The sequence below is a fragment of the Azospirillum sp. A23 genome, from assembly GCF_042938965.1.
Lineage (GTDB): Bacteria > Pseudomonadota > Alphaproteobacteria > Azospirillales > Azospirillaceae > Azospirillum > Azospirillum melinis.
Genome location: NZ_CP170667.1, coordinates 2,283,714 through 2,392,190, shown reverse-complemented (window position 1 = coordinate 2,392,190; position 108,477 = coordinate 2,283,714). Strand labels below are relative to the sequence as shown.

At 66.8% G+C, this 108,477-nt stretch carries 116 protein-coding genes, 3 tRNA genes and 1 pseudogene (1 of these 120 cut by a window edge); 80 read left to right on the top strand and 40 right to left on the bottom strand.

Features of this window, described 5'->3' with window-relative positions:
- Positions 1-241 carry the beginning of a hypothetical protein gene (locus ABNQ40_RS28785; protein ID WP_109049687.1) on the bottom strand. The gene continues 344 nt to the left of window position 1, outside the view, so only the first 241 of its 585 coding nucleotides appear in the window; the start codon lies at positions 239-241; its stop codon lies off the left edge, out of view.
- A gap of 160 nt (positions 242-401) precedes the next feature.
- Entirely contained in the window at positions 402-2,204 is a 1,803-nt protein-coding gene (gene lepA / locus ABNQ40_RS28780) for a translation elongation factor 4 (protein WP_109049688.1), read from the bottom strand.
- A 418-nt stretch (positions 2,205-2,622) separates the two neighbouring features.
- On the opposite strand from lepA, the gene ABNQ40_RS28775 reads away from it, so the two are divergent.
- The 3 genes from ABNQ40_RS28775 to ABNQ40_RS28765 all read left to right on the top strand — a co-directional run bounded on the left by ABNQ40_RS28775 (position 2,623) and on the right by ABNQ40_RS28765 (position 5,497).
- Positions 2,623-3,663: a helix-turn-helix domain-containing protein gene (locus ABNQ40_RS28775; RefSeq protein ID WP_109049689.1), complete on the top strand. Its 1,041-nt coding sequence runs from the start codon at positions 2,623-2,625 to the stop codon at positions 3,661-3,663.
- Positions 3,664-3,800: 137 nt separating this feature from the next.
- On the top strand, positions 3,801-4,460 hold the full coding sequence (locus ABNQ40_RS28770; protein WP_109049690.1) for a peroxiredoxin: 660 nt from the start codon (positions 3,801-3,803) through the stop codon (positions 4,458-4,460).
- A 2-nt stretch (positions 4,461-4,462) separates the two neighbouring features.
- Positions 4,463-5,497, top strand: coding sequence for an MBL fold metallo-hydrolase (locus ABNQ40_RS28765; RefSeq protein ID WP_109049691.1), 1,035 nt, complete (start codon positions 4,463-4,465; stop codon positions 5,495-5,497).
- A 101-nt stretch (positions 5,498-5,598) separates the two neighbouring features.
- Here ABNQ40_RS28765 and hrpB read toward each other — a convergent pair whose 3' ends face one another.
- Positions 5,599-8,178, bottom strand: coding sequence for an ATP-dependent helicase HrpB (gene hrpB, locus ABNQ40_RS28760; protein ID WP_109049692.1), 2,580 nt, complete (start codon positions 8,176-8,178; stop codon positions 5,599-5,601).
- A 193-nt stretch (positions 8,179-8,371) separates the two neighbouring features.
- On the opposite strand from hrpB, the gene ABNQ40_RS28755 reads away from it, so the two are divergent.
- Positions 8,372-8,845, top strand: a complete 474-nt coding sequence (locus tag ABNQ40_RS28755) for a ferritin family protein (protein WP_109049693.1) — start codon at positions 8,372-8,374, stop codon at positions 8,843-8,845.
- 44 nt (positions 8,846-8,889) lie between these two features.
- Here ABNQ40_RS28755 and ABNQ40_RS28750 read toward each other — a convergent pair whose 3' ends face one another.
- Both ABNQ40_RS28750 and ABNQ40_RS28745 read right to left on the bottom strand, forming a co-directional pair.
- Positions 8,890-9,102, bottom strand: coding sequence for a hypothetical protein (locus ABNQ40_RS28750; protein WP_109049694.1), 213 nt, complete (start codon positions 9,100-9,102; stop codon positions 8,890-8,892).
- Between the two features lie 113 nt (positions 9,103-9,215).
- Positions 9,216-10,256, bottom strand: coding sequence for a hypothetical protein (locus ABNQ40_RS28745; RefSeq protein WP_146255483.1), 1,041 nt, complete (start codon positions 10,254-10,256; stop codon positions 9,216-9,218).
- A gap of 201 nt (positions 10,257-10,457) precedes the next feature.
- Between ABNQ40_RS28745 and ABNQ40_RS28740 the strand changes: the two genes are divergently transcribed.
- Both ABNQ40_RS28740 and ABNQ40_RS28735 read left to right on the top strand, forming a co-directional pair.
- Positions 10,458-10,874, top strand: a complete 417-nt coding sequence (locus tag ABNQ40_RS28740; protein WP_109049696.1) for an HRDC domain-containing protein — start codon at positions 10,458-10,460, stop codon at positions 10,872-10,874.
- A gap of 215 nt (positions 10,875-11,089) precedes the next feature.
- On the top strand, positions 11,090-11,269 hold the full coding sequence (locus ABNQ40_RS28735; protein ID WP_247879762.1) for a hypothetical protein: 180 nt from the start codon (positions 11,090-11,092) through the stop codon (positions 11,267-11,269).
- A gap of 157 nt (positions 11,270-11,426) precedes the next feature.
- Here the strand turns inward: ABNQ40_RS28735 and frc are convergent, their stop codons facing one another.
- The 7 genes from frc to mdh all read right to left on the bottom strand — a co-directional run bounded on the left by frc (position 11,427) and on the right by mdh (position 21,306).
- The gene (gene frc, locus ABNQ40_RS28730) at positions 11,427-12,677 is read right to left on the bottom strand and encodes a formyl-CoA transferase (RefSeq protein ID WP_109049698.1); all 1,251 of its coding nucleotides are present in this window, start codon (positions 12,675-12,677) and stop codon (positions 11,427-11,429) included.
- 110 nt (positions 12,678-12,787) lie between these two features.
- The gene (locus ABNQ40_RS28725; protein WP_109049699.1) at positions 12,788-13,261 is read right to left on the bottom strand and encodes a PAS domain-containing protein; all 474 of its coding nucleotides are present in this window, start codon (positions 13,259-13,261) and stop codon (positions 12,788-12,790) included.
- Between the two features lie 299 nt (positions 13,262-13,560).
- Positions 13,561-14,829, bottom strand: a complete 1,269-nt coding sequence (odhB, locus tag ABNQ40_RS28720; RefSeq protein ID WP_109049700.1) for a 2-oxoglutarate dehydrogenase complex dihydrolipoyllysine-residue succinyltransferase — start codon at positions 14,827-14,829, stop codon at positions 13,561-13,563.
- 43 nt (positions 14,830-14,872) lie between these two features.
- Positions 14,873-17,827: a 2-oxoglutarate dehydrogenase E1 component gene (locus ABNQ40_RS28715; RefSeq protein WP_109049701.1), complete on the bottom strand. Its 2,955-nt coding sequence runs from the start codon at positions 17,825-17,827 to the stop codon at positions 14,873-14,875.
- Positions 17,828-18,133: 306 nt separating this feature from the next.
- Positions 18,134-19,009 (bottom strand): succinate--CoA ligase subunit alpha, encoded by an 876-nt coding sequence (gene sucD / locus ABNQ40_RS28710; RefSeq protein WP_391348112.1) that lies wholly within the window; start codon positions 19,007-19,009, stop codon positions 18,134-18,136.
- A 1-nt stretch (position 19,010) separates the two neighbouring features.
- Positions 19,011-20,207, bottom strand: a complete 1,197-nt coding sequence (gene sucC, locus ABNQ40_RS28705) for an ADP-forming succinate--CoA ligase subunit beta (RefSeq protein ID WP_174475077.1) — start codon at positions 20,205-20,207, stop codon at positions 19,011-19,013.
- A 130-nt stretch (positions 20,208-20,337) separates the two neighbouring features.
- Positions 20,338-21,306, bottom strand: a complete 969-nt coding sequence (mdh, locus tag ABNQ40_RS28700; RefSeq protein WP_109048471.1) for a malate dehydrogenase — start codon at positions 21,304-21,306, stop codon at positions 20,338-20,340.
- Between the two features lie 270 nt (positions 21,307-21,576).
- On the opposite strand from mdh, the gene ABNQ40_RS28695 reads away from it, so the two are divergent.
- Complete coding sequence (locus tag ABNQ40_RS28695; RefSeq protein ID WP_109048470.1) at positions 21,577-22,062, top strand: hypothetical protein; 486 nt, start codon at positions 21,577-21,579, stop codon at positions 22,060-22,062.
- Positions 22,063-22,084: 22 nt separating this feature from the next.
- Here the strand turns inward: ABNQ40_RS28695 and ABNQ40_RS28690 are convergent, their stop codons facing one another.
- The 3 genes from ABNQ40_RS28690 to ABNQ40_RS28680 all read right to left on the bottom strand — a co-directional run bounded on the left by ABNQ40_RS28690 (position 22,085) and on the right by ABNQ40_RS28680 (position 26,476).
- Positions 22,085-23,320: a DUF2336 domain-containing protein gene (locus ABNQ40_RS28690; protein ID WP_199235253.1), complete on the bottom strand. Its 1,236-nt coding sequence runs from the start codon at positions 23,318-23,320 to the stop codon at positions 22,085-22,087.
- 160 nt (positions 23,321-23,480) lie between these two features.
- Positions 23,481-24,389: a hypothetical protein gene (locus ABNQ40_RS28685; RefSeq protein ID WP_109048468.1), complete on the bottom strand. Its 909-nt coding sequence runs from the start codon at positions 24,387-24,389 to the stop codon at positions 23,481-23,483.
- Between the two features lie 518 nt (positions 24,390-24,907).
- Positions 24,908-26,476 (bottom strand): lysine--tRNA ligase, encoded by a 1,569-nt coding sequence (locus ABNQ40_RS28680; protein WP_109048467.1) that lies wholly within the window; start codon positions 26,474-26,476, stop codon positions 24,908-24,910.
- Positions 26,477-26,694: 218 nt separating this feature from the next.
- On the opposite strand from ABNQ40_RS28680, the gene ABNQ40_RS28675 reads away from it, so the two are divergent.
- The 3 genes from ABNQ40_RS28675 to ABNQ40_RS28665 are packed head-to-tail and all read left to right on the top strand — an operon-like array spanning position 26,695 to position 27,878.
- On the top strand, positions 26,695-27,018 hold the full coding sequence (locus tag ABNQ40_RS28675) for a multidrug efflux SMR transporter (RefSeq protein ID WP_109048466.1): 324 nt from the start codon (positions 26,695-26,697) through the stop codon (positions 27,016-27,018).
- 51 nt (positions 27,019-27,069) lie between these two features.
- Entirely contained in the window at positions 27,070-27,408 is a 339-nt protein-coding gene (locus ABNQ40_RS28670) for a helix-turn-helix transcriptional regulator (protein ID WP_109048465.1), read from the top strand.
- Positions 27,405-27,878 carry an SRPBCC family protein gene (locus ABNQ40_RS28665; protein ID WP_109048464.1) on the top strand — a complete coding sequence of 158 codons (474 nt, stop codon included), beginning with the start codon at positions 27,405-27,407 and terminating at the stop codon, positions 27,876-27,878. Before ABNQ40_RS28670 ends, ABNQ40_RS28665 begins: the two co-directional genes overlap by 4 nt.
- A 12-nt stretch (positions 27,879-27,890) precedes the next feature.
- On the opposite strand, the gene ABNQ40_RS28660 is transcribed toward ABNQ40_RS28665, so the two are convergent.
- The 3 genes from ABNQ40_RS28660 to secA form a co-directional block, all read right to left on the bottom strand.
- Positions 27,891-30,545: an EAL domain-containing protein gene (locus tag ABNQ40_RS28660; protein ID WP_247879623.1), complete on the bottom strand. Its 2,655-nt coding sequence runs from the start codon at positions 30,543-30,545 to the stop codon at positions 27,891-27,893.
- Positions 30,546-30,787: 242 nt separating this feature from the next.
- Complete coding sequence (gene mscL / locus ABNQ40_RS28655) at positions 30,788-31,261, bottom strand: large conductance mechanosensitive channel protein MscL (protein WP_247879622.1); 474 nt, start codon at positions 31,259-31,261, stop codon at positions 30,788-30,790.
- A gap of 98 nt (positions 31,262-31,359) precedes the next feature.
- Positions 31,360-34,107, bottom strand: a complete 2,748-nt coding sequence (secA, locus tag ABNQ40_RS28650) for a preprotein translocase subunit SecA (protein WP_109048463.1) — start codon at positions 34,105-34,107, stop codon at positions 31,360-31,362.
- 460 nt (positions 34,108-34,567) lie between these two features.
- On the opposite strand from secA, the gene ABNQ40_RS28645 reads away from it, so the two are divergent.
- The 7 genes from ABNQ40_RS28645 to ABNQ40_RS28615 all read left to right on the top strand — a co-directional run bounded on the left by ABNQ40_RS28645 (position 34,568) and on the right by ABNQ40_RS28615 (position 41,503).
- Positions 34,568-35,536 (top strand): peptidylprolyl isomerase, encoded by a 969-nt coding sequence (locus tag ABNQ40_RS28645; protein WP_109048462.1) that lies wholly within the window; start codon positions 34,568-34,570, stop codon positions 35,534-35,536.
- Between the two features lie 130 nt (positions 35,537-35,666).
- Positions 35,667-36,905: a bifunctional glutamate N-acetyltransferase/amino-acid acetyltransferase ArgJ gene (gene argJ / locus ABNQ40_RS28640; RefSeq protein ID WP_109048461.1), complete on the top strand. Its 1,239-nt coding sequence runs from the start codon at positions 35,667-35,669 to the stop codon at positions 36,903-36,905.
- Positions 36,906-36,926: 21 nt separating this feature from the next.
- Positions 36,927-37,529: a GNAT family N-acetyltransferase gene (locus ABNQ40_RS28635; RefSeq protein WP_146255413.1), complete on the top strand. Its 603-nt coding sequence runs from the start codon at positions 36,927-36,929 to the stop codon at positions 37,527-37,529.
- The gene (locus ABNQ40_RS28630; protein ID WP_199235252.1) at positions 37,526-37,969 is read left to right on the top strand and encodes a (deoxy)nucleoside triphosphate pyrophosphohydrolase; all 444 of its coding nucleotides are present in this window, start codon (positions 37,526-37,528) and stop codon (positions 37,967-37,969) included. Before ABNQ40_RS28635 ends, ABNQ40_RS28630 begins: the two co-directional genes overlap by 4 nt.
- A 422-nt stretch (positions 37,970-38,391) precedes the next feature.
- Positions 38,392-40,320 (top strand): DNA helicase RecQ, encoded by a 1,929-nt coding sequence (gene recQ / locus ABNQ40_RS28625; RefSeq protein ID WP_109048459.1) that lies wholly within the window; start codon positions 38,392-38,394, stop codon positions 40,318-40,320.
- Positions 40,321-40,423: 103 nt separating this feature from the next.
- Positions 40,424-40,498 (top strand) — tRNA-Thr (locus ABNQ40_RS28620).
- Positions 40,499-40,753: 255 nt separating this feature from the next.
- Positions 40,754-41,503, top strand: coding sequence for a hypothetical protein (locus ABNQ40_RS28615; protein ID WP_146255412.1), 750 nt, complete (start codon positions 40,754-40,756; stop codon positions 41,501-41,503).
- 12 nt (positions 41,504-41,515) lie between these two features.
- On the opposite strand, the gene ABNQ40_RS28610 is transcribed toward ABNQ40_RS28615, so the two are convergent.
- The 6 genes from ABNQ40_RS28610 to ABNQ40_RS28585 form a co-directional block, all read right to left on the bottom strand.
- A complete protein-coding gene (locus ABNQ40_RS28610; RefSeq protein WP_158285540.1) occupies positions 41,516-42,559 on the bottom strand; it encodes a tyrosine-type recombinase/integrase in 1,044 nt (347 codons plus the stop codon).
- Complete coding sequence (locus ABNQ40_RS28605; RefSeq protein ID WP_146255411.1) at positions 42,550-42,837, bottom strand: hypothetical protein; 288 nt, start codon at positions 42,835-42,837, stop codon at positions 42,550-42,552. The genes ABNQ40_RS28610 and ABNQ40_RS28605 overlap by 10 nt, the downstream gene beginning before the upstream one ends.
- 30 nt (positions 42,838-42,867) lie before the next feature.
- Positions 42,868-43,188 carry a hypothetical protein gene (locus ABNQ40_RS28600; protein ID WP_109048456.1) on the bottom strand — a complete coding sequence of 107 codons (321 nt, stop codon included), beginning with the start codon at positions 43,186-43,188 and terminating at the stop codon, positions 42,868-42,870.
- Entirely contained in the window at positions 43,185-43,361 is a 177-nt protein-coding gene (locus tag ABNQ40_RS28595; protein WP_158285539.1) for a hypothetical protein, read from the bottom strand. The genes ABNQ40_RS28600 and ABNQ40_RS28595 overlap by 4 nt, the downstream gene beginning before the upstream one ends.
- A gap of 2 nt (positions 43,362-43,363) precedes the next feature.
- Positions 43,364-43,750 (bottom strand): ribbon-helix-helix domain-containing protein, encoded by a 387-nt coding sequence (locus tag ABNQ40_RS28590; RefSeq protein WP_247879621.1) that lies wholly within the window; start codon positions 43,748-43,750, stop codon positions 43,364-43,366.
- 651 nt (positions 43,751-44,401) lie between these two features.
- Complete coding sequence (locus ABNQ40_RS28585) at positions 44,402-44,722, bottom strand: hypothetical protein (RefSeq protein ID WP_109048454.1); 321 nt, start codon at positions 44,720-44,722, stop codon at positions 44,402-44,404.
- Between the two features lie 129 nt (positions 44,723-44,851).
- Here ABNQ40_RS28585 and ABNQ40_RS28580 point away from each other — a divergent pair, with 129 nt between their 5' ends.
- From ABNQ40_RS28580 to ABNQ40_RS28560, 5 genes are all read left to right on the top strand, one after another.
- The gene (locus tag ABNQ40_RS28580) at positions 44,852-45,115 is read left to right on the top strand and encodes a hypothetical protein (RefSeq protein ID WP_109490770.1); all 264 of its coding nucleotides are present in this window, start codon (positions 44,852-44,854) and stop codon (positions 45,113-45,115) included.
- 279 nt (positions 45,116-45,394) lie between these two features.
- A complete protein-coding gene (locus ABNQ40_RS28575; protein ID WP_109048453.1) occupies positions 45,395-45,640 on the top strand; it encodes a hypothetical protein in 246 nt (81 codons plus the stop codon).
- 662 nt (positions 45,641-46,302) lie between these two features.
- A complete protein-coding gene (locus ABNQ40_RS28570) occupies positions 46,303-47,328 on the top strand; it encodes a hypothetical protein (protein WP_109048452.1) in 1,026 nt (341 codons plus the stop codon).
- Positions 47,329-47,331: 3 nt separating this feature from the next.
- Positions 47,332-47,610, top strand: a complete 279-nt coding sequence (locus tag ABNQ40_RS28565) for a hypothetical protein (RefSeq protein ID WP_109048451.1) — start codon at positions 47,332-47,334, stop codon at positions 47,608-47,610.
- Complete coding sequence (locus tag ABNQ40_RS28560) at positions 47,610-47,753, top strand: hypothetical protein (RefSeq protein WP_158285538.1); 144 nt, start codon at positions 47,610-47,612, stop codon at positions 47,751-47,753. Before ABNQ40_RS28565 ends, ABNQ40_RS28560 begins: the two co-directional genes overlap by 1 nt.
- Positions 47,754-47,791: 38 nt before the next feature.
- Here ABNQ40_RS28560 and ABNQ40_RS28555 read toward each other — a convergent pair whose 3' ends face one another.
- Together ABNQ40_RS28555 and ABNQ40_RS28550 are read right to left on the bottom strand one after the other, a co-directional pair.
- Positions 47,792-48,079, bottom strand: coding sequence for a HigA family addiction module antitoxin (locus ABNQ40_RS28555; RefSeq protein WP_109048450.1), 288 nt, complete (start codon positions 48,077-48,079; stop codon positions 47,792-47,794).
- Between the two features lie 24 nt (positions 48,080-48,103).
- A pseudogene (locus tag ABNQ40_RS28550) lies at positions 48,104-48,280 on the bottom strand (type II toxin-antitoxin system RelE/ParE family toxin); the annotation flags it as partial.
- Positions 48,281-48,621: 341 nt separating this feature from the next.
- On the opposite strand from ABNQ40_RS28550, the gene ABNQ40_RS28545 reads away from it, so the two are divergent.
- The 42 genes from ABNQ40_RS28545 to ABNQ40_RS28340 all read left to right on the top strand — a co-directional run bounded on the left by ABNQ40_RS28545 (position 48,622) and on the right by ABNQ40_RS28340 (position 86,328).
- Positions 48,622-49,155: an MT-A70 family methyltransferase gene (locus ABNQ40_RS28545; protein ID WP_109048448.1), complete on the top strand. Its 534-nt coding sequence runs from the start codon at positions 48,622-48,624 to the stop codon at positions 49,153-49,155.
- Between the two features lie 64 nt (positions 49,156-49,219).
- Positions 49,220-50,311 carry a hypothetical protein gene (locus tag ABNQ40_RS28540; protein WP_146255410.1) on the top strand — a complete coding sequence of 364 codons (1,092 nt, stop codon included), beginning with the start codon at positions 49,220-49,222 and terminating at the stop codon, positions 50,309-50,311.
- On the top strand, positions 50,308-50,757 hold the full coding sequence (locus tag ABNQ40_RS28535) for a type II toxin-antitoxin system VapC family toxin (RefSeq protein WP_109048447.1): 450 nt from the start codon (positions 50,308-50,310) through the stop codon (positions 50,755-50,757). The genes ABNQ40_RS28540 and ABNQ40_RS28535 overlap by 4 nt, the downstream gene beginning before the upstream one ends.
- Positions 50,758-51,113: 356 nt before the next feature.
- Positions 51,114-51,935: a hypothetical protein gene (locus tag ABNQ40_RS28530; protein WP_109048446.1), complete on the top strand. Its 822-nt coding sequence runs from the start codon at positions 51,114-51,116 to the stop codon at positions 51,933-51,935.
- The gene (locus tag ABNQ40_RS28525; protein ID WP_109048445.1) at positions 51,932-52,552 is read left to right on the top strand and encodes an AAA family ATPase; all 621 of its coding nucleotides are present in this window, start codon (positions 51,932-51,934) and stop codon (positions 52,550-52,552) included. Before ABNQ40_RS28530 ends, ABNQ40_RS28525 begins: the two co-directional genes overlap by 4 nt.
- A gap of 4 nt (positions 52,553-52,556) precedes the next feature.
- A complete protein-coding gene (locus ABNQ40_RS28520) occupies positions 52,557-53,267 on the top strand; it encodes a DUF3102 domain-containing protein (RefSeq protein ID WP_109048444.1) in 711 nt (236 codons plus the stop codon).
- Between the two features lie 380 nt (positions 53,268-53,647).
- A complete protein-coding gene (locus tag ABNQ40_RS28515; RefSeq protein ID WP_109048443.1) occupies positions 53,648-54,454 on the top strand; it encodes a hypothetical protein in 807 nt (268 codons plus the stop codon).
- Positions 54,455-55,002: 548 nt separating this feature from the next.
- Positions 55,003-55,446 (top strand): very short patch repair endonuclease, encoded by a 444-nt coding sequence (locus tag ABNQ40_RS28510; RefSeq protein WP_109490769.1) that lies wholly within the window; start codon positions 55,003-55,005, stop codon positions 55,444-55,446.
- Positions 55,447-55,483: 37 nt separating this feature from the next.
- Positions 55,484-56,815 (top strand): DNA cytosine methyltransferase, encoded by a 1,332-nt coding sequence (locus ABNQ40_RS28505; RefSeq protein ID WP_109048442.1) that lies wholly within the window; start codon positions 55,484-55,486, stop codon positions 56,813-56,815.
- The gene (locus ABNQ40_RS28500; protein WP_109048441.1) at positions 56,808-57,602 is read left to right on the top strand and encodes an endonuclease; all 795 of its coding nucleotides are present in this window, start codon (positions 56,808-56,810) and stop codon (positions 57,600-57,602) included. The genes ABNQ40_RS28505 and ABNQ40_RS28500 overlap by 8 nt, the downstream gene beginning before the upstream one ends.
- A gap of 157 nt (positions 57,603-57,759) precedes the next feature.
- Positions 57,760-58,035: a hypothetical protein gene (locus ABNQ40_RS28495; RefSeq protein WP_109048440.1), complete on the top strand. Its 276-nt coding sequence runs from the start codon at positions 57,760-57,762 to the stop codon at positions 58,033-58,035.
- A 10-nt stretch (positions 58,036-58,045) separates the two neighbouring features.
- Positions 58,046-58,813, top strand: a complete 768-nt coding sequence (locus tag ABNQ40_RS28490; RefSeq protein WP_109048439.1) for a hypothetical protein — start codon at positions 58,046-58,048, stop codon at positions 58,811-58,813.
- A gap of 103 nt (positions 58,814-58,916) precedes the next feature.
- The gene (locus tag ABNQ40_RS28485) at positions 58,917-59,171 is read left to right on the top strand and encodes a hypothetical protein (RefSeq protein WP_109490768.1); all 255 of its coding nucleotides are present in this window, start codon (positions 58,917-58,919) and stop codon (positions 59,169-59,171) included.
- A gap of 12 nt (positions 59,172-59,183) precedes the next feature.
- Positions 59,184-59,366, top strand: coding sequence for a hypothetical protein (locus tag ABNQ40_RS28480; protein ID WP_109048438.1), 183 nt, complete (start codon positions 59,184-59,186; stop codon positions 59,364-59,366).
- The gene (locus ABNQ40_RS28475; RefSeq protein WP_109048437.1) at positions 59,363-60,370 is read left to right on the top strand and encodes a tyrosine-type recombinase/integrase; all 1,008 of its coding nucleotides are present in this window, start codon (positions 59,363-59,365) and stop codon (positions 60,368-60,370) included. Before ABNQ40_RS28480 ends, ABNQ40_RS28475 begins: the two co-directional genes overlap by 4 nt.
- Before the next feature lies 1 nt (position 60,371).
- Positions 60,372-60,878 carry a host-nuclease inhibitor Gam family protein gene (locus ABNQ40_RS28470; RefSeq protein ID WP_109048436.1) on the top strand — a complete coding sequence of 169 codons (507 nt, stop codon included), beginning with the start codon at positions 60,372-60,374 and terminating at the stop codon, positions 60,876-60,878.
- A 434-nt stretch (positions 60,879-61,312) separates the two neighbouring features.
- On the top strand, positions 61,313-62,104 hold the full coding sequence (locus ABNQ40_RS28465; RefSeq protein WP_109048435.1) for a DNA methyltransferase: 792 nt from the start codon (positions 61,313-61,315) through the stop codon (positions 62,102-62,104).
- A complete protein-coding gene (locus ABNQ40_RS28460) occupies positions 62,101-62,358 on the top strand; it encodes a hypothetical protein (protein ID WP_109048434.1) in 258 nt (85 codons plus the stop codon). The genes ABNQ40_RS28465 and ABNQ40_RS28460 overlap by 4 nt, the downstream gene beginning before the upstream one ends.
- Positions 62,359-62,725: 367 nt before the next feature.
- A complete protein-coding gene (locus ABNQ40_RS28455; protein WP_109048433.1) occupies positions 62,726-63,472 on the top strand; it encodes a hypothetical protein in 747 nt (248 codons plus the stop codon).
- 121 nt (positions 63,473-63,593) lie between these two features.
- On the top strand, positions 63,594-64,136 hold the full coding sequence (locus ABNQ40_RS28450; RefSeq protein ID WP_109048432.1) for a terminase small subunit: 543 nt from the start codon (positions 63,594-63,596) through the stop codon (positions 64,134-64,136).
- Positions 64,120-66,213, top strand: coding sequence for a terminase gpA endonuclease subunit (locus ABNQ40_RS28445; RefSeq protein WP_109048431.1), 2,094 nt, complete (start codon positions 64,120-64,122; stop codon positions 66,211-66,213). Before ABNQ40_RS28450 ends, ABNQ40_RS28445 begins: the two co-directional genes overlap by 17 nt.
- The gene (locus ABNQ40_RS28440; RefSeq protein WP_109048430.1) at positions 66,210-66,443 is read left to right on the top strand and encodes a phage head-tail joining protein; all 234 of its coding nucleotides are present in this window, start codon (positions 66,210-66,212) and stop codon (positions 66,441-66,443) included. Before ABNQ40_RS28445 ends, ABNQ40_RS28440 begins: the two co-directional genes overlap by 4 nt.
- Positions 66,443-68,035 carry a phage portal protein gene (locus ABNQ40_RS28435; protein WP_247879619.1) on the top strand — a complete coding sequence of 531 codons (1,593 nt, stop codon included), beginning with the start codon at positions 66,443-66,445 and terminating at the stop codon, positions 68,033-68,035. The genes ABNQ40_RS28440 and ABNQ40_RS28435 overlap by 1 nt, the downstream gene beginning before the upstream one ends.
- A 14-nt stretch (positions 68,036-68,049) precedes the next feature.
- Positions 68,050-68,898 carry a S49 family peptidase gene (locus tag ABNQ40_RS28430; protein WP_109048428.1) on the top strand — a complete coding sequence of 283 codons (849 nt, stop codon included), beginning with the start codon at positions 68,050-68,052 and terminating at the stop codon, positions 68,896-68,898.
- Complete coding sequence (locus ABNQ40_RS28425; RefSeq protein ID WP_109048427.1) at positions 68,895-69,467, top strand: hypothetical protein; 573 nt, start codon at positions 68,895-68,897, stop codon at positions 69,465-69,467. The genes ABNQ40_RS28430 and ABNQ40_RS28425 overlap by 4 nt, the downstream gene beginning before the upstream one ends.
- A complete protein-coding gene (locus ABNQ40_RS28420; RefSeq protein WP_109048426.1) occupies positions 69,464-69,823 on the top strand; it encodes a head decoration protein in 360 nt (119 codons plus the stop codon). Before ABNQ40_RS28425 ends, ABNQ40_RS28420 begins: the two co-directional genes overlap by 4 nt.
- Positions 69,824-69,834: 11 nt before the next feature.
- Positions 69,835-70,860 (top strand): major capsid protein, encoded by a 1,026-nt coding sequence (locus ABNQ40_RS28415; protein ID WP_109048425.1) that lies wholly within the window; start codon positions 69,835-69,837, stop codon positions 70,858-70,860.
- A gap of 3 nt (positions 70,861-70,863) precedes the next feature.
- Entirely contained in the window at positions 70,864-71,193 is a 330-nt protein-coding gene (locus tag ABNQ40_RS28410; protein WP_109048424.1) for a hypothetical protein, read from the top strand.
- Positions 71,194-71,199: 6 nt separating this feature from the next.
- A complete protein-coding gene (locus tag ABNQ40_RS28405; protein ID WP_109048423.1) occupies positions 71,200-71,502 on the top strand; it encodes a hypothetical protein in 303 nt (100 codons plus the stop codon).
- Positions 71,502-71,921 (top strand): hypothetical protein, encoded by a 420-nt coding sequence (locus tag ABNQ40_RS28400; RefSeq protein WP_109048422.1) that lies wholly within the window; start codon positions 71,502-71,504, stop codon positions 71,919-71,921. Before ABNQ40_RS28405 ends, ABNQ40_RS28400 begins: the two co-directional genes overlap by 1 nt.
- Positions 71,922-72,012: 91 nt before the next feature.
- The gene (locus tag ABNQ40_RS28395) at positions 72,013-72,489 is read left to right on the top strand and encodes a hypothetical protein (protein ID WP_109048421.1); all 477 of its coding nucleotides are present in this window, start codon (positions 72,013-72,015) and stop codon (positions 72,487-72,489) included.
- Between the two features lie 72 nt (positions 72,490-72,561).
- Positions 72,562-72,951: a hypothetical protein gene (locus ABNQ40_RS28390; RefSeq protein ID WP_109048420.1), complete on the top strand. Its 390-nt coding sequence runs from the start codon at positions 72,562-72,564 to the stop codon at positions 72,949-72,951.
- A 23-nt stretch (positions 72,952-72,974) separates the two neighbouring features.
- On the top strand, positions 72,975-73,220 hold the full coding sequence (locus tag ABNQ40_RS28385; protein WP_109048419.1) for a hypothetical protein: 246 nt from the start codon (positions 72,975-72,977) through the stop codon (positions 73,218-73,220).
- A gap of 30 nt (positions 73,221-73,250) precedes the next feature.
- Complete coding sequence (locus ABNQ40_RS28380; protein WP_109048418.1) at positions 73,251-80,051, top strand: tape measure protein; 6,801 nt, start codon at positions 73,251-73,253, stop codon at positions 80,049-80,051.
- Positions 80,051-81,625, top strand: a complete 1,575-nt coding sequence (locus ABNQ40_RS28375; RefSeq protein WP_109048417.1) for a hypothetical protein — start codon at positions 80,051-80,053, stop codon at positions 81,623-81,625. Before ABNQ40_RS28380 ends, ABNQ40_RS28375 begins: the two co-directional genes overlap by 1 nt.
- Before the next feature lie 3 nt (positions 81,626-81,628).
- Entirely contained in the window at positions 81,629-82,540 is a 912-nt protein-coding gene (locus ABNQ40_RS28370; RefSeq protein WP_109048416.1) for a hypothetical protein, read from the top strand.
- Positions 82,537-83,685, top strand: a complete 1,149-nt coding sequence (locus ABNQ40_RS28365; protein WP_109048415.1) for a hypothetical protein — start codon at positions 82,537-82,539, stop codon at positions 83,683-83,685. Before ABNQ40_RS28370 ends, ABNQ40_RS28365 begins: the two co-directional genes overlap by 4 nt.
- Before the next feature lie 2 nt (positions 83,686-83,687).
- Positions 83,688-84,401 carry a hypothetical protein gene (locus tag ABNQ40_RS28360; protein WP_158285537.1) on the top strand — a complete coding sequence of 238 codons (714 nt, stop codon included), beginning with the start codon at positions 83,688-83,690 and terminating at the stop codon, positions 84,399-84,401.
- Between the two features lie 25 nt (positions 84,402-84,426).
- A complete protein-coding gene (locus tag ABNQ40_RS28355) occupies positions 84,427-84,978 on the top strand; it encodes a hypothetical protein (RefSeq protein WP_146255409.1) in 552 nt (183 codons plus the stop codon).
- Positions 84,979-84,980: 2 nt separating this feature from the next.
- Complete coding sequence (locus tag ABNQ40_RS28350; RefSeq protein WP_109048413.1) at positions 84,981-85,247, top strand: hypothetical protein; 267 nt, start codon at positions 84,981-84,983, stop codon at positions 85,245-85,247.
- A gap of 74 nt (positions 85,248-85,321) precedes the next feature.
- Positions 85,322-86,083 carry a lysozyme gene (locus tag ABNQ40_RS28345; protein WP_391348073.1) on the top strand — a complete coding sequence of 254 codons (762 nt, stop codon included), beginning with the start codon at positions 85,322-85,324 and terminating at the stop codon, positions 86,081-86,083.
- Positions 86,083-86,328, top strand: a complete 246-nt coding sequence (locus ABNQ40_RS28340) for a hypothetical protein (protein ID WP_109048411.1) — start codon at positions 86,083-86,085, stop codon at positions 86,326-86,328. The genes ABNQ40_RS28345 and ABNQ40_RS28340 overlap by 1 nt, the downstream gene beginning before the upstream one ends.
- Before the next feature lie 278 nt (positions 86,329-86,606).
- Here the strand turns inward: ABNQ40_RS28340 and ABNQ40_RS28335 are convergent, their stop codons facing one another.
- The 3 genes from ABNQ40_RS28335 to sfsA all read right to left on the bottom strand — a co-directional run bounded on the left by ABNQ40_RS28335 (position 86,607) and on the right by sfsA (position 89,555).
- Positions 86,607-87,395: a hypothetical protein gene (locus tag ABNQ40_RS28335; protein ID WP_146255408.1), complete on the bottom strand. Its 789-nt coding sequence runs from the start codon at positions 87,393-87,395 to the stop codon at positions 86,607-86,609.
- Between the two features lie 537 nt (positions 87,396-87,932).
- Complete coding sequence (gene map / locus ABNQ40_RS28330; RefSeq protein ID WP_109048409.1) at positions 87,933-88,742, bottom strand: type I methionyl aminopeptidase; 810 nt, start codon at positions 88,740-88,742, stop codon at positions 87,933-87,935.
- Between the two features lie 60 nt (positions 88,743-88,802).
- Positions 88,803-89,555 carry a DNA/RNA nuclease SfsA gene (gene sfsA, locus ABNQ40_RS28325; RefSeq protein ID WP_109048408.1) on the bottom strand — a complete coding sequence of 251 codons (753 nt, stop codon included), beginning with the start codon at positions 89,553-89,555 and terminating at the stop codon, positions 88,803-88,805.
- 66 nt (positions 89,556-89,621) lie between these two features.
- On the opposite strand from sfsA, the gene ABNQ40_RS28320 reads away from it, so the two are divergent.
- Positions 89,622-90,407 carry a molybdopterin-binding protein gene (locus ABNQ40_RS28320; RefSeq protein WP_109048407.1) on the top strand — a complete coding sequence of 262 codons (786 nt, stop codon included), beginning with the start codon at positions 89,622-89,624 and terminating at the stop codon, positions 90,405-90,407.
- Positions 90,408-90,525: 118 nt separating this feature from the next.
- Positions 90,526-90,771, top strand: a complete 246-nt coding sequence (locus tag ABNQ40_RS28315) for a hypothetical protein (RefSeq protein WP_109048406.1) — start codon at positions 90,526-90,528, stop codon at positions 90,769-90,771.
- Positions 90,772-90,803: 32 nt separating this feature from the next.
- Here ABNQ40_RS28315 and ABNQ40_RS28310 read toward each other — a convergent pair whose 3' ends face one another.
- Positions 90,804-90,977, bottom strand: a complete 174-nt coding sequence (locus tag ABNQ40_RS28310; RefSeq protein ID WP_199235251.1) for a hypothetical protein — start codon at positions 90,975-90,977, stop codon at positions 90,804-90,806.
- Positions 90,978-91,231: 254 nt separating this feature from the next.
- On the opposite strand from ABNQ40_RS28310, the gene ABNQ40_RS28305 reads away from it, so the two are divergent.
- A tRNA-Leu gene (locus ABNQ40_RS28305) sits at positions 91,232-91,316 on the top strand.
- A gap of 81 nt (positions 91,317-91,397) precedes the next feature.
- On the opposite strand, the gene ABNQ40_RS28300 is transcribed toward ABNQ40_RS28305, so the two are convergent.
- The 3 genes from ABNQ40_RS28300 to ABNQ40_RS28290 form a co-directional block, all read right to left on the bottom strand.
- Complete coding sequence (locus ABNQ40_RS28300; protein ID WP_158285536.1) at positions 91,398-91,571, bottom strand: hypothetical protein; 174 nt, start codon at positions 91,569-91,571, stop codon at positions 91,398-91,400.
- 8 nt (positions 91,572-91,579) lie between these two features.
- Complete coding sequence (locus ABNQ40_RS28295) at positions 91,580-91,801, bottom strand: hypothetical protein (protein WP_109048405.1); 222 nt, start codon at positions 91,799-91,801, stop codon at positions 91,580-91,582.
- An 85-nt stretch (positions 91,802-91,886) separates the two neighbouring features.
- A complete protein-coding gene (locus ABNQ40_RS28290; protein ID WP_109048404.1) occupies positions 91,887-92,270 on the bottom strand; it encodes a rhodanese-like domain-containing protein in 384 nt (127 codons plus the stop codon).
- A gap of 217 nt (positions 92,271-92,487) precedes the next feature.
- On the opposite strand from ABNQ40_RS28290, the gene ABNQ40_RS28285 reads away from it, so the two are divergent.
- Entirely contained in the window at positions 92,488-92,841 is a 354-nt protein-coding gene (locus ABNQ40_RS28285; RefSeq protein WP_109048403.1) for a carboxymuconolactone decarboxylase family protein, read from the top strand.
- Positions 92,842-92,873: 32 nt separating this feature from the next.
- Here ABNQ40_RS28285 and ABNQ40_RS28280 read toward each other — a convergent pair.
- A tRNA-Leu gene (locus tag ABNQ40_RS28280) sits at positions 92,874-92,958 on the bottom strand.
- Between the two features lie 246 nt (positions 92,959-93,204).
- Between ABNQ40_RS28280 and ABNQ40_RS28275 the strand changes: the two genes are divergently transcribed.
- Positions 93,205-93,741 (top strand): disulfide bond formation protein B, encoded by a 537-nt coding sequence (locus ABNQ40_RS28275; RefSeq protein WP_247879580.1) that lies wholly within the window; start codon positions 93,205-93,207, stop codon positions 93,739-93,741.
- On the top strand, positions 93,738-94,325 hold the full coding sequence (locus ABNQ40_RS28270; RefSeq protein ID WP_109048089.1) for a demethoxyubiquinone hydroxylase family protein: 588 nt from the start codon (positions 93,738-93,740) through the stop codon (positions 94,323-94,325). The genes ABNQ40_RS28275 and ABNQ40_RS28270 overlap by 4 nt, the downstream gene beginning before the upstream one ends.
- Before the next feature lie 58 nt (positions 94,326-94,383).
- Here the strand turns inward: ABNQ40_RS28270 and ABNQ40_RS28265 are convergent, their stop codons facing one another.
- Positions 94,384-94,947, bottom strand: coding sequence for an HNH endonuclease (locus tag ABNQ40_RS28265; RefSeq protein WP_109048088.1), 564 nt, complete (start codon positions 94,945-94,947; stop codon positions 94,384-94,386).
- Between the two features lie 398 nt (positions 94,948-95,345).
- Here ABNQ40_RS28265 and ABNQ40_RS28260 point away from each other — a divergent pair, with 398 nt between their 5' ends.
- Both ABNQ40_RS28260 and gluQRS read left to right on the top strand, forming a co-directional pair.
- Positions 95,346-95,513 carry a hypothetical protein gene (locus tag ABNQ40_RS28260; RefSeq protein ID WP_014248815.1) on the top strand — a complete coding sequence of 56 codons (168 nt, stop codon included), beginning with the start codon at positions 95,346-95,348 and terminating at the stop codon, positions 95,511-95,513.
- A 77-nt stretch (positions 95,514-95,590) separates the two neighbouring features.
- Positions 95,591-96,481: a tRNA glutamyl-Q(34) synthetase GluQRS gene (gene gluQRS, locus ABNQ40_RS28255; protein ID WP_109048087.1), complete on the top strand. Its 891-nt coding sequence runs from the start codon at positions 95,591-95,593 to the stop codon at positions 96,479-96,481.
- 60 nt (positions 96,482-96,541) lie between these two features.
- Here the strand turns inward: gluQRS and ABNQ40_RS28250 are convergent, their stop codons facing one another.
- From ABNQ40_RS28250 to ABNQ40_RS28240, 3 genes are all read right to left on the bottom strand, one after another.
- Positions 96,542-97,753, bottom strand: a complete 1,212-nt coding sequence (locus tag ABNQ40_RS28250; RefSeq protein ID WP_109048086.1) for a class I SAM-dependent rRNA methyltransferase — start codon at positions 97,751-97,753, stop codon at positions 96,542-96,544.
- 107 nt (positions 97,754-97,860) lie between these two features.
- Complete coding sequence (locus ABNQ40_RS28245; protein ID WP_109048085.1) at positions 97,861-98,211, bottom strand: cupin domain-containing protein; 351 nt, start codon at positions 98,209-98,211, stop codon at positions 97,861-97,863.
- A 51-nt stretch (positions 98,212-98,262) separates the two neighbouring features.
- Positions 98,263-98,820: a hypothetical protein gene (locus ABNQ40_RS28240; protein WP_109048084.1), complete on the bottom strand. Its 558-nt coding sequence runs from the start codon at positions 98,818-98,820 to the stop codon at positions 98,263-98,265.
- Positions 98,821-99,066: 246 nt separating this feature from the next.
- Between ABNQ40_RS28240 and ccoN the strand changes: the two genes are divergently transcribed.
- The 8 genes from ccoN to ABNQ40_RS28200 all read left to right on the top strand — a co-directional run bounded on the left by ccoN (position 99,067) and on the right by ABNQ40_RS28200 (position 106,673).
- Positions 99,067-100,563, top strand: coding sequence for a cytochrome-c oxidase, cbb3-type subunit I (gene ccoN / locus ABNQ40_RS28235; RefSeq protein ID WP_098740635.1), 1,497 nt, complete (start codon positions 99,067-99,069; stop codon positions 100,561-100,563).
- Positions 100,564-100,584: 21 nt separating this feature from the next.
- Positions 100,585-101,322 carry a cytochrome-c oxidase, cbb3-type subunit II gene (gene ccoO / locus ABNQ40_RS28230; protein ID WP_109048083.1) on the top strand — a complete coding sequence of 246 codons (738 nt, stop codon included), beginning with the start codon at positions 100,585-100,587 and terminating at the stop codon, positions 101,320-101,322.
- A gap of 15 nt (positions 101,323-101,337) precedes the next feature.
- On the top strand, positions 101,338-101,499 hold the full coding sequence (locus ABNQ40_RS28225) for a cbb3-type cytochrome c oxidase subunit 3 (RefSeq protein ID WP_012972963.1): 162 nt from the start codon (positions 101,338-101,340) through the stop codon (positions 101,497-101,499).
- A gap of 3 nt (positions 101,500-101,502) precedes the next feature.
- Positions 101,503-102,393 carry a cytochrome-c oxidase, cbb3-type subunit III gene (ccoP, locus tag ABNQ40_RS28220; RefSeq protein ID WP_109048082.1) on the top strand — a complete coding sequence of 297 codons (891 nt, stop codon included), beginning with the start codon at positions 101,503-101,505 and terminating at the stop codon, positions 102,391-102,393.
- Positions 102,394-102,615: 222 nt separating this feature from the next.
- Positions 102,616-103,146, top strand: a complete 531-nt coding sequence (locus tag ABNQ40_RS28215; protein ID WP_098740632.1) for a FixH family protein — start codon at positions 102,616-102,618, stop codon at positions 103,144-103,146.
- Between the two features lie 38 nt (positions 103,147-103,184).
- Positions 103,185-105,719 (top strand): heavy metal translocating P-type ATPase metal-binding domain-containing protein, encoded by a 2,535-nt coding sequence (locus ABNQ40_RS28210; protein WP_109490731.1) that lies wholly within the window; start codon positions 103,185-103,187, stop codon positions 105,717-105,719.
- On the top strand, positions 105,625-105,828 hold the full coding sequence (ccoS, locus tag ABNQ40_RS28205) for a cbb3-type cytochrome oxidase assembly protein CcoS (protein ID WP_109048081.1): 204 nt from the start codon (positions 105,625-105,627) through the stop codon (positions 105,826-105,828). The genes ABNQ40_RS28210 and ccoS overlap by 95 nt, the downstream gene beginning before the upstream one ends.
- 182 nt (positions 105,829-106,010) lie before the next feature.
- Positions 106,011-106,673 carry a Crp/Fnr family transcriptional regulator gene (locus tag ABNQ40_RS28200; protein ID WP_244592885.1) on the top strand — a complete coding sequence of 221 codons (663 nt, stop codon included), beginning with the start codon at positions 106,011-106,013 and terminating at the stop codon, positions 106,671-106,673.
- Between the two features lie 62 nt (positions 106,674-106,735).
- Here ABNQ40_RS28200 and ABNQ40_RS28195 read toward each other — a convergent pair whose 3' ends face one another.
- Positions 106,736-107,809 carry a COX15/CtaA family protein gene (locus ABNQ40_RS28195; RefSeq protein ID WP_109048080.1) on the bottom strand — a complete coding sequence of 358 codons (1,074 nt, stop codon included), beginning with the start codon at positions 107,807-107,809 and terminating at the stop codon, positions 106,736-106,738.
- Between the two features lie 149 nt (positions 107,810-107,958).
- The gene (locus tag ABNQ40_RS28190; protein ID WP_109048079.1) at positions 107,959-108,453 is read right to left on the bottom strand and encodes a lysozyme; all 495 of its coding nucleotides are present in this window, start codon (positions 108,451-108,453) and stop codon (positions 107,959-107,961) included.
- Positions 108,454-108,477: the final 24 nt, after the last annotated feature.

Here is a 108,477-nt window from a genome sequence, read left to right as displayed (position 1 = left end):
CGCCGGTGGTGACGTTCTGGATGGTGCCGGCGACGGGGCCGCCATGGCGGTGGACCACCCGCTTGCCGATCATGTCCCGGCTGGCCTGGACGTCGCGGGCGCCGGTGTCCATCGTGCCGTTGGCGGCGGCGTTGGACCTGGCCGACCCGCCGGTCTGGGTCTGACCCATCTGGGCGTGGCTTGGCGCGGCGGCGGCCATCAGCATCAGGGCCGGAACCGCGGCGGCGAGAAACTTGCGCATGTCATCCTCCCGGATTGAACCACAACAGGGGAGGCGCCGCGCAGGAGCGGCACCGTCCTGGGTGTGATGACACCCGAGCGGCCGTTTTGTTGCGCAAGGTTGTACGGAATTGCCGCGTTGTACAAAAAAGGCGGGCCGAAGCCCGCCTTGTCCGTATGCCTCACTCGTCGCCCATCTTGAGCGCCGCGATGAAGGCGCTCTGCGGGATTTCGACCTGCCCGAACTGGCGCATGCGCTTCTTGCCTTCCTTCTGCTTGTCCAGCAGCTTGCGCTTGCGGCTGATGTCGCCGCCATAGCACTTGGCGGTCACGTCCTTGCGCATGGCGCTGATGCTCTCGCGGGCGATGATCTTGCCGCCGATGGCGGCCTGCACCGCGATCTTGAACAGCTGGCGCGGGATCAGCTCCTTCAGCCGTTCGCAGAGCTGGCGGCCGCGGCGTTCGGACTGGCTGCGGTGGACGATCATCGACAGGGCGTCCACCGGCTCGGCATTCACCAGGATCGACAGCTTCACGAGGTCGCCTTCCTCGTAGCTGTCCATCTGGTAGTCGAAGCTGGCATAGCCGCGGCTGATCGACTTCAGCCGGTCGTAGAAGTCGAACACCACCTCGTTCAGCGGCAGGCGGTAGACCAGCATGGCGCGGGCGCCGGCATAGGTCAGCTCGATCTGCTGGCCGCGCCGCTCGGTGCACAGCTGAAGGACGCCGCCGAGATACTCGTCGGGCAGCATGATGGTGGCCTTGATCCACGGCTCGTCGATGTGGTCGATCCGCATCACGTCGGGCATGTCGGCCGGGTTGTGCAGGTCCCGCACCGTCCCGTCGGTCATCGTCAGCTTGTAGACCACCGAGGGGGCGGTGGTGATCAGGTCGAGGTTGAACTCGCGCTCCAGCCGCTCCTGGATGATCTCCAGATGCAGCAGGCCGAGGAAGCCGCAGCGGAAGCCGAAGCCCAGTGCCGCCGACGTCTCCGCCTCGTAATGGAAGCTGGCGTCGTTCAGCTTCAGCTTGCCCAGGCTGTCGCGCAGCCGCTCGAAATCGGCGGCGTCGACCGGGAACAGGCCGCACCACACCACGGGGATGGACGGCTTGAAGCCGGCCAGGGCCTCGGAGGCCGGCTTGCGCTCGTCGGTGATGGTGTCGCCGACCTTGGTCTGGGTGATGTCCTTGATCGCGGCGGTGATGAAGCCCATCTCGCCCGGCCGCAGCTCTCCGGTCAGCAGCGCCTTCGGCGTGAAGACGCCGACGCGGTCGACGTCATGGGCCGAGCCGGCGGCCATGAAGCGCACCTTCTGGTTCACCTTCAGCACGCCGTCGACCACGCGCACCAGGATGACGACGCCGAGATAGGGGTCGTACCAGGAATCGACCAGCAGCGCCTTCAGCGGCGCGTCGGCATCGCCCTTGGGCGGCGGCAGCCGCTTGACCACCGCCTCCAGCACCGCGCCGATGTTGAGGCCGGACTTGGCCGAGATCTCCACCGCGTCCGATGCGTCGAGCCCGATCACGTCCTCGATCTGCTGCTTGATCCGCTCCGGCTCGGCGGCGGGCAGGTCGATCTTGTTGAGGACCGGGATGATCTCGTGGTTGTTGTCGATCGCCTGATAGACGTTGGCGAGCGTCTGCGCCTCAACCCCCTGGGAGGCGTCGACCACCAGGATCGAGCCCTCGCAGGCGGCCAGGCTGCGGCTGACCTCATAGGCGAAGTCGACGTGGCCGGGGGTGTCCATCAGGTTCAGCGTGTACTGCTTGCCGTCCTCCGCCTTGTAGAGCAGGCGAACGGTCTGGGCCTTGATGGTGATGCCGCGCTCGCGCTCGATGTCCATGCTGTCGAGCACCTGTTCGCGCATCTCGCGCGCATCGAGGCCGCCGCACTGCTGGATCAACCGGTCGGCAAGGGTCGACTTGCCATGGTCGATGTGGGCGATGATCGAGAAATTGCGGATGTGCGAGAGGTCAGTCATCGGGGCCCAAACAAGCGAGAGTTTGCCGGGAACATAGGGCGGACGGGGGATGGGCGCAATGATGGTGTGTCGGCGGGCGGCACGCAGCGCGTACGGGCGGTTGCGGAGGGGCGAGGGCGTGGGGCGGATGGAACGGGATGGAACGTTTTTCGGCGGGGTGTTCACTGTTCCATCGCTGGCGGTCGGGGAGGGGGCAGACTCCTTCCTGGCGCATTCGTGCCCGCTTCCCGCCGGAGTGGTACTTCCGCGCGATGGCTAGGCAGATGTGGCCGATCGCCGTACGCTCCGCGCAAAACTACTGGCCAAAGCTGAAGGTTCCGTCGGGTGCCCCTCCTCTCGCGCTCTGGCGGTGCGTATTGCCAAGCGTTCAGGATCGCCGTCGGTGACGTGGGAAGGGCCTTGCGATGCCAGTGCCGTCATGAAGCCGGACCCGGACCCCAATTCCGCGCCTCCCCAAAGCTATTTCGGCACTTTCTCCGACCCGGCCGCAATGGCGCGGGCCGTGGGTGCCATCGACCCCGGCACTGTCGGTCCCTATCCCGTCGGAACGGTCCGCAAAGCCTTCCATGGCACGTTCGCGCGCGCAACGCTCGATGGCATCAGTATCGGCAACGGTCGTTTCGCCCAGGGGATTCCGCAGACCGCCGGGATCGCGGACGTTCACACCTTCATGTTTGCCACCGAGCCCGCCATCGTCCGCCGCGTCTCGGGCTGGACGCTCGGTTGGCAGCAGATCTTCCATTTCCGTCCCAACGAGCAGACCGCCACTTCCTCCCCACCGGGAATGCCCTGGGCGTTCGGGATCATCGCGGCCCCCTTCGACGTGCTCGCCACGCAGAGCCGGCAGGTAACCGGAGTCGACTCCACCGTGCCGTTGAATGACGACCGGATGTTCCAGGTGCCCGAGATGGCGATGGCCCGGCTCATCGCCTTGATGAACGACACGGCACGCCTGGCGAGGGACACCCCCTGGATTCTCGAAGCGCCGAAGCCGGCCACCGCATTGGCCGGAACCATCATGGAGACCCTGCTGACCTGCCTGACCCAGGGCAAGCTCAAGCAGGATAGGGGCGCTCTCGGGCGTCACCGCCAGATCGTTGCGCGCTTCGAGCGGGCCTTGCGGGAATGTCCCGAGGAGATGCTGTCGCTGTCGGCCATCTGCGCCGCGACCGGCGTGGCTCAGAGAACGCTGAACCTTGCCTGCCAGGAGTTTCTCGGACAGAGCGCCATGCACTATGCGCGCGGGCGCCGCCTCGATCTTGTCCGTCAGACGCTGCTGAGGTCCGACCCAGCGGCAACGAACGTCACCAGTGTCGCCATGCATTACGGCTTCTGGGAACTCGGCCGCTTTGCCCAGGCCTATCGGATCCGTTTTGGGGAACGCCCGTCCGAAACTCTGCGGCGCAGTGATGGGCAGACAGGCAGGAGGGTTCGCTCAATTCATGCCGGAATCGCATAGTCAGTCACCAGAACGGTTCTTAGGATGCCGACACGCGCCTAGCCGCCCGCCATCGTGGCGCGCCGGCGCGATCCGGTCGGGGGGATGTCCATAGAAGACACCCGGTCCGGCTCAAGCACGATGAAAGGAACCGGGGAATGACACTGCGCATCAACGCCGAGGCGCCGGACTTCACGGCCGAGACCACCGAGGGAACGATCAACTTCCACGACTGGATCGGCAATGGCTGGGCGATCCTGTTTTCCCATCCCAAGGACTTCACGCCGGTCTGCACCACGGAACTCGGCTACATGGCCAAGCTGAAGCCTGAGTTCGACAAGCGCAACACCAAGATCATCGGCCTCAGCGTCGACCCGGTCGCCAACCATGCCAAATGGGCGCAGGACATCGCCGAGACGCAAGGGACCGCTCCCAATTATCCGATGATCGGCGACACCGGCCTCGCCGTGGCCAAGCTCTACAACATGCTTCCGGCCGAGATCGAAGGCGGGTCCGACGGTCGTACAGCGGCAGACAACGCGACAGTCCGCACGGTCTTCATCATCGGGCCTGACAAGCGGATCAAGCTGATGATCAGCTATCCGATGACAACGGGCCGCAATTTCGACGAGATCCTGCGAGTGTTGGATTCGCTGCAACTGACCGCGAAGCACCGTGTGGCGACCCCTGTGAACTGGCAGCGAGGGGACAAGGTGATCATTGCCGGCTCCGTCTCGGACGACGAGGCCAGGACCATCTATCCGGACGGCTGGGAAGCGCCGCGCCCCTACCTGCGGCTCGTGCCGCAGCCGCAATAGCCATGTTGTTCGAGACCTTTGCGGCGGGCGGATGCCGCTCCTACCTCATCGGCTGCGAAACCTCCTGCGCCGCTGTGCTGATCGACCCGGAACTCAGCCTCGCCCACCACTATCGCGGATATCTGTCGAAGCATGGGCTGACGCTTCGCTATCTGGTCGACACGCACACGCACGCGGACCATTTCTCGGCCACCCGTCAACTCGGCAAGGCGCTCGACGTGCCGGTGGTGATGCACCGGCTGAGCCCTGCGCCTCATGCAGGACTGCGGCTTGACGATGGCGACATGCTGATCGCCGGCCGCCTCAAGATCAAGGCGATGCACACGCCGGGGCATACGCGCGACTCCATTTGTCTTGTCATGGAGGACCGGATCTTCACCGGCGATACGCTGTTGATCGGCGGGACGGGGCGGACGGATCTGCCGACGGGCGATCCGCACGACCTCCATGAAAGTCTGTTCGGCAAGGTGCTCAAACTGCCGGGCGAGACTCTGGTTTACCCGGGCCATGACTACAAGGGCCGTGATCATTCGACCATCGCCGACGAGATCGCATCGAATCCCCGCCTTCAGAAGACCGAGCGGACAGCCTTTGTTGCGATGATGCGCTCTCTCGATATGGCGGCGCCCACCCATCTGACCGAAGCGCTGCGCACCAACATGAGCGGCGGCAAGACCGTGGCGCAGCTCCTGTCCGAGGCGGCGTCCGGCGTGCCCTTCATGTCGATGGATGAGCTGGAAAGCCGTCTCGGCGACAACAGCCGCGACTTCGTGGTGATCGACCTTCGCGAGAAGGATGCCTTCGATGCGGGGCACATCGGCAGCGCGAAGCACCTGCCCCGCGGACAGCTGGAGCTTCGCGTGAATACCGAGCTGCCCGACCCGACGCTACGGATCATCACCTGCTGCGAATTCGGCAAGATATCGATCCTCGCCGCCGCCACCCTGCGCGAACTCGGCTATATGCGGGCAACGGCACTCGACGGCGGCATCGCAGCGTGGCGGGAGGCCGGGCGCGCCCTGGAGGCAAGTGGCTGACCCAGTGCAGGCATTCCGACCGATGCAGCCGACCGATGCCATCTGGTTCGGTAGTCTTGTGGGGATGCTCACCTTTCCCATGCCTTCGGTGCAGGAATGGGTTACCGCCCCCTTGGCTTCGCCCTTGCGGTCGGTTCGGCCTCCAGCGGGTTGTCGGGCCAGTAATGTTTCGGGTACTGGCCCTTCAAATCCGCCTTCACTGCCTTGTAAGCGTTGGCCCAGAAGCTCGCGAGGTCGCGGGTGACCTGCACCGGGCGGCGGGCGGGGGACAGCAGGTGCAACAGCAAGGGCACCCGGCCGCCGGCGATGCGCGGGGTCTCGGCAAGGCCGAACATCTCCTGCAACCGCACCGCCAGCACCGGCTCCTCGCCGTCATAGTCGATGGGGATGCGGGAGCCGCTCGGCACCTCGACGTGGGTCGGGGCCTCGGCGTCCAGGCGGGTCTTCAACTCCCAGGGCAGCAGGGCGCGCAAGGCGCTCGACAGGTCGATGCGCTCCAGATGGGTGCGGCGCGACACGCCGTCGAGGAAGGGGGCCAGCCACTCCTCCAGCCCGTCCATCAGGGCGTCGTCGGACAGGTCGGGCCAGTTGAAATTTCCGGGGCCGTGGGCGTCGCCCTCGCGGGCGCGCAGGAACATCACGCGGGTGCGCCATTTGCGCAGCTCGTCGGTCCAGGGCAGGCAGGCGGGGCCCAGCGCGCGGATGCCCTCGATCATCGCGGCAACCATCGCGTCGGCCGGCGGCTTGGCCAGCTTCTCGTCCTTCAGGATCAGGGCGAACAGCATGCGCCGCCGCCGCGCCAGCACCGTCTGCTCGCGCGCGTCCCAGGCGACGATGGTCTCCGTGCGGATGTCGTCGGCGAAGCTCTCCTCCAGATCGGCCAGCGTCACCGGGGCGGCCAGGAAGATGCGCGATTCGCGGGCGGCGCCGTCGAGGTCGGCGATGGCGAGCCACTCCTCGGCCGACAGCGGCTCGGCCTGCTGGAAATAGGCGCCGCGCCCGCCCGACAGGCGATACTGCGCCGCCACGCCGCCGGGCTGGCCTCCGGGGCGGCGCTGGCCGATGCGGTCGGGATAGGCCAGCGCCACCAGAAGGCCGACGGCGTTCGAGTCCATCGCGTCGTCGTCGCGCACGCCGAGCTGGCGGCGCCACTGCCGGGCCTGCTTCACCGCCTGCTGCGCCCCGCCGCGGTCGACGCTGAGGCCGCGCGCCGCGCCATGGCCGCCGCGCTCCTCGCCGCGCAGAAGATCGACGCGCAGGCGCAGGTCGGCATCGCGGAAACCGGGCTGGCTGCGGACGATGTCGCGCTCGCCCAGCAGTGCCGCGACCAGACAGGCGAGCGCGCCCTGGCCCATCGCCTTGCCGGCCAGCATCATGTGGGCCAGACGCGGATGCACGCCGAAGCCGGCCATGCGGCGGCCGTGCGGGGTGATGGCGCCTGACCGGTCGAGCGCGCCGAGGCCGGTCAGCAGCTCGCGCGCCTGGGCCATCGCCGCGGCCGGCGGCTGGTCGAGCCAGGACAGGCTGGCGGGGTCGGAGACTCCCCACACCGCAAGCTCCAGCGCCAGCGGGGCGAGGTCGGCGTCGGCGATCTCCGGCGTGGTGAAGGGGGCCAGCGCCTTGTGCGTCGCCTCCGGCCACAGGCGGTAGCAGACGCCGGGCTCCAGACGGCCGGCACGGCCGCGGCGCTGCTCGGCCGAAGCCTGGCTGACCTTCACCGTCGCCAGACGGGTCATGCCGCCGCGCGGGTCGAAGCGCGGAACCCGCATCAGCCCGCTGTCGACCACGATGCGGATGCCCTCGATGGTCAGGCTGGTCTCGGCGATGGAGGTCGCCAGCACGATCTTGCGCTGGCCGGGCGGGGTGGGGCCGATGGCGCGGTCCTGCGCCTCGGCCGACAGGTCGCCATAGAGCGGGGCGATAACGGTGTCCGGGCCGAGGTCCGACTGGTCGAGCAGCGACTGGACGCGGCGGATCTCGCCGACGCCGGGCAGGAAGACCAGGGCGTTGCCGGGCTCCTCGCGGAGCGCGCGGCGGACGGCGGCGGCAACGGCGTCCTCGATGCGGGTTCCTTGAGTGGGAGCGTCGAGGTGGCGGGTCTCGACCGGGTAGGCGCGGCCCTCGCTGGTCACCATCGGGGCAGGGCCTTGGGAGTCCGCGAGAAGGGTGGCGACCGGGGCGGCGTCCAGCGTTGCCGACATCACGACGAGGCGCAGGTCGTCGCGCAGCGCGCCGCGCGCCTCCTGCACCAGGGCCAGGGCGAGGTCGCTGTCGATGCCGCGCTCGTGGAACTCGTCGAACAGGACGGCGCCGACGGCGGGAAGCTCCGGGTCCTCCTGAAGCTGTCGCAGGAACAGGCCGTCGGTCACCACCTCGATCCGCGTCTTCGGGCCGATCTTGGTGTCGAGGCGGACGCGGTAGCCGACGGTCTCGCCCACCGCCTCCCCCAGCATCGACGCCATCCGGCGGGCGGCGGCGCGGGCGGCGAGGCGCCGCGGCTCCAGCACCAGGATCTTGCGGCCCTTTGCCCAAGCGGCCTCCAGCAGGGCCAGCGGCACGCGCGTCGTCTTGCCGGCACCGGGCGGGGCCTGGAGCACGGCGGTGCCGCGGCTGTCCAGCGCCTCCAGCAGGGCGGGCAGGACGGGATCGATTGGCAGGGCGGGGAAGGCGGGCTTGCTCATGGGGGGAGTCTGCTGCCGCGAACCGGAGCGAAAGGCAATGCTTTTCAGACAGCGGGGGTTTTCGGGCGCCGGCAGGCGAGGCGCGCGCCAAAAGGTCGCAGGGGCGGAGCGAAGAGCGGCGGGTCGCGACCTATGGCCTTAAAAAATGTATGGTTTTGCCGTCGTCGGGCTTTTTCGTACCTCAAAGGGACCCATGACCGATATCCACGACGCCGCCCTGTTCCTCGCCCACGCCTGCGCGCTGGAGGAGGACGCCGCCAACCGCTTCTCCGACCTGTCGGAGGCGATGAAGACCTATGGCAACCAGGAGGTCGCGGCCTTCTTCGGCCAGATGGCGAAATTCTCGCGCCTGCATCTGGCCGAGGCGCGGGAACGGTCGGGCTTCCGCAAGATCCCCGATCTGGCGCCGGAAGACTTCCAGTGGCCCGACGGCGACAGCCCGGAAGCGGCCTCGATGGAAGGCTCGCACTATCTGATGACGGTGGAATACGCGCTGGAGCTGGCGCTCGACAGCGAACGGCGCGGGCAGGCCTTCTACGCCGAGGTGGCGAAGACCACCACCGACGCCGAGGTCCGCATGATGGCCGAGGAGTTCGCCGCCGAAGAGGCCGAGCATGTCGCCCAGCTGGAGGTGTGGGCCAAGCGCTATCCGGCCTTGCAGGGGTAAGCTTTGGGAGTGAGGAAGGGGGCGCTGGCTGCCCCCTCCCCTGGTTACTTTGACAAAGCGGACCAGTCGATCTCGTACACCTTGTCGGCCGGCTGGTAGGTCTTGAAGGCGGCGATCACGTCGTCGACGCTGACGCCGCCCGGCACGTTCTGGATTTCGTAAACGACCGAGCTGCCGCTGGTCGGGCCGACTTCGGCGCTGCGGTGGGCCTGCGAGACCAGCCCTTCGCCGGCCTTCTTGATAATGATGGAAGCCATGCATCCGTCTCCTGTTGCGACTCGCCCGACGGCAAAACCATAAACAAAAAGTGGTTTAACCGGAAGGCTGAAAGAACGGCGACGTTCGCACGGCGTTATTTTGGGGGCGGCGCTCAGGGCAGGGAGGCGGCCTCCGTCACCGGGGCGCGGCCGGGCATGCGGTCGGGCTGGGCTCCGCGCAGCGCCCCGGCGATGCCGCCGGTCAGCCAGACCGAGAAGGCGTTGCGGCCGGTGTCGCTGGCCTGATCGCAGGCGGCTGTGGGGGCAGCGTCCTCGTAGTCCTCAGGCTCCACGGCGGCACCGCCGCCGTAGTTCCACAAGGGCAGCGAGGCGGCGGAGGGCTGGGCGGCCGGCTGGGCTGACGGTTCGGCGGCCGAGGCGCTGGAGATCAGGCTGGGCGCCTGCCGGGCCGGGCGGCTGTGCACCTCGATCAGGGCGACGCGGATGCCGGCGGCCCAGGCGCGGTCGATGAAGGCGCGGACCCGCCGTTCGGTGGCGGTGGAGCCGGCGACGGCCCCGGGCGCCCCGCCGGTCAGCCAGGCCGACGGCGTCGGGCCGCAGCCGCGCCGGTATTGCAGGGCCACCTGATCCTGCACATAAGTCTGGCCGCGATAGAGGCGCATCAGGCCGTTGCCGTAGCGCTGGAGTTCGTCCACCGGGCCGCGGCTGGCGGTCAGCAGGTTGCGGTCGATCAGGATCAGGGTCGGCTTGACGGCGATCAGCCGGTCGAGCAGCGGTTCGAAATCGGCGAACTGGGCCTGCCGGTGGACGATGCGCAGGAATTCCAGATTGGGCACGCCACGCTCGGCGGCGACCTTCGCCATGCTGCGCTCGTCCAGCGTGGCGTCGCGCAGCGCGGTGTCGCCCAGCGCCACCACCATCACCGAATCGGGGACGCGCGCCGCCCGCTCGGCCACCGTGTTGATGCGGTTCAGATTGTACCAGGCGAAGGGCTGATCGTAGAGCATGGACCCGGTCCACAGCACCCCCAGCGCCGCCAGCGCGGCCAGCACCAGCGGTGCAATCAGTACCGTCCCCAGCAATCCCCAGCGCCGCCGGCCGCGCCGCGGCGTCTCCGCGGCATTGGTTTCCCCGGCATGGGGTGGAACTGGTTGCTGTTCCGGTTGGGGCTCCTGCGGGTCGAGATGGGACATCGGGCGTCTCCGGGCGTGCTGCGGCTACTCCCACAACGCGCGGGGGAGGTGAATCGACACGCGGTAATTGGGGGTATCCCCAAGGTCCCGGAACACCTCCGCCGCAGGGTCCCGGTTTGCCGAACGCGCCGTTTGTGTGTAGGCTCCGACCATGGAGGACGGCCTTGCCGCAGGGTTGGCCCCTTACAACAGGGTTGGGCGATGAGCACCGAGATCCGCACCTTCAGCATTCCCGACGCCGCCGCCGAAGAGGCGCAGGCGCAGCTGTCCAGCTTCCTGCGGACGGTTGAGGTCCAGCGCATCGAAACCGCCTATGCCGACGGGGCGTGGCGCGTGCTGGTGCTGTTCACCGACCTCCGCCGCAAGGAGGAATCGCAGCAGATCGAGGCCGCCATCGCCGCGGCGCTGAACGGCTGGCGCGACAAGGCCGCCGCCCAGGCCGGGGTGACGCGCGACGCCATTCTGGCCGACGATCTGGTGCAGGAGATTGCCCGATTCGCCCCGACGACGGAGCATGAGCTGTCGATCATCGTGAATGCCCGCGGGCAGGTCATCTCGCCCCAGGGCGGGGAGATCGTGCAGGTGGTGCGTTCGACGCTGGACCTGCTGATCGACTGACCGGCTCCGGAAGGACAGCCGGCGGAGTCCTATCCGATTCGGCAAGGCGATGCACAGCCAAAAGCTGTGGCGGACCTGCCGTAAGCGTCAGTTGGTTGGGGCGGTCCGGTATGCCAGGATTGCACCCTTCACTGGCACCGGTGGATGGGATGGCTGTGGCTTCGAAGGATCATCCGAAACGTCGTGGCGCGGCACCGCACGTGGCTTCGGCGGACATGGCGTGGACCACGATTCCGGACTATCGGAAGATGGCGCAGGAGCTGGCCCAGCTGGGGGCGGAAGCCGCCCGGCGCGCCCGCATGACCGGCAACGGGCATTACGACCGGCTCGCCCACACCCTGACCAGCCGGGCGGACGAGATCCTGGACGATCTGGAACGCGGCCGGAAGATTTGACCGGATTGGACGGTTGGGAAAAAGGAAACGGCGCCCGGATGGGGCGCCGTTTCTGTTTTCGCAAGTCTGCCGCAAAAATCAGCCGCAAGGCTGCCGGGTGCCCCCTCGCCCCAGCCCTCTCCCCGGAGGGAGAGGGGAGTGCCGGGGGCAATCGGCCTCAGACCACCTTGGCGCCGTGCATGGCGGCGATCTGGTCCTTGTTGTAGCCGAGCTGGGCCAGGACCTCGTCGGTGTGCTCGCCGAGCAGCGGCGAACCGGTGACCTCGACCGTCATGTCCGAGAACTTGATCGGGCTGCCGACGGTCAGGTACTTGCCGCGCTGCTTGTGGTCGACCTCGACGACGGTGCCGCTGGCGCGCAGCGACGGGTCCTCGGCGATCTCCTTCATCGACAGCACCGGCGCGCACGGGATGTCGTACTTGCGCAGGATGTCGACGGCCTCGAACTTGGTCTTGTCCTTCAGCCAATCCTCGATGATCGCGAAGATGTCGAAGATCTTGTCCTGACGGGCGAGAGCCGTGTTGTAGGCCGGATCGTCGATCCACTCCTCGCGGCCCAGAGCCTTGCAGATCGGCGCCCAGGCATGGCCCTGGATGGTGAAGTAGATGTAGGCGTTGGGATCGGTCTCCCAGCCCTTGCACTTCAGCACCCAGCCCGGCTGGCCGCCGCCGCCGGCATTGCCGCCGCGCGGAACCACGTCGGTGAACTTGCCGTGCGGGTACTGCGGGTATTCCTCCAGATAGCCGACGCGGTCCAGGCGCTGCTGGTCGCGCAGCTTGACGCGGCAGAGGTTCAGCACGCTGTCCTGCATCGAGACGGCGACCTTCTGGCCCTTGCCGGTCTTGGTGCGGGCCATCAGGGCGGTCAGGATGCCGATGGCGAGGTGCATGCCGGTGTTGCTGTCGCCGAGAGCGGCGGCGGACACGGTCGGCGGGCCATCCCAGAAACCGGTGGTCGACGCGGCGCCGCCGGCGCACTGGGCGACGTTCTCATAGACCTTCAGGTCCTGATAATGGTGGCCGTCGCTGAAGCCCTTGACCGAGGCGACGATCATGCCGGGGTTCAGTTCCTTGATCTTGTCCCAGCTGAAGCCCATGCGGTCCAGCGCGCCGGGGCCGAAATTCTCGACCAGCACGTCGGATTCCTTGATCAGACGGGTCAGGACTTCCTTGCCCTCGGCGGTCTTGGTGTCCAGCGTCAGGGAGCGCTTGTTGCTGTTGAGCATGGTGAAGTACAGCGCGTCGGCATCCGGGATGTCGCGCAGCTGGCTGCGGGTGACGTCGCCGGCGCCCGGACGTTCGACCTTGATGACGTCCGCACCGTACCAAGCCAGAAGCTGGGTGCAGGCGGGGCCGGCCTGCACGTGGGTGAAGTCGATGATCTTAATGCCTTCGAGCGGCTTGGTCATGACTGCAACACTCCCTTATTTCGCGTTGTTTCAGTTTGTCTGTTGGATTCGATCTTCGGAGATCGGCCCTGATTCGATCTTCAGAGCCTGCTCCCGGGGTCCGCTCGCACTCAGCCGGCCGCAGCGACGCTGGCTTGGGCGGCGGCTTCGAGGTCGGTGAGGCGGCGGCGCAATGTCCGCTCTTCGGTCCAGCGGGCGGTTTCGTCCCGCACCACGGCGACGATCCCGGTCACCGCACCGTCGGTCCCGCGCAAAAGCGCGACGGTGAAGGCGATCGACAGGCTGTGCCCGTCCTTGTGGACCGCCGGAACCCGAAGCAGGTCATGGCCGTAGCGGGTCTCGCCGGTGGCCATGGTGTTTTCGTACCCATCCCAATGACGCTGGCGCTGGCGTTCCGGAATGATGATGTCGAGCGACTTGCCCATCGCCTCGTCGGCGGTGAAGCCGAACATCCGCTCCGCCGCCGCATTCCACAGGGCGATGGCGCCGGCCGGATCGGACACGATGACGGCATCGCCGATCACCGCCACCAGCTGTTCGCAATCCACAACCGCGGGCGAACCCGCTGCTGTCCTCTCGTCCATGTCGATCTCCTTGGTGCCCGCCCCCTCTTGGATTGGGCACCGGGGGAGCCGGTGCGGCGATGGCCCGTAAACCGCCGTCGCACTGACATTATCGATACGGTATACCAGATACCATATCTCTGGCAAGAGGATTTGAGCGCTTTGCGAACTGTTGTTTGCGCGAACCTTTTGGGGGAGGCGGCAAAAAGAAAAAGGGCGCCTTGCGGCGCCCCTTCAGGGTTCCGAGGGCACTGCCCCCGGCGGGTGGGTCAAGGGAGGGGCGGAGCCCTCCCTTGCCTCGTCAAGCCCGTTATGTCCGATCAGACGTCCAGCAGCAGGCGGCGCGGATCCTCGATCAGCTCCTTGATGCGCACGAGGAAGGTGACCGCTTCCTTGCCGTCGATGATGCGGTGATCGTAGGACAGCGCCAGATACATCATCGGGCGGACCTCGATCTTGCCGCCGACGACGACGGCGCGGTCCATCGTCTTGTGCATGCCGAGGATGGCCGACTGCGGCGGGTTGATGATCGGGGTCGACATCAGCGAGCCGTAGACACCACCGTTGGAGATGGTGAAGGTGCCCCCCGTCAGCTCGTCCATCGACAGCTTGCCGTCGCGGCCTTTCTTGCCGAGCGCGGCGATGGTGCCCTCGACGCCGGCGAAGTCCAGCTGGTCGGCGTTGCGCACCACCGGAACCACCAGACCCTGCGGCGTGCCGACGGCGACGCCGATGTCATAGTAGTTCTTGTAGACGATGTCGGTGCCGTCGATCTCGGCGTTGACGGCCGGGATTTCCTTCAGGGCCTGGACGGCGGCCTTGACGAAGAAGGACATGAAGCCGAGCCGCACCTTGTGGCGCTTTTCGAAATAGTCCTTGTACTCGGCGCGCAGAGCCATCGCCGCCGACATGTCCACCTCGTTGAAGGTGGTCAGCATGGCGGCGGAGTTCTGGGCCTCCTTCAGACGCTCGGCGATGCGCTGGCGCAGGCGGGTCATGCGGACGCGCTCTTCCTGAGCGGCGCGGGGACGGTCGCCCGGGGTGCCGGCGGCCCACTGGACCTTCGGGGCCGGGGCCGGAGCGGCCGGCTTGGCGGCGGGAGCCGCCGGGGCAGCCAGCACGTCGCCCTTGGTCACGCGGCCGTCCTTGCCCGAACCGGCGATGGAAGAGCCGTCGATGCCCTTCTCGTCGGCCAGCTTGCGGGCGGCCGGGCCGGAAGCGGCCAGGTTGCCCGGAGCGGCGGCGGCGGCGGCGGCGGGGGCGGCAGCCGGGGTAGCAGCCGGGGCCGGGGCGGCGGCGGGAGCCGGAGCAGCGGCCGGAGCGGCGGCGGCCGGGGCGGGGGCAGCACCGGCGCCTTCGGTGAGGACGCCCAGCAGGGCGCCGACCTCGACGTTCGCACCTTCCGCGGCGACGATCTCAGCCAGCACGCCGGCGGCCGGGGCGTTCACCTCGAGCGTGACCTTGTCGGTCTCCAGCTCGACCAGCGCCTCGTCCATGGCGACGGCCTCGCCGGCCTTCTTCAGCCAGCGGGCGACCGTCGCCTCGGAGACGGACTCACCCAGCGTGGGGACCTTGATTTCGGTAGCCATTTCTTATTCCTCGTTCGTCTTCTTGTTCGCTTGGGCGAGAGGGTCAGCGGACCGTCAGGGCTTCATCCAGGAGCTTGGCCTGCTCCTTGTTGTGGCGCTTCAGCAGGCCGGTCGCCGGCGAGGCGGTGGCCGGGCGGCCGACATAGGACGGGCGGCCGGCCTTGTGGCCGACGTCCTTCAGCACGGCTTCCAGGCGGCGGTCGGCGAAGAACCAGGCGCCCTGGTTTTCCGGCTCTTCCTGGCACCAGACCAGCTCGGCGTTCGGATATTTGGCGAACTCGGCCGCCAGCGCATCCTTCGGGAACGGGTAGAGCTGTTCCAGGCGCAGGATGACGACGTCCTTGATGCCGCGGCTCATGCGCTCCTGCAACAGGTCGTAATAGACCTTGCCGGAGCAGACGACGATGCGACGGATCTTGTCGTTGGCGGCCAGATCGTTGGCGGTCTCGCCCAGAACGCGGTGGAAGCTGCTGCCCGGACCCATCTCCGACAGGTCGGAGATGCACAGCTTGTGGCGCAGCAGCGACTTCGGCGTGAACAGGACCAGCGGCTTGCGGAAGCTGCGGCGGATCTGGCGGCGGAAGACGTGGAACAGGTTGGCCGGCGTCGTCACGTTGCAGATCTGCCAGTTGTCCTCGGCGCACATCTGCAGGAAGCGTTCCGGACGGGCGGACGAGTGTTCCGGACCCTGGCCCTCGTAGCCGTGCGGCAGCAGCAGCACCAGGCCGGACATGCGCAGCCACTTGGACTCGCCCGACGAGATGAACTGGTCGATGATGGTCTGCGCGGTATTGGCGAAATCGCCGAACTGCGCTTCCCACAGGACCAGATTGTGCGGCTCGGCCAGCGAATAGCCGTACTCGTAGCCGACGACGGCGGCTTCCGACAGCGGGCTGTCATGGACCTCGAAGGTCGCCTGGTCCGGGCTGACGTGGCAGAGCGGGACGTACTTCTCTTCGGTGTTCTGGTCGTACATCACCGCATGGCGGTGCGAGAAGGTGCCGCGGCCGGAATCCTGGCCCGACAGGCGGACGCCGGTGCCCTCGGCGACCAGCGTGGCGTAGGCCAGTGCCTCGGCGGTCGCCCAGTCGATGCCTTCGCCGGTCTCCAGCGTCTTCTTCTTGGCTTCCAGCTGGCGCGCGATCTTGGAGTTGATCGCGAAGTCCTTCGGGTACTCGCAGAGCTTGAAGCCGATCTGCTTCAGCCTGTCGAGCTCCACGCCGGTCTCGCCGCGGTGGGCGGTGTTGGCGCCCTGCGCCTCCAGCCCGGCCCACTTGCCTTCCAGCCAGTCGGCCTTGTTCGGCCTGTAGGTGCTGGACGCCTCGAACTCGGCCTCCAGCTTCTTCATGAAGTCCTGGGTGATCTGGTCGCCCTCGGACTGGGTGATGACGTTCTCCGCCACCAGCTGCTTGGCATACAGCTCGCGCGTGGTCGCGTGGGAACGGATGTTCTTGTACATGATCGGCTGGGTGAAGCCCGGCTCGTCGCCCTCGTTGTGGCCGTGGCGGCGGTAGCAGACCATGTCGATCACGACATCCCGCTTGAACTTCTGGCGGAACTCGATGGCGATGCGGCTGACATGGACGACGGCTTCGGGATCGTCGCCGTTCACGTGGAAGATCGGCGCCTGCACCATCTTGGCCATATCGGAGCAGTACACGCCCGACCGCGAATAGGTCGGGTTGGTGGTGAAGCCGATCTGGTTGTTGATGATGAAGTGCATGGTGCCGCCGGTGCGGTAGCCGCGCAGCTCCGACAGGCCCAGCGTTTCGGCCACGATGCCCTGGCCGGCGAAGGCGGCATCGCCGTGGATCAGCACGCCCATCACCTGCTCGCGCTCGAGGTCGCGGCGCTGCTGCTGCTTGGCGCGCACCTTGCCCAGCACGACCGGGTTGACCCATTCCAGGTGGGACGGGTTGGCGGTCAGCGACAGGTGGACGATGTTGCCGTTGAAGTCGCGGTCCGACGAGGTGCCGAGATGGTACTTCACGTCGCCCGAGCCCTGGACGTCCTCGGGGCTCGACGGGTTGCCCTGGAACTCCGAGAAGACGGCGGAGAAGGGCTTGCCCATGAAGTTGGTCAGCATGTTCAGACGGCCGCGGTGGGCCATGCCGACGACGGCTTCCTTGAGGCCGAGCTGGCCGCCGCGCTTCAGGATCTGCTCCAGCGCGGGGATCATCGACTCGCCGCCCTCAAGGCCGAAGCGCTTGGTGCCGGTGTATTTCAGCTGCAGGAACTTCTCGAAGCCCTCGGCCGCGGTCAGGCGCTCCAGGATGGCGCGCTTGCCGTTCACCGTGAAGTCGGTGTGGTTGCGGCCGCCCTCGATGCGCTCCTGGATCCAGGCCTTCTCTTCCGGGTCCTGGATGTGCATGAACTCGACGCCGATCGTCCCGCAATAGGTCTTGTGCAGGATGTCGAGGATCTGGCGCAGCGTCGCCGTTTCCAGCCCGAGCGAGTAGTTCAGGAAGATCGGACGGTCGAGGTCGTCCGGGCCGAAGCCGTAGGTCGCCGGATCCAGTTCCGGGTGCGGCTCGCGCTTCTCCAGACCCAGCGGGTCGAAATGCGCGTTCATGTGGCCGCGGACGCGGAAGACGCGGATCAGCATCAGGGCGCGGATGCTGTCCAGCGTGGCGGCGCGCAGCTGCTGCGGGCTGATGCCGCCATAGACCTGCTGGGTGTGGGACAGCATGGCGCCGTTGCCGGGGCCGTTCATCGCCGCGGCGGCGCCGTTCGTAGCAGCGCCGTTGGGGGTGGCGACGATGAAGCTCTCGGCGACCGGGTCGCGCTTGGCCTTGGGGTCTTCCAGATCGGACACGGTCCAGGACGCGCCGCGCAGCTCGTCCAGGACGGCGCGCGAATCCTCGTCCAGATCCTGGAAGAAGCTGTTCCAGCTGGGATCGACGGCGGCCGGGTTGGACAGGTAGCTGGCGTAGAGCTCGGCGACGTAACCGGCGTTCGAGCCGAAGAGGAACGAGGTCTGTTCCAGATTTGCCGACATGGTTTCACCTCGGGCCGTGAGCCCGATTCCCTGTGGGAGATGATCGCGAGTGATGAAGGGGGCGGGAGATCGATGGATACCCATGTGCAAGAACCGGCGAGGGGAGCCGGTGGGATGCGAGGTGGGATGCCGTACGCACCGCCGACGCTTGCATATGGGTTCCCAGGACCAACCGTCCAAGAGGATAGGCCGAAGGGGCGGCGGGCGGGGCACCGCAGCGTCCCGCCCGTCAACCTCTTCGAAAGGCGTCCTCTTTTCAAAGGCCTGAAGCCGCGGGCGTCACGTCGCCGTGACGCCCGCAGGGGATCAGCCCTTGAACACCTTCAGCATGGTGGAGCCCAGGCTGGCGGGGCTGTCGGCGACGGCGATGCCGACCGACTTCATGAAGTCGATCTTGAAGTCGGCGGTGTCGTTGCCGCCGGAGATCACCGCGCCGGCATGGCCCATGCGGCGTCCCGGAGGAGCCGTGCGGCCGGCGATGAAGCCGACGACCGGCTTCTTGGTGCCCGAGGCCTTGATGAACTCGGCGCCGCGGACTTCGGCGTCGCCGCCGATCTCGCCGATCATGATGATGCCCTCGGTCTCCGGGTCCTTCACGAACAGCTCCAGGCTGTCGACGAAGTTGGTGCCGTTGACCGGGTCGCCGCCGATGCCGATGCAGGTGGTCTGGCCGAGGCCGGCCGCCGTGGTCTGCGCCACCGCTTCATAGGTCAGCGTGCCGGAGCGCGAGACGATGCCGATCTTGCCGCGCTTGTGGATGTGGCCCGGCATGATACCGATCTTGCACTCGTCCGGCGTGATGATGCCGGGGCAGTTCGGGCCGATCAGGCGGGTCGCCGAACCGTTGAGCGCGCGCTTGACGCGGACCATGTCCAGCACCGGGATGCCTTCGGTGATGCAGACCACCAGCGGGATCTCGGCGTCGATGGCTTCCAGGATCGCGTCGGCCGCAAACGGCGGCGGCACGTAGATCACGGAGGCGTTGGCGCCGGTCTTCCCGACCGCCTCGGCGACGGTGTCGAAGATCGGCAGGTCGAGGTGCTTGGCCCCGCCCTTACCCGGCGTGACGCCGCCGACCATCTTGGTGCCGTAGGCGATGGCCTGTTCGGAGTGGAAGGTGCCCTGGGCTCCGGTGAAGCCCTGGCAGATCACCTTCGTGTTCTTGTCGACGAGAACAGCCATGTTACGCGGCCTCCTTCACGGCCTTGACCACCTTTTCGGCGGCATCGGCGAGGTTGTCGGCCGAGAGGATCGGCAGGCCGGATTCGGCCAGGATCTTCTTGCCCAGATCGACGTTGGTGCCTTCCAGGCGCACAACCAGCGGAACGTGCAGGTGCACTTCGCGCGCCGCGGCGACCACGCCCTCGGCGATCACGTCGCAGCGCATGATGCCGCCGAAGATGTTGACCAGGATGCCTTCGACGTTGCTGTCGGACAGGATCAGCTTGAAGGCCGCGGTGACGCGCTCCTTCGTGGCGCCGCCGCCGACGTCGAGGAAGTTGGCCGGCTCGCCGCCATACAGCTTGATGATGTCCATGGTGGCCATCGCCAGGCCGGCGCCGTTGACCATGCAGCCGATGTTGCCGTCGAGCTTGACGTAGTTGAGGCTGTGCTTGGCCGCCTCGATCTCCGACGGATCCTCTTCGGCCTCGTCGCGCAGCTCTTCCACGTCCTTGTGGCGGAACAGGGCGTTGTCGTCGAAGTTCATCTTGGCGTCGAGCGCCAGGATGTCGCCCGAGCCGGTGACGATCAGCGGGTTGATCTCGACGATGGCGCAGTCCAGGTCCACGAAGGCCTTGTAGGCGGCCTGGATGAACTTGGCGGCGGCGCCGACCTGCTTGCCTTCCAGGCCCAGCGCGAAGGCGACCTTGCGGGTGTGGTAGCCCTGGATGCCGGTGGCCGGGTCGACCGCGACCTTGATGATCTTCTCGGGCGTGTTATGGGCGACCTCTTCGATCTCCATACCGCCTTCGGTCGAGGCCATGATCGTCACGCGGCCGGTGGCGCGGTCGATCAGCATGCCGAGGTACAGCTCGCGCTTGATGTCGGCGCCTTCCTCGATGTAGAGGCGCTTCACCTCGCGGCCTTCCGCGCCGGTCTGCTTCGTCACCAGGACGCTGTTCAGCATTTCGGCGGCGTTCTTGCCGACTTCCTCGATCGACTTGACGACGCGGACGCCGCCCTTGCCCTCGGGGTTGTTCTTGAAGCGGCCGGCGCCGCGGCCACCGGCGTGGATCTGGGACTTCACGACCCAGACCGGACCGCCCAGCTCGCGGGCGACCGTCTCGGCCTCCTGCGGGGTGTAGGCAACGCCGCCGCGGGGAACCGCGACGCCGTACTTCTTCAGCAGGCTTTTCGCCTGGTACTCATGGATGTTCATCGGGCGTCCATCTGTTTTTTGTTTCGGCTGACGAGAACGGGTCGACTGAAGGACAAGACGGGCGCACCACCGGCGTCTGCCCGGCCCGGATATGGGCCGGGCAGACGCCGGAGACCGCGCGATCCGTTCTTTAGGAAGCGGCCTTCTCGGCGTCCAGCTTCTTGACGACGTCGACCAGCGTCTTCACCGCGTCGACGGAGTTCTGGAACATCGCCTTCTCTTCGTCGTTCAGCTCGATCTCGATGATCTTCTCGACGCCGCCGGCGCCGATGATCGTCGGGACGCCGACGTAGAGGTCGTCCTGGCCGTACTGGCCGCTCAGGTGGGCGGCGACCGGCAGAACGCGCTTCTGGTCCTTGAGGTAGGACTCGGCCATCTGGATGGCGGAGGCGGCCGGGGCGTAGAAGGCCGAGCCGTTGCCCAGCAGCTTGACGATCTCGGCACCGCCGTCACGGGTGCGCTGAACGATGGCGTCCAGCTTCTCCTGCGTGGTCCAGCCCATCTTGACCAGATCGGGCAGCGGGATGCCGGCGACGGTGGAGTAGCGCACCAGCGGGACCATGGTGTCGCCGTGGCCGCCCAGCACGAAGGCGGTGACGTCCTCGACCGAGACCTTGAACTCTTCGGCCAGGAAGTAGCGGAAGCGGGCCGAGTCGAGCACGCCGGCCATGCCGACCACGCGCTCCGGCGGCAGGCCGGACGCCTGCTGCAGCACCCACACCATCACGTCGAGCGGGTTGGTGATGACGATGACGAAGGCGTTCGGGGCGTGCTTGCCGATGGCCTCGCCGACGGTCTTGCAGACGCCGCTGTTGATGCCGATCAGGTCGTCGCGGCTCATGCCCGGCTTGCGCGGGATGCCGGCGGTGACGATGACGACGTCGGCGCCCTCGATGGCCGAGTAGTCGTTGCCGCCGGTCAGGCTGACGTTGTAGCCCTCGACCGGGGCGGCCTCGGCGAGATCCAGCGCCTTGCCAGCCGGGGTGCCTTGGACGATATCGAACAGGACGACGTCGCCCAGTTCCTTCTGAGCGGCGAGCAGAGCCAGCGTGCCGCCAATCTGGCCGGCACCGACGAGCGCAATCTTCTTGCGAGCCATGGAGCGTTCCCTAAAACGTTTGAGCGTCCCCCATTCAGCGGGAGACTAGAACCGTTGGTCATTCTAACGTCTTAGGGATCCAGCGCCCCGAGATTTCGGAAGCGTAGGTAGCGCGTTTTGTCGCGGAGGGCAAGCATGACCGCAAGCGGGGCATTGCAGCGTTGCGTCGCACCCCCGATGATCCTTTCCAAACGCCGGAGCGTTCGGCTTTATACGTATGGTTCGCGTCCGGTCCCTACCTTGTTCGAAGATGGTCGAAGGAGAGCGCAGATGGCCAAGCTCGTGGCCCGTTTCATTCCCGGTCTGACCATGTCGCTGGCGCTTGCCGCCGGTGTCCTGGGGGCCGGTGCCGCCCAGGCCCAGACGGTCGGCGACTACACCGCCGCCATGGCCGCCGCCCCGATCACCGATCCGGCTGCGGAGGCCAGCGCCGCCTATTGCCGGCCGCTGACCAACTATGTCTACACCTCGATCCCCGACAACCAGCGCTCCAGCTGGGTGCTGCCGCTGGTGACGCTGGACGGCACGCAGTCGGCGGAGACCTCCGCCAAGCGCGACGCCTGTCTGAAGGTGCGCCAGCAGGCGCTGATCGCCTTCGACGCCGGCACCGGCGAGCAGATCGTCACCCCGGCCGAGGCGATGGAAGGCCCGACCGACCGCGGCCCCTATTACAAGGAGCCGTCGCCCGACGCCCCGATCCCGCACACCGGCCGCGTCACGCCGCGCCAGCCGATGCAGCGCGGCGGCGTGCAGTAAGCTGAACGGCAAGGCTGAGCAGTCAGGGCCCGACGCCGTAGCGTTCCAGGTGGCGGGCCATCTCGGCGGGGGACAGCGGGAAGCCGCTGCCCTGCCGGGCGTTCAGCATGGCGCGCGGGTGGATGCCGGCGGCCCGCGCCTGGATCTGCATGGCGCAGCGCATCGACAGGCCGGCCCGCCAGACCAGGGCGGTGACCGCCTGCGGATCGTGGGCGTCGAGGATCAGATCCACCACCTCCGGTGCGACGCGGGCGCGCAAGGTCAGTGCCGCCCGCACGAAGCCGGTCTCGTTCCACGACATCGCGTCGCTGAGCGCGGTTTCGTCCAGCTTCCCCTGCCGGTGCAGGCGGACGGCGCGGCGTTCCGGCGGTTCGGCCGAGTCGGGCGCCTCGGCCCAGTCGATGCGGCGGCGGGTGGTCGCGGCGATCTCCGCCACCGTGGCGTCGTCGAGATCGCCACGGCGTCGCAACGCCTCGACCACCGCCAGATCGACGAAATCGGCCAGCCGCAGCGCCAGCCGGCGGGGCAGGGCCGGGCGGCGTGCCAGCTTCTCCCGCCAGTCGGGATGGTGGGCCGACTGCTCCACCAGCGCTTCCAGAGTGGGTTCGGCGATCACGGCACCGCTGTTGTCGAGCAGGATGCCGGTCGCCTCGGCATGGCCGCTGCCGGCGATGGCGTCGGACAGGGCGGCGCCGATGCTGTGGCGCCGGGCGATGGCCGACAGGGCCCAGCCGACGGGGGCGGCGGCGACGATGTCCAGCAGATCCTCGTCGCCCAGCGCCGCACAGCAGCGCAGCACCGGCTCCGCCACCGTCCGTTCGACATCGCGCGCCAGCGTCGCCACCACCGAGGGCGGGGCGCAGGCGATGTCCTTGATCGCCGTCGCCAGCGCCTCGCGCACCCGGACGATGTGGTCGCGGGCCAGCTGCTCCAGCGCGCGGGTCGCGACGGTGCTGACGGTGTCGGCGCCGCCCGGCGGCAGATCGGGCAGCAGCCGGCACAGCTTGCGGGCGAGGGTGGAGCGCACGTCGGCATCGCCCATGCCGGCCAGCCGCGATTCGACCAGAACGTCGCCGACCTGACGGGCGACGCTGCGTCCGGGCTGGGGGGCGGCAGCGGGCGACGGTTCCGGCACCGGGGTCGGCGCCGGTTCCGGCGATTCGGCGAACAGATAGTCCATCAGCTCGGGCGCGACGCCGCACTCCGTCTCCGGCGGAAGACGGGGGGAGGGGCGGGAGGGGGAGCGCCGGGCTGTCACCGGACCTGAAGCCTTGTGGTTGGGCCGCGGCCGGAGCGGAGCGGCAACGGTGGGATCATGCGGACCATCGAAACGCCCCCCTGGTTAACGGCCTCCTAATTGGGCGGCGGTGCGCCCTGTGACATCCCGCAGGTTCGGCCGATAAGATCGGTGGCAAGCCTCAGCGCCGCTTGGCCGCCGGGGTGCTACCCAGCATGCTGCGCTGCGCAAGCATCGGGCGCGGCATCTGCCGGCCGCCCAGCACGCGGACCGGCACGGACTGTTCCAGCCGGTGCTTGTCGAACTGGTCGAAGATGCGCAGCAGCGCCTCCGCCGTGCCCTCGCCATACTGGATGTCGGTGCGGGCGCGGCCCAGCTCCGTGCGCAGCCCGTCGCGCAGCCGGCCGAACAGCGCGTCGAACAGTGTCTGGAAATGCTCCTCGGCGAAGACGAAATGGCGCTCGCGCAGCTGGTCGGTCATCCGCCGCATGAAGGTCTGGCGCTGCTGGTGGAACTGGCGGAAGCGCAGCATCACCCGGATGAAGGGCGTGTCGGCCAGCACCGCCAGCGTCTCCTCATGCGCCAGCCGCTGCCAGACCTCGGCATCGCGATCGGTCCCCAGCCGGTTGAACAGGGCGATGACGCTGGCATTCATCGCTTCCCATTCCTTTTCGTAGAACAGGGCGGTCAGGGTCGATTGCAGGCCGGGAAGGATGACCTGGGGAAAGCTGGCGCCGGTGATCGGGTCCATGCTGTCGGGCAGGCGGGTGCGCAGGGCCGAAACCATCAGGCGGGTGACGAAGTCGCGGCGGCGCCCGCCGGCCCCGATCTGCGGCGGCTCCTCCCCCATGGTTCCGGAACCGTCCCCGCAGCCGCCGCAGCTCGACGCCGTGCAAGATTGGCAGATCGAGGCGAACAGCGGCAGCACCGACGGCCAATGCGCCATCATCAACCCCATGGCGCGGGTGAACTCCTCGCGCGACAGGACGCCCTTGGCGGTGAATTGCGGCTCCAGCGCCTCCTGAAAGGTGCTGACCAGAGCCTGTGCCGTGCGGTGGTGGCGTTCGAACGGCGGCTGATCGGCGGTCATCCCACGCCCTCCCTCCCGGTGCATCCCAGCCGGCCGGCGGCTGGGCCGGACGCGGTTACCGGAACAATTTATCCGGTATTTTATCGATCCTGGCTGTGACGGCCGTCACAGGGCAGGGGCGGGAGAGGGGTGCAAGGGGGCGCGGCAGGGGACGGGGGTGGGGTACTGCGGGTAAAAAAAGGGCCGCGTCCCAAATGGGCGCGGCCTTTAGTCTAGGGAGGAAACGCACTGCAAAATGCAGTAACGAGGCGGAGTTTAAGCCCACAGCCGTGTTAGCGGTACCACGGTTTTCGTATTGGTGCGGTGCGACATCCGCATAGCGCGGTATGGAATAGAGTTTGGTTTGCCCAGCCTCTATGCGAGGAGGCAGCTTTCTGCCCGTTTCATGGGCAAGTGGCCGCTTGCGGGTTGGGCGAACGATCAAATTCGAAAATCATCGCGCTTTTGAATGTTCGCAAATGAAAAAGGGGAGCGTCTCGCGACACCCCCCTTTTCCCCATCCGATGCGGACCGCAGAGTCAGGCCGCCAGCTTCTCGCGGATCAGCGCCTTGGTCTCCTCGATGCCGTAAAGCTGGATGAAGGAGCCCATGCGCGGGCCGGTGGTCTGGCCCAGCAGCACCTCGTAGAGCGCCTGGAACCAGGCGCGCAGTTCGGTGAAGCCGTGGGCCTTGCCGACCTCGAACACCTCGTTCTGGATGACGTCGGCGCGGGCGTCGGCCGGCACGCTGTCGAGCTTGACCAGCAGATCCTGCAAGGCGGCACGCTCGGCGTCAGTCGGCGCGCGGAACTGCTTGGTCGGCTTCACCTGATCCTGATAGTAGCGCACGGCATAGCCGACCATGCTGTCGAGGAACGGGCTGTTCTCCGGCGTAGCGTCGGGCGCATAGCGGCGGATGAAGCCCCACATGGCGTCCTTGGTCTCGGCATTCGCCGCACCGGCCAGATTGAGCAGCAGGTTGAACGATACGTCGGAGCGCACCGCCGGCGGCTTGCCATTGTGGATGTGCCAGGCCGGGTTCTCCAGCTTCTTCGCCGGCTCCTCGCCATGGACCCTGTCGACGAAGGTCAGATACTCGTCGACGGCGCGCGGGATGACGTCGAAATAGAGGCGCTTGGCCGACTTCGGCTTCTGGAACATGTAGAGGGCGAGGCTTTCCTGCGGCGCGTAGGCCAGCCATTCCTCCATCGTCAGGCCGTTGCCCTTCGACTTGGAAATCTTCTGGCCCTTGTCGTCGAGGAAGAGTTCATAGTTGAAGCCTTCCGGCGGGGTGCCGCCGAGGATTTTGCAGATCTTGCCGGCGAGATCGGCCGACGGGATCAGATCCTTGCCGTACATCTCGTAATCGACGCCCAGGCCGAACCAGCGCATGCCCCAGTCGGGCTTCCATTGCAGCTTCACATGGCCGCCGGTGACCGGCAGCTCGACACGTCTGCCGTCCTCGTCCTCGAAGACGATGGTGCCGGCATCGACGTTGCGCTCCAGCATAGGCACCTGAAGCACCCGGCCGGTCGAGGGGGAGACCGGCAGGAAGGGGCTGTAGGTCGCCTGACGCTCGGCGCCGAGGGTGGGCAGCATCACCGCCATCACCTCGTCGTAATGGCGCAGGATGCCCAGCAGCGCCTCGTCGAAGCGGCCCGACTTGTACCAGTCGGTGGAGGACTGGAACTCGTACTCGAAGCCGAAGCTGTCGAGGAAGGCGCGCAGCCGGGCGTTGTTGTGGGCGCCGAAGCTGTCATGGGTGCCAAAAGGATCGGGCACCTGGGTCAGCGGCTTGCCGATATTGGCTGCCACCATCTCCTTGTTGGGGATGTTGTCGGGAACCTTGCGCAGCCCGTCCATGTCGTCCGAGAAGCAGAACAGCTTCGTCGGAATGTCGCTCATGGTCTGGAAGGCGTGGCGCACCATGCTGGTGCGCGCCACCTCGCCGAAGGTGCCGAGATGCGGCAGGCCCGACGGACCGTAACCGGTCTCGAACAGGACATAGCCTTTGGCGGGCGGAGCTTTCGCGAAGCGCGCGACAAGTTTGCGCGCCTCCTCGAACGGCCATGCCTTCGCCTGCAACGCCAGATCCCGTTCGCCGGTCATCGTCGGACCCTTTCGAAACCACAAAGATAAAGTTGGGAATGAGGGCAAAGACCCTAGGGCCGGGCGGGCGTGGCGTCAACCTTGGGCGTCTGGCGCGAGAGTCCGGCGGGGTAGATGTTCCGGGCCACTTGCGGCACCCGGTCGGCCGGTCCATCCTGCGCGGCCCGCGGGATCGTCCCGCGGGATCGTCCTTATGGGCGTCGGTGGGGTTCGGGGTGATGAGCTGGCTCTATCTGGTGGTGGCGATCCTGTTCGAGGTCGTCGGCACGTCGGCGATGAAGATGTCGGAGGGGATGACGCGGCTCGGCCCGGCGGCGGTCGTGGTGGTGTGCTACGGCATTGCCTTCCTGCTGCTGGCCAAGGCGCTGCGCAGCATGGAGGTCGGCATCGCCTATGCGATCTGGTCGGCGACGGGTACCGCCGCCATCGCCGCCATCGGCGTCTTCGTCTTCGGCGAATCGCTGACGGTGATGAAGGTGGTCGGCATCCTGCTGATCGTCGCCGGGGTGATCAGCCTGCACATGGCGAGCGGGCCGGCGTGACCGCGATAGTTAGGCATTGACCTAAGTATTCTTCACAGGTAGGGTGCCGTCATGGATGCGGCACTCGACCTGACATTCCGTGCGCTGGCGGATCCCACGCGCCGGGCGGTCGTCCAGGCGCTCGGGCGTGGTCCGGCGACGGTGGGCGACCTCGCGAAACCCTTCGACATGGCTCTGCCGAGCTTTCTCCAGCACCTGAAGATGCTGGAGGAGAGCGGACTCGTCGAAACGCGGAAGGTCGGCCGGGTCCGCACCTGCACGCTGAAGCCGGAGGCGCTGGCGGCTGCGGAACGCTGGCTGGACGCCCAGCGGAGCCTCTGGACCAAACGGCTCGACCAACTGGACAGCCTCGTGCTGGACCTGAACGAACGGGAGGAAGGGACACCATGACCGTTATGGATTTCAATCCGCAGCTCGACCTTGAACTGAAGCGTGAAGTCGCGGTTCCGCCGCGTCTGGTCTGGCGGGCCTGGACCGAGCCGGAGCTGCTGATGAAGTGGTTCACGCCGGCGCCCTGGCGCACCACCGCCTGCGAGATCGACCTGCGGCCCGGCGGCAAGTTCCGTACGGTGATGGAAGGGCCGAACGGCGAGAGGAACGACAGCACCGGCTGCTTCCTGGCCGTGGAGCGCGAGCGGCGGCTGGTCTTCACCGATGCGCTGGGGCCGGGCTTCCGTCCGACCGGCGGCGGTTTCATGACCGCGTCCGTCACCATCGAGCCTGCGGCCGGCGGCACGCTCTACACCGCCGTCGCCTTCCACAAGGACGAGGCGGCGAAGACGCAGCATGAGGAGATGGGCTTCCACCACGGCTGGGGCGCGGCACTCGACCAACTCGTCGCCCTGGTGAAGGGCCTATAGGGAAGGGGCTGCCTACACCCCGACCTTGAACGGGTTCACCTGCCGGGAGGCGCGCTCCACCGCCTCGGCGGGGCCGGGGCGACCGAGGAAATAGCCCTGGGCGAAGTCGCAGTTCAGACCGCGCAGGACCTCCAGCGTCTCGGCATCCTCCACGCCTTCCGCCACGGCGGTCAGGTTCAGGCTGTGGGCCATCTGGATGACGGCAGCGGTGATCTTCGCGCTGTCGTGGTTGCTGGTCAGGTCGGCGACGAAGCTGCGGTCGATCTTCAGCTTGTCCACCGCCAGACGGCCGATGTAGGACAGGTTGGAATAGCCGGTGCCGAAATCGTCGATCGACACCTGCACCCCCATCGCCTTGATCCGGCGCAGATTGTCCATCACCAAGTCGGTGTTCTGGATCAGCATCGATTCGGTCAGCTCCAGCTCCAGCAGCAGCGGGTCGAGCCCGCTGTCGGTCAGCGCCCGCGTCACCGTGCGGACGAGGTCGCTGCGCTGAAGCTGCAAGGCCGACAGGTTGACCGCCACCGACAGCGGCAGACCCTGGGCGTGCCATTGTGCCGCCTGCCGGCAGGCCTCGGTCAGGACCCAGGCGCCGATCGGCACGATCAGGCCGCTGTCCTCGGCGATCGGGATGAAATCGCCGGGCGGGACCATGCCCTTCTCCGGGTGGTTCCAGCGCAGCAGCGCCTCGGCACCGGTCACGGCCCCGGTCTCCAGGCTGACCTGCGGCTGGTAATGGATCAGGAACTCCCCTCGCTCCAGCGCGCGGCGCAGGCCGCTGCGGGTGGACAGGTGGGCCACCGCCTCGGCGTTCATCGCCTCGGCATAGAAGCGGTGGGTGTCGCGGCCGGCCGCCTTGGCGTGGTGGAGCGCGGTGTCGGCGTTCTTCAGCAGGGTGGCGAAATCCCTCCCGTCGGCCGGGGCCATGGCCACGCCCGACGACAGGGTGAGGGTCAGTTCCTGCCCGCCGACCTGGAAGGGCTCTGCCATCGCCTCATGCAGGGAGGCGACGGTTTCCACCACCGTGTCGATGTCGGGCTTGCCGGACAGCAGCAGGATGAACTCGTCCCCGCCGCCGCGGCTGACCGTGTCGGTCTCGCGCACCGCCGCCTTCAGCCGGTCCGCAACAGCGCGCAGCAGCGCATCGCCGACGGCGTGGCCCAGGCTGTCGTTCACGGTCTTGAAGCGGTCCAGCCCGCAGGCGACCAGCGCCACCAGCCGGCCGTTGCGCTCCGACCGCGCCAGGGCCTGCTCGGTGCGGTCCTGCACCAGAATGCGGTTGGGCAGCAGGGTCAGCGCGTCGTGCCGCGCCAGATACTCCATCCGCTCCTGCGCCGCCTTGCGTTCGGTGATGTCGCGGATGAGAACCAGAACCCGGCGGTCGTTGCCGTCGATCACGGCGCGCCGCATGCTGACCTCCACCCAGAACAGCGATCCGTCCAGCCGGCGGGCATGCCATTCGAACAGCTGCGGTTCGCCGTCGGCCGCCTTGCGAATCCACGCCGCCGCCTCGTTGCGCGTGTAGGGCGGCGTGCCGGAGCTGAGCATCCCGGCGGTGATGTCCGAAAGCGGCAGGCCTTCCACCCGGTACATCTCCATCATCCTGCGGTTGGCTTCCAGGATGGAGCCACTGTCCAGGTCGTGGATGAAGATGGCGTCGGTGACGCTGTCGAAAATGGTGCGGACGCGCTCCTCGCTGGCGGTCAGGGCGGCGACCGCGGTGCGCAGGCTCTCGGTCTTGCTTTCGACCTGCCGGCGTAGCAGCAGGACCCAGACCAGCGCGCCGGCGCCCAGGACGGCCAGCCCGGCCAGCAACTTGACCAGCAAATCCATCGTCTGCGGGCTGACCAGGCCAGTGAGCGGGCGGCCGAGCCAGCGCTCCTCCACCGCCTTGTGCTCGTCCGCAGTGATGCGGGCGAAGCCGTCAGCGATCAGGCGGAACAGGGCGGGGTTGCCCTTGCGCACCGCCCAGTGCAGTTCGCCGGTGTAGAGCGGCTCGGTGTAGCGGAAGCGCCCCTGCACCCCGCGCTTGGTCATGTAATAGCGGGCCGACGGGTCGTCCATGCAGAAAACCCGGGTTTCCTGGCGCGAGGCGGCCTCGACCATCGCCTCGAAACCGGGATAGCGCTGGAAGGCGGTGATGCCCTGGTCGGTCAGCCATTCGATGCAGAAATCGCTGTCCTTCACCCCGACCGTGAAGGCGCGCAGCGAATCCACCCCGGTGATGCCGCTGAGGTCGGCGCTGAACCAGATTGGCACGTCGACGCGGGCGTAGGGCTTGGAGAAGTCGTAGATCGCCTCGCGGGCGCTGTTGCGGAAGATGGTCTCGATGACGTCGGCGTCGCCCTTGTCCATCGCCTGCCGGGCGAGCCCCCAGTCGAGCGGCATCATCCGCACCGGGATGCCGGTCTTCTGCGACCACAGCATCCACATGTCCTTCACGATGCCGACATGGGTGCCGTCCGGCGTGTGGAAGCTGTAGGGCGGGTAATTGCTGTCCAGCGTCACCCGGATCTCCGCCGGGCGGGGGCCGGTCTCCGGAAGCTGGGCCGGCACCGGCGTGTTGATCGCCGCCGCCGGGTCGCCGGCCAGAAGCGACAGCAGCAGGATCGCCAGCAGCCGCGAGACCGTGGTCCGCGCGCTGCGGATCGCCACGGGAAGTGCCATGGGCCTCGCCTTGCGCCTCATGGAGGCGCCTCGGGCGGAACAGTCGATGGGCAGCGCGTGGCGGACATGGACATGGCCCTTGCCGAGGTCATGGACAGCGCAGGCGTGTGAGGCCATCTCCTCGCCGCCATCGCCAGCTTATCCAAGAGGGTAACCCGTTCGACAAGCTGCGGCAACGAAGGGTTCTCGCGCGCTTGTGACAAGCTCCCGCGCCGATGGCAGCCGGTGCGCCCGGCAGGGGATCAGGGAGAGCGGTCGGTGGGCGGGGCGGCGGGCCGGGGGGTGGACTGATTGCCGCCCCGGTCGTTCACCTGGGCGCGCAGGGCGTCGCGGATTTCCTCCAGCAGCTGTTCCTGCCGCGGCGGCGTCTTCAGCGTTTCCTTGTGCAGGATGTGCAGCCGGTTGACCTGTCGGACGATCAGGAACAGGGCGCCCGACACGATCAGGAAATTGATGCAGGCATTGATGAAGCGGCCATAGTTGACGGTGGCCGCACCCGCCTGTTCGGCGGCCTGGAGCGAATCGAACCGGCCGCCGGACAGGCTGAAGAAATAGTTGGAGAAGTCGATGCCGCCCATGACCCAGCCGATGGGCGGCATCAGGATGTCCTTGACCAGGGAATTGACGATTCCCGTAAAGGCGGCACCGATGATGATGCCGACCGCCAGCTCCACGACATTGCCGCGGCTGATGAATTTTTTGAATTCTTCGAACATGGCGTCCCGTTTTTCCGTGGTCACGAAAGGGAAACGGGGCGGCGTGGAGATGGTTTCATGGACGGTGGGGCGCCGGCAGGCCCCCCACCGAACAGCCCTTACGCCATGCGGCCGTGGCAGTGCTTGAACTTCTTGCCCGACCCGCAGGGGCAGGCGGCGTTGCGCGGGGTGTTTTCCATCACCTCGGCCGGCAGCGGCTGGTCTTCCGGCGTGCCCACAAGCGAGGAGGCGAGCGAGGAGGCGCGGACCATGCCGTCCGGCAGGGCTTCGCCGTCACCGGCACCCATGGCCGCCATCGCCAGCGCCGGGTCCATGCGGCCCTCGTGCATCTCCTGCATCTGGCGGGCGAACAGTTCCTCCTGCGACGGCGCCATGCGGATTTCGACATGCATCAGGATGGTGGTGACCTGCTCGCGCAGCGCCATCAGCATGCTGTCGAACAGCTCGAAGGCCTCGCGCTTGTACTCGTTCAGCGGGTCCTTCTGGGCATAGGCGCGCAGGTTGATGCCCTGGCGCAGATGGTCGAGCTGGAGCAGGTGGTCCTTCCATTCCTGGTCCAGGATCTGGAGCAGGATGCTCTTCTCGACATGCCGCATCGTCTCGGCGCCGTAGGCCTCCTCCTTGTCCGCATATTTGCGGTCGGCGGCCTCGCGCACGCGCTCCTCGATCTCCGGCTCGGCGATGCCCTCTTCCTTGGCCCACTCCTGGACCGGCAGGTCCATGCCCAGCACGCGGTTGACCGCCTCGTGCAGACCGTCGATGTCCCACTGCTCGGAGTAGCTGTTCGCCGGGATCGCCGTCGACACCATGTTGGCGATGATCTGGTGGCGCATCTCGCGGATTTCCTCCGCGATGTCCTCGCTCTCCATCACCTCGTGGCGCTGCTCGTAGACGACCTTGCGCTGGTCGTTCATGACGTTGTCGAACTTCAGCAGGTTCTTGCGGACCTCGAAGTGATGCGCCTCGACCTTCTGCTGCGCCTTTTCCAGAGCCTTGTTGATCCAGGGATGGATGATCGCCTCGCCTTCCTTCAGGCCGAGACGCTGGAGCATGCTGTCCATCCGCTCCGACCCGAAGATGCGCATCAGGTCGTCTTCCAGCGACAGGAAGAACTTGGAGGTGCCGGGGTCGCCCTGACGGCCGGAACGGCCGCGCAGCTGGTTGTCGATGCGGCGGCTCTCGTGCCGCTCGGTGCCGATGACATAGAGCCCGCCGGCCTGCTTGACCTTCTCGCGCGCTTCGGCGATCTCGGCCTCGATCTGGGCAATGCGGGCGTCGCGCTCCGGGCCTTCCGGAATGTCGGCCAGCTCGACCTCGATCCGCATCTGGAGATTGCCGCCGAGCTGGATGTCGGTGCCGCGGCCGGCCATGTTGGTGGCGACCGTCACGGCGCCGGCGCGGCCGGCCTGGGCCACGATGTAGGCTTCCTGCTCGTGGTGGCGGGCGTTCAGCACGTTGTGCGGGATGCCGCGCTTGGTCAGCAGCTCCGACAGCAGTTCCGACTTCTCGATCGAGGTGGTGCCGACCAGGACCGGCTGGCCGCGCTTGCGCGCGTCCTCGATCAGGTCGGTCATCGCGTGGTATTTTTCGGTCGCGGTGCGGTAGACCTCGTCGTCATGGTCGATGCGCTTGACCGGGACGTTGGTCGGCATGTCGACCACTTCCAGCCCGTAGATCTCGCCGAACTCCGCCGCCTCGGTCAGCGCGGTACCGGTCATGCCGGCCAGCTTCGGGTAGATGCGGAAATAGTTCTGGAAGGTGATGGAGGCCAGCGTCTGGTTCTCGCGCTGGATCGTCACCTTCTCCTTGGCTTCCAGCGCCTGGTGCAGACCTTCGGAGAAGCGGCGGCCGTCCATCATGCGGCCGGTGAACTCGTCGATGATGACGACCTTGTCGTCCTTGACGATGTAATCCTTGTCGCGCTGGAACAGCATGTGGGCGCGCAGCGCCTGCTGCGAATGGTGGACCAGCGCCACGTTCTGGATGTCGTAGAGCCCGCCCGACTTCAGCAGACCGGCCTCGGCCAGCAGCTGCTCCATATGCTCCTGGCCGGCTTCGGTGAAGCTGACGGTGCGGTGCTTCTCGTCCTTCTCGTAGTCCTCGGCCACCAGCATCGGGATCAGCCGGTCGACCTGGACATACATCTCCGACGAATCGGTCGAGGGACCGGAGATGATCAGCGGCGTGCGCGCCTCGTCGATCAGGATCGAGTCGACCTCGTCGACGATGGCGAAGTTGAAGGGCCGCTGGACCAGTTCCTCCAGCCGGAACTTCATGTTGTCGCGCAGATAGTCGAAGCCGAACTCGTTGTTCGTGCCGTAGGTGATGTCGGCGGCGTAGGCGGCGCGGCGCTCGTCGTCGTCCAGCCCATGGACGATGCAGCCGGTGGTCAGGCCGAGGAAGCCGTAGACCCGCGCCATCCAGCCGCTGTCGCGCGAGGCGAGGTAGTCGTTCACGGTGACGACGTGGACGCCCTTGCCTTCCAGCGCGTTCAGGTAGACGGCCAGCGTGGCGACCAGCGTCTTGCCTTCGCCGGTGCGCATCTCGGCGATCTTGCCGCTGTGCAGCACCATGCCGCCCATCAGCTGCACGTCGAAGTGACGCTGGCCCAGCACGCGCTTGGCCGCCTCGCGCACGGTGGCGAAGGCGTCGGGCAGGATGTCGTCCAGCGTCTCGCCCTTGGCCAGCCGTTCGCGCAGCCAGTCGGTGCGACCCTTCAGCTGGTCGTCCGACAGCGCGGCGACCGACGGCTCCAGCGCGTTGATCTGAGCCACGGTCTTGTGCAGCGCCTTGACCGCGCGCGTGTTGGCGGTGCCGAAAATCTTGCGGGCGAGAGCGCCGAACATGAAAACCTCGGGAGTAAAGCGGAATGTGGGCCAGCCTATCGACGGGTCTCACATAGGACTATGGCAAGGCGCTGTCAACGAGACCGGGCCGGCGGGGGCGCCGTTGCGGCATTTGCGCAGAGGGCGGGGCGGGAGTGCAGAGCGGGATGCGGGGCGGCGGCTGACCGGCGGCAGGGCGCTTGGGGCATGACCGTTTGATGAATTCGCGTCCAGAAAGCGCCGCGGCGGTTGGCTGGCGCCGGTGGGGGCTGGTATCCCCTGCGGCGGAACACAGCTAATGGGCGGTGGCCGCGCGCGGGACAATGGGGACCCTTGCCCCGCGCGGCTTAGCCATGCTTAATCCCCTGCGGAATCGGGCGCGGAGCGGCGGATGGCTCCGATGCCGCAGACCATGCGAAACGGGCGCCGGCCCATCGGCCGCCCATTTGTGAAGCATCCGCCGGAAGGAAACAGACACGCCATGGTTCAACGAGTGTTCCGCACCGCGCTCCTGTCGGTTGCCGCCTGTGGCATCGCGCTGGCCGCCCACGCCCAGACGCCGGCTCCCGCCACCCCGGCGCCGGCCGCTCCGGCCCCGGCTGCCGCCGCCGCTCCGGCTGCCCCGGCCGATCCGGTGGTCGCCCGCGTCAACGGCGAGGAGCTGCACAAGTCGGACGTCACCCGCATGGTCTCGCAGCTGCCGCCGCAGGTGCAGCAGATGCCGATCGAGATGATCTATCCGGCGGTGATCGACCAGCTGGTCAGCGGCAAGCTGGTCTCCTCGGCCGGCTACAAGGCGGGTCTGGCCGATTCGGCCGAGGTCAAGGACGAGATCAAGCGTGCCGAGGAGCGTGCGGTGCAGCGCGCCTACATCCAGAAGGAAATCAAGGCCCGCGTGACGCCGGAGGCGCTGAACAAGGCCTATCAGGACTACCTGAAGGAGAACCCGGCGCAGGAGGAGGTCAAGGCCGCCCACATCCTGGTCGAGAAGGAAGACGAGGCCAAGGCCATCATCGCCCAGCTGAAGAAGGGCGGCGATTTCGCCAAGCTGGCCAAGGAGAAGTCCAAGGACGCCGCCGCGGCGGCCCAGGGCGGCGACCTCGGCTACTTCACCAAGGACGCGATGGTCGAGCCCTTCGCCAATGCCGCCTTCGCCATGAAGCCGGGCGAGATCAGCAAGGAGCCGGTCAAGACCCAGTTCGGCTATCACATCATCAAGGTCGAGGACAAGCGGACCCAGCCGCAGCCGACGCTCGACGAAGTGAAGCCGCAGCTGGAGCAGACCCTGTCGAAGGACATGGTCACCGCCCTGGTCGAGGAACTGCGCGGCAAGGCGAAGATCGAGACCTTCCAGCTCGACGGTTCGCCGATGCCGAAGGAAGAGCCGGCGGCCGCTCCGGCCACCCCGGCCCCGGCGCCTGCCGCTCCGGCGGAACCGGCGAAGAAGTAAGCTCCGGCGCTCAGGCCCCCGTCGCCCCTTTCCCCGCACCTGCGGAGAAGAGGGCGATGGGGGCCTGAGGCTCCGACAGTTTCATCGCTCCACCACGCCACCACCACTCCCCACCACGGGAATCTCCTTCATGGCCACGACCCTCTCCCCCTTGGCTCCCGCAAGCTTCCCGACGCTGCCGCCCATCGCGGGCGTGCGCATCGCCACGGCGAACAGCGGCATCCGATACAAGGGCCGCGACGATCTGCTGCTGGCCGTGCTGGATCCCGGCACCAGCGTGGCGGGTGTGCTGACCCGGTCTCTGACCTGCTCGGCCCCGGTGATCTGGTGCCGCGACAGCCTGCCCAAGGGCTCGGCCCGTGCCGTGGTGGTGAATGCCGGCAACGCCAACGCCTTCACCGGCAAGGCGGGTGACGCCACCGTGCAGGCGACCGTCACCGCCGCCGCCGAGCTGGCGGGCTGCGCCCCGGACGAGGTCTATATCGCGTCGACCGGCGTGATCGGCATTCCGCTGGCCGCCGACGCCATCGGCAAGTGCCTGGCGCCGATGGCCCCGAGCCTTGCAGCCGATTCGGCCACTTGGGAGAAGGCCGCCCGCGCCATCATGACCACCGACACCTTCCCGAAGGGCTCGGTGCGCACCGCCAAGATCGGCGGGACGACGGTGACCATCGCCGGCTTCGCCAAGGGCTCGGGCATGATCGCGCCGGACATGGCGACGATGCTGGGCTTCGTCTTCACCGACGCCGCCATCGCCGCCACCGCGTTGCAGGACATGCTGTCGGAGTTCACCGAGCGCACCTTCAACGCCGTGACCGTCGATGGCGACACCTCGACCAGCGACACGCTGCTGCTGTTCGCGACGGGCAAGGCGGGCAACGCCCCGGTGTCGAGCGCCGATGCCGCCGAACTGGCGGAATTCCGCGCAGCGCTGGAGGATCTCCTGCTCGATCTGGCCTTGCAGGTGGTGCGTGACGGCGAGGGGGCGACCAAGTTCATCGCCATCACCGTGCGTGGCGCCGACAGCGACGCCGCCGCCAAGCGGATCGGCATGACGGTGGCGAACTCGCCGCTGGTCAAGACCGCCATCGCCGGCGAGGACGCCAACTGGGGCCGTATCGTCGCCGCCATCGGCCGCGCCGGCGAGCGCGCCGACCGCGACCTGATCAAGATCACCGTCGGCGGCACCCTGATCTGCGCCGAGGGGATGGAAGTCCCGGGTTACGACGAGACGCCGGTCACCGCCCACATGAAGGGCAAGGAGGTCGACATCGACATCGATCTCGGGCTGGGCAAGGGGACGGCGAAGGTGTGGACCTGCGACCTGACCCACGGCTACATCGACATCAACGGCAGCTATCGGAGCTGACGGCTTGGCGGAGCTGACGGCTTGACAGGCGGCGGAGCGGAGCCCTGGCCCGGCAGCGTTGCGATGCCGCGGCTGCTGCTCCGCACCTTCCGGCATGAGGACGTGCCGGATTTCGTCCCGCTGATCGGCGACTGGGAGGTTGCGCGCTGGCTCGCCCGGGTCCCGCATCCCTACACGGTTGCCGATGGTCATGACTGGGTGGAACTGGCGGCGCGGAACCATGCCGATCGCGCCGCTCTCGCCTTTCTGGCGGTGCGGACAGCCGACGGCGTCCCTGTCGGCAGCGTCGGGTTGCAGCCGGACCGATTGCAGCCGGACCTTGACCGGCCCGACAGCGCCGAGATCGGCTATTGGGTGGGCAGGCCGTACCATCGCGCCGGCTATGGGCTGGAGATGGTGACCGCGATGCTGGGTGTCGGTTTCGGTCCTCCGCTCGGCCTGTCGCGGATCTGGGCCGCCACCGATCCCGACAACCTGCCGTCCCAGGCCTTGCTCCGCAAAGCCGGTTTGCGGCAGCGGGGCGAACGCCGGCAAGACTTTCCCGCCCGCGGGCGAAGCATGTCGGCGCCCTGTTTCGAAATCACCGCCGCCGAGTGGCCGGCCCGCCGAGAGGGTTCCACATGACCGCCTGTTTCGATCCCAGCTCCACCCCCGCACCCGGCTCGCTGCCGGTGCTGCTGGTCGTCGCGGTGGCGCTCGTCGATGCCGACGGGCGCGTGTTGCTGGCACAGCGCCCGCCCGGCAAGTCGCTGGCCGGCCTGTGGGAATTCCCCGGCGGCAAGGTCGATGCCGGGGAGACGCCGGAAGCAGCCCTGGTGCGCGAGCTGAAGGAGGAGCTGGGCATCGACACGGCGGCCAGCTGCCTCGCCCCCTTCACCTTCGCGTCGCACAGCTACGAGCGGTTCCACCTGCTGATGCCGCTCTATGTCTGCCGGGTGTGGGAGGGCGACGTGATGCCGCGGGAAGGGCAGAAGCTGGCCTGGGTCTATCCGAACCGGATGGGCGATTATCCGATGCCGCCGGCCGACGTGCCGCTGGTGGCGATGCTGCGGGATCTGCTGTAAGGCGCGATACCATGCGTTGAAAATCGGGCTGCGCAGCTGTATATTTTTCGGAGGTGGCCGGCGGGTGTTCCTGCACCCGCCGGCACGCTTCCAGTGCTTAGCGCCGGATGAGGCGGATTTCGATCCGCCATTTCCGCCACTGGAGCACCAGGAAGAACGGCATCTTCCTCATGCCACCTTCCTCCTTCTGAAACGGCGGATGGACAACCCATCCGCCGTTTTCAGTTTACACGCGGGCGATGAACAGGCGCTACCTTTTCACACCAATGTGTGGTGTCGGTGACTGTGTGCCGGTGAAGGTCCGACCTTTGTTCCCGGCCGCGTCCCTTTGCGGCTTTGCCCTGGGGGCGATCTGTGCGACATGATGGGGCGTTGAGACGACAAGCCGGATCTCCGGCACCACTTTCCTGAACCGCATCGGCGTGGATTCGTTGTTTTCCTACGGCAATCTGGGTGCGTCGGACGATGCGCCCGGTCAACCGCCGACCACAGCGCTCGAAGCGCTGCGGACGGTGTTCGGTTACGACTCCTTCCGCGGCCAGCAGGCCGACATCATCGACCATGTGGTGCGTGGCGGCGACGCGCTGGTGCTGATGCCGACCGGCGGCGGCAAGTCGCTGTGCTATCAGATCCCGGCGCTGGTGCGCGACGGGGTGACGGTGGTGGTGTCGCCGCTGATCGCCCTGATGCGGGATCAGGTGACGGCGCTGCGGGAACTGGGCGTGCGCGCCGCTTTCCTCAACTCCTCCCTCGGCCCGGCCGAGGCGCGGGAGGTGGAGCGGGCGATGGTGCAGGGCGAGATCGACCTCGTCTATGTTGCCCCGGAACGGCTGGTGACGCCGCGCTTCCTCGACCTGCTCGACCGCACCCGATTGGCGCTGTTCGCGCTGGACGAGGCGCATTGCGTGTCGCAGTGGGGGCACGATTTCCGGCCCGAATATCTGCAACTGTCGATCCTGCACGAACGCCACCCGATGGTGCCGCGCATCGCGCTGACCGCTACCGCCGACGTGCAGACCCGCGCCGAGATCAAGGACAAGCTGGGGCTGACCGACGCCCGCGTCTTCCTGTCCAGCTTCGACCGGCCCAACATCACCTACCGCGTGGTGCCGAAGAAGAGCGAGCGCCAGCAGATGCTGGCCTTCCTGCGCGACAACCATCCGGAAGACGCCGGCATCGTCTATTGCATGTCGCGCAACAAGGTGGAGGACGTCGCGGCCTGGCTGAATCAACAGGGCCGTGAGGCGCTGCCCTACCATGCCGGGCTGCCCGCCGAGACGCGTGAGGCCAACCAGGACCGCTTCATCAAGAGCGAAGGTCTGGTGATGGTGGCCACCGTCGCCTTCGGCATGGGCATCGACAAGCCGAACGTCCGTTTCGTCTGCCACCTCGACCCGCCCAAGAGCCTGGAAGCCTATTATCAGGAGACCGGCCGTGCCGGCCGCGACGGTCTGCCCGCCAACGCCTGGATGGCCTACGGCATGGCCGACGTGGTGATGCTGCGCCAGATGCTGGAGCAGTCGGAGGCGGGCGACAGCCACCGCCGGGTGGAGCGCGGCAAGCTGGAGGCCCTGCTGGGCTTCTGCGAGACGTCGGACTGCCGCCGTCAGGTGCTGCTGAACTATTTCAACGAGACGCTGCCGGAGCCCTGCGGCAACTGCGACACCTGCCTGGACCCAGTCGAGACCTGGGACGGCACCATCGCCGCGCAGAAGGCGCTGTCGGCGGTTTACCGCACCGGGCAGCGCTATGGCGCCGGCCATCTGATCGACGTGCTGGTCGGCAACGCCACCGAGAAGGTGGTGCAGCAGAACCATGACCAACTGAAGACCTTCGCCGTCGGCAAGGATCTGACCAAGGTCGAATGGCAGTCGGTCTACCGCCAGCTTGTCGCGACCGGGCTGCTGACCGTCGATCTGGAGGGCTATGGCGGTTTCCGCCTGACCGATGCCGGCGTTGCCGTCATCAAGGGGCAGCGGGTGGTGAAGCTGCGCAAGGACCCGGTGCTGGAACGCCGGCGCGGCGTCCACGACGCGCTGCGCCGCCACACCGCGCGGGGCGGATCGGTCGGCGGCGGCTTGAGCGGGGAGGGGGTGTCGCGCTCCGGTGCCCGCGGAGCGCTGTCGGCGGCCGACGACGCGCTGTGGCATGCGCTGAAGGACTGCCGCACCACGCTGGCGAAGGCCCAGGGCGTGCCGCCCTATGTGATCTTCCACGACAGCACGCTGTTGGAGATGGTGGCCCAGCGCCCCCGCGACCACGCCACCTTCGCCCATCTGCCGGGGGTCGGCGGGCGCAAGCTGGAGCGCTACGCCGACGCCTTTCTGGAGGTGATCCGGCAGCACAGGTGAGGCTTTCGGGTGCATGGCAGGTTTGAGGACGGCCGGCCGATTTTTCCGAAATTCACCGCTTGCATCCCGCGAAGCACCTCGCTATGTTCCGCGCCACAACGACGCCGCAGTAGCTCAGGGGTAGAGCAACTGATTCGTAATCAGTAGGTCCGGGGTTCAAATCCCTGTTGCGGCACCAGTTTCTAAGGCCCTGAAAGCAAATAGCTTTCGGGGCCTTTCCACGTCTGGCATCTGCCTCTTTTCCCACCTGCCAAAATCGCAATTTCCCACATGCTCAGTTTAGGGACCCTGTGTTTCCTCGGTGGGTTGGCAATGGGTGGTTCTGCGGCGGTTGTGCTGTTTTAGAGTATATCTTGAGAGTTGTCCTGATTTTTTGGCTTTTATTCAGATTGTAGCTTGTTTCATTCGTTCGCAGATAGAGGAGCGTGCTGTCGTGCTGTCGATAATGAAAAAAATATCTGCTTTCTTATTTGCATTCATTGTCTTGTACGTGATTGAGGTTACAGTAATTTTCATGTTCTCTGTTTGGACGACGGTAGAGAAAAAAGCGGAGTTTGTATATTATTATGGGAGCGGAATTGGGGCTATGTTGGTGGGCATTTCCGCGGTGTTCGCAATAGCTAGAGGAATGTCTCAATTTGAGCGTGCATCAATCTATATAGAGGAGAGAAAATTTAAGCTGTCAGAAGATAAAGAAAATCTTCGACGTGAAGCGGTTGCATTCGATCTGGCTATGGAAGTTCTCGAGAATTTTGATACTGTACTTAGGATGATAAAAAGCACGGTCTGCCATGATATTAGCGAGAAAGAGCAGGGCGAGATATCTATTATTTATAATAAAGGAGTGAAAATATCGATTACGGATATATTGGGATTCGCGGTTCTTTACCGCATTGGGCGCGTGAGAGATGTGCTTGATGATCTGTGGAAAGCTCAGCCAAAATTCAAAATACTTTTTGGAAGCGATGAACCTTTTATCCGGATATCTCGTCTTATCACGAAAATACAGGGTTCTGCGGAGGCAATCGCAGGATCTCTTAGTGATGAGCAGTGGGCTTTCCAAGTGCCTATCATTAGCGACAAAGATGAGTCGACGGCCAATGAGTGCGATAGCATAAGAGAGCAGCTCCACGACTTGATTTATGCAAGAATTTCTCCTGAAAAGATGGGAAATGCAGGGTAGAAAATCGATAAATCACAGTTTCCGCTGCCAACGCTTTTCTTGAGCCGCGCTGGCCATGCGTTCATCGGGTCGAACATAGACGGCGACCACACCGCGGGACCGGTGGCCAGTGACGGCCCGGATCTCGTCATCGGTCGCGCCGGCCGCGCCCAACTCGGTGGCTGCGGTGCGGCGCAGGTCGCGGAACTGAAGCTCCGCCGGCAGCTGGGCGAGCGCACGGATCCGGGCGAACTCATGGCCGAAGTGGAATTTCTGGTATGGCCGGCCGGTCGCCTCGCTGACGATCACCTGCACGGCGTCGCGCTTCACCTTCCCCAGCAGCGCCTGCATGCCCGGCGTCACCGGTACCCGCAGGGCGTGCTTGGTCTTCCCCTGCACCAAGCTGAAGGCCGTGCCGTCATAGTCCGACCATTTCAGCGCCAGGATGTCCCCCTGTCGCTGGCCGATGTCCAGCGCCAGCCGAACCGCGAGCGCCAGCGACTCCCGGCCGGCCTCGATGGCAGCGGTGCAGAAGGTCTCGACCTGATCCGGAGTCCACAGCTGCGTCCGGGCCTCCGTGCCGATCAGCCGCATTCCATCCGCCGGCGACACGTCGATCATGCCGCGGTCGCAGGCATGGCCCAGCACGATGCGCCAGACCCGCATCACCGCGTTGGCGGTGGCGAGGCCCGATTTCTTCTGCACCGCCTCATAGCCCGTCACCAGCCACGCCCTGGTGATGCTGGCCACCAGCTTGTTGCCGGCCACCTTTTCGATCCGGTTTAGCAGAAGCCGGTATTCGTGCTTGGTCTTCGGCGCGAGCTTGGCGTACTGGGGGGAGGCCTGATACTTCGCGATGAGGTCGGCCACGCTGTTCGGCAGGATCGCGGGCTGGAGACCGGTGCGGCGGACCCGCTCGGCCTCGACCTCCGCGTTCAGCTCGCGGGCGCGGGCGATTGCCTTGTCCGTGTCATCGCCCAGCGCTTCGTCGCTGAAGCCCAGCGCCTTGACGGCCGGGGTGGTGCGCCAATACCAGCGCCCAGCCACCCGCTTCATGCGCAGGACAGTCAACTCCACCTTGCCCATTCGTCAGCGCCCGCCATGCCCGTCGTGGATGAGTGTTGCACAAGCCCGCTGCGTTCGTCCTGCCGCCTGTCCAGCAGCAGCCGGTCCCACAGCAGACGGGCGGTGCGCCGGCCTGCGCCGCCGCGGCGTTCAGGCTCCGGCCAGCGGCCTTCCTCGACTTCCTTGGCGAACTGACCGGGCGACACGCCGACATAGCGCGCCGCTTGGTCGCGGCTGAGCATGCGCGGCCAATACGGCAAGCCTTCGAGGTCAGAGACTCGGGCGGCCAAGGCTCACCTCCATCCGGCGAAGAGCGACGATCACGTTGGGCCTCCCGTGTGCGGGTCGGCCAACGGGACGGCAGGCAGCACCCGCGTCGGTCCGCCATGCGCCAGCAGGTAGGCGATGGGGGAGGGCACGGCGATCACCAGCACGGGGAAGACGGCGCGCGGGTAGTGGGCGGGGATATCCACGCTGTAGACGCCGGGGGTGAGGATGTCGCAGACGACCGGCACCTCGCCCACGGCGAGGATGACCAGCCGCTCGCCCTGCCGGAACTGGATCCGGCGGACGTCGGCCGGGGTGTCGAACCGCGCCGCGTGGCACACCTGCCAGTCGGTTGCTTCAAGAGTGGGGATCACGGCAGTTCCTCCCGTGCCAGTTCGGCGCAGTCGCGGTGATAGCGCGCGGCGGACAGCAGGCGAAGGCGGCGGAGGGGGAGGCGGGTGTCCTCCGCCTCCAGCTCGGCCTGTCCGGCTTCCTCCAGGTGCCACTGGACGAGGCGGGGGGCTGTCTCTTGCCCTACGCCGGTCATGTTCAGTTCTTCAGCGGGCTGGCGACGAAGCCGCGCCCGTATGGCCGCCGCGCCTCCCCCAGGAACTCCAGAACCGCCTCCGGCGCCGTGTAGGTTTGCAGGAACAGCCGCACCATCGCCGTCAGCGGCAGATCGGTGGCGTGGAACCGCTCATGCACCGCGCTGACCAGCACGTCGCGGTTGGCATAGCCCTCCAACTCCGCGATGTGGTCGAGCAGCAGCCAGGACGTCACGTCCAGCCGCATCGAGGTCCGGTGCGAGATCCGGCGGTTGGCGATCACCACGTTGTAGGTGACCAGCGGCGTCGCCCCGTCCTTCGGCAGCGCCGGCGCCATGTGGCGCAGCGTGCGCTCCATCTTTCCGGACAGATTCCCGAAGCTTCGTTCCATCGCAACGTTCTGCGGTCCGTCCCTGCGTTGCAACGGGACCTTGATCGCTCCCTTCATCGGTCGCACTCCAACAGCGCCTGCATCCAAGGGTGCTGGCGTTCACGCCATACCCTGTATTAGGATGGGCGGTATACCGTGATTTCGTCAATGGTAAAAATCACGGTAAAGCGATCATTCTGAACCCCCGCCGGGCGCCACCCGGCGGGACCGCCCTCGCCGTCGCCCGCCATCTCGCAACTTGTGGAAACCGGTCGAGAAACGATGCAACTTTTTCTTTTGCCCAGGCGGGGCGGTGCCATAGGATGCCGCGGCCTTGCGCCTTCCCATCCAGGAAGGCGGAGGCAGGGAGACGCCATCTCCCCACCCACGCGGCTGCCAACCGCATCGATGAGCCGTGCTGAGCCGGGGCGCGCACCCGTGCCCAGCCGCACACCTGTCCGCCTACCGGGGCCGGCCCCGGTAGAGTGTTGATTTATGGGGGGTTGGCGGTGCCGAACACACCGAAGAACGAAAAGACCGAAGACTTATCGCATCGCAAGGCGCGAGAGGACCGCGCGGTCGAGCTGGTGACGCAGCTGTGCCGTCGCGACGGCGCGGACAAGATCCTGCCGCTGATCGACCGCTGGATGAGGATGCGCCGGAGCCGGGCGGCTAGGTGCGCCGCTCAAGAACCCGGATCAGGGCATCGAAATCCTCGGTAGACCATGAGCGGAAGGTCCGGCGGGTCTTCACCTGCATTTCCCAGTCGGGATCGCCATAGGCCAGCAGCTCGGCCAGCGACAGGCCAGCGCCTTCCGCAAGCTTGGTCAGGGTGTCGATGGTGCTGTTGGCGCCATTGAATGCGTCCAGAACCGTTGTGGCTGGCAGCTTCGACAGGCCAGCCCAATGGTTCTTGGACCGCAGACGCTCCTTGTGCGTCTGAAGAACACGATTGAGTGCTGCGGCGATGTCGGTCTTGGGCGGCGTATCCATGCCGGCATTATGCGGACCCCGTGCAAAAGCGCGAGAACGCTGTGCCGATGAATCTATCTCGTGCAGCACCGATGAGCCCCCTTGACATTCACGGTATAGCGTTGAATCCTGATGGGCATGAAGCACGTCATGCACATCGATGCCTCGATTCATCGGATCTGCGCCTTCGCCCGGCATCAGGGCTGGAGTGCGGAGTCATTCGGCCGAGCCGCCGCCGTGCCGCCCAGCACCGTGCGTGACGTGCTCCGCCAGGAAGGCAACCCCACCGCCATGACCCTGCGGGCCATGGAGGCAGTGATTCCCCACGATTTCATGACCGATCCCGTCGCGCTGGCCAGCAGCGGCCTTTGCGCGCCGATCCTGGGAAAGCCGCGCAAAAAGAGGCGGACATGAACAGGGAGATCCGGCAAGGCCCCACACCCTCGGTTGTTTCAGCGGGAAGCATCGCTCGCACTGAGCGACTGCGCAACCCCGAAGCTCCGGCTTGGGCGCGACAGTGTCCCATCGCCGAATCAGGCGCCGGCCGCCCGGCCCGGTCAATCGGGAGCGCCCCGAGTCCGGCCAGCCGCCGCCATAGCCACCGATCCGCCGGGTTCCTTGTCCGTACCGGCGGAGCGGACGCGGCCGGAGTCGCCATCCGACTCCGGCCGCTTTCCCTGCCTGGGGCCAGTCATGCCCCCCGCTGATCCGGCCCTCACCGACGCACAGCGCGCCGTCCTGGCCGCTTGGCCGGCCTTCGAGGCCGCCGCCGCGGTGACATGGTGCAGTGTCGACCGCCTGGTGCGGACGCTCTGCCACCGCGACTCCCTCGCCGATCTGCCCGACGACGACGCGGCCGAGCTACTGGCTCTGATGCAGCGCGCCACCGACCGCCTGCATGCCTTGCGGCCGGCATCCCCGCAGCGGGGATCCGCATGATCGGGCGCCGCCCGACAGCCAGCCCCCCTTCGGATCCCAGATCTATCCTGAAAATCAGTCGCTTGCGCCGACTGCCCCGCCATCGCGCCGGCTGCGCCATGGCGCGCGGCCCGCCGTGCGGCCGCTCGACGGTCGCCAGTCAGCCGCCCCCATCGACTTTGAAGACCGCGCCGCTTTCGGCCGCCAGACGGCCGGAAGCGATGCGCGTCTTCACCCCCTGACGCCGCGCGCCCTCGCGCGGGTGAACCCTGGAGCTTTGCCCGATGGCATCGCCACGCGCGCCACCCTGACCGGCGCCGGCTTCTCCCCGTAAGCCCCCGTCATCCGGTGCCCAGCGTCCGCCCTTGCCGGTGGCCGCGCCGCACCCGTCTTGTCCCCACCGTTGCGCGCCCGCGCGGCGGTGAACGCCGGAGCCTTGCCGTGTATCCGCGCGCCCCGCCCTGAGACGGGACGGCCCCGCCGAGGCCGCCCCGCTAGGACCACAATCATCGCCAATGCCCCATGCCCCTGCCGTGCCCACGGCGGGAACGCGGCGATCTGCGTCCAGAGGGTATCAGAAATCAGGATTAAAATCCGCTGTTCCTTGCAGCCACGAACCCGTGCGCCCGCAGGGAGCCGCATTGCCGCCGGCCGGCCACCGCGCCGCCGGGGGAGGGTCCGCCATGAAATGGGTTCGCCTGTACAACGAGACCGCCATGGATCCGAAATGGCGGCTGGTCGCGGCCGACAGCGGCCAGCCGGTGCATGCCGTGCTGGCGGTGTGGGCGGCCATGCTGTGCCACGCCTCCGGAATCGTGCCGCGCGGCACTCTGGCCGGCTGGAGCGACCGCCTGATCGGCGCGGCGCTGGACCTGTCCGCCGCCGCCGTCGCCTCGATTCGCGCCGCGATGCAGGGCGTGACGCTGGACGGCGACCGTCTCAGCGCCTGGGACAAGCGCCAGTTCAAGAGCGACCACAACGGCGCGGAGCGGATGCGCGACCACCGGGCCCGCCGATCCGCCGTCGAGGAACCGGCCGGCGAGCCGCCGGCTGTGACGTCACCGCCTCTGCGCGCGGCAGACTCCAGAGTTCAGATTACAGAAAGAAAAAACACCCCCCAAAGCCCCCCGCCGACAGCCGATCCACCAGCCGAACCGCTGGCGCATCCGTCGCCCGCCCGGTCCTCGCTGGCGGTGGACTTCGCCGACTGGTACGGGCGCTATCCGCACCGGGTCGGCCGGGCTGCTGCCGAACGCGCCTACCTCGCCGCCCGGAAACGGGGAGCGGCGCGGGAGGATTTGCTATCCGGTGTGGACCGCTACCGCGAGCGGCTTGCGCAACCCGACGCGCCACGGCCCTGCAATCCGGCCACATGGCTGGCCCAAGAGCGTTGGACCGACGATCCGATGCCGCCGGCCCCCGATTCGCGGATCAGGGCCTGCGGACGGTCGCCGGCGCCGGAACCGCTGGACACGCACCGCCCGTCGCGGACGGCCATCGAGGCCATCCTGGCCGAGCGCTGCCCCCAGCTGCACCCGATGCGCGTCCGTGACTTTGCCCAGCAGCTCGACCGCTGGTTCAACTGCGGCCGGCCGGGCTGGAACAGCTTCTGGGGCGATCCGCCCGACAGCCCGGAGTGCGAGATCCCGGCCACCGCCATCGCCGCCGTCCGCGCCCATCTCGCCGCCGGCATCGAGGGGAGGGCCTGAGCCATGCCCGCCCAGCCCGGCACCCTGTCCCGCCGCCGGCCCGACCGGCAGTTCCGCCTGGATCTGGGCGATCCGCCCCGCACCGCGCGCCACCGGCCGGTGCAGCCCCAGCGCGAGGCCGACGCCCTCTATCGCGCCGTCCAGGCCCTGCGCGCCGCCGGCCATCGGGTCTATCGCTGCGGCGCGCTGCATCGGGTGGACGAGCGCCTGTTGACCACGGCGGACCTGATCCGGCTGCGCCACGCCGATCCGCGTTGCCGACAGCCCGAGGGGGAGCGGTGATGGGCGCGCTGGGGCTGGTCTTCGCCTTGCTCGGCACCGCCATGTTGGGCGGCTTCGGGTGGGAGCTGGGGCGCTGCGCCGCCCGCTGGCTGCTGGGGCGGCGGGCGGACGTGACGATCCTGCTGCCGGGCCTGCGCCGGTAGCGGCAGCGATCCGATGCGGAGTGACGCCGCCGGCCCGGTCAGGCGGCGCGGGGGGCGATGCTGCGCTGGATTTCCTCGCCATGGTCGGCGGCGGTGACGGACAGGTCATGCGCCATCTGAAGGTTCAGCCAGAATTCCGGCGTGGTGCCGAAATAGCGCGCCAGCCGCAAGGCGGTGTCGGCAGTGATGCCGCGCCGTTCGTTGACGATTTCCCCGATGCGGGTCGCCGGCACGCGCAGAGCCAGGGCCAGAGCATGGGCCGAGAGATCGAGCGGGACGAGGAACTCTTCGCGCAGAACCTCGCCGGGGTGGGTCTTGATCCGCATGGCGCCCTCCTTGGCGTCGGCCGGTCAGTGGTAATCGACGATTTCGACCTCGTGCGCGCCGCCATCGCGCCAGACGAAGACGATGCGCCATTGGTCGTTGATCCGAATGCTGTGCTGTCTGATGCGGTCGCCCTTCAGCGCCTCCAGCCGGTTCCCCGGCGGTGAGCGCAGATCGTCCAGGGCGGTCGCGGCGTCGATCATGTCGAGTGAATGTAAAGTCATATATTGAAATACAAAGTATTATCGTCTGCGGATACCTCGCTCCTTTCGCCGAAACTTACGCATTTTTTCAGGTAGACTCCCTTATGTATAGATAGCAGTATAGAGCGGTAGGGGCGAATACCCCTGTATTCTGCATTTTCTCTTGGAGAGTCTGCTGAATGATTTCTTGATAATTCTAAGTGCTGAGTAATATTCCCGCGAAAGGTATATATTAAGTTTGGTGTTTGTATGTGCGTAGGAGAGGGTTGATGAGGGGGGGCTAAGAGATTATGATCGGGAAAATGAGATTTACTCTCAGAAGCCTTTAGGAAGTTAGTGTTATGAGTTATTTGCGAAAAACCGACTTGGCAATAGGCGATTTCGGAACTTGTTTGGCAAGGCCGCCCTGGAAGCGAATGCTGGCTGAAGCTGAGACAAAATCCAAGAAAATCAATTCGTTAGTGTGTGTAGAGGAGGAGATAATCAATATTCCTTTGTCATCTAAGATGAAAAAAACGTCTCATCTATATTTGTTTATCCCAAATTCCATTGTTCCGAGCGGTATAAGAGTAATGAAATCTTGGGGTTTTGAATATAAAAGCAATATAATCATGCCGATGCATACTGCTTCGTACAAAGATTTTAAGCCGAAAAGTGAAAATTTCTTTAAGGACTTTACTGTAATGGTTTTATTCGGCATTCGAGGGAAAAACGCTAGAACCTTTGACCCTGGAAGAAAGCAGGTAAATTATGTTGAGGCCGCTGACGAAATATATAGCGTCATAGAAGCCTGTAGCCCTGGGCCCTATTTGGAGATTTTTGGAGAAAATTCACGTAAAAACTGGTCTATTTGGAATGGTTCTGCGACAGCCTAAATGTCTGTATGGCTGCCTACAAAAACGCAGGCAGCTTATTAATTCCTCTGGCTGTGGATGAGAAATGGCAGAGAACGAAACCTGGAAGCCCGGCAGCTTCACAAAAAACTTCAGTTGGGGAAGTAAAGACAATGGACTTTCTGCGCTTTATAATTGCATAAGGGTTGGATTTGACCAAAGGTTAGATGATGTTCACCGGGATTTGTTCCGGGAACGTATATCGCGTCTTGGTCGGCCAGACTTTATCCCTATCAATTTCTTTCTTTTCAATCGGACAGACAAGAAATCGGATGATATTATTGTCGATGAGTTAGTATTCCAAGCAATTATGTGTGAGCATTCGAATAATTTCGATAAGCTCGCCCTTTTTGCTTTCAACTTCAGCTACGTTGGAAAATGGACAGGCGCAAGCCCAGACCAAAGGCGTCCTGCGCTTTGGGCTTTCCACTATATTAAAGACCGTATTGCAAAGGATAACCTGTGGAATACGGCTGTTGTCAGCGCTAGCGATATTCAAAACTTTGTATCGAGTGACAAGAGGTATGCTGCGAAGACGGCCGGAAAGCTGGCTACCAATTTGAACTACCTTTATATGATTGGAAAGCTGCCCCAATTTTCGGAAAAGAGAGTCGAAAGATGGTGGGCAGATGCAGTCTTCTTGGCCCTAGATAGAATTACAGAGGACAGAAAACTTGATGGGGAAGTAACGCAACCGAAAGAATATGTAAAAGTTCTGAGTCTTTCTGGATTTCAGGAGATTAGTGGTAAATCTAGTTTGGACAAAAACCTTGCGCTTAAGCATCTTATTAACCTTTACACTATATGCGGAGGACGGGACAGATTTTATCGTGATAAAGTTGTAAAGAAGATTGAAGAAATAGTGCAGGGAGATGACAAAGAAATACCTAACAGCGATGCGCCTGTTGGGGCGGTTCATCCAACAAATCCACACATTTTGAAGAGCATACCTTCCATGTGTATGCCTTTAGCGAAAGCTGCGGGATTTGATATTGTTAGGTCATCCAACCTTGATGAGTTCAATAACGAAGAGTACGCACATTATTTGACCCAAAGTGGGAGGGAGATGGTCTCAGAAAAAGGTATAGCTCCGATTATGTCTGCCGAAGAATTAATGAAGCTGACGAGGGGAAGATGAGCACTTTTTTTGATACTAATGCATTGATCTATCTCTTAGATACCAAAAGTGAATATCATCAGTCTTCCATGGAGGCGCTGAAAAAGTGCAAATCTTTAGGACCTGTCATCGTCTGCGACATGGTTTACTGTGAGTTTTCAATTGGCATGAAGAACAAAAGCGAAGTTGATGCTGCGATCTCTTCGTTTGCGTTTGAGAGGTATAATGGAGATGATGAAGCGTTGGTAAAGGCAGGGATTGCATTTAAGAAATATAAGGAATTTTTGAGAGAACTGAAGGAAAAAGAGGGTGCCGTAATTGAGGAAGAGGATCGAAATAGACTTCTTCCGGATTTCATAATTGGTGCGATTGCTGATAATGAAGGTTCGCCGCTCGTCACAAAGGATACAAAGTACTTCAAGAAATGGTTCGCAAGTCTTCCTCTTATTGTTTTGAGCAAGTGTTGACTTCCAGTTTTTTTGCGAGGTGATGTCATATTCATCATTGGAATTTCGGACTGAAGTGCGTGAGCGCAGACTGTCTTCCCCCATGACGTCTTGACACCTCGCCCCAACGGAGCGACCCTTCCCCCCGGAGCCTCAGAACCTCCCCATAGGCGGCAAGCCACCCGCGCGTTTTCGCGAAGTGGCTCTTTTCATGCCCGGACTCTGTCCGTAGCATGCCCCTTTGCCGGGGGTCGGATAATACAACACCCGCAAGGGGAATAGTCCGGCCTGACCTATGCAGGTTCTGAACCCCCGGCGCCAGGGTGGTCCTCAGAAGCCTTCCTGTTGCCGGCAACGCCGCATAGGAGGGCATCGCCATGGACACCATGGGCGACAACGGGCAAGTCATGCCCGCGTTATCTTTGTCTGACATCGACATCGCCATCAGTGGCGAGCCGCGCATCCTCGACCTACGCTTGGCTGACGCCCTGGGCTTCAAACGCCCCGCCGATATCCGCCCTCTGATTGAGCGGCACCGTGAAGCGCTGGAACGGCTTGGGGAGGTTTTCCGTACCGTGCGGAAAACTTCGCCCAAGGGCGGACGCCCCGCTACCGAGTTCTGGCTGACGAAGAAGCAGGCCGTCTATCTCTGCACCAAGGCCGAGACCGAACGCGCCATCACCGTCACCATCCAGATCGTCGAGCTGTTCGAGGCCGTGACCGGCGGGGCCGCGCATCCCGCCCTGGCACCGGTCCTCACCCGCGCCGACCTCGACGCCATCGACCGCCGCGCCCGCCGGATCGGGCAGGAGGAGGAGCAACGGGCGCGCTCCGCCCTGACCGACCGGGCGCTCGACCGTCTGCGCCGGGGCGAGCGGATCGACATCGCCTCGCTGTCCGCCGCCCGGCCGGAGGAGCCCGCCGCTCTGCCCCCGCCGCCCGCCCGGACGCGCGAGGAGAGCATGGACCTCGCGCTTGCCCATCTGCGCGCCCTGCCGCCCGAGCTGCGGCAGGAGGGCTTCCGCCTGATGCACGCCATCAAGGCCCACAGCGACGCCCTGAAGGCGCTGAAGGCCGCGACCGAGGCGATCAACTCCCCGCTCGACACCATCGCCGAAATCCTGGAACGCGAGGCGACCCTCATCCGCCAGACCATCGCCGCCCAGGCGGGCCGGGCCGGGCAGGGGGACCGGGCATGAGGACGATCCTGGTGGTCCAGGGGAAGGGCGGCGGTCCGAAGACCGCCACCGTCCGCAATCTGGCCGTCGCGGCCGCCGTCGCCGGCCGGCGGGTGGGCACGCTCGACACCGACCCGCAAGGCTCGCTGACCCACTGGCACGGCCTGCGCCCGGCCGACGCCGCTCCGATCCTCCACGAACAGCGCCCGCTGGGCGCGGTGACGGAGCGGCCGACTCCGCCCGGCCTCGACCTGCTGGTGATCGACACCCCGACCGCGGTGGAGAACTTCCCCCAGGCGACCGCCCTGCTGTTCGACTGCGCCGATCTGGTGCTGGTGCCCGTCCGCCCCGGCCCGGAGGATCTGGTCAGCATGCAGGCCATGCTGCCCTACCTGCGCGCCCGGCGCCGGCCGCTGCGTCTGCTGCTGAGCCAGGTCGTGCCGCGCCTGCGCGAGACCGCCGACGCCCGCGCCATCGTCTCCGCCATGGGGGCGGTGGCGCCGGTGGAGATCCCGCAGCTTCAGGAGGTGCCGCGCAGCTTCATCGCCGGGCTGGGCACGGCGGAGATCCCCGGCACCCGCACCGGCCCGCTGTTCCGCGACCTCTGGCTCCACCTGTCCGCCGCGATGGAGGGCTGACCCCATGTCCCGATCCGGTTCCGGGCCGAAGCACAATCCCAGCCCGCCCGCCCGCCGCAGCCTGGGCGACGCCCGCCTGTCGATGCTGGCCACCCCGCGCCCGCTGACCACGCGGGCCGAGTTCGCCGCCGACATCCGCCGCGAATGGTCGAACGCTCTGGAGGCGACCATCGCCGTCGGCCGCCGCCTGAACGAGGCCAAGGCGGCTCTGCCCCATGGCGAGTACGAGGCGATGGTGGCGACCGACCTTCCGTTCAGCACCTCCACCGCCCGCAAGCTGCGCGAGATCGCCGCCTTCGTCGACGAGGGGCAGGTGCCGCTGGACCGTCTGCCGGAAGCGATGAGCACGCTCTACGCCATCGCCACCCTGCCGGACGACACCCGCCAGCAGGCCCTGGACGCCGGCACGATCCACCCGGCGGTGACACGGGGAGAGGTGGAGGCGCTGAAGGTGCCGGCGGTGACGCCGGCGCCGGCGCGGCCGGTGGAGAAGGGGGCAGCTCCGCCCCCGGCGCCGCCACGCGAGTCACGCTTCGCGGCGGCGCTGTCTCTGCCGTGGAGCACGGACCCGGCCGACCCTGGCGCCATCACCGTCGAGCTGGACGGCGTGCGCCGCTACCTGCTGGTGATGGTGGCGCCCGATCCGGCGGCGGCGGACGTGGTGCGGCATGTGGTGGAGTTGCATAACGCGGAATTGGAACGCCTGACAAAATAGGGCTCGGGGTGCCAGGAGGGGCATGGCTGTACCCCTGGTATCCTGGCGGCCCGCTCACACCCTGCTCTATGACTTAACGCTGGCAGCGGCGCAGCATAGGCAACGCCGAGACCGACCTCCTGAGCAATGGAGCTGCACGCGTGCGTCAACGCATTGCGAGGCGCTGCGGATGCGCAAGTGCGCTTTCTAGTTACGTTTTGGCATGTGGAAACGCTTTGTCCATAGGGCGAGCTCGATGGTCGTTTCCATCCAGCCTTGGGCAGCAGCACGAGAAATGGCCCGAGCCTTCCGCGGCATCTCTATTCGTGTCGTGGTTCTGATCGTGTGTTGACTCGTGAGTTGGATCGTGAAATACTCCTTTCAAGCAGAAAGGAGACGCTATGCTTGCTTACACCGATCAGACGAAACTTTCTGACCTCTCCAAGTACGATCGGATCATGATCTATCTCTTCCGGTACCTCACCCGCGGATTCACCGTGGCTTCGCTCCCGAAAGAGTTGTGTTTTGATCAGAGCGACGTACGTGCTGCCATGAAGCAGGCGGTAGCAGATGGCCTCATCGACAAGGAGGTCGCTAACGTTCCGGACATCAAGTACACCTATGATGCTCGCCGAGAACTTCCGCCCGAGGTTGAGCAGGCGGGGCCCATGACGTGGCTGCAAACCCGCAAGGGGAACTACAAGCTTCGGCGGACGCGGCGTCCGAACATCATCTCTTTGCCTGAGTGTCTGGATGTCGAACCGAAGCTGGAGACGATAATCGACCAGACGCCGCCGTTCATTTCGGCGCTGCTGGGGAAGGATGAGCAGGCTGTGTTTACGCGCGTCCGGAACGCAGGCCTGATTTCAGGATACCTTGGCTTCCAGGCATGGCCGATTCAGGGACATCACCGCACGACGGTGAGCTATGGGCAAATCGAAATCGACGAGGTGCAGGCTGGGCTGGACGGTGAACAAGGCACCCTCGTGCCGATTTCTGGCAAGGGTGGACAGGATAAGCTTTCTTGGTCGCAGGCCCTCAATCTGAACACCTACGGTGTGGAGAAGGCCCCGATGCCCGGGCTGGCGGTGAGAAGCCTCGGACTGTGGCGCGATCACCTGAATACGGTGTGGATCGTTGAATTCACGCCTCACAGCGATATCGACGAGATCGAAATCGCCAGAGTCAGGCGGTTCAGGTTCCGGTAAGTCGCTCGGCTTCGATCTTGTGCTGCTTCCGTGTCTTGGCTCCGTATTTCTTATCGCGGCGCCCAATGGGATCCGGCGCGCCCCAATAGGCTGCCGCTTCCTGCTATCCATGCGGAGCAGCGCGGGATCGCCGAGCTTCAACGCCGTTACAGGGCGCGCTGGATCAACTTCCAGCGCTTTAATAATCTCACCTACTATAGCTCGCGTAAGGGGAGGTGACGCTGCATTGCCAATTTGTTGAGCGCCATGCCATTTGGCTGGCCCGCACCGGGGCGCCCTAGCGCGACCTGCCGGAGGAAGCCTCATAACCGCTCACGTAACTGCCTGATGAATATAGCGGTAGAGCGATTTAACCCTATGGGTGTGGCGTTCGATATAAAATCGCCTTAAGCGGGCATTTGCCGCCGGCACGATCCATGCGGCATTGACCCAAATGGAGAGGCGGTGGAGGCAGTCCAGTAACCACGCTTCGCCATGACGGATACGCTTCAATTCGATGGCAAAGTGCGCCCATGCTTTGCGGGTTCGTCGACCCTATATCGTTGCGGATGACGGACACCCGCACGCCCGAACAGCGCCGACGCATCATGCAGGCGGTGAAGACCAAGGACACCGGACCCGAATGGGCGGTTCGGCGGTGGTTGCACGCGCGTGGATACCGGTACCGCCTGCATCGCAAGGATTTGCCGGGGCGGCCGGACATCGTGCTTCCGGGGCGCCGCCTTGCCATCTTCGTTCACGGGTGTTTCTGGCACAATCACGGTTGCGAGAAGGGACGCGCGCCGAAGTCTCGGCTGGAGTATTGGGGGCCGAAGCTCGAAGCCAATCGCCGGCGGGACGCCTCGAAGGCGGCCGAACTGGAGGCGCAGGGCTGGCGGGTTCTGACGATATGGCAGTGCGAAATCTCGGATGAGGCGACGCTGTCGGAAGTCCTGCTACCCGTTCTGGAGAGTGGCAAAATCTCGATCGACAGCGCCCCCGAAACCGGCTAACGTGCTGGACGATTAACCGGTTCAGAGAGCTTCACGCGTGAGACCCATCGCTATCGACTTGTTCGCAGGGGCCGGCGGATTGTCGCTCGGGTTCGAGCAGGCAGGTTTCGATGTCGTGGCAGCGGTCGAGATCGATCCGATCCACTGCGCCGTCCATAAGTTCAATTTCCCCGAGACTGCGGTCATTCCGCGGTCCGTCGTCGGTCTGACGGCTGCTGAAATCCGGGTCGCCGCGGGCATCGGCAATCGGCCGGTCGATTGTGTGTTCGGCGGTCCGCCCTGTCAGGGTTTTTCACTGATCGGACAACGGGCGTTGGAGGATCCGCGAAACGGCCTGGTGCTGGAGTTCGTGCGGATCGTCGCCGAATTGGATGCCAAGACGTTCGTGTTCGAGAACGTCAAGGGTCTGACGGTCGGCAAGCACAAGGCCTTTCTTCAGGAGCTGGTCGAGGCGTTCGACGCTGCGGGGTATGCAGTCCGGCTTCCCTGGAAGGTGCTCGACGCGGCCGATTACGGAACGCCGCAGCATCGGCAACGTCTGATTCTTCTGGGGGCGAAGAAGGGGTTGGCGCTCCCGGACTATCCAATGCCGACCGTAAACGCCGCCGATGCCCGCAAGCCGGAGAAGGGCTTGCCGACGGGCCCGACCTGCGCGGATGCGATCGGCGATCTTCCCGATGCGGACGGGTTCTTCGGCTTGGTCGATAGCGACAGCGTACGCACGACCGGCTTCGGGAAACCGTCGGCCTATGCCTCCGAACTGCGGTGCCTGAGCAACGGGGCTTGGCATTACGGTTACACCAGGGAGTGGGAGCCGGGCCTTTTGACGTCGAGCGCCCGGACCGACCATACGGCCATTTCGCGCCGCCGGTTCGGAGCGACCGAACCCGGCTCCGTCGAGCCGATCAGCCGCTTCTTCAAGCTGGCGCCGCAAGGGCTTTGCAACACCCTGCGCGCCGGCACCGACGGAGCGCGCGGGGCGTTCACCAGTCCACGACCCATCCATTACAAGCTGGATCGCTGCATCACGGTTCGCGAGATGGCGCGTCTGCACGGCTTCCCTGACTGGTTCAGGCTTCACGCCACGAAATGGCATGGCGCCCGACAGGTTGGAAATGCGGTTCCGGCGCAGTTGGCGCGGGCGATCGGGGAATGCGCGATCAAGGCTTTGGGGATCGAGCCGGTGCGGCCGGAGAAGACGATCCGGTTGGGGGATGTCGGCCTTCTCTATATGGACCTGTCGGAGGCTTCCGAACATTTCTCCGTTGCGCGACCGAGCAGCAAACGGGATCGGAAGAGCGGAGCTAAAAAGCGAAAGCAAGAAGAAATTGAAGCGGAACATAAAAGGGTAAAAATCGTAAATGGCTAAAATTGAGCGTCCTAATACATATCAATTAATTATAGAGTCGATTTTCTTCAAACATTGGAAGGAGGGGGAGGCGCAGTTCGAGTTCGAGCGGACCGAAATCGAGACAGTTGCGCAAGAGCTTGGTGTAAAGCTGCCGAAAAATCAGGGCGATGTTACCTATGCGCTCCGCTACAGGATCGGTTTTCCGGATCGTATCCTCGCCACCCAGTCGGAAGGCCTGGAGTGGATTATCGAGGGGGCCGGGCGTGCGCGCTATCGCTTCAAGCTGGTGAAGAAGACGCGCATCTTGCCGCGTCAGGATCTGGCTCGGATTTCCATTCCCGATGCCACGCCGGAACTGATCCGGGCCTATGCGCTCGACGACGAACAGGCCCTGCTTGCGATCGTCCGCTACAATCGGCTGATCGATACCTTCCTGGGCCTCACGACGTACAGTCTGCAGAACCATCTGCGGACAACGGTTAAAGGAATAGGGCAGATCGAGATCGACGAACTGTATGTCGGACTCGATAAGCATGGCTGCCACTACATCATTCCGGTGCAGGCGAAGGGCGGAAACGACCAAATCGGTGTTGTACAAACAACGCAAGACGTTCGCTTTGTAGAGCAGAAATTTCCTGGAATGCGGTGCAGAGCTATATCTGCGCAGTTCATGGAAGGCGGTGTCGTTGCTTTGTTCGAGTTGACTCTTCAAGGCGACGAAGTGAAAGTGGTTGAGGAACGGCATTATAAATTGGTTCCGGCGACTGAGCTGGATAACTTTGCTATACGAGATTATCGCGGCTGAGGCTCGTATTTCTGCGTTGTGAGCACGGTATAGTGAAACTGAGCGGCAAAATTCGAGTAAAGCAACAATCGGCAAGGAATTGGTAATCCTTTTGGGCAAACAATCCTAAATCCCTGGCGTAGTGCCGTCACGCCGGGGGCTTGCCCGGAGGTTTCCCATGCCCAAGCCCGCGTCGCTGATGCCGGTGTTTCTCGCCTATCAACAATTGGCTGGCTGCGCGGAGTGCGAGACAGCCGACCGGCTGCGGGGCAACCTTGAACAGCTGCTGTCGGCCGGTGAGGTGGTGTCGGCCGACGACCTGTTCGCCAAGGCGCGCTATCTGCAGGATTGCGGGCGGATCGACCCCGGCCTGATTCCGATGGAGGCTCTGGACACGCTGGTGGCCGGGGTGGCCCGGCTGCTGGGGCCGGGGCTGTCCCAGGCGGCAGCGTGAGGACAGCGACATGGCCATCGCCTTCGCCCGCTGCGACACCCGCCGGCGCCTTGACCTAGAAACCCTGGTGACCTGGGCTCTGCGCGACCAGCAGGCCGACCGCGTCCAGTCCGGCCTGTTCGACATCGAGGCCGCGGCGAACGATCATAGATGGGAGCCGGAAGGCGTGAGCGGCGACGGCGTGGCCGAGCTGCTGCGCCGTCACGAGACTGGTGACCGGGTGGACGGTGGCGGGCCGGTCCGCGGCATCGCCGTGACGGTTCATCCCGATGCCGAGGCGGTCGCCAACGCGGTGGGGTGGCTGGAGCCGTGGCAGCGGCGTCTCGTCCGCTTCCATGGGCGCTCCGGCACCCGGCCGGACTGGTTGCCGCTGGTGCCACCCATGGTCGCGGTGAAGCGGCCGAGCGAGGCGCGCGGCCGGTACCGGCATGTCACGGCCGAGCGGTGGGAGTTCGTGCCGACCCGCTCGGAACTGGCCAAGCGCTATGTGCTGTGCGGCCAGTCGCTCTTCGACGCCCGCGGGCAGCGCCGGATCGTCGAGGAAGAGCGCGGCTTCCACTTCCGCACCTTCGGCGATGGGCGCCGGCAGGTGCAGGTGAAGTGGTGTCCGCTGGAGCCGGCCCATAGTGATGCCGAGATCGTCGAGGCCAACACCGACTTTGCCGGCTGGCACGCCGGCATGACGGCGCTGCTGGAGCGGATCGGCGGTTGGGGTTTGCGCGATCATGTGCTCACCGGTTTCACCGCCCCGGCCACGCCATGGGAATATAGTCCTTGACGAAAGGTCAATTCCTTGACAGGGTGAGCGGGACGAATTGCGTGTGAAGGAAGGCCCGCCCGGCAGATGCCGCGGCGGGCCTTCCGCTGTCCGGGGGCTGGCCATGCGGACCGAATGGGACGGCGTGCTGTGCCTTCAGCTCGGCCCAGTGGATCGTCACTTCGCCGTGCGCATCATCTACCAGGGCGGACCCTTCCGCGCCGACATCGAGGTTATCGAGATCCGGACCCGGCAGGGCTGGATCCGGGCGCCCTGGCTGATCGATCTGGTGGAGGACTGCGCGCCTCTCTTCGACATGCTGCGCGATCATGCCGCCGGCCGGGTGGCCGATGCGCGGGCGGTCGCGCGGCTTTCCTGACAGGACAGCAGGATGGACGAGCTGATCCGCGAGGCGGTCGCCGCCGGCGCCGGCCTCACCCGTTACAGCGACCCGGTGGCGGTGTGCCCGTCGGACGGTGCGGTCGAGTTCTTCGGCCAGCAGGTCGCGGCGATGCTGCGCGAGCTGCCGGAGGACATGACCGTGGCCGAGCTGCGCGACGCCATCGACGGATGAGCCTTCCCGTCCTTCCGGGCGATCCGGCCGGACAGGACGTCAGCGACGCCCGCCACGCCCGCCACGCCCCGGCGCTGCGGCTGGACCGCATCCAGGAGCACCTGCTGGACGCCTTCTATGCCGGGCGCTCGGCCAACACGGTGCGGGCCTACCGGCGGGATCATGAGGACTTCCGGACCTTCGTGGCCCGGCAGGATGGGCTCGCCGCCTTCGCCGCCACCGCCGAACAGGCGGTGCGGATGCTGCTGGCGGTGGAGCATGGGCAGGCCAACGCTCTGGCGCTGGGCTACCGCACCGACATGGTGCGGCGGCAGCTTCAGCCCGCCACCGTCAACCGCCGGCTGGCGGCGCTGCGGTCGGTGGTCAAGCTGGGTAACACGCTGGGCCTGGTCAGCTGGACGCTGGACGCGGAGAACGTCGACTCCGCCCCCTACCGCGACACGCGGGGGCCGGGGCGGGACGGCGTGCGGGCGATGGTGGCGCAGGCCAAGGAGCGCACCGACGCCAAGGGCCTGCGCGATACCGCCATCGTCCGGCTGCTGCACGACGTTGCCCTGCGCCGCGGCGAGGTGGTGTCGCTGGACCTGGAGCATTACGAGAGCCGGCGCGGAGCCATCGCGGTGCTGGGCAAGGGGCGGACCCAGCGCGAGCGGGTCACCCTGCCCGCCGCCACCAGGACGGCGCTCGAGGCGTGGATCGCGGTGCGGGGGAAGGCCCCCGGACCGCTGTTCCACCGCCTCGATGCCGCCGGCCGGGGCGAGGGGCGGCTGACCGGCGCCGCCGTGTATCAGATCGTCCGCGAACTGGGTGCCGGGGTGGGAATCGCCACCCGGCCGCATGGGCTGCGGCACTCGGCCATCACCGCGGCGCTGGACGCCAGCAACGGCAACATCCGGGCGGTGCAGCGCTTCAGCCGGCACCGCAACGTCCAGACCCTGCAGATCTACGACGACAACCGCGCCGATCTGGCTGGCCAGATGGCGGCGCTCATCGCGGAGGATTGACATGACCGACACCGTCACCGCTCCGGTGCGCAGGGTGCGCACCCAGGACCAGGCCGCGGCCGTGGTCGGCCGGATCGGCGCTGCGCAGGCGCAACTGGGCCGGTTAAAGGCCTCGCTGGACGTGGCTGTCGCCCAGGCGAACCTCGCCTATGAGACTGCCGCGGCGCCGCTGCGCACGGCCATCTCCGCCGACACCGAGCTGCTGCGCGGCTACTTCGACGCCAACCGCTCCAGCCTGCTGACCGGCGGCAAGAAGTCGGTGGCGCTGTCCACCGGCACCATGGGCGTGAAGAAGACGACGGCCAAGCTGGTGGTGGCGGATGTCGACGCGCTGCTGAAGCGGCTGGAGGAGGACCGCAAGCTGCGGCGCTTCATCCGCACCAAGAGCGAGGTCGACCGGGCCGCGCTGCTGGCGGAGCCGAAGGTGGCCGCGGGCATCGACGGCGTGTCCATCGAGGGAGGCGAGGACGCCTTCTTCGTCAAGCCGCTGATGGTGGCGACCGCCTGAAACCGAGCTTGCGAAAATCGGCATTATCGCAAGCTAAATCGGAAAGTTATCAGGATTCCAATGGGCTGGCAGCTTATCTCCTATTGAGGGTGCAGCTAGGAGTTCTCGTGCTTCAAGGCAAAGCTCAGCGGCTCGGGCCCTGGCGGCTTTTGCCCGTCGCCGGAGATTGGCCCCTTCGCGTTTCAGGTCATCCAAGCGTGTAGCGCCGCACCTGGAAATGAGTTGCGCGGCTTCGACAGCCTCAGATGCTTGCTGACGCAAAGCCTTTGACCGACTCAGCAAGGATTTTAAGTCGTCTTCCATCTTCGCGGTCGCCTTCTATCTTCGCGCTCCTTACCGAAAGCCTATCACCTAAAGGCGAAAGTCGCCTTGAACATTCCGTTTCCTTCAAGGCCTACCACACACGGTGTGGCCTTCGTTGCCAGGGAATAGCAATGACCTCCCATTCCGTGACGATCGGCGCCGCGACGCTGATGCTGGGCGACTGCATCGAGCGGATGCAGGAGCTTCCCGACAGCTCGGTCAGCCTGGTGCTGACCGACGTTCCCTATTCCAGCGGCGCCACCCGCGAGGCCGGCCGTACCGCCTATGGGAAGACCATGACGCGGTCGACCAAGGGCGCCGGTGACCGGTGGTTCGGCTCCGACAGCCTGAGCACGCGCGGATTCCTCCACCTGCTGCGCAGCTGCGCCATGGAGTGGCAGCGGGTGCTGAAGCCGGGCGGCCATGTGCTGGCCTTCATCGACTGGCGCATGGGCGATCATCTGGCCGATGCCATCGACGGGGGCGAGGCGGCGCTGTTCCTGTCTGGTCATGCGGCCGACGCCATGGAAAGCGCTGACCTGAAGCGGGTCGGGCTGCTGGTGTGGGACAAGACCTATTTCGGCATGGGGACGCACTTCCGCCATCAGCACGAGCTGATCCACCACTTCACCAAGGGCAAGGGCTCCGAGCCGCTGCGCCGCAACGTGGCCAACGTGCTGCGCCATGCGCCGGTGCGGTTCGGCGCCCACCCGACGGAGAAGCCGGTGGGGCTGCTGGCCGAGTTAATCGGCACCGTCTGCCCACCGGGCGAGACGGTGCTCGACCCGTTCTTCGGGAGCGCGTCGGCCGGCCACGCCGCCCTGACCACGGGCCGCCGCTTCATCGGCATCGAGCGCGACCGGCGCTATTTCGAAGCCGGTTGGCAGCGGTTGGCCAACTTGGCCGAGGAGCTGGTGGCATGACCATGCACCTGGAGGACGTGATGCACGGCCTTACCACCCGAACCGCCACCGACGGCGTCATCGTCACGATCGGCGGCACCATGGGCTGGTGGCTCGATGCTCTGCACGGGCCGGCGCAGGAGCTGGCCTTCTGGGGCACGGTGGCGCTGGTCATCGGGCGCCTGGTGCTGCTGGCGCTCGACGTCCGGGACCGCCTCCGCCGGCCATCCAAAGTGTTCACGCGTGAACACTTTGATCGAGGTTCTGACCCATAACCGTAGGAGCGCGCTGGCTTTCGGCGTGGCACGGGTAGCCAACCCAACTCACAGCATTTCGGACAACTGCCCCCATCACAGGAGGGGCAGACTATCCAGTCTTCGTCGCGCCACTTGGCAGCGACCTCGCCACCACACCGGCCGGCTGGCGTCTGCGTTGTGCACCCGTGCGTGATCGCCTCCAACGCGAGGTAGGGCGTTCCGCATTCCAGGCAGATCGCCAAGGGCTGGAGCTTCTGAGGCATAGTGGTCCTTCCAGCTCCAGACGTTTCGAACGGCTGGCAAGTCAGTGTGAATTCGAGGTGCCAGTGTCATCCTTCGAGGGGTGTCCGGCAGTGATGAACGTCACACTTCGAGTACGAACAAAATGGCCAATGCACGGATCCGGGCTTCTGCCGACCAAGTGAAGGCGGCCATTCGCCGGTATGGCGATCAACTCACCCGCTACGCCCTGCCGATGGCGCTGACCAGGACGGCGCAGGACGCCAAGCTGGCGGTTCAGCGGGTGCTGCCGGAAACCTTCGATCGGCCGACGCCCTACACCGTCAACGCCACCTTCGTCCGGCCCGCCACCAAGGCGGACCCGGTGGCGTGGGTGGGCTTCAAGGACGACTGGGGCAAGGGCACGCCGGCGGCGCGCTACCTACTGCCGAACGTCGAGGGCGGACCGCGCCGGGACAAGCGGATGGAGCGCCAGCTGCGCGCTGCCGGCCTGCTGCCGGCCGGCATGTTCGCGGTCCCGGGCGAGGAAGCCAGGCTGGACGCCTACGGCAACATGCGGCGGTCGGAGGTGGTGCGCATCCTGTCGCAGACCCGGGCCTTTGGGGAGCAGGGATACAGCGCCAACCGCACGGACAGCGCCCGCAGCCGGAAGAAGCGGCGGCGCAACGGTTACTTCGCCGCCTTGCCTGGTAATGCCGGCGGGCTGCCGCCGGGCATCTACCAGCGCGACGGCGCCGACGCCCGACCGGTGGTGATCTTCGTCCGGGCACCGAGCTACCGCCCGCGCTTCCGCTTCCACGACATCGTGGAACGGGCGGTGCGGGCCACCATCGGCCGGCGGCTGGAGGAGGCGGTGCGGACGGTCAACGCCCGCTTCGCCGCCCGGCGGTGACCGACGGACGGTGAGGGGTCAGCCGGCGGTTGCGGGTCCTTCCGGGGGCACCCCCCGGCGAGGGTAATTCGGGCCGCACCGGTCCACCCTCTGAGAAATTTTCGGATCGAGGTTTTTGTTTATGTCCAAACCGGGCCAACGGGTGAATCGGGCGGAGCTGGCCGACGTGTTCGGCGTCAGCCTGCCTACCGTCGACGCGTGGGTGCGCGACGGCTGCCCCTTCGCGGAGAAGGGGGCCAAGGGCCGGGAATGGGCCTTTGAGACAGCCGACGTTCACCGCTGGCTGGTGGACCGTGCCGTGGCCGACGTCGCCGCCGGCTACGAAGGCGAGATCGGCGTCATTACCGCCGACGAGGCCAAGCGCCGCAAGGCGGTGGCCGATGCAGTGGTGGCCGAGATCAAGGCCGACGAGGCCCTGAACGAGGTGGTGAACCGCCATGAGGCTGCGGCCGATGTCGCCGGCTTCTGCATATCCTTGCGCACCGGCCTGTCCAACGCGGTGGCCAAGATCGCCGGCCGCGCCGCGGCGATGACCGGAGCGCCGGAAATCCAGGCCCTGGCCGAGACGGAAATCAATCGGGCCTTCGACGCTGCCCGCGACGAGCTGGTCAAGGGCTGGGGCGCCGGGTTGGCCATCGGGCAGGACGATGAACCGCGGGCTTGAGGCGGCAGCGCGGGTCAGCGCGCATCGTCATGGCGACTACCGGACCGGACGGGGCGAGCTGCGCCGGGCGCTGCTGGCCCTGTTCGACGGCAGCCTGAAGTTCCAGGAGCGCATGAGCGGCTCCGTGTGGGCCGAACGCTTCGGCTGGATCCCGAAGGGCACCGGGGCCGAGCACGGCAAGGTGACGCTCTACGGTTACCAGCGCGGGCTGGTGGACCTGATGTGCGATCCGACCGTGCCGCTGCTGACGGTGCTGAAGGCGGCGCGCGTCGGCTACACGCGCTGCGCCACGCTGGCGGTGGGCTACCACCTCCACCAGGACCCGACGCTGTGCGCCATCGCCCAGCCGACGATCCCGGATGCGGAAGACTTCGGCAGCGGTGAAATCGCGCCGATGCTGCGCGACACCCCGGTGCTGAAGCCGCTGATGCGGCCGACCCGCAAGGGAGAGAAGCAGGACAATGCCACCTTCTACCAGCTGAGCAACGGCGCCAGCGTGCGCGTGGTGGGGGCCGCGTCGGACGATGCCTTCCGCCGCTACTCGGCCCGCTTCCTGTTCGCCGACGAAATCGACGGCGACGGCTGGACGCCCGGGGCGAAAACCCAGGGCGACAAGCTGAAGCTGTTCTGGACACGCGGCGAGACCTTCTGGAACCGCTCGATGGTGCGCGGCTCGACCCCGCTGCTGTACGAGACCAGCCGGGTGTGGAAGCTATGGCTGGCATCGGATCAGCGGCGCTACTTCGTGCCGTGCCCACAATGCTCCGATGCTGCCGGCCAGCTCGACGGCTGGCAGTATCTGGACTGGGGCGGGCCGGACGTGCCGCACGGGCTGAAATGGAGCCTGGACGCCGAGGGCACCCTGGACAAGGTGTGGTACGTCGGCACCTGCGGCTGCATCATCGAAGAGCGGCACAAGGCGTGGATGGACGCCAACGGCGAGTGGCGCCCGACCGCCAAGGCGAAGGTGCCGGGCCATGTCGGCATGCATCTGTGGACCGGCATGTCGCTCAATCCCAACGCCGCCTGGCCGGTGATCGTCCAGGAATGGTTGGAGGCGCAGGCCGATCCGGCCAGCCTGGTGCAGCCCTTCATGAACCTGCGGCTGGGCCGCCCCTACCGGGCGACCTACGGGCAGGAGGTCAAGAGCAGCAGCTTCATCGACCGCATGGAGCTGTACCCGGCCGAGGTGCCGGCAGGTGTCGAGTTCATCACCGTCGGGGTGGACGTCCAGTCCGGCAAGGTCAACCCGCGCCTGGAGGCCTCCGTCTACGGTTGGGGCCGTGGGCTGGAGGTCTGGCTGATCGGCCATTTCGTCCTGGTCGGCGATCCGGCCAAGGGCGAGGTGTGGGCGGCGCTGGACGAGCAGGTGCTGCTGCGCCGGTACCGCAAGCCGGACGGCACCACGCTGGACGTGCGGGCCACCTGCATCGATTCAGGCGGCCACCACACGCAGGAGGTCTATGCCTTCGCCAATAAGCGCCGCTCCCGGCGGGTGTGGGCGATCAAGGGCCGCTCGGAAAGCCGGGGCCAGCGGGGCAAGGTGTGGCCGCGCAAGCCGTCCAGCAAGCTGGGCCATGTCTGGTACATGATCGGCGGCAACGCCGCGCGTGACTGGGCCTATGGCAGCCTGGCGGTGGACAAGCCCGGGCCGCGCCATGTGCATTTCCCGCAGGCGCCGATCGACGGCGCCCGCGAGCTGGACGACGAGTTCTTCGCCCAGCTGACCCGGGAGACGCTGATCGTTCCGCGCGGTCAGCAATACACGGTGTGGGTGAAGCCGGCAGAGGCCCACGAGGCCGGGGTGTGCTTCGTCTACGCCTACGCCGCGGTGTGCGGCCTGCAGGCGCTGTCCGGCAAATACGTGAAACTGGGCGAGGCCGACATCGAGGCGGCACCTGCGGGTGAGGCCGAGGCCGCTGGCGACACCAGCGACACCAGCGGGGAGTCGACTCCAGCCGACGCGATCGCCGCGGCGGTGGAGCGGGCACGCCGGCTGAGCCGGCCGGCTGCTGCCGTCCAACCGGTGGCGCCGGCACCACCGGCCTCGACCGACAAAGGGGAGCTGTACCTATGACCGACGTCACCACCCTGGAGACGTGGCTCGCTGAAGCGCGGGCCGCGCACCATGCCCTGCGGCTTGGCCAGCAGAAGGTCAGCGTTCGCTTTGGCGACCGCGTGGTCGAATACGCCCCGGCCAACGCCACCCAGCTCGCCAGCTACATCGCCTCGCTGGAACGCCAGATCGCCGCGGCCAGGGGCCGGCGCGGTCCGGCGGTGTCGCCTTATGTCCGGATGATCGGCTGATGGCCACCGCCCCCGTCATCCTCGACCGGCACGGCCGGCCGATCGCCCAGGGCGAGATCCGCCGGGCCCGGGCGCAGGCGGCCATGGGCGCCTTTCTCGCCGGATCGGGCAACGCGCCCGAACTGCGCGACTGGACGCCGGCGGCAGGCTCCCCCGATGCCGACCTGGACGGCGACCGCCAGACCATCGTCGCCCGTGCCCGCGACCTGGAACGCAACGACGCCCTGGTTTCCGGTGCGGTCCAGTCGCTGAAGGACAGCGCCATCGGCTTCGGCCTGGATTTCCAGTCGATGCCGGATTATCGCGCGCTGGGCATCGGCCGCGACCAGGCGCAGGACGCCGCCCGGCGCATCGAATCCATCTGGCACGAGTGGAGCGAGGACCGCGACGCCTGCGACGTCACCGGCCAGCTGCCCTTCGGCTCGATGCTGCGCCAGTCGGTGCAGTCGGATCTCGTCGCCGGCGAAAGCCTGCAACTGGCGCTGTGGCTGCCGGAGCGGCAGCGCCGGCTGGGCAGCCGCTTCGCCACGGTGATGCAGACGGTGGAGGCGGATCGCCTGTCCAACCCGCAGGACCGCATCGGCGATCCGCGCCTGCGCGACGGTGTCGAAATCGACGGGTATGGGGCGCCCGTCGCCTACCATATCCGCTCCAACCATCCGGGCGACCTCTTCATGCCGTGGGCGATGGCCGCGGCGGAGTGGCAGCGGGTGCCCTTGCGCGGACCGGGCGGCCGGCGGGTGGTGATCCACTCCTTCGACCAGAAGCGGCCGGGCCAGCACCGCGGCGTCTCCGTGTTCGCCCCGGTGATGACCGAGTTGAAGCAGCGCGCCCGGTTCCAGCGGGCCGAGCTGCAGGCGGCGGTGGTCAACGCGGTGATCGCCGCGGTTCTGGAAAGCCCGGCAGACGGGCAGACGCTGCTGGACCTGTTCGGCGACGCCAACAGCTACATGGACATGCGCAACGCCCAGCCGTCGGTCCAGCTCGGCATCGGCCCGGGCGGCGCCATCCCGCGCCTGCTGCCGGGCGAGACGCTGAAGGGCTACTCGAGCAACCGCCCGAGTGCCGGCATGGACGGGTTCGTCACCACGGTCAGCCGGCTGATCGCCACCGGCATCGGCATGACCTACGAGACGTTCATGCGCGACTTCAGCAAGACCAACTACTCCAGCGCCCGCGCGTCGCTGCTGGAGGGCTGGCGCTTCGTGCTGTTCCTGCGCATGCATAAGACCCTGACCTGGTGCCGGCCGACGCTCGACCTGGTGCTCGAGGAAGCGGTGTGGCGCGGCTACCTCGACCTGCCGGGTTTCTCGGAGAGCCGGGCGCGGCGGCAGGCGTGGCTGCGCGGGGTGTGGCGCGGTCCGGCCCGTGGCTGGGTTGACCCGGTGAAGGAAATCACCGCTGCGGCGATGCGGGTGCGGCTGGGCATCTCCACCCTGCGCGACGAGGCCCTCGACCAGGGCCGCGACCTCGACGACCTGCTGGACCAGATCGCGCTGGAGCAGGAGGCGCTGAAGGCGCGCGGGCTGACCCTGCCCGAGGTCAACTTCATGCCCACCCCTGACCAGCCCGAGCCGCCGGCCGGCACCTGACGGAGTTTCCCGACATGCTGAAGACGATGCAGCCCGTGCTGGTGTCCCCAGCCTGGGCCGAGACGGCGGCTGCGCGCATGGTCCAGCTGACCCAGGCGAACCGCGCCGGCGGGGAGCTGCCGGCTGGCTGCTACCGGCTGGGCGAGATCAACGGCACCCGCCGGCCCTACGAGGTCGACCAGGGTGTGGCGGTGGTGTCGGTCGCCGGGCTGCTGGTGCCCAAGCTGGGATACATCGGCAGCAGCTGGGTCACCGGCTATGACGGGCTGCGGTTTCAACTGGCGCATGCCTTCGCCGATCCGGACGTGCGCGCCGTCTGCCTCGACATCGACAGCGGCGGCGGCATCGCGCAGGGCTGTTTCGACCTGGTGGACTGGATCGTCGCCATGAAGACGGCGACGGGCAAGCCGGTTGGGGCGATCTGCAGCGAAGAGGCCTATTCCGCCGCCTACGCCATCGCCTGTGCCGCCGACAGCATCGCGGTGCCGCGCACCGGTGGGGTCGGTTCGATCGGTGTCTGGCTGATGCACTGGGATTATTCCCGCATGCTGGAGGAGGCCGGGCTGAAGCCGACCATCGTCCAGTCCGGCGCACACAAGACCGACGGTCACCCCTATGCCGTGCTGCCCGAGGCGGTGCGTGCCGAGTGGCAGGGGCAGGTCGATGCGCTGCGCCAGCTCTTCGCCGAAACCGTCGCCCGCGCCCGCGGGCTGGACGTGGCGGCGGTCCTCGCCACCGAGGCCCGCTGCTTTGAGGGGCCGGTCGGCACCGCCGAGGCCGTGCGCCTTGGGCTGGCCGATGCGGTCCTGCCACCCGACCGGGCCTTTTCGGCCTTGGTGGATCATGTGAGGGACACTCAGTGAAGACGTTCAGCTTCGCTCACCTGAACCCCTTCGGCCGCTCCAAGGCGGCTGACGGGGAGACCCAGGCGGGCACCGACAGCACCAAGGCCGGCACCGGCGGCACCACGCCGCAGGCCGGTGCCGGCGACGATGTCGACCAGAAGGACAAGGGCAAGGACAAGCCGAAAGACGGCGAAGACGACGACGCGCCCAGCAATGGCGACGGGGGCGATAAGAATGCTACCGGCCAGCAGGCCGACGCCCCCGGTGAGCGTGAGCGCTGCGCCGCTATCTTCGCAGCCCCTGCCGCCGCCGGCCGCGTCCAGCTCGCCGCGCATCTGGCCTTCAACACCGACCTGACGGTCGAGGCCGCCTGCGCCGCGATGGAGGCTGCACCCATCGGGGCCACCGTGCCCGGTGCCTCTACCGGCAACCCCCTGGCGCTCGCCGCCATGGACGCCCACCCCAACCCGACCATCGGCGCCTCGACCGACACCGCCACCCTGAGCGACGACCAGAAGGCCGCCGCCGCGGTGCTGGCCAGCATGGCCGCTGTCGGTCTCATTCCGAAGAAGGACGGCACCCGATGACCTCCGCCAGTTTCTCCTCCCAGAGCAATCAGCCGCTGCCGTCCCTGATCGGCGGCGACTTTCCGCGCATCACCCGGCTGGTGACCGTTGCCAGCGGCGTCGGTGCGCTGCCCGCCGGTGCCGTGCTCGGCCGCACCGGCGGCACCAAGCGCTTCGTCCTGTCGGTGGCCATGGCCAACGACGGCACCGAGAAGCCCTGCGCCATCCTGGCCGAACCGGTCGATGCCACCGCCGGCGACGTCGAGGCCATCGCCTATTTCAGCGGCGAGTTCAACCCGGACCAGCTGACCTTCGGCGCCGGCCACTCCGCCGCGTCGGCGGCCGACGCGCTGCGCGACCTGTCGATCTTCCTCTGAGGGCCCCACCCATGGACATCTATTCGACCCTTGCCATGCTGGGGGTGCTGCAGTCGCTGCGCGCCAAGGCCCCCCGCTTCCTGCTGAACATGTTCTTCCCGCTGGCCAGCTTCAGCGACGATGAAAAGATCATCTTCGACGTCGAGGTCGATGACATCGAGATCGCCCCCTTCGTTTCGCCGCTCGCCGCCGGCCGCGTCGGGTCGGACACTGGCTATGAAACCCGGATGTTCGCCCCGGCCTATGTGAAGCCGCTGCACGACATCAAGCCGGGCGAGCCGCTGCGCCGGCTGGCCGGCGAGCCGCTGACCGGCACCCTATCGGCCGGCGCCCGCGAGCAGGCCATCCTGGGCGCCAAGCTGCAGCGCCAGCTGACCCAGATCCTGCGCCGCAAGGAGGTGATGGCGGCCGAGGTCCTGCGCACCGGCAAGTGCGTGGTGAAGGGCGACGATTATCCGGAGGTCCTGGTGGACTTCCAGCGTGACGGCGATCTGTCGCTGGTGCTGTCGGCCGGCGCCCGCTGGGGCGAGTCCGGCGTGTCGCCCTATGCCGACGTGTCGGAATGGATCGACCTAGTGGGGCGGAAGTCCGGTGCCGCGGTCAACGTCGTGGTGATGGACGCCAAGGCCTGGGCGCTGTTCGAGGCTGACCCCAAACTGGAGAAGGTGCTCGACCGCACGCTGGGGCAGGCTGCCATCGTCCAGATGGGATTCCAGCCTGGCGTACCCGGCACTCCGGTGTTCAAGGGCCGGATCGGGATGGTTGAGTTCTATACGTACAACGATACGTACAAGGACAATGGCGCCACCAAGGAGCTGCTGCCGGACTACACGGTGCTGCTGGGCGCCACCGGCGCCATGGAGGGCATCCAGGCCCATGGCGCCATCCTCGACCCGCGCGCCGGCTACCAGGCCCTGGAGGTCTTCCCCAAGAGCTGGATCGAAGAGAACCCGGGCCGGCGTATGCTGCTGAGCCAGTCGGCGCCGCTGGTCTACCCGCGGCGTCCCAACGCCTGCATGTGCGCGACGGTGAGGTGATCCATGGCCAAGCTGCGCCTGCTGGTCACCGTGAAGGTGGCCAAGGAGACCGCGCTGCGGCCGGGGGCCGTCATCGAGGTCAAGGACCCGGAGGACGAACAGGCCGCTTCCCTGGTGGCCCGCGGCTTCGCCCGCTGGGTGAAGGCCGGCGACGCGGCCGGGGTGGAGGAACTGCCGCTCGACCGCATCATCGCGGCGATCGGCAAGCTGGACCCGGCGAATGCCAAGCACTTCAAGGGCGGCAAGCCGGACCTGAAGGCGCTGGGCGAGCTGCTGGCGGCGGACATCACCGCCGACCAGCGTGACCGGGCCTGGGCCGCTCTGCAGGGGTGATCGGCCATGGTCTTCGATGACCTCAATGCCGCCTGTGTCGGCGCCTTCGGTGAGCCGGCGGTGATCCGCCGGCCCGGCCGCTCCGACCTCACCGTCACCGGCATCTTCGACCGCCGACACTATCAGGTGGACACCGACGACGGGCCGGTCTCCACCCTGATGACCTCGCTGGCGGTGGTCGACGCCGACATGGGCGGGCCTGTGCCCGCCGGCGCCGTCGTCGAGGTGCGCGGCCTGTCCTTCACGGTGTCCGAGCCGCGGCCGGACGGGCAGGGCATGACCGTTCTGCTGCTGCGGGAGTCGCGCTGATGCACCCGCGCACCCGGATCCGCACCGCCATCGCCACGGCGCTTGCCTCCGTCGCTCCAGTCACCGCCAACCGGGACGATCCGCTGCAGCCGGACGCGCTGCCCTGCATCGGCCTGTTCACACCCGACGAGGCGACGCAGGAAATCACCATGGGGAGCCGGCGCCAACTGCGGCGCATGGACCTCTATGTCGACGGCTACGTCCGCGCCGGCGCCGACCTGGACGACCAGCTCGACGCCATGGCGTTGCGCATCGAGCAGGTGATCGCCGGCGGCGGCAAGTTCGCCGGCACGGTGGATCGCATCGAGCTGGTGCGCACCGTCACCGACCGCCTGACCAGTGGCGAGTTGAAGGCCGGGGTGACCCGCCTGCAGTTCGCCGTGACCTACCAGACCACGTTTGGCCAGCCCAACGCCTGAGTCCGACGCCTGAGCCCTCCGGAGCTTCCGGAGCGTCCCCGCCGCCCGGCTTCCGGGCGGCTTTTTCTTTGCCCGAAGGAGGGGCATTCCCATGAGCGGCAACGCTGTTCAGAGCGCCGGCACGCGCCTGTTCCTTTCCACCACCGCCCTGTGCACCACCGAAGCCCAGTATAAGGCGCTCGCCTGGACCGAGGTCGAGGAGATCGAGGACATCGGCGCCTTCGGTGAGACCTTCGAGAAGGTCACCTACAAGACGCTGGGCGACGGAGCCGTCCATAAGAAGAAGGGCACCGTCGACTATGGCTCTGGCACGCTGAAGCTGGCCCGCGTTCCGACCGGCGCCGGCCAGACGGCGATCCGCGCCGCGGCGAAGAACCGCAAGGCCGCCTACAACATCAAGATCGAGTTCGACGATGCCCCCGACGGCGGCACGCCGACCACGATCTACCTGCGTGCCTACGTCATGTCCTACACCACCGAAATCGGCGGCAACGACAAGGTGATCGAGGCCAGCGTCGGCCTCGAAATCGACGCCGAACCGATCGAGGTGGCGGCCGACGCGCCCTAAGCGCCGGTGCCCTGACGCCGGCAGCCCACCCTGGCTGCCGGCTCTTCTCCCCGTCCAAAGCGAGATCCTGCCATGACCGTCCCCAGCACGGCGCCGCGCTTCGCGCACGGCGTGATGACCGTCAGCCTCGACGGTGAAGACGTCGAGCTGTTCGCCAACGTCCGCGCCTCGCGCACCATCTGCCGCCTGTATGGCGGGCTGCAGCAGGCCTTCACCAACACCAACGCCTTCGACTTCGACACGCTGGTGAACGTCGTCAACGCCGCCGCCGGCCGCGTCGGCAAGCAGGCCGAGGCCACCGCCGAGGCGATCTTCGCCGAGGGTGTCGTCGTCGTCGCGCCGCAGGTGCTGCTGTTCCTGAATTTCCTCGCCGGCGGCGGCAAGGCGCCCAAGACGGACACCGCCAAGGCCGGGAAGGCTGAGCCGGACAGCGAGGCCGCCGCATCGGGGGAAGCCGGCTGACCTTCGCGGAGTACGTGGACCGGATGTTCCAGTACGCCACCGGCTGGCTGGGATGGTCGCGCAGCGAGGCGCTGGACGCCCCGTTCCCCGACATCCAGCTGGCCATGGACGGGAAGGTCGATTTCCTCGCCGCCACCACCCCCGGGGCGAAGCGCCAGAAGCGCAAGCCCAAGGACACGGCGGAGCTGAAGGAGCGGGCGCGGGCCGTGTTCGGCCTGAAGCGCCCGGACCCTGACATGGGTATGGGCAAGGGCAGGGGCGCCGGGTGACCGGCGCCCTTTTCGTTTCCGGAGACCGGCATGGCTGATTTCCCCGGCATGATGGTGCCGGTCGGTGCGGACGACTCTGGCCTGCGGCGGGTGCTGTCGCAGGCGGAAGCCCGCGTCGACCAGTTCGCCGGCCGCGTCGACGGCTCCGTGCGCCGGGCATCCTCCAGCTTCGATGCGCTGGGCAGTGCCGCCGGCCGCGTTGCCGGCGTGATCGCCGGCATCGGACTGGCGCAGGGTGCGGGTGAGGCGATCAGGGCGGCCGACGCCTGGAGTCTGTCCGCCTCGAAGATCGCGCTCTATGCCGGTGCCGGCGAAAAGGCGGTGGCGGTTCAGGAGCAGCTGTTCCAGGCCGCCCAGCGCGCCCGTTCGGCCATGGAACCGACAGTCGGGCTCTACACCTCGCTGGCCGATGCCGCCCTCACCATGGGCAAGTCCCAGGGGCAGGTGATCCGGCTGACCGAGACCATCTCCAAGACCTTCAAGATCTCGGGCACCGAGGCCGGCACCGCCGCCGGCGCCCTGGTGCAGCTGTCGCAGGCGATGGCCAGCGGCGTGCTGCGTGGCGACGAGTTCAATTCGGTGATGGAGGCCTCGCCGCGGCTGGCCAAGGCCCTGGCCGATGGGCTGGGCGTGCCGCGCGGCGCCCTGAAGTCGCTGGCCGAGCAGGGGGCTCTGACCGCCGACACGGTGGTGAATGCGCTGCTGAAGCAGAGCACCGCCATCGACACCGAGTTCGGCCACATCGCCACCACGGTGTCCGACAGCCTGACGGTGCTGGCCAACACCGCCCAGCGCCAGATCGGCCAGATGAACCAAGCGGTGGGGCTGACCGCCGGCATTTCCTCCGGCATCCTGGTGCTGGCCGACAACCTCGATGCGGTGACCAAGGCCGCCGGCGGCGCTGCCCTGGCGCTGGGCGCCATCGCCGCGGCGCGCATGATGCCGACCGGCATTGCCGCGGTCACCCAGGCCATCGACGACCAGCGCGTCGCCCTCTATGCCAAGGCGGTGGCCACGGCCGAGGCGGCCAATGCCGAGAAGCTGGCAGCAGCGCAGGACCTGATCCGGGCGCAGACGGCCCGGACCGCCACGGTTGCGACGGTGCAGGCGGCCGAGGCGGAGTTCGCGGCCAAGTCGGCGGTGGCAGGGACCGCCGCCGGCAACCTTGCCGCGGCAGAATCGGCGCTGACGTCGGCCCGGGCCAAGACGGCGCTCACCACCAACGTCTATGTGCTGGCCAAGGCGCTTGCGACGGAGCGCGACGCCGAGGCCACCGTGGTGATGGCGCGCGAGGCCTCGATTGCCGCCGACGCCGAAAAGATGGCCTCGCTGGCCCGGCTGCGCGCCGCCCAGCTCGCCACCGCGGCGGCCGGCGAGGCCGTGGTGGTCGCCGACGCCCACCTCACCACCATGGCGGTGAGCGCCAATGCGGCGAGCATCGCCCTGGCGCAGCGCGCCTCGCTGCTGACCGCGGCCTGGAACGGGGTAAAGGCCGCCGGCGCCGGCATGCTCGGGGTGGTCGGCGGACCGTGGGGGGCGGCATTGCTGGCCGGTGCCGCGGCGGTGGCTTTCTTCGCCACCCGCACCACGGCGGCCGAAGAGGCGGCCGACAGCTTCGAACATGCGCAGCGCGCTGCCCAGGACGTGGTGAAGGACTCCGCCGCGGACGTCGAGCAGCTGGCCACCCAGTACGGGCGCCTGTCGGACAGCATGCGGGCGGTCACCCGGATCAAGCTGGACGAGGCCCTGGCCGAGCAGGCCAAGGCGATCGCCGCCCAGCGCAGTGCCGCGTCGGCAGCGGTCTACCGCCCGGATTCGGTGGCGCGGCCGGTGTCGGGCGACTGGAACGTCTCGACCGACACCGCCAGCTCGGCCCGGGTGTACGAGCAGATGGGGCTGGCTGCCGACCAGGTGGACCGGCTGCGCATCGCGTTCCAGGCCTTCCGCTCGGCCGCGGCCGACGATCCGGAGGCGATCGCCAACCTGGTGCGCATGCTGGACGAGGTCGGGCGCAACGCCGGCGCCGCCGGCAAGCCGCTGCTGGATCTGGCGCAGCGTCTGGCCGATCCGGCGACCAAGGCGGAAGCCGCGTCCAGGACGGCGAAGGAGCTGGCCGCCCGGCTGGCGCTGCTGACCAACCCGGCGGACGAGGCGGCCAAGGCGGTGCTCGCCGCCGGACAGACTGCCGACACCGCCGCCTCGCGGTTCACCGGGCTGGGCTCGGCCGTGGGTGGGGTGGCCTCCAAGCTGGCCGAGCTTGGGGCCAAGAGCTGGACCCTCTCGCTGCCCGAAGGGCTGGAGCGGCGGGTCGGGGAGATGGTCGGGCCGCCGCCCGAGCAGAAAACCCCCGTCGTCACCGGCCTGCAGGATCGCGGCCGGTCCTCCGACGACACCGCCTATCAGACCTGGGACGCCCAGCGCGACGTCGTGCGCGGCCGGCTGAAGAGCCAGATCGTCCCGGCGGAGTCGGCGGAAGCGGTGCGGCTGCTGACGCTGGAGGCCGACGCCACCGAAAAGCTGGCTCGGGCGCGGGCATCGGGCAATCCGGCGACGGTCAAGGCGGCCGAGGTCGAGGTGGAGGTGGCCAAGCGGCTGCGCGAGGGCCTCGACCCGGCGCAGGAGGGCAGCACCCGCACCCAGCTGCTGCGCAAGGCGCGGGCCGAGCTGGCCGGCGAGGTCGGGGCGCAGGTCACCCAGCTCACCATGGACGTCGCCGCCCAGCAGCGGCTGACCGCGGCCGCCGGCAAGGGCGAGGCCGCCCAGCGCGCGGCAGCGGCGGCCAACCGCGTGGCGGCGGCCGGGCTGAAGGGCTACGGCGATGCCGCCGCCGCGGCCGAGGCGCGGGTGGAGGCGCTGACCGTCCAGCAGCTGCGCAAGGACGCCGACCAGCCGATCCAGGACCGCATCCGCTCGGCCCGGGCGCTGATGGATGCCTACGAGCAGGGGCCGAAGGCGGTCAAGGCGGCCGAGGTGGCCGAGCAGGCCCACACGCTGGCGCTGAAGGAAGGCGAGGAGGGCACCCAGCGCTACAATGAGGCCAAGGCCCATTACGTCGAGCTGCTGACCCAGGCGCAGCAGCTGGAGTCGGCCGCGGCGGCCGGGCCGATGCTTCAGCAGCAGCGCGACCAGCTGGAGCTGGGACAGAAGCAGCTTGAGCTGATCGGCGCGTCGGCCGAGATGCGGGCGGTGGAGCTGGCGCGCACCCAGGCGCTGATCGACCTGCGCGACCGCAACATCGACGCCGCCAGCCGGGAAGGGCAGGCCTATCTGGCCAACGCCGAAGCGCTCGCCCGGCAGAACCTGGCGCTGGAGCGGACCAACGCCGCCTACCAGGAGTTGGAGCAGTTCGGCGACCGCAGCTTCGACGCCATCCTGCAGAAGCTGTCCGCCGCCGGCAAATCGACGATGTCCTGGGCCGACGCCATCGGCACCGTCAGCGTGGAGTTGCAGCAACTCGCTCTGAAGATGGCGCTCATCAACCCGATCAAGAACTGGGTGATGGGCAGCAACCTGCCCACCGTGTTCGATTTCTTCAGCGGCGGCAGCAGCGGGCAAACGGGACAGGCAGGGCAGGGTAGCGGCCTGACCGGCAGCCTGACCAACACCGCCTTGTCGAAGGGCGCCGGCTGGGCGATGGACAAGCTCGGCATCGGTGGGTCCGGCGGCCTCGGCGGCCTGATCGACAGCTTTGGCTACAGCACGCTCGGCATCGGGACTGTCGGCGGATGGGCTGCCGCCGCCCCTGCCAGCATCACGGCGGCAACTGCGGCCCCCATCACCGGGGCGGCGAGTGCCAATGCGGCGACTGGCGTAGCGGCAGCTGGCAACACAGCAGCGGCCAACACCCTCTACACCGGCTCTGCAAGCGGCGTATCAGGGGCTGGCATCACCGGCGGCCTGTCCGCCTATCTGGGTGCGGCGGGCGCCGGTGCGTTCGGTGGCATGTTGGGCGGCATGGCCGGAACGGCGACCAACAGCAAGGTTGTCGGTGGCCTGTCCGGCGCGGCATTGGGCGCCGGTGCGTCGGCACTCGCCGCCTACATGGGCTTGGGCGCCATCGGCGGGCCGATCGGGCTGGCGATCGGCGCGGTGGTCGGTGGCATCATGGGCATGCTGGGCACCCAGAAGGCCACCGTCGGTCCCAACAGCTCGGGCAACATCGTCCTGAACGGCAAGGGTGGGTTCCGCACCGACACCGCCCTGGCGGACAACGGTGCCGACGCTGGCCAGATGCAGCAGGTGACCGACGCCGTTGCAGCGTCGATGAACGCCATCGTGTCGGGGATCGGCGGCAAGCTGACCGGTGGTGACGGTGCAAACACGGCGCTCATTCAGCAGTTCGCCAAGGACGGCAAGTGGTACGTCACCCCGACCGTGGGGGACAAGGCCGGGCAGAAGACCGCGTTCACCGACCAGAACGAGGCCATCGCCTTCTACATGCGCGAAAGCCTGAAGGGGCTGATCGGCACCGGCCAGCTGACCGGCGTCAACGATGACGTGAAGACGGCGCTGAGCACCTCCAAGGCGACCAAGGCCGAGGATCTGGCCAACGACCTGGGCTTCGCCGCCGGCTTTCGTCAGCAGCTCGACGTGATGAACGCCAGCCTGGATCCGACGAACAACCTGCTGAAGACCTTCACCGAGAATGCCAAGGCGATCGGCGACCAGGTCAAGACCAACATCACCGATTGGCGGAGCAAGGCCAGCGAGCTGGGACTGGCGACCGAGACCGAGCTGACCGCCGCCGCCCGCAAGGGCATCGAGGCGATGATGGGTCTCGGCCCGGCGACCAAGCCGCTGGTGGGCATGGCCGCGGCGACCAGGCAGGCCGAGATCGAGTTCGAGCAGTTCCGGCCGGCGCTGCTGTCGCTGGGCTACACCACCGGCGAGGTGGCCGAGCTGGCGGCGCGCTACACGAAGAAGCTGCAGGACAGCTACGCCGACGCGGTGGCCTATGTTCAGCGGCAGGGCGCGGTCGCCATCGAGGCGCTGATCGACCCCAACGCCAAAACCAGCGCGCTGGACCGGCTGCAGAGGCTGGGCCTCGACCGCACGAAAGCAGCGGTTGCCGGACTGGCCGGCGTCATCGACGGGGTGGAGAAGGCAGCGTCCGGCGGCACGCTGACCATCGAGGCCGAGCGGGCGGCGCTGGGCCGGCTGAACGCTGCGCTCTACGACGGCACCATCAGCGGTGACCAGTACACCGCCATGGTGGGGTATCTGACCCAGGCGTGGCAGGACAGCGCCGACGCCGCCCAGACGGCGGCGGAAAAGGCCAAGGCGCTCGCCTCCTACCAGACCGACATCGCCAGCCGGATGGTTGCGGCGCTCGGCAACAACCGCGGCGCCGGGCTGATCGCTCTGGACGCCCAGCAGGCGGCAGCCCTGGCCGATGCCAAGGCGGCCGGCTACGACACCACCCAGCTGCGCCTGGTGCAGGCGGCCGAGCGGGCGAGCCAAGCCTTCACCCTGGCACAGCAGGACCTGCTGGACGCCTACGACCGCGAGATCGCCGCCAAACAGGAGGTGGTCGACTCCATCCAGTCCGGCGCTATCGCCCTGCTGCAGGCCGCCCAGCAGTTCAAGGATGCCCGCGCCGCCCTGCGCGAGGGCGACGACTCGCCGTTGGCGCCGCGGCAGAAGATCAAGGAGGCAAGCGACCGCTTCGACGCCGCCTATGCCGTACTGAAGGACAGCGGCTCGACCGATGCCGACAAGGACACCGCCCGGCAGACCCTGCTGCAGGTGGGTCCCACCCTGGTGGCGCTGGAGAAGGCGGCCAGCGGCGGCACCGCGTCGGTGCTGTTCGACAAGGTGGACAAGGTCTTCGCCGAGCTGGGCGACACCGGCGGGCTGAGCCTCGACACCGCCACCCAGGATCTGCAGGTGGCGCAGGACCAGCTGAAGGAGCTGCAGAAGGCCCGGGCCGAGGCCGCGGCGATCGGGCAGCGGCAACTGGGCAGCCTGTCCAGCCTGCGCGACGTCATGGACCAGTCTTACGCCGTCTGGCAGGCAGCACTGACACCGCTGATGACGCTGACCAACAGCAGCGACAACCGGCCGCATTACAGCGCGCCGGCGGCGGTGCAGTCGGCCTGGGACGGGCTGTCGGCCGAGCAGCAGCACGGCATCGCTCGGGCCATGGGCTGGGGCGGCCAGCTGGACGAGGCCTTCAATCTCTGGCTGGCCACCTCCACCCAGCGCGCCACCACCTTCGGCGCCAATGTCACCGCCATCGCCGGCGGGGCACGCTATGGCGCACCGGACGACGTCGGCCGCGCCTGGGGCGCGCTGACCCAGGCGCAGCAGCTCGCCGCCGTCCGCGCCGCCGGTTACGACGGCGGACTCGACAGCGGGCTGAACGCCTGGGTGAAGCTGGGGCACCAGTCCGCCTTCGAGGCGGCGGTGCGGGCGCAGGCCCACGGCGCCGGCATCCCGGGCTTTGCCACCGGCACCCTGGCCACGCCGCCGGGCGCCGTGTGGGTGGGGGAACGCGGGCCGGAGCTGCTGTGGCAGGGCGGCGGAGCGGCGGTGGCATCCAGCGCCGACAGCCTGCGGATTGCGTCGGCCTTCGACGCCGCGGTGAACGGTTTTGCTCCGCCGGCGCCGACGGTCTCCTTCCGCCGCCCCGACCTCGATGCCGGCGGCGCCGGTGTGGCCGAGCTGCTGGAGGCGGTGGAGGGCCTGCGCGACGAGGTCCGCTCGCTCGGCCGCGACGCCCTCACCCAGCGCGCCCGCATCGGTGCCGATGCCGCCGCCCTGCTGGCCCGCGTCGAGGCGGCCACCAGCGACCTGCCCCGCAAACTCGCCAACACCCGGAGGGCCGCCTGATGAAGGTGCGTCTTGTCGACCTGACCCTGTTCCACCGCCCCAGCGGCCACCGCCACCGGCTGCCGCTGGCCACCTTCCCCGGCTATCAGTCCGGCCCGGCCGACAGCCCGCCGAACGTCACATGGCTGCCGCTGGTGACTGCCGGCGCCGACGCGTCGGTGTCGATCGGCAGCCTGGGCGCCGCGGACGGGCAGGCCGAGCTGCGGATCGGCGACCTGGTGCTGCGCAACGAGACCTCGCGCAACCCGGGACAGCGCTTCGCCACCGTGCAGAACCTCGACACCGGCGCCTGGCTGCGCCTCGCCCTCGATGACCGGCCGCTCAACCTGCTGCTGACCGGCGACTATGTCATCCAGGCGGTGACCGAGCGGGAGATCGAAGACGGGGCGCCGCTGGCCGAGGCGGTGACCATCTGGACCGCCCGGGTCGGTCAGCCCAAGCCCAAGCGCACCGAGATCGCCCTGCCGATCTACGACTCCCGCCTCGACTACGACACGCCGATCCAGACCGAGCGCTACAAGGGCACCGGCGGCTATGAAGGGCCGGCCGAGCTGAAGGACACGCTGAAGGAGCTGCCGCTGGGGCACTGCCCGATGGCGCGGCCGACCTATCTCGGCATCATCGATGGCTTCCACCGCTGGTCCGTCGGCGGCGGCAAGCCTGTGCAGGACGTGCCGCGGGGCTGGTCTTCCGGTGTCGGGGTGGCAAAGCAGAGCGGCGCCACGCCGGCGGACAACGCGCACTTCACGGTCGACCTCGCCAGCGGGATCGTCACCACCACGGTGAAATATGCCGACTTCCGCGTCGAGGTGCTGGGCCGCAAGTTCGCCGGCGTCTACCGCCGCACCATCGGGGAGCTGATCGCCGCTCTCGCCACCGGCACCGGGCTGGCCAGCACGGTGGACAGCGCCGGCATGGACGCCATCCCGCGCACAGTGGGGCTCTTCCTCGCCGCCGGCGACAGCACCACCCATGCCGCCGCCTATGCCAAGTTCGTCGGCAGCGTGCCGCGCGGCGGCTGGTATGTCGGCACCGCCGGCCAGCTGGTGGTGACGCGGGTTCCCCGCCCGACCGCGGCGGTGGCTGTCCGCGCCTACAGCAGCGCCGCCGGCACCACCACGGGCCTGCAGTATGTCGAGGGCCAGCACAACCCGCCGGCCAAACAGGTGGTGGTGCGCTGCGCCCACAACCCCAGCCCCTCCAGCAGCGCCGCCACCGACGCCACCGCGGCCGACGCCACCCGCTGGACCCAGGAATGGATCGAGGTGCCGTCCGCCACCGACGCGGCGATCGCTGCCGCCTGGGGAAGCTCGGCCAAGGTGGCCACGATCAAGACGGTCCTGACCTTCAGCGCCGACGCCGCGGCCGAGTTGCCGGCCTGGGTGGCCGAGCTGTCGGCGCCGCCGACGCTGTACGAGCTGCCAGCGCTGGACGGAGCGCCCGGCATCTGGATCGGCGACACCGTGACGGTGGAGGACGACATCGCCGGCTTTGCCGATGGGGCGCCGGTGGTGGTCTATGGCCGGACCATCGCCGACCGGACCGGCGGCGCCACCCTCTATGTGGCGCGGTGAGCCATGGCCACCGGACTTCTGGCCCACATCAACGAGCTGTCGGAACAGGATTGCGCCATCACCGGCACGGCTGCCGATTGGGCGGCAACGGCGCCGCTCGATGCGGTGAAGACGCTGCCGCTGGTGGACGCCGCGGTGTCCACCCGCATCGGCACCCGGGACCAGCCGGTGGTGCTGGAGTGGGAGTGGGAGCGGCCGGTCGACCTGACCTATGCCGGGCTCTACCGCACCAACCTGTGGAAGACCGGCCGCATCCGGCTGGAGGCCTTCAAGACCAGCGGGCGGACCTCGCTGGCCTTCACCACCCAGCACGCCAGCGGCATCGACCGCCTAGTGCTGCCCGGGCTCTACGATCCGAAGACCCTGCGCTTCGGCGGTGAGAACACCGTGCTGGGGCAGCTGGGCGCGCGGGAGTTCCTGCGTTACCCGACGAACATCCATGTGACGATGCCGCTGTGCAGCGCGCAGGTGCTGCGCTGGACGGTCTACGGCCCGGCCTACCGGGTGACCGGCAGCCGCTACAGCACGACCGAGCAGGCCTATCGCATCGGTTTCGGCTGGGCCGGCGACAGCTTGGCATTCGACCGCCATGTCGGCGCGTCGGCCGAAGGCTACCGCCGCGGCGGCACGGTGACCGAGCTGGCCGGCGGCGGGGTGGCGGTGGAACCCGGCCGCGGCCGGCGCACCGCCACGCTCGACCGCACCGTCAATGAGGCCGGTGACCGCGACCGCCTGTTCGACCTGGTCAACTTCCTCGACGCCGACCGGCCGGCGGTGTGGCTACCGGACACCGACAGTGCCTTCGACTGCTACCGCTATGGCGGGCTTTTCCAGGTCATCGAGGACTTCAGCCAGAAGTATCTGAACGACCTGCACAGCGCCGCCACGATTTCCCTTGGTGAGGTGACGACATGACGACGCTGGCCAACATGCTGGCGGCGGCCCAGCGGCTGCTGACCTACTACAACGGCAACGAGAAGACGGCACAGAACCCGGGCGGCCTCACCGGTGTGGGTGGCATGGCCGATAACTGGGACCCTTGCATCCAGGACATCGGCACGGTGGGCACCGGCGTGGGCGATGCCCTGAGCGCGGCCTCCACCAGCGAAGGCAATGCCGCCGCGTCGGCCACCGCCGCCGCCGGCAGCGCCACCGCGGCCAATGCGTCCAAGGTTGCAGCCGCCACCAGCGCGGGCAACGCCGCGGGCTCGGCCACCGCTGCGGCCAGCAGTGCTACGGCTGCCGGCAGCAGCGCCACCGCGGCCAATGCCTCCAAGCTGGCGGCTGCCACCAGCGAGGGCAACGCCGCGACCTCTGCGACGACGGCGACGCAGCAGGCGGGAATTGCCACGACCAAGGCGGGCGAGGCTGCCGGTTCCGCGACGGCCGCAGCCGGGTCCGCATCGACCGCGACGACGAAGGCCGGCGAGGCTGCGGCTAGTGCGTCGGCAGCAGCCACCAGTGCCGGCAATGCGGCCAACAGCGCATCGGCGGCGGCGGCCTCTGCCGCGGCGGCGCAGACCTTCGATCCGGCGGGCTATCTTGCGAAGGTCGGCGGAACGCTGACCGGCTGGCTGCAGACCTTCGCCGGAGTGGATGCCGCCAATCTGGGCCTGCGGATCGGGGAGGCAACGAGCGGCTTCTACCGCTCGGCCGCGGGAGTGCTGGGCTTCGTGGTGTCCGGTGTCGAGGTGTTCCGCACGGCGGCCAACGGTGTGCTGCACTTCTACAGGGGTATGACCGTGTCGGTGGTCACCCTGAACAACGTGGGCGGCGTGTTCACTCTGGACTGCGTGGCTGGGGTGGAGTTCGATTGCGGCACCATCTCCGCCGCGGCTGTCATCGGCAACCCAACCGGCGTGCCGGGGGCGGGTAAGGCGCAACAAGTCTCTGTCAAGTGGACACAGGACGCCACAGGTGGGCGGGTGATGTCCTTTGGCGGCAACTGCGTCAATGTGGGCGGCACGTCAGCAAACACGGGTGCGGGAAAAACGAACTTCGCCGTTGGCAAAGTCTACAGTGACGGGAAGTTCTATTACAGCATCGCCAGGGGGGCCTGAGCATGCTCGGCTTCGACCCCCTGTTTATGGGTTCGTCAGGGCAATATAAGCTGTTCACCGCGACGGGCTCGCAAAGCTTCGATTTCGGAACGACCACCATCAAGCGCGTCTATATGGTCGCCGGCGGAGCGCGGGGCGGGCAGGGCCAGGGGAACGGCGCCGCCGGTGGCGGCGGGTCCGGCTACGATCTGTTGCTCACCAACGTCACGATCCCGGCCGGCCCGGTGACCATCATCGTCGGGGGAAGCGATACGGCGTCGTCGTTCCACACATGGTCCGTCAGCTCTGGCGAGGCCGGCGTAAACGCCGATGGCGGGAGCCGTGGCGGCAATGGTCTGGGCGGTGGCGGCGCCGGGTCCGGTGGCGGAGGGACAGGCGGCACCGGCGGCGCTCCGGGAGCCAACGGCGGAAACACCATTGGCCCCGGCGGCAGTCCAGGCACCGGCCGCGCCTTTTCCCCGCCAGCCAACCTGCTGATCGGCACCATCTCGGGTGGCTCAGGCGGGCCGGGCGGCCTGAACGGCTCCCCAACCTCGAATAGTTCCGGTGGCACCGGATACGGCGCTGGTGGCGGTGGCGGTGACGACACCGGCGGGTCTGGCCCTGGTGGCGGTGCCGGTGGCGTCCTGGTCAATGGCGCAGGGCCGAGTGCGCAGGGCGGCAGCGGCACCACGCCGGGGCAGGGGGCTCCGGGCTTCGTCTATGTCGAATACTGAAACGGTCCTTCGAATGGAGGGTGTCATGATCGTGTTTCCCGTGGCGCTGGTGCGTGACGACGGGTCCTTCGCCGTGTACGCCAACGAGGCCGCCTTCGTCGGTCCCGGCGGCATCCAGCACCCGGCCGAGGCGTGGCGGCTTTGGTCGGCCGAGGATTGGGTGGCCCTGTGTCCCGGCTGGACGCCACTGCCGCTTATCGATGAAAAGCCGGTGGAAGAAGGCAAGCGGGCCGAAGCGCTGCCTTTGGACCAATGGACAGTCGATGCCGACTCGGTGCGGGTGGCGTATCGGCTGATCGCCCTCACCCCGGCTGAGATCGAGGCGGCCAAGCCGCCGGTGCCCCAGGCGGTGACCAATTTCCAGGCGCGTGCGGCGCTGCTGACCGCCGGACTGTTCGACCAGGTCAACGACGCCCTGCTGGCGCTGCCGGCCAACGCCACCGCCCGGCAGGCGTGGGAATACGCCAACGAACTGACTCGTACCGGTACGCTGGTCAACAGCATGGCCGAGACTCTGGGCTTCACCGCTGCCCAGCTTGATGACCTGTTCCGCCAAGCCGCCACGATCGAGGCCTGAGCATGTTCGGAGAGTTCCTGTCCCTGCTGTCCTGTCTGCTGAATGTGCTGGCCGGCGGGCAGCGCGAGATCACCTTCAGCGCCGCTTCCTACGAGCTGGCCGCCTTCGGTGCCACGCCGCACGCCCGCCGATGGGGTACCCGCCGGGTGGCCGTCGTCAACTGGCTCAACCTGCACGTCACTGGCGAGGCGGACCACTGCCGTAAGGCCTGGGAGGCGCATCTCGCCTTCTGGCGTGAGCGCATGGCTTTGGGCGCACCGGCGGCCTGATCGGCCGCGACAACACTCCAACCCTGACCGACCCGGCCGCCGCGAGCGGCCTTTTTCATGCCCGGAGGATCCTCATGCGTGCCATCCCGCAAGCCGCCGTCGACCTGGTGAAGGAGGCCGAAGGCCTGCGCCTCACCGCCTACCCGGACCCCGCCACTGGCGGCGCTCCCTGGACGATCGGCTACGGCCACACTGGCCCGGACGTCCGGCCGAGTCTGACCATCATCGAGGCGCAGGCCGAGCTGCTGCTGCAGGCCGACCTCGACACCGCCGCAGCGGTGGTCGACCGCGCCGTCACCGTCGAGTTGACCGACAACCAGCGCGGGGCGCTGACCGCCTTCGTGATGAACATCGGCGCCGGCCGTAAGGCCAAGGGCAAGGACGCCGGCAAGGACGGATTCGTCACCCTGAAGAGCGGCCAGCCCTCCACCCTGCTGCGGAAGCTGAACGTTGGTGACGCCGCCGGCGCGGCGGCCGAGTTCGCCAAATGGACGCGCGGCGCCGGCAAGGTCATGCCCGGCCTGGTCAAGCGCCGGGCGGCCGAGGCGGCGCTGTTCCTGTCAGATGAGGTCCACCCGGTCAGCCGGGTTGCCGAGCTGGCGCCGGCCATGAAGCCGATGGCCAAGTCGGTCAGCGCCGTCAGCGGCGGCGGTGCGCTCGGCCTCGCCGGCGTCGCCGTACTGCTGGACCAGGCGCGCGATGTCTCGACCGCCATCAAGGGCCTGCTGGAGGCGCTGCCGTCGGGGGCGCTGGGCTGGGCAGTGGCCACTCTGCTGGGGCTGGCGGTGGCAGTGATGCTTTACCGGCGTTGGGATGACCAGCGTAAGGCGGTCTGATGCTGGCCTTCCTTACCACCGGCTGGGGCCGGGTGGCTGCCGGCCTGATCCTCGCCAGCTTGGTGCTGGCGGGGATCGCCACCTTTGGGGCGCTTCAGCGTCAAGCCGGGCGGCAGGATGCCGCACTCGAGTCGACTACACAGGCACTCCGGAACGCAGAGGTGCGCCATGGGATTGAGGATGATCTGCGCCGGCATCCTGCTGGCGCTGCTAAGCGGCTGCGCGAGCAGTGGAGCCGGGACTGAGGGCGGCTGCGCCGCCTTCCGCCCAATCTACACCAGCCGGGCCGATGCGCTCACCGATGGAACGGCCGAGCAGCTGTTGGCTCATAATCTGACAGGAGCGCAGCTGTGCGGGTGGGTGCGAATACGCTAGCAATATTGGCCAAAGTTTTCACATGACAAGTCTTTGGCCGATAATTGCAATTGCTGTACCATTATTCCGGCATGCATCCCCTCCGATATGTCATTTGGGGCAATGTTTAACACAAAGAAGCGGTTTTGGCTAAAATATAAATATATAATCACTCGATGCGCTTCTGGTTTTCTCTGCTCCAATGTTCGGATAGAATATCTTTCTGATTTCCATCCAATGAACTCATTATGTCGGATACTCTTTCGTCGATATCAGTTTCAATAAAGGAAGAGACACGAATTGCGCACTTAAACAAGTTAGAAAACTCAGACAAATGATATTCCGGAGTAATTTGCTCTCCGCTTTTATCGATAAAAATCTTACCACTTTCGTCAATGCGATACTTAAGATTATGTCGCCCATCATTGCGTCCGACATGTGCATACCATTCATCTCGGAGATCATAGAAGCGCTTATGTAGCGCTTGAAGGTCTGCATCGCCTGCAAATATTTTGTTAGCCGGCAACTGTGCTCGTTGACCGCTATTAAACATGGTTATGTAAGCAACAACTAGACCCGCAAAAAATTTTTCGATATTCGTAACAATCTGTGAGTCTATGAAAGTAAGTACAACAGCGATACCATATCTATTAACAGCATCCCAGATGTTCTTTCTATCGATATCAAGTTGTGATATTTCTTCAGTCTTTCCAATTCCAAGGGCCTGGGATAATTTTTTAATATTTTCTTCTATGTCTTCCAGAAGTTCTTTAGATCTTTCGGGCATCGGTGGAGGGGTCACAGGTCCGGCAATGCCGTTGATGACATTGAGCGAAAGTATAATATCTAACGTTTTCCATTTTTGCTCGATTCTGTCTTCTATTGCTTTGATCTTAAATTTTTGCTCGTTACTTAAAGCATTCAAAAAATCATCAGGCAACTTCAGCGTCTTTTTCATACCGATCCACCATAAAATTAGGAGGCGAACTCAGAGAGAGAAAACAATTTAATATCAAAATCCGATGGCGAGCAAGAGGGATTAATGGAAAAATAGATGGTTTTCCTTGGATTTTTTCTATTTAAAATTGCATTTTCTCACGCGCATTAGGCATTCACCATACTGTAGAGCAGCGAACTCGATAGCACCTTTTCACCTTGCCTATTCGACATGGACGAGGCCAATCTTTCCCACCAGCCCGATAAAGCATTGATATTGCTCAGAGCAAAATTCGGGGTGAAAGTGGGAAAAATTCATGGTTGACAAGGAAGTCAACGTTTTCGTAATCAGTAGGTCCGGGGTTCAAATCCCTGTTGCGGCACCAGTTTCTTCAAGGGCTCGGCAAGCAATTGCCGGGCCCTTGGTCGTTTTGATGCTGTTGCGCCGGTTTCCAGTGCGGCGCTGGTTAACCGAGTGCTTGGCGGTCGCCGCAAACAACTCGGGGGCCGCATCAACCGACACGGCGCCCGCCTTTCACCCCCGACAAACCCGTCAACCCTACTCCACGGGGTAAGGCGGCTTCGTGTAGCCGGCCGGCGACAGGGTGAAGATCTCCGCCCCCTCAGCCGTCACGCCGATGGAATGCTCGAACTGGGCGGACAGCGACTTGTCCTTGGTCACGGCGGTCCAGCCGTCGCCCAGGATCTTCACGTCCGGACGGCCGGTGTTGATCATCGGCTCGATGGTGAAGATCATGCCTTCCCGCAGAACCAGACCTTCGCCCGGCTTGCCGTAATGCAGGACCGACGGCGGCTCGTGGAAGACGCGGCCGACGCCGTGGCCGCAGAAGTCGCGCACCACCGAGAAGCGGTGGGATTCCGCGAAGGTCTGGATGGCGTGGCCGATGTCGCCCAGCGTGGCGCCCGGCTTCACCGCGGCGATGCCGATCATCAGCGCGTCATAGGTGACGTCCACCAGCTTGCGCGCCTTCACGCCGACGTCGCCGCACAGATACATGCGGCTGCTGTCGCCGTACCAGCCGTCGACGATCGGCGTGACGTCGATGTTCAGGATGTCGCCATCGACCAGACGCTTGTCGCCGGGAATGCCGTGGCAAACGACGTGGTTGACCGAGATGCAGTTGGCGCGCGGAAAACCGCGATAGCCCAGCGGCGCGGGAATGCCGCCATGGTCGCGGATGAACTGCTCCAGCAGGCGGTCAAGCTCGCCGGTGGTGACGCCCGGCTGCACATAGGGGACGATGTAGTCCAGTGCCAGCGCGGCCAGACGACCGGCCTTGCGCATGCCTTCGAATCCCTCCGGACCATGAAGGCGGACGCGGTTGGATTCGACGTGATCCTGTTCCAAGACGAAAGCCCCTATGCCAGGTAACCAAAAGCCGGATGCCGAAGACCTGCCGCCGCAACTCTAAAGCCGGATCGGCAGCGGCCGGTCCAATTCAATCGATTCGGGCGTGATCGCGCAAGACCAACACAGCGCCTCCACCCCCGAATCCAGTGCGCGGCGCAGTCCGTCATGATAGGCCGGATCGAGATCGGCCGCCGTGCGGAAATGGGAACAATCGCCGCGCTGGACAAGGTAGAGCATGACCGCGCGGCAGCCCTGCGCCACCATCGCCGTCATCTCCTCCAGATGTTTGGCGCCGCGGACGGTGACGCAGTCCGGAAACTCGGCGGCGTCGCCATGCGGGCCGTCGGGGCGGCGCAGATGGACGTTCTTCACTTCGACATAGGCGGGAGGCCTCATAGAGAGATGATTGGCTCCAGGCTTGGCCGGATCGTCCTCCAGCAGCACGTCGATGCGGCTGTTGCGGCCGTATTTCACCTCGCGCCGCAGCCGGTCGTAGCCGGTCAGCTCCGGGATGGTGCCGGCGGAAATCGCGGCTGCGACCAGGGCGTTGGGATGGCCGGTGTTGACGCCGACCAGCCCCTCGCCCGAGGGGGCGGCGGCCTCCACCAGTTCCAGCGTGTGGGCCAGCTTGCGTTTGGGGTTGTCGGAGCGCGACAGCCAGACGGCGGAGCCCGGACTGTCCAGGCCGATCATGCTGCCGGAATTGGGGACATGCACCGTCACCTCCACCCCGTCCAGCAGGACGTCGGCAAGGAACCGCTTGTAGCGGCGGATCAGGCGGCCTTGAAGAAGGGGCGTGGGAAAGCGCATCTTGGCGGCGACGCTACCCTTGCCCCTCCCGCCCGACAAGAGCGTTCCGATGGAGACCCCCGCCAGATGACGTCCGAAGCCGCCGCGATCCCGCCCGGAACCAACCCGACCGCCGCCGTGCTGGTGATCGGCAACGAGATCCTGTCGGGCCGCACCAAGGACGCCAACTTGGGGCATATCGCCGAAAAGCTGACGGAGATCGGCGTGCGGCTGCGCGAGGCACGTGTGGTGCCGGACGTGGAGGAGGAGGTCGTCGCCGCGGTCAACGCCCTGCGCACCCGCTACACCTATGTCTTCACCACCGGCGGCATCGGTCCGACCCACGACGACATCACCGCCGCCTGTGTCGCCAAGGCCTTCGGCGTGGCGCTGGAGCGCAATCCGGAGGCCGTTGCCCGGCTTGAGCGTCATTACGCCGCCGGCCATCTGAACGAGGCGCGGCTGCGCATGGCCAACGTCCCGGCCGGCGGCATCCTGATCGACAATCCGATCAGCCAGGCGCCGGGCTTCCAGATCGGCAATGTCTTCGTCATGGCCGGCGTGCCCAACATCATGCGGGCGATGCTGGACGGCATCCTGCCGCGGCTGGCCGGCGGCCCTGCTCTGCATGCCCGCACGGTGGCCTGCGAACTGGGAGAAGGCGTGATCGCCGCCGAGCTGTCTGCCTTGCAGGACCGCAATCCGGCGTTGGAAATCGGTAGCTATCCTTACTTCCGCAACGGCTTCTTCGGCGTCAGCCTGGTGCTGCGCGGCACCGACGAGGCTGAGGTGACGGGCGCGGCCGATGAGCTGGCGGAGATCATCCGCGGTCTTGGCGGCACGCCGACCGTCACGGTCGGTACGAAAGGATAGTGGCGGGTATGACGGCTGCTCTGACGAGGGATATGTCGGCGGATCGATTGCCGTGGACCGATTCGGTCCTACATTAATTTCCTGTTATCCGCACCATGCCCGCCGCGGGAGCCCCGCCATGAAGAGCTTCGAGAAAGCAGCGTTGCTGTTTCTTCTCCGCCATCTGTTCGCCGGCATCGCCGGCGCCGTGGTGCTGGCAAGCGGGCTGTTGTGGTTCGACGTCGCCAAGCTGGCGACCCTGATCGGCAGCAGTGAATACGGCATCACCGCCACGGTGATGCTCTATGCCGGCCTGATGCTGACCTTCGGCAGCGTGTCGATGGGAATCGGCATCATGACGATGAACGAGGACACCCGTCCCTAACGCCGCGGCATGAGGCTGGCGCAGGGCCGCTGTCAGTTGCCGAACGGTCCGAAGCGGTCGTAAATCCAGACAAGGGCGACGATCAGCGCCAGCCACAACGCTGCATTGCGCAGCACCGCCCCGCGGTTGCGGCGAAGGGCCGCCGGCACCACGAGGACCGCGACCATCAGCAGCGCCACCAGCGACATCCATTGCGTCTCGCTCACGCCGTCTCCTTTCCGTCCCCGACCTGGTCCGGGCCGGCCCCAGTTGCGCATCCTTCGATATGGGAATGCCTGCGGTTTTGCGAAGGCCCCTTGACCCACAGCCCCGCGATTGTCTAAGTCATGACCACGGAACGGTGCGTTGCATATCCTGGTATGCAATCTCCGCGGGCAACGCGGGACCGCTTCATGGACATGAGCTTTGCCGTCGTCGGTCCGGTGCGCCAGCATCGGCTTGCAATGGCAGAGTCCGGGGCGCGGGCGTGGCGAAACCGGTAGACGCAAGGGACTTAAAATCCCTCACCTCTTGGTATGTGGGTTCGAGTCCCACCGCCCGCACCATATTGACGACGCTGTTAAATTTCAGTCCTGCCGCTGGCTGGCGGCGATACGGCAATAACTTCGGGCCAGCGGCCGGCGGCCTCACCGCAGCTCCACCGTGCCGCAGCTGCGCCGATGGGCCAGCAGACAATCCTCGGTCTTGGACTGATGCATCAAGGCGCCCATCAGCCAGTATCCCAGACCAAGGACGATCATGACGGCGATGGCCGCGCCGACATTGGCGGCGAGGCGGGTGCGGTCGTCATCGGGCGGCATGTCGGGCGTCACTTCCTGCCCGGCTTTCGTTTCGTCCGGCCGTTGGCCGCTTCCCCCTCCTTGCGTTGAAGGAAAAGGCGGCCGGCTTGCATCGCTGCCGCACGGTTGAGGTAACTGCCACACTCGAACCGCTGGCCGTCGAACGTCACGGTGAGGGTGAAGCTCTGCGGTCCGGTTTCGTCGACGACGATGGGGGAAGAGTCCGCGGAAGGAACGGGGGCGGGCTTCATTCGACGGTCCCTGCATATCTGTCTGTGACCGACAGACACATACGTCCGCCGTGACGCGCAGGCCAGCGGCTTTGAGGGGGACTTGTCAGCGCTCCATCGGGCCGCCGGCATCGGTCCAGGCGGAAAAGCCGCCGCGCAGACGATTGATGGTGCCGGTGTGGCCGGCGGCCATCATGCGCTCGGCAGCGGGACCGCAGCGTCGCCCTCCCTGGCAATGGAAAACCACATGCTTGCCGGGTTCGGTCGGGACGCGCGACGGGTCGAACCGCGACAGCGGGTTCAGGATGGCGCCGGGGATATGGCCGGCGGCGTGCTCATGCGGTTCGCGGACATCGACGATCACCGCCTCGCCCCTGGCCTGCCATTGAATGGCGGTCTGCGGATCGACCTGCAGGATCCCGTCGGCGCCTCCCTGCTTGTCGGGCTGCGCGGTCGGGAACAGGCGTCGCATCAGGGAGCAGAGGAACATCGGAGTCGATCCTTGAAAGGGGATTGCGGGGCGGGCGGCGGCATCGGAGGAAAAAGGACCGGTGGACCGCCCTTGATCAATAAATTAGCATACACTAATATAAAGTCAATGGGACGATGCTCTCCGTAGTTCGCGTTCGCCTTTCCTCCAAGGCGATTCCGGCTAGCCGGCGACTCGGCAGTCCGGCGAGCGTCCATTCACCACCAGGAGATGACCCATGCACAAGAACTGGCCGCAGATGACCGGCGAGCTGTCCGGCGCCATCCGTGAACTGCGCGGCGGCGCCCCGGAGGTCATGAAAGCCTTTTCCGGGATGGCCCAGGCGGCGCTCAAGGCAAATGCGCTGGACACCAGGACCAAGGAACTGATCGCGCTTGCCATCGCGGTGGCGATCCGTTGCGACGGCTGCGTCGCCTTTCATGCCGAAGCGGCGATGAAACAGGGGGCGAGCCGCGACGAGGTGATGGAGGCGATGGGGATGGCGGTCTATATGGGCGCCGGGCCGTCGGTGATGTATGCCGCCCAGGCGGTCGAAGCATTCGACCAGTTCACCGAAAAGGCGGCCGTCTGACCGGAACCGCGATCCCATAGGACGGGACCGGGTGGTGCGGGCGGTCGGACTCGAACCGACACTCCTTGCGGAACCGGATTTTGAGTCCGGCGCGTCTACCAATTTCACCACGCCCGCAGCGACGCCTCTTCTAGCGCAACAGTCCGCAAACGGAAAGTGTAAAAGAACGGGCGTCCGGGCATCCCGGTTCGCTGTCCCGGTCCGGGACGCCTCGACCCCCCGCCCCAACCCCAGCCCGCGGCGACGCAGCCACGGTGCCGCTTATTCCCTGCCGATGCCGCCGCCCTGTCATGCCGTCGCAGGCGTGCTGCGGGCGTTGCGGACGGCTGGCCGAACGGCCCCGCACGCGCTACCTTGTCGGCCATGATGACGAAGCCCTTCCTCTCCCGTGCCTTCGAAGATCCCCGCATCGCCGCCCTCCTGCTGGCCCTGGCCAGCGCCGGGGTGCTGCTGTCGGCCCTGTTCTTCCAGTTCGTGCTGAATTACCAGCCCTGCGTGCTGTGCATCATGCAGCGCTGGCCCTATGTGGCGGTGATGGTGCTGGGGTTGGTGACCTGGCTGTTCCGCCGCTGGAAGGGGCTGGGCGACGCGCTGCTGGTGGCGAGCGGGCTGGCCCTGCTGGCCGGTGCCGGCATCGCCGCCTATCATGTCGGGGTGGAGCAGCATTGGTGGGCCGGCACCTCGTCCTGCGGCGGCTCGGCCGCAGCCAATTCGCTGGAGGCGCTGCGCGCCCAGGTGCTGGCCGCCCCGGTCACCCGCTGTGACGAAGTGGCGTGGTCGCTGTTCGGGATCTCCATGGCGGGCTACAACGTGGCGATCTCGCTGGCGCTGGCGGCCTACGCCTTCGCCGCGGCACGCATCGCCTACACCCGCACCCCGGTGTCGAGGACCGCATTGTGAGTGAAACGACGTCTCCCACCGCCATTTCCCGTCATGGCGCCCCCCGTCATGGCGCATTGCCCGGCGACCTGCCGCGGCGCGACCGGCTGGCCCGCATCGTCCGCGTCGACCATGCCGGCGAATATGGCGCCAAGCGCATCTATGAGGGCCAGATCGCCGTCATGGGCAAGGGCCGCCACGGCAAGACCCTGCGCCACATGGCCGAGCAGGAGCTGGTTCATCTCGAATATTTCGAAAAGCAGCTGAACCGGCGCCGGGTGCGGCCGACCCTGCTGCAACCCCTGTGGCACGTCACCGGCTTCCTGTTGGGCGCCGGCACCGCGATCCTCGGCGAACGGGCGGCGATGGCCTGCACCGTCGCGGTCGAAGAGGTGATCGAGGAGCATTACGAGGCGCAGCTGCCTCATCTCGGCGGGGAAGAGCAGGAGCTGTCCGACAGCATCCGCAAGTTCCAGGCGGAAGAGGTCGAGCACCGCAACATCGGCTTGCAGAACGAGGCGGAGCGCGCGGCGGGCTATCCGCTGCTGTCGGCGGCGATCAAGGCCGGCACGCGGGCGGTGATCTGGGTGGCGGAACGGGTGTGACGGGGCGGATGCAGGGGCCGGCAGCGGCCCCCATCCGTTGACACCGCGGCGCCAGCCCTTACATCGGATCCAGTTCCGAGTCCCAATAAAGAAAATCCCGCCAACTTTCATGGAGGAAGTTTGGCGGGAAGGCGCGTCCGTTCTCTTGCAGCTCGTAGGCACTGGGCTGGAAGGGCGGACTGAGGGGGATCATGCCGCAGACGTGGGGGAGGCGGTCGCCTTTCGCCAGATTGCAAGCCGAGCAGGATGTTATGACGTTTTCCCACGTTGTCCGACCGCCGCGGGACCGTGGAATCACATGGTCGAAGGTCAGGTCGTGGGTGGGGAAGGGGCGGCCGCAATATTGGCAGGTGAAGCGGTCGCGCAGGAAGACGTTGAAGCGGGTGAAGGCCGGGCGCCGCGTGGCCGGGATGAACTCTTTCAGCGAGATGACGCTGGGCAACTGGACTTCGAAACTTGGGGATCTGACGACCCGGTCATAGTGCGATACGATGTTGACCCGTTCCAGAAAGACCGCCTTGACCGCTTCCTGCCAGGACCATAGCGACAAGGGGAAGTAACTGAGCGGGCGGAAATCCGCGTTCAGCACCAGAGCCGGACAGTGATCGGGTGGTGGAGCCAATGGCCACTCCCTTGTCTGAGACCGTGTCTGGATCCCGGCACGCGACACTGCTGCGGCACCGTGCGCGGGGTCGTGTCTGCTGTACCCCGGCGGCCAAATCGTCCTCCGGGACAACCAGATACATAGTGGATCGGGGGCCGAGACTCAATATCTTGACCCGGTGGGTCCGAATTTCTTCACCGTTGTGTAACCTTTTTCGCGCTGTGGGCAAGCCGGGAGCGGCGGGGATGCGGTCAACCGGCACCACCCGCGGTGGCTGTGACATCGGCAAAAAACAGTCGCGCCTGCCTTGCGCGCTTACCCCTCGTTAACCATGACGGCGCGATGGTGGACCTCGTTGATCCAAGCCGATCCCGCCGGTCCGAACCGGCCGGAAGCGACCCCGAGGAAAGTCCGCCATGACCGCCGTCATCATCGACCTCGCCCAGAAGCGCCGTGAACGCGAGGAGCGTGAGCGCCAGATCCGCATCGATGCGTTCGACCGCGAGCTGCGCCGCCGTCTGGCGCTCTATCTGGAAGGCGAAGAGATCCCGGTCGAGCCGATCCGCGACAATCCCTATATCTGATCCGCCCTTATGTTTGATCGGCTCTCCTGTCCGATCTGCGCTTACATCCAATGCGCGCCAGCCGTTATAAAGCGGGAATGAGCGATCTCGTCACCCGCTTCGCCCCCAGCCCCACCGGGCGTCTGCATCTGGGCCATGCCCATTCCGCGCTGTTCGGCTGGACCGCCGCCCGCAGCGCCGCCGGCCGCTTCCTGTTGCGGATCGAGGACATCGACCCCAACCGCTGCCGTCCGGACCACGAGCACGAGCTGATCGAGGATCTGGCGTGGCTCGGCCTCGACTGGGACGGTCCGATCCGCCGCCAGTCCGACCATTTCGACGATTTCCGCACCGCTCTGGCCCGGCTCGAGTCGCTGGGCGTGCTCTATCCCTGTTTCTGCACCCGCAAGGACATCGCCGCCGAGATCGCGCGGGCCGGTGCGGCTCCGCACGGTCCCGACGGGCCGCTCTATCCCGGCACCTGCCGTCATCGCTCCACCGCGGAGCGCGCCGAACGGATCGAGCGGGGCGACGCCTGGGCGCTGCGACTCGATGTGGAGGCCGCCTGCCGGCTGACCGGGCCGCTGCGCTGGCACGACCGGGCGCAGGGCTGGCAGCAGGGGACGCCGGATCTGCTGGGCGACGTGGTGCTGGCGCGCAAGGACACGCCGACCAGCTATCACCTCAGCGTCACGGTCGACGATCATCTCCAGGGCGTGACTCTGGTCACCCGCGGCGAGGATCTGTTCTTCGCCACCCACCTGCACCGGCTGTTGCAGGCTTTGCTGGGCTACGACCCCCCCGACTACCACCATCACGGCTTGCTGCGGAATGCAGCGGGCGAGCGGCTGGCCAAGCGCGACCGCGCCCAGTCCCTGCGTTCGTTGCGGGACGAAGGCCGCAGCCCGGCCGAGGTGCGGGCGATGGCGGGATTCGCAGGATTAGGGCTCGGGTCCGAGCCGTACGTGCCGTCGCCGGGCCGGAGCTAAGGGTGTACGGGGGACGTACCGCGTGTGTACGTCCGCCCCTGATGCTCACGCCGGCTGCACTCAGTCCAGTTGCAGCACGATCGCCTTCAGATAGGCCGACTCGGGCAGGTGCGGGTGGACCGGATGGTCGGGCCCGGCGCCGGCACTGCGCAGGATGCGGCCGGTGCGGCCGGCGTCGTTCAGACCGCGGGCGACCAGTTCGGCGAAGGTCGGCGGATCGACATTGTGACTGCACGACCCGCAGAGCAGATAGCCACCGGGGGCGGTGATCTTCGCCGCCAGACGCGCCATCTTGCGGTAGGCGCGGCTGCCGGCTGCCAGATCCTTCTTCGACTTCACGAAGGCGGGCGGATCGGCGACCACCACCTGGAAGGTCTCGCCGGCGGTGCCCAGCCGCTCCATCTCCTGGAAGGCGTCGGCCTTGCGCGCCTCGAAGCGGTCGGCGACGCCGTTCGCCTCGGCGGCGCGGGTGGCGTTCTCCAGAGCCAGGGCGGAGCGGTCGACCGCGATCACCTGGGTGGCGCCGGCCACCGCGCACTGGATGCCGAAGCCGCCATTGTAGCTGTAGAAGTCGATGGCCCGGCCGCCCTTGGCCAGCGAGGCGATGAAGGCGCGGTTGTCGCGCTGGTCGTAGAACCAGCCGGTCTTCTGGCCGTCCAGCGGGTTGGCGAAGAAGGTGGCGCCGTTCTCTTCAAGGCGGATCGAGCCGTCGATCTCGCCCTTGGCCAGCCGGGTCTCCTCCGCCAGCCCTTCCAGCGCGCGCTGGCTGCCGTCGTTGCGCAGGATGACGGCACGCGGCGCCATCACCTCGTCGATGGCGGCCAGGATCTCGTCGATCCGGCGGTCCATGAAGACGGAGTTGGCCTGCACCGTCACCACATCGTCGAAGCGGTCGACGATCAGCCCGGGAAGCCCATCGGCCTCGGCATGGACGACGCGGTAGAAGGGACGGCTGAACAGCCGGTCGCGCAGTTCGACCGCGCGGCGCAGCCGGTCGGCGATGAAGGCCTGATCCACCACGGTCGCCGGGTCGCTCGACAGCAGCCGGGCGGCGATCAGCGTGTGCGGATTGAAGGTGTAGATGCCCAGCGGCGTCCCGCCGGGGTCCAGAAGCCGCACCGGGCTGCCGGGCGGCACCGCCTTGGCGGTGGTGTCCATCTGGACTTCGTTGGAATAGACCCAGGGATGTCCCTGCATGACGCGCCGCTGGCGGCCGGACTGCAGATGGATAGCCGGGTATTTCTTGACGGGTTTGGTGCCGGTGTCGCTCATGGGCCCGCATCCTAGCGGCAAATCGGCGGCGCGCAATGGCTGCGGTGGTCGGTCCAGTCCATGCGGCTCCGCCCGGCCTCTACTCCGCTCCGGTGGTGCTGTCCGGCTCACCGCAACTCACCAGCATGGATCGCCAGCCAAACGGTCGGCCCCCCGGTGGCGATGGCGGCGGTGGCGGCGACGCGATGGCGGGTGCGGGCGGGCAGCAGCGCCCAGTCGCCGGGGGACAGCAGGCGGTCGTCCTCTCCCTCCACCTGCAAGGTGGCAGCGCCTGCGACCAGCAGGACGAACTCGTCCCAGTCCTGATCGTACCAGAAGCCGTCAGGGGAGGACTGGCCGGTGGAGACGATCCGCTCGATCCGCGAGCCGGGCAGCGCCGCCAGGGTGGTGAAGAGTTCGTCGGGCTGCGGACTTGCGGGAAGTCCCTCCAGCAGACTGCCGAATCGCGCTCCGCTCATCTGGGACGTTCCCCCTCGATGTTGTCTTTGAATGACCAGGGCCGGCAGGCGCTACTCGGCGTCGCGCCGCCCCTCCGCCGGCGTCAGGGCATTGTCGTTGACCACCGCCAGATCCTTGCAGAAGCGGATCGTTTCCTGCCGGTGCCCTTCGGTGCGGAAGCAGTCGGGGATCGGGTCGCGGCGGGAGCCTTGAAGGGAATCGGGCCGGGCGAAACGGTCGGGCAGGGTGGTGTGGATGGCGGCGCAGCCCAGCCGCCGGGCCAGCCCCTCCATCGCCTGCAACAGGGCTTCCGCCACGCCGGCGACGTCGAACAGGTCGAGCACGACGAAGTTGTCGACGCACAGCGTCCGCCCGTGCAGCAGATGCGGTTCGGCCGTGTAGGAGAACAGACCGTGCAGATACCCTTGCGCGTTCTGCACGGTCATGATGCCCCGGCTCGCCGGCAGGTGGCCATCTCCGCTGCCCTCCAGGGTTGCGCTGTCCAGAACCGCTGCGGCAAATGCGCGCCATTGGTCGACCCCCAGGCCCGGTGCCATGGCGCAGACCAGTGGGTAGGCCTGGTCGATCTGGCGCCGACCAAGGGGTTTAGCGATGAAACCGTCGTCCATTTCAGCCCGGCCGATTGCAAGGACACTGAACGATGGCAGCCCCGGGGCGGAAGGGTCGTTGACGTAGATCAATGTTGCTGAACCCCCCCATACACATAGTGGGCGCCATTGGAGACAGGCGCGCCCGGCGTCCCTTTCGGCATTTCCGAGTGCAACCTGTCCCGCTCCTTAACAGTACGTACCCAGTGGTGGTGCAACCCAGAAGGCGCGGCCCCGCGGCCGCCCGGGGCAAACGGGAGAGATTGTATGACATCAGCGACTCTGACTTCAGGGGCCACCCTGGGCAGCCAGCGGGTGTCGGAAGACGTGCGTTACCATGAGGACGCCATCCGACTCTTCGTGATCGCTGCAGTGTTCTGGGGCGTGGTCGGTTTCCTGGCCGGCACCTTCATCGCTCTGCAGCTGGCCTTCCCGGCGCTGAATCTCGGGCTGGAGTGGACGAGCTTTGGGCGCCTGCGCCCCGTCCACACCTCGGCCGTGATTTTCGCGTTCGGCGGCAATGTGCTGTTCGCCACTTCGCTTTATTCGGTCCAGCGGACTTGCCGTCAGTATCTCTTCGGGGGCGAAGGGCTGGCGAAGTTCATCTTCTGGAACTACAACGTCTTCATCGTGCTCGCGGCGCTGAGCTATGTCCTGGGCTTCACCCAGGGCAAGGAATACGCCGAGCCCGAGTGGATCCTCGACCTGTACCTGACGGTCACCTGGGTGCTCTATGCGGTCCAGTTCATCGGCACGGTGATGACGCGGCGCGAGTCGCACATCTATGTGGCGAACTGGTTCTTCATGGCGTTCATCCTGACCGTCGCGATCCTGCACATCGGCAACAACATCAACATCCCGGTGTCGCTGTTCGGGATGAAGTCCTACACCTTCGTGTCGGGCGTGCAGAGCGCCATGGTGCAGTGGTGGTACGGCCACAACGCGGTCGGCTTCTTCCTGACCGCCGGCTTCCTGGGCATCATGTACTACTTCGTGCCCAAGCGCGCCGAGCGGCCGGTCTATTCCTACCGCCTGTCCATCGTCCACTTCTGGACCCTGATCTTCCTCTACATCTGGGCCGGTCCGCACCACCTGCACTACACCTCGCTGCCGGACTGGGCGCAGACGCTGGGCATGACCTTCTCCGTCATGCTGTGGATGCCGTCCTGGGGTGGCATGATCAACGGCATCATGACCCTGTCGGGCGCCTGGGATAAGCTGCGCACCGACCCGGTCCTGCGTTTCCTGGTCACCTCGGTCGCCTTCTACGGCATGTCGACCTTCGAAGGCCCGCTGATGTCGGTCAAGCCGGTCAACGCCCTGTCGCACTACACCGACTGGACCGTCGGCCACGTGCACTCCGGCGCTCTCGGCTGGGTCGCCTTCGTCTCCTTCGGCGCGATCTACTATCTCGTGCCGGTGCTGTGGAAGCGCTCGCAGCTCTACAGCATGCGTCTGGTCAGCTACCACTTCTGGACCGCCACCATCGGCATCGTGCTCTACATCACCGCCATGTGGGTGTCGGGCATCATGCAGGGCCTGATGTGGCGCGCTTACGACAACCTGGGCTTCCTCCAGTACTCCTTCGTGGAGACCGTCGCGGCGATGCACCCGTTCTACGTGATCCGCGCGATGGGCGGCGTCCTGTTCGTCACCGGCGCTCTCATCATGGTCTACAACCTGTGGCGCACGGCGAAGGGCGATGTCCGCATCGAGAAGCCCTATGTCACCACGCCGCACAAGGCGACGGTCGGCGCGGCCTGACGCTAGGGAAGGATGCGAGAAATGGCTCAGGATAAAAAGGGCTTCAGCCACGACCTGATCGAGCGGAATACCCTTCTGCTGATCGTGCTCGTGCTGATCACCGTGTCGATCGGCGGTCTGGTTCAGATCGTCCCGCTCTTCACCATCGAATCGACCATCGAGAAGGTGGAGGGGGTCCGTCCTTACTCCCCGCTCGAACTGGCCGGGCAGAACATCTACCTGCGCGAAGGCTGCTACAACTGCCACAGCCAGCAGATCCGTCCGTTCCGTGACGAGGTCGAGCGCTATGGCCACTACTCGCTGGCGGCGGAGTCGATGTACGACCATCCGTTCCAGTGGGGCTCCAAGCGTACCGGTCCCGATCTGGCCCGCGTCGGCGGCAAATACTCCAACGCCTGGCAGGTCGCCCATCTGGTGAACCCGCGCGCAGTCGTGCCGGAGTCGATCATGCCGACCTACGGCTGGATGAAGGAGCGTCCGCTGAGCTACGGCGACATCGGCGACCACCTGAAGACGCTGAAGATCGTCGGCGTTCCCTACACCGACGAGCAGATCGCCAACGCCAAGGCCGACCTGGAAGCGCAGAAGAACCCCGACGGCGACACCGCCGGGCTGATGAAGCGCTACCCGAAGGCCGTGGTGGCGAACTTCACCGGCGAAAAGACCGTCACCGAAATGGACGCTCTCGTCGCCTACCTGCAAGTGCTGGGCACCATGGTGGACTTCACCAAGTACCAGTCCAAGCAGCTGCAGCAGTAATCGGGGGAGGAATCCATGGACTTGGATTCGATCACGGTGATGCTTCGGTCCTTCTGGACGGTGTGGTTGATGCTGCTGCTGACGGGCATCCTGGTTTACGCCATGTGGCCCGGCAACCGCCGCACCTTCGACGACGCCGCCCAGATCCCGCTCAAGGATGATGGTCAGGAGCTTTAGACCATGGCACAGAATTACAAGGACGAGCTGTCCGGCGTCGAGACCACCGGCCACGAGTGGGATGGACTGCGCGAGCTGAACAATCCGCTGCCGAAGTGGTGGCTGTATCTCTTCTACGTCTGCATCGCCTGGGCGATGGTGTACTACGTGTTCTACCCGGCCTGGCCGCTGGGCAAGACCTACACGAAGGGCATCCTGGGATATTCCCAGCGCGAGGAGCTGGACACCAGGCTGGCGGAAGCGAAGGCCGGCCAGGCCAAGTACCTGACCGCCATCGCCGCCAAGTCGGTCGACGAAATCCAGAAGGACAAGGACCTGCTGGGCTTCGCGATGGCCGGCGGCCGGTCCTACTTCAACGAGAACTGCGCCGCCTGCCACGGCGCCGGCGGCCAGGGTGCCAAGGGCTTCCCGACGCTGGCCGACGACGTGTGGCTGTGGGGCGGCTCCTCGGCCGACATCTACAAGACCATCCAGCACGGCATCCGCTCGGATGACGGCGACACCCGCGGCACGCCGAACGTCGGCATGACCGCCTTCGGCAAGGACGGCATCCTCAACCGCGACCAGATCGATCAGGTCACGGACTATGTGCTGTCGCTGAACGGCAAGACCGCCGATGCGGGCAAGGCCGCCAAGGGCAAGACCGTCTATGACGAGAACTGCGCCGCCTGCCACGGCGACGCGGCCCAGGGTTCGGTTGCCGCCGGTGTCGACGGCGTCGGCGCTCCGCCGCTGAAACAGGCCAACTGGCTCTACGGCAACGACAAGCAGACGCTGGTCGAGACGGTGACCAACGGCCGCGCCGGCGTCATGCCGGCCTGGTCCAAGCGTCTGGACGATGCGACGATCAAGTCGCTGGCCGTCTACGTCCACAACCTGGGCGGCGGCAAGTAGTCTAACGTCCGGGGCTAACGTCCGGGCGGACCGTTGCGGAACCGACCGGAAAGGGCGTCGGGGAGGTCACTCCCCGGCGCCTTTTTCTTTGCGGGACATGCGGGGGGCCGGCGGTTTCGTTAACTTCCTGTCATTTGATCCATCGCAATGTACCTGCGGCAATCGGTCGCCATAGTTCCCGCGATCACACGCCGCCGACCAGTCGAAGGGCAGCCAGCGACCATGAGCATCAGCACCACCACCGGAAACCGCCCCCTCCCCCCGAAACGCCTGAAGGCGCCGCGCCAGCCGGGATGGTACATCCCCTGGATCTTCGTCGGCGTCTTCATGGTCGTCCTGGCGGTGAACGGGGTGATGGTCCATTTCGCGGTGTCGAGCTGGACCGGGATCGAGACCGAGAACCACTTCATCAAGGGGCTCGGCTACAACAACGATCTGGCCGGAGCCCGCGCCCAGGCGGAACGCGGCTGGCAGGTCCAGCCGGACTTCACCAGCACCGAACCGCGCAAGGGCGTGATCGCCATCACCGTCCGCGACAAGCAGGGCCAGATCCTGAAGGACGCCGCCGTCACCGTGACGATGATCCGCCCGATCTCCGAGGGTCATGACAAGACCCTCTCGCTGCCCTATCTGGGCGAGGGCCGCTATGGCGCCCCGGTGGAGCTGGACCTGGAAGGCCAGTGGGACATGCGATTCGTCATCACCCACGCCACCGGCGACTATCAGGACCGGAAGCGCGTCTGGGTGCAGTGACGGCGTGCCGCGACCGGGACAGCCAGGGTGATGTCGAGATGACCGTCTGCCTCCATTGCGGACAAGAGCTTGGCGACAATGCGCAGGCCGGCAGCCCGACTGCCGGCGATGGCGCCGGGCCGTTCTGCTGCACCGGCTGCGCCGCCGCCTACGACCTTGTCCGCGGGCTGGGGCTGGAGCGCTATTACGAGCGCCGCAGCGTCGATCCCACCGCCCGCCCGTTGCGTCCCGACGATGCCCCGGCGGTCGATTACGAGCCGCATGCCCGTGATGAGCAGGACGGCAGCCGCAGCCTTCACCTGATGGTCGACGGCATGCAGTGCGCGGCCTGCGTCTGGCTGATCGAATCGGCACTCAACCGCCAGCCGGGCGTCGCCCAGGCCCGCATGAACATGACCACGCGCCGGCTGACCGTGCGCTGGACGCCCGAGGCGACCGACGCCAACGCGGTGGTCGGCACCGTGGCCCAGCTGGGATACCGCGCCGTTCCCTTCGACCCCGACCGGCTGGGCGGCGCCCAGGCGAAGAGCGAGAAGGAACTGCTGCGCGCCATGGCGGTGGCCGGCTTCGCCATGGGCAACGTCATGCTGCTGTCGGTGTCGGTCTGGGCCGGCCACAGCCAGGGCATGGGCACCGCCACCCGCGACCTGATGCACTGGATTTCGGCGCTGATCTGCATGCCGGCCATCGCCTATGCGCTGCGTCCCTTCGCGCGCTCGGCGCTGTCGGCTCTCCGCCATGGCCGCACCAACATGGATGTGCCGATCACAATCGGCGTGCTGCTCGCCACCGGCATGAGCCTGTTCGAGACCATCCACAGCGGCGAGCACGCCTATTTCGACGGCGGCGTCATGCTGCTGTTCTTCCTGCTGGTCGGCCGCTACCTCGACCAGCGGGCGCGCGGCCGGGCGCGGTCGGCGGCCGAACAGCTGCTGGGCCTGCGCGCCAACGCCGTCACCATCCTGAACGCGGACGGCACCAGCGCCGTGGTGGCGCCGGAGCAGGTCGTCCCCGGCACCGTCATCCTGGTCGCGGCCGGCGAGCGCATCCCCGTCGACGGCCGGGTGTCCGACGGCGTGTCCGACCTCGACACCGGCCTGATCACCGGCGAGACGGTGCCGGGCACCGCGCGGCCGGGCGATCAGGTCTTCGCCGGCACCCTCAACCTGACCGCCCCCCTGCGCCTGACCGTCACCGCTGTGGGGGAGGGCACGCTGCTGGCCGAGATCGTCCGGCTGATGGAGGTGGCGGAGCAGGGCCGCGCCAAATATGTCGCCATCGCCGACCGGGTGTCCCGCCTCTATGCCCCGGTGGTGCACCTGACCGCGCTGACCACCTTCGCCGGCTGGATGCTGCTGGGTGGTGTGGTGTGGCAGGACGCGCTGATGAACGCCATCGCCGTGCTGATCATCACCTGCCCCTGCGCGCTGGCGCTGGCGGTGCCGGTGGTGCAGGTGATTGCCAGCGGCCGGCTGATGCGCCAGGGCACGCTGCTGAAGAGCCCGACCGCGCTGGAGCGGCTCGCCGCCATCGACACGGTGGTGTTCGACAAGACCGGCACCCTGACCGAAGGGCGCCCGGTGCCGCAGATCGACGATTTGCCGGCGGAAGGGCTGTCGGCGGAGGATCTGGCGCTGGCGGCCTCGCTCGCCGCGGCCAGCCGCCACCCGCTGGCCCGTGCGCTGGCCGCCGCAGCACCCGAGGTGCCGGTGGCAGCGGGCGTGCGCGAGATCGCCGGCGCCGGCCTGTCCCTCCAGACGGCGGATGGCGAGGTGCGGCTGGGCAGCCGCCGCTTCACCGGCGCGCCGCTGGAGGCGGAGGACGCCGCCGGTCCGGAACTGTGGCTGGCCCGTCCGGGCGAGGAGCCGCGGCGGATCGTCTTCCTCGACGCCCCGCGCCCCGACGCCGCCGCGGTGGTGGCGGCGCTGAAGGCGCGCGGGCTGGAGGTGAAGCTGCTGTCGGGCGACCGCCGGGGCGCGGTGGCGGCGGTGGCGGCGCGGCTGGGCATCGCCGACTGGCGGGCCGAACAGACGCCGGCCGACAAGACCGCGGCGCTGGCCGAACTGGCCGGGCAGGGCCGCACCGTGCTGATGGTCGGCGACGGGCTGAACGACGCCCCGGCGCTGGCCGCCGCCGCGGTGTCGATGTCGCCCTCCACCGCGGTGGATGTCAGCCAGACCGCGGCCGACGTGGTGTTCCAGGGCCGGCTGCTGCGCCCGATCGTCGAGACGGTGGAGGTTTCTCGCCGGTCCGGCCATCTGGTCAGGCAGAATTTCGGGATCGCCCTGGTGTATAACCTGTGCGCCGTGCCGCTGGCGATGGGCGGCATGCTGACGCCGCTGCTGGCGGCGCTGGCGATGTCGTCGTCGTCGCTGATCGTCATTCTGAACGCGCTGCGGCTGGCCCGCGGCGCCGTCGTCAAGGATCTTCCCGTGCGGGACATCGCCGTTCGGGAACTGCCGGGTAAGGATTCGGGTGATGGACGAGCTTCTCTATCTGATCGCGATCGCGCTGAGCCTGGGCGGGCTGGGACTGGCGGCCTTTCTGTGGGCGCTGAAGTCCGGCCAGTTTGACGATCTGGACGGGGCGGCCCACCGCGTCCTGTTCGACGACGATCTGCCGTCGGCCCCCCGCGCGGGCGGTGAACCGGCCAAGCCGGCGGAGGCCGTGCGCGGGCAATAGTGCCAAATCCCGTATGGGCATAGAAAAGGTTGTATGCGTGCAAGGTTGCGATTCTGAGCGATTGCCACCAATATGGGCCCATGCGGAATGAAAGGCTGGGTTCCTCCATGCCACCTTTTGATACGGTTCGCGCTCGGGAAAAGAGCGCTGCGACGGAAATGAATCCCTGCGGGGCCTGTCCCGTGCGCAGCCTGACGGTGTGCGCCGCGCTGGAACCCGAGGAATTGCGCCGTCTTGCCGACATTCTGCAGAATGTGCGCATCGATGCCGGCCACACCCTGTTCGCCGAGGGCGACGCATCCGATGCGCTCTACAACGTCACCTCCGGGACGGTGAAGCTGTACAAGCTGCTGCCGGACGGGCGCCGCCAGATCACCGGATTCCTGGTGACCGGCGATTTCCTCGGTCTGGCGGTCAACGACAGCTATGCCTACACCGCCGAATCGGTGACCAGCGCCTCGCTCTGCCGCTTCCCGCGCAAGAAGATCGATGCGCTGCTGGAGGAATTCCCCAAGATGCAGCGGCGCCTGTTCTCGATGGCGTCGAACGAGCTGGCCGCCGCACAGGACCAGATGCTCCTGCTCGGCCGCAAGACGGCGAAGGAGAAGATCTGCTCCTTCCTGCTGATGCTGTCGCAGCGCGCTGCGCGCCGCGGCCACAAGGAAAATCCGGTCTTCGTGCCGATGAGCCGTGCTGACATCGCCGACTATCTGGGCCTGACCACCGAAACCGTCAGCCGCACCTTCACCCAGTTGAAGACCGCCGGGGTGATCTCGCTTCAGGAAGGCAACAAGGTCCTGATCGCCGACATCGACGCGATGTACGATCTGGCCGAAGGGGCCTGAGGCAGGGCGCTCCGTCTTTTCCGGGAGCGCCGTCTCGGGGAGCGGCTGCTTTCTGCTCCCGCTTACTCCCGACCGACCGGCCGCAGCTCGAACAGCAGCCAGACCAGCATCGACACCACCAGAATGGCGCCGGCCTGATGGGCGGCGGCGATGGGCGTCCACACCACGGTCAGCAGTGTGGCGACGCCCATGGCGATCTGCAGCAGGACCATGGCGCCCGACGCCAGTGCCGCGCGGCCGGCGCGTCCCGGCAGGCGGGCGTTCAGGACCCGGGCGGCCAGCACCAGGACGACCACGCCGGTCAGGATCGCCAGCATGCGGTGGATCAGCTGGATCGCCGCGGTGTTCTCGACCGGGTTGAGCCACCAGGGGGTCAGCGTGTCGACCTCCGGCGGGATCCAGTGGCCGTTCATCAGCGGGAAGCTGTTGTAGGCGAAGCCGGCATCCGACCCGGCGACGAAGGCGCCCCAGACGATGGTGACGGCGACCAGACCCAGCGCCCAGCGGGTGTGACGGCGCAAGGACGCCGACTCCGGCCGCCAACCCGCCATCGGCAGCGGATCGATCAGGCCCAGCGCCGTGCGCAGAAGCAGGGCGTAGATCAGGATGGCGGTGCTGAGATGCAGGGCCAGCCGGTAATGGCTGACGTTCGGCGAATCGACCAGCCCGCTCTTCACCATGAACCAGCCGATGCCGCCCTGGAGCCCGCCCAGCAGGAACAGGCCGGCCAGCTTCGGCCACAGCTCCGACGAGATGCGGCCCTGCATCCAGAAACGCAGGAAGGGGATCAGGAAGGCGAAGCCGATCAGCTGGCCCCACAGCCGGTGGAACCACTCCCACCAAAAGATCGATTGGAAGCCCGCCAGATCCATGTGGCTGTTGTAGATGCGGAATTCCGGCGTCGCCTTGTACAGGTCGAAGACCCGGTTCCATTCCGCCGAGGACAGTGGCGGCAGGATGCCGATCAGCGGTTTCCATTCCACCATCGACAGGCCGGATTCCGTCAGCCGGGTGATGGCGCCGATCACGGCCATGGCCAGCACCATGGCGGCGCAGACCAGAAGCCAGACGGCGATGGGCCGGTTCGGATTGGGGCGGGTGGCGGCGGCGAGGCTGTCGGAGGCAAAGGCGGTCAAGGCGGCATTCCGGAGCGCGGCGGTGGGATGTCCGCAAATGTGGGGCGAACATCCCGTCCCGTCAAACGGCTCGTGCCCGGCGCCTGCCGGAATGCCGGATCACACTCGGATATCAGGCCCGGATATCAGGCCCGGATATCAGGCCAGGATCAGGGGGTGCCGTCCGCGGTGGTGACGCCGTCCTGCGGCTGGGCGGTCTGACTCTGGAACAGCGCCTCTTCGGCCGCGCGGCGGGCGACGAGGCCCGGCAGCTTGGTCGGCGTCCCGTTCACCGTGGCATAGACCCAGCGGCCGAACTGGCCGGCGGCGCCGGCATAATCGCCCTCGTTCAGCAGCTTCAGCAGGGTCGAGCTTTCCAGGCTGCCGGCGCCGAGGTTGAAGACGAAGGACGCCAGCGCGCCGCGCTGGTCCGCGTTCAGCGGCACCTTCACCAGGGCGTCGACATGACCGGCGGCCTGGGCCAAGTCGGCGGCGAGGAAGGCATCGGCCTGCTCGACGGTGATGGTCTGCCCCATCGTCACGCCGGCGGTATGGCCGTAACCGATGGTGGGAACGCCGGCCGGGCACAGATAGGCGTTGAGGTAGAGGCCTTCGAAATGCTTCACAAGATCGACCGCGGCTTGGCAGACCGGCTGGGTGGTCATGGATGGAAACTCCCGGTTGGCGCG

What these genes read in the sequence shown, in the direction of transcription:
- lepA (WP_109049688.1), bottom strand. Translation starts at nt 2,204, where the DNA reads ATGACTGACCTCTCGCACATCCGCAATTTCTCGATCATCGCCCACATC.
- ABNQ40_RS28775 (WP_109049689.1), top strand. Translation starts at nt 2,623, where the DNA reads ATGAAGCCGGACCCGGACCCCAATTCCGCGCCTCCCCAAAGCTATTTC.
- ABNQ40_RS28770 (WP_109049690.1), top strand. Translation starts at nt 3,801, where the DNA reads ATGACACTGCGCATCAACGCCGAGGCGCCGGACTTCACGGCCGAGACC.
- ABNQ40_RS28765 (WP_109049691.1), top strand. Translation starts at nt 4,463, where the DNA reads ATGTTGTTCGAGACCTTTGCGGCGGGCGGATGCCGCTCCTACCTCATC.
- hrpB (WP_109049692.1), bottom strand. Translation starts at nt 8,178, where the DNA reads ATGAGCAAGCCCGCCTTCCCCGCCCTGCCAATCGATCCCGTCCTGCCC.
- ABNQ40_RS28755 (WP_109049693.1), top strand. Translation starts at nt 8,372, where the DNA reads ATGACCGATATCCACGACGCCGCCCTGTTCCTCGCCCACGCCTGCGCG.
- ABNQ40_RS28750 (WP_109049694.1), bottom strand. Translation starts at nt 9,102, where the DNA reads ATGGCTTCCATCATTATCAAGAAGGCCGGCGAAGGGCTGGTCTCGCAG.
- ABNQ40_RS28745 (WP_146255483.1), bottom strand. Translation starts at nt 10,256, where the DNA reads ATGTCCCATCTCGACCCGCAGGAGCCCCAACCGGAACAGCAACCAGTT.
- ABNQ40_RS28740 (WP_109049696.1), top strand. Translation starts at nt 10,458, where the DNA reads ATGAGCACCGAGATCCGCACCTTCAGCATTCCCGACGCCGCCGCCGAA.
- ABNQ40_RS28735 (WP_247879762.1), top strand. Translation starts at nt 11,090, where the DNA reads ATGGCGTGGACCACGATTCCGGACTATCGGAAGATGGCGCAGGAGCTG.
- frc (WP_109049698.1), bottom strand. Translation starts at nt 12,677, where the DNA reads ATGACCAAGCCGCTCGAAGGCATTAAGATCATCGACTTCACCCACGTG.
- ABNQ40_RS28725 (WP_109049699.1), bottom strand. Translation starts at nt 13,261, where the DNA reads ATGGACGAGAGGACAGCAGCGGGTTCGCCCGCGGTTGTGGATTGCGAA.
- odhB (WP_109049700.1), bottom strand. Translation starts at nt 14,829, where the DNA reads ATGGCTACCGAAATCAAGGTCCCCACGCTGGGTGAGTCCGTCTCCGAG.
- ABNQ40_RS28715 (WP_109049701.1), bottom strand. Translation starts at nt 17,827, where the DNA reads ATGTCGGCAAATCTGGAACAGACCTCGTTCCTCTTCGGCTCGAACGCC.
- sucD (WP_391348112.1), bottom strand. Translation starts at nt 19,009, where the DNA reads ATGGCTGTTCTCGTCGACAAGAACACGAAGGTGATCTGCCAGGGCTTC.
- sucC (WP_174475077.1), bottom strand. Translation starts at nt 20,207, where the DNA reads ATGAACATCCATGAGTACCAGGCGAAAAGCCTGCTGAAGAAGTACGGC.
- mdh (WP_109048471.1), bottom strand. Translation starts at nt 21,306, where the DNA reads ATGGCTCGCAAGAAGATTGCGCTCGTCGGTGCCGGCCAGATTGGCGGC.
- ABNQ40_RS28695 (WP_109048470.1), top strand. Translation starts at nt 21,577, where the DNA reads ATGGCCAAGCTCGTGGCCCGTTTCATTCCCGGTCTGACCATGTCGCTG.
- ABNQ40_RS28685 (WP_109048468.1), bottom strand. Translation starts at nt 24,389, where the DNA reads ATGACCGCCGATCAGCCGCCGTTCGAACGCCACCACCGCACGGCACAG.
- ABNQ40_RS28680 (WP_109048467.1), bottom strand. Translation starts at nt 26,476, where the DNA reads ATGACCGGCGAACGGGATCTGGCGTTGCAGGCGAAGGCATGGCCGTTC.
- ABNQ40_RS28675 (WP_109048466.1), top strand. Translation starts at nt 26,695, where the DNA reads ATGAGCTGGCTCTATCTGGTGGTGGCGATCCTGTTCGAGGTCGTCGGC.
- ABNQ40_RS28670 (WP_109048465.1), top strand. Translation starts at nt 27,070, where the DNA reads ATGGATGCGGCACTCGACCTGACATTCCGTGCGCTGGCGGATCCCACG.
- ABNQ40_RS28665 (WP_109048464.1), top strand. Translation starts at nt 27,405, where the DNA reads ATGACCGTTATGGATTTCAATCCGCAGCTCGACCTTGAACTGAAGCGT.
- ABNQ40_RS28660 (WP_247879623.1), bottom strand. Translation starts at nt 30,545, where the DNA reads ATGGCACTTCCCGTGGCGATCCGCAGCGCGCGGACCACGGTCTCGCGG.
- mscL (WP_247879622.1), bottom strand. Translation starts at nt 31,261, where the DNA reads ATGTTCGAAGAATTCAAAAAATTCATCAGCCGCGGCAATGTCGTGGAG.
- secA (WP_109048463.1), bottom strand. Translation starts at nt 34,107, where the DNA reads ATGTTCGGCGCTCTCGCCCGCAAGATTTTCGGCACCGCCAACACGCGC.
- ABNQ40_RS28645 (WP_109048462.1), top strand. Translation starts at nt 34,568, where the DNA reads ATGGTTCAACGAGTGTTCCGCACCGCGCTCCTGTCGGTTGCCGCCTGT.
- argJ (WP_109048461.1), top strand. Translation starts at nt 35,667, where the DNA reads ATGGCCACGACCCTCTCCCCCTTGGCTCCCGCAAGCTTCCCGACGCTG.
- ABNQ40_RS28630 (WP_199235252.1), top strand. Translation starts at nt 37,526, where the DNA reads ATGACCGCCTGTTTCGATCCCAGCTCCACCCCCGCACCCGGCTCGCTG.
- ABNQ40_RS28595 (WP_158285539.1), bottom strand. Translation starts at nt 43,361, where the DNA reads ATGACCGGCGTAGGGCAAGAGACAGCCCCCCGCCTCGTCCAGTGGCAC.
- ABNQ40_RS28590 (WP_247879621.1), bottom strand. Translation starts at nt 43,750, where the DNA reads ATGGAACGAAGCTTCGGGAATCTGTCCGGAAAGATGGAGCGCACGCTG.
- ABNQ40_RS28585 (WP_109048454.1), bottom strand. Translation starts at nt 44,722, where the DNA reads ATGGATACGCCGCCCAAGACCGACATCGCCGCAGCACTCAATCGTGTT.
- ABNQ40_RS28580 (WP_109490770.1), top strand. Translation starts at nt 44,852, where the DNA reads ATGCACATCGATGCCTCGATTCATCGGATCTGCGCCTTCGCCCGGCAT.
- ABNQ40_RS28575 (WP_109048453.1), top strand. Translation starts at nt 45,395, where the DNA reads ATGCCCCCCGCTGATCCGGCCCTCACCGACGCACAGCGCGCCGTCCTG.
- ABNQ40_RS28570 (WP_109048452.1), top strand. Translation starts at nt 46,303, where the DNA reads ATGAAATGGGTTCGCCTGTACAACGAGACCGCCATGGATCCGAAATGG.
- ABNQ40_RS28565 (WP_109048451.1), top strand. Translation starts at nt 47,332, where the DNA reads ATGCCCGCCCAGCCCGGCACCCTGTCCCGCCGCCGGCCCGACCGGCAG.
- ABNQ40_RS28560 (WP_158285538.1), top strand. Translation starts at nt 47,610, where the DNA reads ATGGGCGCGCTGGGGCTGGTCTTCGCCTTGCTCGGCACCGCCATGTTG.
- ABNQ40_RS28555 (WP_109048450.1), bottom strand. Translation starts at nt 48,079, where the DNA reads ATGCGGATCAAGACCCACCCCGGCGAGGTTCTGCGCGAAGAGTTCCTC.
- ABNQ40_RS28545 (WP_109048448.1), top strand. Translation starts at nt 48,622, where the DNA reads ATGAGTTATTTGCGAAAAACCGACTTGGCAATAGGCGATTTCGGAACT.
- ABNQ40_RS28540 (WP_146255410.1), top strand. Translation starts at nt 49,220, where the DNA reads ATGGCAGAGAACGAAACCTGGAAGCCCGGCAGCTTCACAAAAAACTTC.
- ABNQ40_RS28535 (WP_109048447.1), top strand. Translation starts at nt 50,308, where the DNA reads ATGAGCACTTTTTTTGATACTAATGCATTGATCTATCTCTTAGATACC.
- ABNQ40_RS28530 (WP_109048446.1), top strand. Translation starts at nt 51,114, where the DNA reads ATGGACACCATGGGCGACAACGGGCAAGTCATGCCCGCGTTATCTTTG.
- ABNQ40_RS28525 (WP_109048445.1), top strand. Translation starts at nt 51,932, where the DNA reads ATGAGGACGATCCTGGTGGTCCAGGGGAAGGGCGGCGGTCCGAAGACC.
- ABNQ40_RS28520 (WP_109048444.1), top strand. Translation starts at nt 52,557, where the DNA reads ATGTCCCGATCCGGTTCCGGGCCGAAGCACAATCCCAGCCCGCCCGCC.
- ABNQ40_RS28515 (WP_109048443.1), top strand. Translation starts at nt 53,648, where the DNA reads ATGCTTGCTTACACCGATCAGACGAAACTTTCTGACCTCTCCAAGTAC.
- ABNQ40_RS28510 (WP_109490769.1), top strand. Translation starts at nt 55,003, where the DNA reads ATGACGGACACCCGCACGCCCGAACAGCGCCGACGCATCATGCAGGCG.
- ABNQ40_RS28500 (WP_109048441.1), top strand. Translation starts at nt 56,808, where the DNA reads ATGGCTAAAATTGAGCGTCCTAATACATATCAATTAATTATAGAGTCG.
- ABNQ40_RS28495 (WP_109048440.1), top strand. Translation starts at nt 57,760, where the DNA reads ATGCCCAAGCCCGCGTCGCTGATGCCGGTGTTTCTCGCCTATCAACAA.
- ABNQ40_RS28490 (WP_109048439.1), top strand. Translation starts at nt 58,046, where the DNA reads ATGGCCATCGCCTTCGCCCGCTGCGACACCCGCCGGCGCCTTGACCTA.
- ABNQ40_RS28485 (WP_109490768.1), top strand. Translation starts at nt 58,917, where the DNA reads ATGCGGACCGAATGGGACGGCGTGCTGTGCCTTCAGCTCGGCCCAGTG.
- ABNQ40_RS28480 (WP_109048438.1), top strand. Translation starts at nt 59,184, where the DNA reads ATGGACGAGCTGATCCGCGAGGCGGTCGCCGCCGGCGCCGGCCTCACC.
- ABNQ40_RS28475 (WP_109048437.1), top strand. Translation starts at nt 59,363, where the DNA reads ATGAGCCTTCCCGTCCTTCCGGGCGATCCGGCCGGACAGGACGTCAGC.
- ABNQ40_RS28470 (WP_109048436.1), top strand. Translation starts at nt 60,372, where the DNA reads ATGACCGACACCGTCACCGCTCCGGTGCGCAGGGTGCGCACCCAGGAC.
- ABNQ40_RS28465 (WP_109048435.1), top strand. Translation starts at nt 61,313, where the DNA reads ATGACCTCCCATTCCGTGACGATCGGCGCCGCGACGCTGATGCTGGGC.
- ABNQ40_RS28460 (WP_109048434.1), top strand. Translation starts at nt 62,101, where the DNA reads ATGACCATGCACCTGGAGGACGTGATGCACGGCCTTACCACCCGAACC.
- ABNQ40_RS28455 (WP_109048433.1), top strand. Translation starts at nt 62,726, where the DNA reads ATGGCCAATGCACGGATCCGGGCTTCTGCCGACCAAGTGAAGGCGGCC.
- ABNQ40_RS28450 (WP_109048432.1), top strand. Translation starts at nt 63,594, where the DNA reads ATGTCCAAACCGGGCCAACGGGTGAATCGGGCGGAGCTGGCCGACGTG.
- ABNQ40_RS28445 (WP_109048431.1), top strand. Translation starts at nt 64,120, where the DNA reads ATGAACCGCGGGCTTGAGGCGGCAGCGCGGGTCAGCGCGCATCGTCAT.
- ABNQ40_RS28440 (WP_109048430.1), top strand. Translation starts at nt 66,210, where the DNA reads ATGACCGACGTCACCACCCTGGAGACGTGGCTCGCTGAAGCGCGGGCC.
- ABNQ40_RS28435 (WP_247879619.1), top strand. Translation starts at nt 66,443, where the DNA reads ATGGCCACCGCCCCCGTCATCCTCGACCGGCACGGCCGGCCGATCGCC.
- ABNQ40_RS28430 (WP_109048428.1), top strand. Translation starts at nt 68,050, where the DNA reads ATGCTGAAGACGATGCAGCCCGTGCTGGTGTCCCCAGCCTGGGCCGAG.
- ABNQ40_RS28420 (WP_109048426.1), top strand. Translation starts at nt 69,464, where the DNA reads ATGACCTCCGCCAGTTTCTCCTCCCAGAGCAATCAGCCGCTGCCGTCC.
- ABNQ40_RS28415 (WP_109048425.1), top strand. Translation starts at nt 69,835, where the DNA reads ATGGACATCTATTCGACCCTTGCCATGCTGGGGGTGCTGCAGTCGCTG.
- ABNQ40_RS28410 (WP_109048424.1), top strand. Translation starts at nt 70,864, where the DNA reads ATGGCCAAGCTGCGCCTGCTGGTCACCGTGAAGGTGGCCAAGGAGACC.
- ABNQ40_RS28405 (WP_109048423.1), top strand. Translation starts at nt 71,200, where the DNA reads ATGGTCTTCGATGACCTCAATGCCGCCTGTGTCGGCGCCTTCGGTGAG.
- ABNQ40_RS28400 (WP_109048422.1), top strand. Translation starts at nt 71,502, where the DNA reads ATGCACCCGCGCACCCGGATCCGCACCGCCATCGCCACGGCGCTTGCC.
- ABNQ40_RS28395 (WP_109048421.1), top strand. Translation starts at nt 72,013, where the DNA reads ATGAGCGGCAACGCTGTTCAGAGCGCCGGCACGCGCCTGTTCCTTTCC.
- ABNQ40_RS28390 (WP_109048420.1), top strand. Translation starts at nt 72,562, where the DNA reads ATGACCGTCCCCAGCACGGCGCCGCGCTTCGCGCACGGCGTGATGACC.
- ABNQ40_RS28385 (WP_109048419.1), top strand. Translation starts at nt 72,975, where the DNA reads ATGTTCCAGTACGCCACCGGCTGGCTGGGATGGTCGCGCAGCGAGGCG.
- ABNQ40_RS28380 (WP_109048418.1), top strand. Translation starts at nt 73,251, where the DNA reads ATGGCTGATTTCCCCGGCATGATGGTGCCGGTCGGTGCGGACGACTCT.
- ABNQ40_RS28375 (WP_109048417.1), top strand. Translation starts at nt 80,051, where the DNA reads ATGAAGGTGCGTCTTGTCGACCTGACCCTGTTCCACCGCCCCAGCGGC.
- ABNQ40_RS28370 (WP_109048416.1), top strand. Translation starts at nt 81,629, where the DNA reads ATGGCCACCGGACTTCTGGCCCACATCAACGAGCTGTCGGAACAGGAT.
- ABNQ40_RS28365 (WP_109048415.1), top strand. Translation starts at nt 82,537, where the DNA reads ATGACGACGCTGGCCAACATGCTGGCGGCGGCCCAGCGGCTGCTGACC.
- ABNQ40_RS28360 (WP_158285537.1), top strand. Translation starts at nt 83,688, where the DNA reads ATGCTCGGCTTCGACCCCCTGTTTATGGGTTCGTCAGGGCAATATAAG.
- ABNQ40_RS28355 (WP_146255409.1), top strand. Translation starts at nt 84,427, where the DNA reads ATGATCGTGTTTCCCGTGGCGCTGGTGCGTGACGACGGGTCCTTCGCC.
- ABNQ40_RS28350 (WP_109048413.1), top strand. Translation starts at nt 84,981, where the DNA reads ATGTTCGGAGAGTTCCTGTCCCTGCTGTCCTGTCTGCTGAATGTGCTG.
- ABNQ40_RS28345 (WP_391348073.1), top strand. Translation starts at nt 85,322, where the DNA reads ATGCGTGCCATCCCGCAAGCCGCCGTCGACCTGGTGAAGGAGGCCGAA.
- ABNQ40_RS28340 (WP_109048411.1), top strand. Translation starts at nt 86,083, where the DNA reads ATGCTGGCCTTCCTTACCACCGGCTGGGGCCGGGTGGCTGCCGGCCTG.
- ABNQ40_RS28335 (WP_146255408.1), bottom strand. Translation starts at nt 87,395, where the DNA reads ATGAAAAAGACGCTGAAGTTGCCTGATGATTTTTTGAATGCTTTAAGT.
- sfsA (WP_109048408.1), bottom strand. Translation starts at nt 89,555, where the DNA reads ATGCGCTTTCCCACGCCCCTTCTTCAAGGCCGCCTGATCCGCCGCTAC.
- ABNQ40_RS28320 (WP_109048407.1), top strand. Translation starts at nt 89,622, where the DNA reads ATGACGTCCGAAGCCGCCGCGATCCCGCCCGGAACCAACCCGACCGCC.
- ABNQ40_RS28315 (WP_109048406.1), top strand. Translation starts at nt 90,526, where the DNA reads ATGAAGAGCTTCGAGAAAGCAGCGTTGCTGTTTCTTCTCCGCCATCTG.
- ABNQ40_RS28300 (WP_158285536.1), bottom strand. Translation starts at nt 91,571, where the DNA reads ATGCCGCCCGATGACGACCGCACCCGCCTCGCCGCCAATGTCGGCGCG.
- ABNQ40_RS28295 (WP_109048405.1), bottom strand. Translation starts at nt 91,801, where the DNA reads ATGAAGCCCGCCCCCGTTCCTTCCGCGGACTCTTCCCCCATCGTCGTC.
- ABNQ40_RS28290 (WP_109048404.1), bottom strand. Translation starts at nt 92,270, where the DNA reads ATGTTCCTCTGCTCCCTGATGCGACGCCTGTTCCCGACCGCGCAGCCC.
- ABNQ40_RS28285 (WP_109048403.1), top strand. Translation starts at nt 92,488, where the DNA reads ATGCACAAGAACTGGCCGCAGATGACCGGCGAGCTGTCCGGCGCCATC.
- ABNQ40_RS28275 (WP_247879580.1), top strand. Translation starts at nt 93,205, where the DNA reads ATGATGACGAAGCCCTTCCTCTCCCGTGCCTTCGAAGATCCCCGCATC.
- ABNQ40_RS28260 (WP_014248815.1), top strand. Translation starts at nt 95,346, where the DNA reads ATGACCGCCGTCATCATCGACCTCGCCCAGAAGCGCCGTGAACGCGAG.
- gluQRS (WP_109048087.1), top strand. Translation starts at nt 95,591, where the DNA reads ATGAGCGATCTCGTCACCCGCTTCGCCCCCAGCCCCACCGGGCGTCTG.
- ABNQ40_RS28250 (WP_109048086.1), bottom strand. Translation starts at nt 97,753, where the DNA reads ATGAGCGACACCGGCACCAAACCCGTCAAGAAATACCCGGCTATCCAT.
- ABNQ40_RS28245 (WP_109048085.1), bottom strand. Translation starts at nt 98,211, where the DNA reads ATGAGCGGAGCGCGATTCGGCAGTCTGCTGGAGGGACTTCCCGCAAGT.
- ABNQ40_RS28240 (WP_109048084.1), bottom strand. Translation starts at nt 98,820, where the DNA reads ATGGACGACGGTTTCATCGCTAAACCCCTTGGTCGGCGCCAGATCGAC.
- ccoN (WP_098740635.1), top strand. Translation starts at nt 99,067, where the DNA reads ATGACATCAGCGACTCTGACTTCAGGGGCCACCCTGGGCAGCCAGCGG.
- ccoO (WP_109048083.1), top strand. Translation starts at nt 100,585, where the DNA reads ATGGCTCAGGATAAAAAGGGCTTCAGCCACGACCTGATCGAGCGGAAT.
- ABNQ40_RS28225 (WP_012972963.1), top strand. Translation starts at nt 101,338, where the DNA reads ATGGACTTGGATTCGATCACGGTGATGCTTCGGTCCTTCTGGACGGTG.
- ccoP (WP_109048082.1), top strand. Translation starts at nt 101,503, where the DNA reads ATGGCACAGAATTACAAGGACGAGCTGTCCGGCGTCGAGACCACCGGC.
- ABNQ40_RS28215 (WP_098740632.1), top strand. Translation starts at nt 102,616, where the DNA reads ATGAGCATCAGCACCACCACCGGAAACCGCCCCCTCCCCCCGAAACGC.
- ABNQ40_RS28210 (WP_109490731.1), top strand. Translation starts at nt 103,185, where the DNA reads ATGACCGTCTGCCTCCATTGCGGACAAGAGCTTGGCGACAATGCGCAG.
- ccoS (WP_109048081.1), top strand. Translation starts at nt 105,625, where the DNA reads ATGGACGAGCTTCTCTATCTGATCGCGATCGCGCTGAGCCTGGGCGGG.
- ABNQ40_RS28190 (WP_109048079.1), bottom strand. Translation starts at nt 108,453, where the DNA reads ATGACCACCCAGCCGGTCTGCCAAGCCGCGGTCGATCTTGTGAAGCAT.